Here is an 82,394-nt window from a genome sequence, read left to right as displayed (position 1 = left end):
CGGCAGCTTGGTCGGCGGGCAGGCCCACCGCGTCCGCGAGTTCCGCCCGCGCCGCGCCCTCGGCACCGTCCGCGAGGAGGGCCAGCAGCGGCCACACCCCGGCCGCCGAGAACACCGTGCCGCCGCAGGCGGCCCCGGCCCACCGCGCGGTGAGCGCGTTCACCGCGCGGACCGTCGTCTTCGGAACCCGCATTCCGCCCCCGTTCACCCCGTGCTTAACATGCGCGAGTCGTACGTCAGTTCCGCACCTGAAGATCTCCGGCTCCGCGGGTGCAGCCCTCCCGCCGAAGATCCCCCGCCCGAACCAGGAGCACGGTACCCGTGTCCATACCCCCGCCGCCGGAACCCCAAGGGCCGACCGGCCAGGACCCCGAAGGCCCCCAGGACCGGCCCCCGGGCCCGGCTCCTCTCCCGCAGGCGCCCGCCACCCCGTACAACCCGTACGCCCCGCCGCCCGAGGGCGCCCACGGGACGCCACAGCCCCAACCCCCTTACGGGGCACACCCGCAGAGCCCGTATGCGCCGCCGCAGACCCCGTACACCCCGTACCCCCAAGGTCCCCCGCCTCCCGGCCTCTACGGCCCCCAGCCCTACCAGACCTGGACCCAGGGCTACAGCCCGTACAACCACCCCGCGCCCCTCAACGGCATGTCCGTCGCCGCTCTGGTGCTCGGCATCCTCTGCTGCATCCCGGGCGTCGGACTGGTCCTCGGGCTGATCGGGCTGAACCAGACGAAGAAGCGGGGCGAGCGCGGCCGGGGCATGGCGGTGGCCGGCATCGTGCTCTCGTCGTTCGGGCTGGTGCTGTGGGCGCTCGGGCTGGCCGGCGCGGCGACCGGCTTCTTCGACGACGTCGAGGTCAGCGGGGGGAACAGCGCGAGCGCCTCCCCCGGGAAGGGGCAGTGCTTCGACGCGCCCAGCGGTTCGCTGGAGGGCATGGCGTACGACTTCGACGTGGTGTCCTGCGCGGGCGAGCACGACGGCGAGGTGTTCGCCGTGGTGCGCATGAGCGGCGACTCGTACCCGGGGGACAAGAAGGTCACGGCCACCGCGGACGACCGGTGCTACGCGCTCCAGGACTCCTACGCGATGGACGGCTGGGCCGTACCCGACGACGTGGACATCTACTACGTCACCCCGACCTCGGAGAGCTGGAGTCTGGGCGACCGCGAGATCACCTGCGTGTTCGGCAACACCGACGAGGAGGCGAGTCTGCCCGGCGGTTCGCTGCGCAACGACGCCACGACCCTGGACGCGGACCAGGTCGCGTATCTGAAGGCGGCCCACGTCCTCAACGCGGCGCTGGACTCGGCGCCCGACGCGCGGTACGTCGAGGACGACCTGCCGGGGCACAGGGCGTGGGCGGGCCGGGTCTCGGCCGCGCTGACCCAGCAGGCCGATCTGCTGGCCGCCCACGAGTGGCCGGATGCCTCCGCGAAGCCGGTCGCGGCCCTGGTCAAGGACCTGCGGGCGGCGCAGAAGCAGTGGGCGAAGGCGGCCGGGGCCTCCGACGCCGACGAGTTCTACGGGTACTACGACAAGGGCGCCGAGCTCATCGACCCCCATCAGTCGGTCACCGCCCGCAAGGCTCTGGGGCTCGCCACGACCCCGCCCGCGTACGACGAGGGCGACAGCGGCGGGGACAGCGGGGGAGGCGATACCGGTCTGGAGGTGTGACGGCCTCTATAGCGGGGAGAAACTGCCTGGGTAAAGCCCACGCCGGGCACAAGTCATCACATCGAGTGATTCTCTGGCCTTTGCTTGCATGGCACAACCCACGGTTGCCAGGCTGTTGCTGTCTGTACAACCTGATGGGAGCGGCCAGTGACATTCGGTGAGCAGCCGGCGTATCTGCGCGTCGCGGGTGATCTCCGCAAGAAGATCGTCGACGGCAGGCTGCCCCCGCACACCCGGCTGCCCTCGCAGGCCAGAATCCGCGAGGAGTACGGCGTCTCGGACACGGTCGCCCTGGAGGCGCGCAAGGTGCTGATGGCCGAGGGGCTGGTCGAGGGCCGCTCCGGCTCGGGGACCTATGTGCGCGAGCGTCCCGTGCCGCGCCGTATCGCCCGCTCCGGGTTCCGGCCGCCCGCCGGCGCGACACCGTTCCGGCAGGAGCAGGCCGACGGCGAGGCGCGCGGCACCTGGGAGTCCAGCAGCGAGCAGACCGAGGCAGGCGGCGCGATCGCCGAGCGGCTCGGCCTCCAGGCCGGCGAGCGCGTGATGCGCACGAAGTACGTGTTCCGGGACGCCGGCGAGACGATGATGCTCTCCACGTCCTGGGAACCCCTCGCGGTGACCGGCCGTACGCCCGTGATGCTGCCCGAGGAGGGCCCGCTCGGCGGCATGGGGGTCGTCGAGCGGATGCGGGCCATCGACGTCGTCGTGGACAACGTCACCGAGGAGGTCGGCGCCCGGCCCGGCCTCTCCGAGGAACTGCTCGCGCTGGGCGGTGTCCCCGGGCATGTGGTCCTGGTCATCCAGCGCACGTACTACGCCTCGGGGCGTGCGGTGGAGACGGCCGACGTGGTCGTCCCGGCCGACCGGTACCGGATCGCCTACCACCTTCCCGTGAAGTAGCGCGCCGAGTGGCACGTTGGGTGCATTCCAGGTGAAGTAGCGCTACTTTCCCGGCACTTGTCGCCGGAACCGGTCAATCCGCCCTGCCTTGACGGCCGTTGGATTCCGGTCTTTCTCGCAGGTCGCTCGCGGGACCTGTAGCGTGCCTCCGGCCGGATGCATCGAGGTGTGCCAACGGCGCGTTCGTAGTCGTGCGCCCCCTCCGTCATGGCTGGTTGCGTACCTCTTCGTGAAAAGCCGTGTTCGCTGCGTGAAGGTTAGGCGTAGGCTCCGGCATATGCGGATTGCGGTTTCCTTATGCGGTGGGGCACGGCACGAACCGCGAGCGGGAAGCGGAGGGGCGCGATGAACGACGGCACGATCACTCTTCCCTGGCTCGTGATAAGGCAGGACGACAACGGCAATCGCTACCGCGTGGGCAGGTACGCGACCCGCGCCGAGGCCCAGAAGATCGCGGACAGCCTCGACGACCGCAAGCACAAGCAGCTCTACTGGGTCGAGCGGATCGGGCAGAACGGGGACGCCACCCGCAACTGACCGCACCCCGTAGGCTCCGGCGCATGACGACACGGATCGTGGTGGTCGGAGCCGCCCTGTTCGACGACGGCGACGGCGGCCACGGCGGCCGGCTGCTCGCCGCACGCCGCAGCGCACCCCCCGAACTGGCCGGGCGCTGGGAGCTCCCCGGCGGCAAAGTGGAGCCCGGTGAGCGCCCCGACGCCGCGCTGGTGCGCGAACTCCACGAGGAACTCGGCGTCGACGCCGAGACCGTCGCCCGCGTCCCGGGGGAGTGGCCGCTGAAGCCGCCGTACGTCCTCCAGGTCTGGACGGCCCGGCTGCTCCCCGGTTCGCCCCGCCCGCGCCCCCTGCAGGACCACGACGAGCTGCGCTGGCTCGCCCCCGCGGACATCTGGACCGTCGACTGGCTCGACCCGGACGTGCCCGCCGTACGGGAGACGCTCGCGCTCCTCGATGCCGGGGCGCGCTGAACCCGTCGTAGGCCGGGACGAGCCGGGCGTGCCGAACCCGCCGTAGTTCGTGGCGGACGGGCGCGCCGGATGCACATGGGGGGCGGGACGGCGGAGTGCGCCGGGCTCGTTGTACGCCGTTCGTGCCACACTGCGCCCTCCGGGGCGATACCGGGCCCTTGATATCGGGTATGTGCCCATTAACCCCATGAAATCGGACATGGGTGTGCTGGGCCGGCCCGGGATGTGATCGGCTTGATCGACACCGAAGGCGACCGCGCCGAGTGGACCTTTCCCGCCGACCCCGGAGCCGTCCGCACCGCGCGCTCGGCCGTCCGCGGTCAACTGCGCGACTGGGACCTCGGCGCCCTCGACGACATCGCGACGCTGCTGGTCAGCGAGCTGGTGACCAACGCGCTGCGGCACGCCACGGGCCCCATCGGCGTCCGCCTGGTCCGCCCCGCGCGCCCGGGCGGCGTCCTGCTCGTCGAGGTCTCCGACCCGCTTCCCGACCCGCCGCGCGAGCGCGTCGCCCGCCCCGAGGACGAGAGCGGACGTGGCCTCCAGCTGGTCGCCGACGCCTGCGTCCGCTGGGGCACCCGGCCCGGGGAGGCGGGCAAGACGGTGTGGTTCGAACTCGCGGTGCCGGGATGAACCCGGGCCGGCGCGCGGGCGCACGCTCCTGTACGAACCGGACAGTGGTGTCCATCGATTGGTCAAGGCCTGTGACGGTTGTCGATCGGCGTGGTTCGACTGCGTGTCCGCTGGTTAGAAGACTGGGAGTGTTGTCGCGGGACGGTCCGAAATGCATCGGGATTGTCCTGTGATCGTGAACACCGTGTTGTGGGGCGCCGTAGTGCTGGATACTGCGGGCAGCCGCCCCCGGTGACCGGTGCCGGACGCGGTGAGCTGGAGGGGACGGTTCGCGTGAGCGAGATACCAGCGAAGGCCACGGAGTCCGAGGACCCGTCGGGCGGCGCGAGGGCTGATGCCGTGGGCTTCGCCGACGTGCCCTCCGTCGACGCCATGTCCGTCGGCGACGCCATGTGGCAGAGCAGCCCACCCGGCTCGATCTACGACTACATCAAGGTCGCCTCCTTCTCCATCGGCCCCGACGGGCTGGTCGACCAGTGGAGCCTGCGGGCCGAGCAGCTCTTCGGCATCCCCACGGAGCACGCGGTCGGCATGGACCCCATCGAGGCGTTCGTCGACCCCGAGCTGCGGGAGCGCGGCCAGCGGAAGATGGCCGAGATCCTGGACGGCCGGGAGTGGACCGGTGTGGTGCCTTTCCGGGTGCCGGAGACCGCGGACGGCGATCCGGGCAAGGAGGGTCTCGCCGAGGTCTATGTGATGCCGACCCGGACCGAGGAGGGCGAGCGGGCCGCCGTCTGCATCGTCGTCGACGTCCGTATCCTGCGCCGGATAGAGACCGATCTCGCCGCCTCGCAGTCGATATTCGGTCAATCTCCGTTCGGTTTCCTGCTGATCGACCCCGACCTGCGGGTCCGGCGCGCCAACCAGCAGATCGCCAACACCTTCGGCGGCACCCCCGACGACCACCGGGGCAACGGCGTCCAGGACTATCTGCAGAGCCCCGAGGCCGAGCGGGTCACCGCGACCCTGCGCCGGGTCCTGGAGACCGGCAACTCGATAACGGACATGCAGGTCAGTGGATTCGTACCCGGATCCGAGGAGCGCCGGCACTGGTCCATCAACCTCTACCGCGTGCACAGCGGCAGCGGGCGCCCCATCGGCATCGCCTGGCTCGGCACCGACGTCACCGCCCGCCGCGCCGCCGCCCGCGAGGCCGCCTCCGCACGGCGCAATCTCGCCCTTCTGAACGAGGTCGGCGCCCGCATCGGGAACTCCCTCGACCTGGAGACCACCGCCCGCGAACTCCTCGACATCGTCGTCCCCGGCTTCTGCGACCTGGCGACCGTCGACCTCTACCAGGGCCTGCTGGCCGGCGACGAGACCCCGCCCGGGCGGGCCGACGGCAGCGCGGAAGTGCGCCGGGTGGCCTTCGCCAGCGCGGTCTCCGACGCCCCCTTCGTCGGCGGCGGCGCACCCGTCGCCGTCAACGCGGTCCACCACTACCCCTTCAACTCGCCCTGCGCGGACGCCCTGCGCACCGCCCGCCCGCAGTACGTCCCCGCCGAGGAGGGCGGCCCCGTCCAGTCCACGCTGGCCGTGCCGATGGTCGCCCACGACACCGTCGTAGGACTCGTGCAGTTCGCCCGGACGAAGGGCAGCGAGCCGTTCGGCGACCGGGACCGGGACCTCGCGGTGGAGATGGCGGCACGGGCCGCCGTCTGCATCGACAACGCCCGCCTCTACCGGCGCGAACACGAACGGGCGTTGATACTGCAACGCTCGCTCCTCCCGCCCGGCGACCCGGAGGCATCCGGCCTCGACATCGCCTGCCGCTATCTGCCCGGGAACGCGGCGACGGAGGTCGGCGGCGACTGGTTCGACGTCATCGAACTCCCCGGCCACCGCACGGCGTTGGTCGTCGGCGACGTCATGGGCCGCGGACTGCGCGCGGCCGTCGCGATGGGTGAACTGCGCACGGCGGTACGGACGTTGGCGCTGCTGGATCTGGAACCGGCGGAGGTGTTGTCCGCCCTGGACGAGATCGCGCGCGGCCTCGGCACCCCCGGCGGCGTCCAGCAGGCCACCCGGGCCGCCCGCCGCCCCCGCGAGGCCGACCTCTCCGAGGTGTACCTCGCGACCTGCATCTACGCCGTCTACGACTCGGTGACCAGGCGGTGCACCTTCGCCAACGCGGGGCATCTCCCGCCGGTCCTGGTGGAACCCGGCGAGGCGGCGCTGATGCTCGACGTCCCGCCCGGCATGCCGCTCGGCGTCGGCGGCGAGCCCTTCGAGGAGGTGGAGGTCGAACTGCCCGAAGGCGCACTGTTGGCGCTCTACACGGATGGACTGGTCGAATCCCGCGACCACCCCCTCGACGAGGGCCTCCAGGCCTTCGTGGGCGCCCTGACCGACCCCAACCGCCCGTCGCACGACGGCCCTCCGTCCACGGCCGCGGCACTCAACGCCGAGACCCACCGCGACCTGGAGGACGTCTGCGACCACGTCCTCAGCACCCTCGACACCCACCACGGCGAGGACGACATCGCGCTGCTGATGGCCCGCGTCCAGGGTCTGCCCGAGGACTCCGTCGGCGACTGGACGCTGCCGCGCGAGCCGCGCAGCGTGGGCCGCGCCCGCGAGTACGCGCGCGCCCGACTCCAGTCCTGGGACCTCGAACCCCTCATCGACACCACGGAGTTGCTGGTCAGCGAACTGGTGACGAACGCACTCCGGTACGGCGAGGGCGAGATCAGGCTACGGCTGTTGCTGGACCGCACGTTGGTGTGCGAGGTCTGGGACGCGGGTCTGGTCCAGCCGCGCCGCCGCCGCGCCCGCGACACCGACGAGGGCGGCCGGGGCCTCCAACTGGTCGGCCTCCTGTCGGCGGCCTGGGGCTCACGCAGGACCCCCCGCGGCAAGACGGTGTGGTTCGAACTCCCGCTGCCGGACGGCGAAACCGGCATGGTGGACCCGGCGGAGGCGCTGCTCAGCCTGTTCTGACGGAGCTGGAGGCGGGCCTATCCCGGGTGGGGTTCCCCGCGTTTCCGGGTGTCCGGTCCGCCGAAGGCGAGTGGCGGGCCGCCGTCCGGATCCTCACCGAGCAGCACCCCGCCGAGGACGGCTCCGCTCGTGTGCTCGGCGCCGCCGGAGTACGGATTGCCGTGCATACGGACGTCCTGCTCGGCCAACTCCCGCGCCTCCAGCGCGGGTTCGTCGGCCGCGGCGGGATCGGTGCCGAGCAGCCGTTCCGCCGTCGCCAGCAGGGTCCGCGCGCCGGCGCCGACCGCACCCCGGTGCGTCGCCACGAATCCGTCCGCCGCACGGACGTCACCGCGGCCGACGAGCCACGCGGCGGCACCGAGCACACCGTCCTGCCCGGCGCCCAGCGCCGACACGGCCCGCACGATGCTCCGCAGGGCGCCGAGGGGGTCGTACGGACGGTCGCCGGTCAGTTCCTCCCGTACGGCGGCGAGGGCGGCGTCGGTGTCGTCCAGGAGGGAGCGGGACGCACCGTCGACTGCCCCGGCGGCTGCCTGCGCCCTTGCCCTCTCCCGCTCCGCCTCCGCGCCGGTGAGCGCGGCCGGGACCAAGTCGGCAGCTTCGGCGAGGGAGTCGGCGAGCTGGTCGACGCCGGTCAGGAGGGTGTCGGCCTGACCGACGGCGCCCTCGGCGGCACGCAGCTCGCGCACCGCCTGCTCGGTTCGCTCCAAGTCGGCTGCCTGGCGGGCCTGGTTGAGATGAGTCGTGGCGAACACCAGCCGGTCCTTGGCCTGTTCGACGTATCCGGTGACTGCGTCGGTGGCCGATGCCGGGTAGTGGGCGTGCAGGCCGGCGAGTGTGGCTTCTACGGCCCCGCTACGGCCGGTCAGTTCACGGAACCGCCCCTCCGCGACCTCCAGCGCCCCGCTCATCTCCCGCTCCAGCGCCCGGAGTCGATCGAACCCCGGGGCTGCGGCATCCAGTCGCCGCCCGGCCTCGGCACACCGCCCGACGATGCCGGCGAGTGCCTGGCGGCGAGCCGCTTCCTCTTCACCGCCCTCCGGGACGCCTTGGCCGTAGCGCAGGTGTATCGCGAAGGCGGCGGCGAGTTCGCGCTCGGCCTCCCGCAGGATCCGGTGGAACGGTTCGACGGCTGCCGGCCCGGACCGGGCCTCGGCGAAGGAGAGTTCCGCCCGGCTGGTGCGTACGCAGTCGTCGGCCTGGACGAGCGCGGCACCGGCCTGGCGTTCCAGTAGGGGCAGTGGAGTCACGGGGGGCCGGGACGACACCACGGGTGGTACTACGGGTGCCGCCACCCCGGGAGTCGTACGGGTACGGGCCCTACGGGTACGCCGTACATATCCGTACCCCGCGAGTATCCCCACTCCGCCGACTGCGGCGAGCGGCAGGACGAGGTCGGCAGCGGACGTTCCGTCGGCCTCCTGGTCGGCGGCGGCCCCCTGCCCGGCCCGGCCGGCGGTGGGCCCGGCCCGGGTGGCCGCAACCGGAACCTCCGCATTGATCGTCATCACCGGCAACACCAGCCACACGACCCCGGCCGCCCCACCCAGCACGGCATGCGCCACCCGCACGGATATGTGAGAGGCCGCGCGTCGCGGCCGGCCGCGTATCAAGGATGACGTCACATTTCGGAGCGTATGAGCAGGAATGCGGTCGCGCGACCGGGATGCGCCCAGGGTGGGGCAAGGGGCAGCTCCGGGGGCGAGTGAGGCGAGAGGTGTACGGCCACGGGGAGGGGAGACGCGGGGATGACGCAGGCGGAGGGCATGGACGGGGGCGCGGACGCGAGCGCAGGGGTGAGGACGGATACCGGCGCGGGGGCGGATCAAGGGACGGGCGCGGACGCGAGCGCAGGGGTGAGGACGGATACCGGCGAGAGGGCGGATCAAGGGACGGACGCGGAGACGGACCGGCGGGCGGAGGGGGACCTTGGGGGCGAGGGGGAGCCGGAAACGTCGGCGGGACCTCGGGTCGGGGTGACGGATGAGGGCGAGGGCGCAGTCGCGGAGAGCGTGGAGGGCGAGGTCGCGGAGGGCGCGGAGGTCGCGGAGGTCGCGGAGGTCGCGGAGGGCGGCGGACTCGCCGAGGGTGTCGGAGCCGCTGAGACCGTCGAAGCCGTCGAGCCTGCGGAGACCGCTTTGGCCGTCGGGACTGCGGAGACCTCAGAGGCCGTGGAGGATGCCGAGCCGGCCAAGGGTGTTGAGGTCGCGGAGGTTGCCAAGGGCACTGAGCGTGCCGAGGTCACAGAGGCTGCCGAAGTCCCAGAGGTCGTGGAGGGTGCCGAGGCTGTCGAGGTCGCGGGGGTCGCCGAGGTTGCTGAGAGTGCCGAGGTCGCAGAGGCTGCCGAAGTCCCAGAGGTCGTGGAGGATGCCGAGGCTGTCAAGGTCACGGAGGTCACGGAGGTCACGGAGGTCACGGAGGTCGCGAGGGTTGCCGAGGTCGCAGAGCGTGCCGAGATCACAGAGGCCGCTGACGCCCCAGAGGCTGCCGACCCGGCCGAGGGCCCCGACCCCGTCAAGTCCGCCGTACGACCGAGGAAGTGGGTCCGCCGGACCCGTCGTGTCGTCCTCGCGCTCGTCCTCCTCCTGCTTCTCCCCACCCTCGCCGCCGAGATCGCCCTGCGTGTGAACTACACCGGTGACCCCGTAGGCGGCACCTACACCAGGAACCAGGACGCGATCTGGCTGGGCCACGCCTGGGTGGACGGGCGGAAGACCGACTCGGATGTCACCGCGCTGGCCCGCCGGCTGAAAGGCACCGGTATCCGTGACCTGTACGTCCATTCGGGGCCCCTGGAACACGACGGCACCCTCCCCGAGTCGGACTACCCCAGAGCTACCTGGCTGATCGAGTCGGTCCACCGTGCGCTTCCCGGGGTCCGTGTCCAGGCCTGGCTGGGCGACAAGCTCGCCACCGAGAGCCCGGACGGTCTGCGGCTGCAGCGCGCGGCGACCCGCGATGCGATCGTCGCCTCCACCCGCCAGATCCTCGCCGCCGGCTTCGAGGGCGCCCACTTCGACCTGGAACCCCTGCACTCCGGCGACCGCGACTACCTCGGCCTCCTCGACAGACTCCACGAGGTCACCAGGGCCCGGAACGCCCAACTCTCCGTCGCCGCCCACCAGATCGACCCGCTCCCCGCCTTCCACTCCTTCTGGGGGACCCTCACCAACCATCCCAAGTGGTGGTCGCAGGCGTACTTCGGCCAGGTCGCCCGCCGCGTCGACCAGATCGCCGTCATGTCGTACGACACGATGCAGCCCCTGCAGAGCCTCTACGGCGGCTACGTCGCGCAGCAGACCTCGCTCGCCCTGGAGGTCACCCCGGACTCCACCGACCTCCTGATGGGCCTGCCCTTCTTCCACGAGAACCGCTTCGGCCACCGGGGCGCCGCCGAGACCGTCCCCGCCGCCGTCCGGGGCGTACGGCTCGGCCTGTCCCGCACGGACGCGGACCGCGCGAACTTCGGCGTCGCCCTGTACGTGGACTTCGCGGCGACGGAGGCGGACTGGACGGCGTACCGGGAGGGTTGGGTGCGCTGAGCGCGTGCCCGAATGCCGTGAAAATACAGTGCCGTTCACAGGCCGGGGTGCGATGATCCACGTGGCCTGAAGGGGGTGGGCGATGCTGTGGACGACGCTTGGCGCGTTGGCCTGTGTGCTGATGGCGGTGCCCGGAGTGATCGCGCTGACAACGGGCCGGCTCCCGCCGCAGCTGCGAGGCAGTGTCGTACGACCGGAGTTGTGGGGCTACGGCGGGTTGATGTCGGCCGTGGGCCTGGGGACCGAGGCGTCCCTGCGCTGGCTGACGTTCATCGACTTCTTCGGAGCACTGGGCTTTGTCCTGATCCTCCTGGGCTTTCTGCTCCAGTCGCGCGCCAAGAGGCTTCCCGCGCCCCGGTGACCGCCACCCGCAAGACCCTCACCCGCGCCGACCTGTCCCCCTTCGCCCGCGCCGTCGGCCACGCGCTGAACGACGTGACCCGTATCCGGGGCGGTTCGAAGAAGGGCGTCTACCGGCTGGCCCTCGACGACGGTTCGAGCGCCGTCGCCTACGTCTGGTCCCCGGACGAGGACCTCTGGGACGCCGGCCCCGGGGACCCCCGCGACCCGTTCTCCCACGCGTCCGGACTCGACCTCTTCACGGCGGCGGCGAACCGCCTCGCCGCAGCCGGCGTCCGCGCGCCCCGACTCCTCCACACCGACCGCACCCACACCCACCTCCCGGCGGACGTGGCGATCGTCGAGGACCTTCCTGGTGGCACCCTGGAGGATCTGCTGGACGGTGACCTGCCCGCCGTACCGAAGGCAGAGGCGCTGGAGCGGACGGCGGCCCTGCTCGACACCCTGCACGCGTGCACGGGTCCGCGCTTCGGGAAGATCGCGGTCGTCGACAACGGCGGTTCCTCGTACGGCGGTTCGTGCGAGGGGATCGTCGTCGCACGCGCCCTCTGCGCCCTCGACGAACTCATCGCGCGGGAGCCCCGAGTCGCCGCCGTGCAGAGTCAACTGGCCGACAGGCTCGGGGCGTTGGCCGCGCGGGTCCGCCCGCGCGCCGAGCCCCCCGCTCTCATCCACGGTGAACTCGGCCCCGACCACGTCCGCGTGACCCCCGACGGCGACCTCGCCCTCATCGACATCGAGGGGTTGATGTACTTCGACGTCGAGTGGGAGCACGTTTTCCTCGACCTGCGCTTCGGCCACCACTACGACGCCCTGCGCACCGGGAACCTCGACCCCGCCCGCCTGCGCCTCTACCGCCTGGCCATGCATCTCTCCCTGGTGGCGGGCCCGCTGCGTCTCCTGGACGTAGGCGACTTCCACGACCCGGAATTCATGCGGGGCATCGCCGAACACAACCTGGGCCAGGTCCTCACCCGTCTGAAGAACGCCTCCTGATCTTCGACCCCAGCCACACCAGCGGGTCGTACTTGCGGTCAACTGCCCGTTCCTTCAAGGGAATCAGTGCGTTGTCCGTGATGTGGATGCCCTCGGGGCAGACCTCGGTGCAGCACTTGGTGATGTTGCAGTAGCCGAGGCCGTGTTCGTCCTGGGCGGTCTTCTTGCGGTCCAGGCCGGACTCCGAGGCCGCGTCCAGCGGGTGCATGTCCAACTCCGCGACCCGCATGAGGAATCGGGGGCCGGCGAACGCCGTCTTGTTCTCCTCGTGGTCGCGGACCACATGGCAGGTGTCCTGGCACAGGAAGCACTCGATGCACTTGCGGAACTCCTGCGAGCGGTCGACGTCCTCCTGCATCATCCGGTACTCGCCGGGAGCGACGCCTTTCGGCGGTACGAACGCCGGAACCTCCCTGGCCTTCTGGTAGTTGAAGCCCACGTCCGTGACGAGATCGCGGACCACCGGGAAGGCGCGCAGCGGGGTGACGGTGATCGTCTCCTCGCGGGTGAACGTCGACATGCGGGTCATGCACATCAGCCGGGGGCGCCCGTTGATCTCCGCCGAGCACGAACCGCACTTGCCCGCCTTGCAGTTCCAGCGCACGGCGAGGTCGGAGGCCTGGGTGGCCTGGATGCGGTGGATGATGTCGAGGATCACCTCGCCGTCGTTGACCTCGACCTCGAAGTCCTTCAGGCCGCCGCCCTCGACGTCCCCCCGCCACACCTTGAAGCGGGCCTCGTAGCTGCTCACTCGTACAGCTCCTCTTCGGCGAGGTACTTGACCAGCTCTTCCTTCTCGAAGAGGGCGAGCAGGTCGGCGCGGATGGGGTCGGTCGTCTCGCGGGTCAGGCCGATCTGGGCGGACACCGGATCCGTGCCGCCCAACCCGCCCGTGGGATCGGTGAGTTGGCAGATCAGGTTGATGCGGCGCCAGTCGCGGTTCATGCCGGGGTGGTCCTCGCGGGTGTGTCCGCCGCGCGACTCGGTGCGCTCCAGGGCGGCCCGGGCCACGCACTCGCTGACCAGCAGCATGTTGCGGAGGTCGAGCGCGAGGTGCCAGCCCGGGTTGAACTGGCGGTGGCCCTCGACGCCGGCCCGTCGGGCCCGTACCCGCAGATCGGCGAGTTTCTCCAGCGCCTGTTCCATCTCGCCCTCGCGGCGGATGATGCCGACGAGGTCGTTCATGGTCTGCTGGAGTTCCTGGTGGAGGGTGTACGGGTTCTCCGGTGGACGCCCGTTCTCCTTGCCCGGTTCGGGGCCCTCCGCCGAGAAGGGGCGCAGTGCCTCCGCCGCCGCGAGGTCCACCTCGGTGTCGTCGACCAGCGGGCGGCTGTCCGCCAGGTCGGCCGCGTGGTCCGCCGCGTGCCAGCCCGCCCTGCGGCCGAACACCAGCAGGTCGGAGAGGGAGTTGCCGCCGAGCCGGTTGGAGCCGTGCATACCGCCGGCCACCTCACCGGCCGCGAACAGCCCCGGTACGCCGCGCGCCGCCGCCGTGTCCGACTCGACCGCGATGCCGCCCATCACGTAGTGACAGGTCGGCCCGACCTCCATCGCCTCCGCCGTGATGTCGACGTCGGCCAGCTCCTTGAACTGGTGGTACATGGACGGGAGTCGGCGTCGGATCACCTCCGCCGGCATGCGTGTCGACACGTCCAGGAAGACTCCGCCGTGCGGTGAGCCGCGGCCCGCCTTCACCTCGGAGTTGATGGCGCGGGCGACCTCGTCGCGGGGGAGCAGTTCGGGGGGACGGCGGTTGTTGTCGGGGTCCTCGTACCAGCGGTCGCCCTCGGCCTCCGACTCGGCGTACTTCTCCTTGAAGACGTCGGGGATGTAGTCGAACATGAACCGCTTGTTCTCGGAGTTGCGCAGTACTCCGCCGTCGCCGCGCACCGACTCGGTGACGAGGATGCCCTTCACGGACGGCGGCCAGACCATGCCGGTCGGGTGGAACTGCACGAACTCCATGTTGAGCAGGGGCGCGCCCGCCAGCAGCGCCAGCGCGTGGCCGTCGCCCGTGTACTCCCAGGAGTTGGACGTCACCTTGAAGGACTTGCCGATCCCGCCGGTCGCGATCACCACGGAGGGCGCTTCGAGGACCAGGAAGCGGCCGGTCTCGCGCTCGTAGGCGAAGACCCCGGAGACCCGGTTGCCGTCCTTCAACACCCGTGTCACGGTGCATTCCTGATAGACCTTCAGACGCGACTCGTACTCGCCGGTCTCCTTGTGGTCCTCCTGCTGGAGCGACACGATCTTCTGCTGGAGCGTGCGGATCAGCTCAAGTCCCGTACGGTCGCCGACGTGGGCGAGGCGTGGGTACTCGTGGCCGCCGAAGTTGCGCTGGGAGATCCGGCCGTCCTGGGTGCGGTCGAAGAGGGCGCCCCAGGTCTCCAACTCCCAGACCCGGTCCGGGGCTTCCTTCGCGTGCAGCTCGGACATGCGCCACTGGTTGAGGAACTTGCCGCCGCGCAGGGTGTCGCGGAAGTGGACCTGCCAGTTGTCGCCGGAGTTGACGTTGCCCATCGCCGCCGCGATGCCGCCCTCGGCCATCACCGTATGGGCCTTGCCGAACAGCGACTTGCAGATCACCGCCGTACGGGCACCGCGCTCGCGCGCCTCGATGGCGGCCCGCAGACCGGCGCCACCGGCACCGACCACGACGACGTCCCACTCCTGTCGCTCGACCACGGACATCAGAAGAACCTCGGATCGTTGAAAGCGCCGGAGGCGACCAGGTACACGTAGAAGTCGGCAGCCGCCACGCTGATCAACGACGCCCAGGCGAGCTGCATATGACGGTTGTTCAGCTTCCCCACGAACTTCCACGCCTTGTAGCGCACGGGATGCTTGGAGAAGTGCTTGAGCTTGCCGCCGACGATGTGCCGGCAGGAGTGGCAGGAGAGGGTGTACGCCCAGATCAGCACGATGTTGGCCAGGAAGACGAGGGTGCCCAGGCCCATGTGGCCCCAGTGGTAGTGCTCGTCGCGGAAGGTCAGCACGGTGTCGTAGGTCAGGGTGCCCGCCACCAGGAGCGCCGCGTAGAAGAAGTACCGGTGGACGTTCTGCAGGATCAGCGGGAAGCGGGTCTCACCGCTGTACTTCTTGTGCGGCTCGGCCACCGCGCAGGCCGGGGGCGAGGCCCAGAAGCCGCGGTAGTAGGCCTTGCGGTAGTAGTAGCAGGTCAGGCGGAAGCCGAGCGGGAAGACCAGGATGATGATGGCGGGGGAGATGCCCCACCAGCTCCCGAAGAGGTCGGCGTTCGGGCCCGCGTGCATGGTGCTGCACCGCTCGGCAAGACAGGGCGAGTAGAACGGCGAGACGTAGGGCGCCGAGTAGTAGTTCGAGTCCGCGAAGGCCCGCCAGGTCGAGTAGACGACGAAGGCGAGCAGTCCGGCGGCGGTGACGGCAGGGGCCAGCCACCAGCGGTCGGTCCGCAGATGCGGGGCGTCGATCGCGGCGCGCGTACCGGTGTGTACGCCGCCGATCTTCGGTTGGGGTTCCGTACCAGTGGCCAACTTGAAGACTCCGGTCGGTTGCTGGGGACGCTCAGTGGCCGGGGCCGTGGTGGGCGCCGAGTCCCTCGTCGTCCGTGTCCGTCCACAGGCTCTTGTCGTACGGGGCGTCGGAGATGGGGACGAGATCGGGGCGCTTGGGGCGCTCGATCCCTGGTGCGGCGTCGCGCAGCAGCGCGACGCTTTCGCGCAGCCGGTCGGCGTCGGCCTTGACCCTGCGCATCTCCAGGCCGCCGCTGCCGAATTGGTTCTCCAGCCGTCCCACCGACCTGAACAGGTCGTCGAGACAGCGCTGGACTGACGTCAGTTCGTCGTGCACGGACATGACGTGACCTCACTTCCGCGGGCGTCGGCCCTGGACGGCAACGTTCATGCGCCTGCGAGTGTTGCGCGCCACACCTGCCGGTGGGAAGCGGTGTGCACGGATTGGCCGGGGTGCGTTGGTGTGTACGGGGGCAGATTCGAACATTGCGCCGCACGGGTGGGCTTCCCGGCGCCCCTCGCCGTGTCGCCTCACAGGGCCGAACCGTTTCCTCTTCAGTGGCCGCATAGATCTGATCAGCTCCATATACCACCAAAAGCGATCAGAAGCCCGCGGCTTACCGGAGGTAGCAGTGATGTCCCACGACGGCGTCAGACTGCGCGCGGTCATGCGCTCGGTCGCCTTCCTCACCGCGGGCGCGCTCGCGGTGCCCACCCTCTCGGCGTGCAGCTCGGACGACGAGTCGGGCAAGCCGCTGGCCGGACAGGACATCGCGCCCGTCGCGCGTGACCTGGTCGCCGACGGCGGCACCCTGCGCTGGGCCGTCGACGACGTACCCGAGACCCTCAACGCCTTCCAGTCGGACGCCGACGACGCCACCACCCGCGTCGCCCAGGCCGTCCTGCCCGCCATGTTCCGGCTCGACGCGCAGGGCCGCCCGCAGCGCGACGCCGACTACCTGGAGTCCGCGAAGGTCGTCGACACCTCGCCCAAGCAGGTCGTCCTCTACAAGCTCGACCAGCAGGCCGTGTGGAGCGACGGCCGCGAGATCGGTGCCGCCGACTTCGCCGCCCAGTGGCGCGCCCTGTCCGGCAAGGACTCCGCGTACTGGACCGCGCGCAACGCCGGTTACGACCGCATCGAGAAGATCGAGCGCGGCGCCAACAACCTTGAGGTCAAGGTCACCTTCAGCAGGCCGTACGCCGACTGGAAGGCGCTGTTCTCACCGCTGTACCCCAAGGACGTCATGGGCACCCCGGACGCCTTCAACGACGGGGCGCGCCGCAAGCTGAAGGTCACCGCCGGCGCGTTCGCGGTGCAGAAGGTCGACCGCAAGGACAAGGAGATCGTCCTCGCCCGCAACCCGCACTGGTGGGGCCGGCCCGCGAAGCTCTCCCAGCTCGTGCTGGCCGCCGTACCGCTGGACAAGCGGGCCGCCGCGCTCGCCGACGGCACCGTCGACCTCGCCACGATCGACCCCGTCGACGCGAGCCGGATCGCGCTCGCGGGCCGCGCCAAGGGCACCGGTACCCCGCTCCAGGGCGCGAGCGCGAGCGCCACGGGCGACACGGAGAGCAAGGACGAGAACAAGGGCGAGAGCCCCAAGGAGAAGAAGCTCAGCAAGAAGGAGCGCAAGGCGCTCACCAAGTACCTGCGCCAGCAGGACGAGTTGCGTGCCTTCACCGTCCGCCGCTCCTTCGAGCCCGCCTACACGCAGCTCGCCCTCAACGGCTCCGAAGGCCCCCTCGCCGACGAACGCGTCCGGCGTGCCGTGGCCCGCGCGCTCGACCGGGAGGCGCTCGCCAAGGTCGTCCTCACCCCGCTGGGCCTGCCCGCCGTGCCGGTCGGCAGCCACCTCGCGCTCGCCGGACAGGCCGCGTACGCCGACAACAGCGGCGCGCTCGGCGACCACGACACCGCGGAGGCGCAGGCGCTGCTCACCGACGCCGGCTGGGTGGCCGGCGGACCGGTCAAGGAGAAGGGCGAGAAGGCGGCCGGCGCCGAGGGGAAGAAGAGCAAGAAGGCGGCCGACGAGTCGGAGGGCGGCTCCGACGGGCAGTACATCGTCGGCGAGGACAACAAGGACCCCCAGGACCACGCCAAGAAGCACGGGCACGGTGACGAGGGCTCCAAGCACCTCGCCGACGGCAAGCAGTACGACGGCCGCAAGGTGAAGCAGGGCGGGGCGCCCGGCGCGTACGCCCCGAAGGGCACGGCCGCCCCGGCCGGCGCGAAGACGGGCACGCTCGCCAAGGACGGCAAGCCGCTGACCCTGCGCTTCGTGCTCCCCTCCGGGACCGGCTCGGAGTCGCTGAGCGCGGTCGCCGACAGCATCTCCCGGATGCTGGAGAAGGTCGGCATCCGCACCGAGATCACCAAGGTCTCCGACGACAGCTACTTCAAGGACCACATCGCGTCCGGCCAGTACGACCTGGCCCTCTACTCCTGGCCCGCGTCCGCCTACCCCGCCACCGACGCCCGCCCGATCTTCGCCAAGCCGGTCCCGGCCGCGGACGGCTCCCTGAACGTCGAGCAGAACTACACCCGCGTCGGCACCGACCAGGTCGACCAGCTCTTCGACCAGGCCGCCTCCACCCTCGACGAGGACGAGTCCGCAGCCCTGGTCCGCAAGGCCGACGCCCGCATCTGGGCGGCGGCCGGCTCCATCCCCCTCTACCAGCGCCCCCAGCTCACCGCCGCCCGCAGGACCATCGTCAACGCGGGGTCCTTCGGCTTCCAGACCCCGGTCTACGAGGACATGGGCTTCCTGAAGAAGGGGGCCCACCCCTCGGCGAGCCCGTCGGGCCGATAGCGGTCCTGCGCGCTCAGCGGCACGGAGTCGTACGACGCGAACGTGGCCGGACCTCCCCGAAGAGGTCCGGCCACGTTCGCGGTTTCAGATCAGCAGTAGCTCTTCGCCGCCCGCTTGGCGGTTCCCGACGCCGGGCTCTCGGTGCACTTGACGGCGCCCTCGGTCTGGATGTTCCAGCTGTGCCCCTTGCCGGACCCCTTGTTGATGAAGCCCGTTCCACCGTTGTTGCAGGTCTTGGCGTCGTACCAGCCGGCCGCCTTCTTGACCCCGCTGAAGACGACGTACGTCCCCGGCTTGTTGAAGTTGAACGTGACCGACTCGCTCGTCTCCTTGGTCTTCTCCCCGGACTTGGTGAGAGTCCCCGAGATGTGGGCGTCCATGCTGGAGATCACCCAGCTCGCCGAGTAGCTGGCACCGGCGGTGATCTCGCGTCCGGAGGTGACCGTCTTGCGGTACGTCGCCGTCTTCGTGTACGTCCCCGTGCTGTCCTGGGCGATGTTGATCTGCTTGGCGTGGGTGATCACCCAGGCGTTGGTCAGACTCGTCCAGGTGGCGGCCTTGTGCCCCGGTTCGCAGATGACGGGCCGTGCGCTGGCTGCCGAGACCGGTCCGAGCACGACCGAAGCGGTCGCGAGACCGGTAACCGCTGCGAGAGACAGAAGCCTGTTCCCCATGATTGTTTCCCCGTTTCCGAAACTGGCATGGTCGTCCCGCTGGACGGCCGTGCCACGGCATTGCCCCGCCATCGGCAGGGCCACGTCAAATTACAGCTGCGCGATCAGTGGGATCCAAGCGACTTGAGCGAGAATTGAGGTGGAAGGAGCCGGAGTTTCCGGTCTGGGCCAATGGGTCGGCCGGAGGCTTGTGAACCAGTTGTCCGGCCCGGCCGCACACCTCGCGGGGCGTCCGCGGCAGCCCTGCGGAGGCCCCTTCCCCGTACGCCACGTACGATGGGGTAAGGCCGTGGCGTGTCCAGCCCGGCAGGGTCCGCGTAACACAGACGTACGCGCAGGCCTTCCTCACTCTCCGGGAGTACGCCGCAATATGGCCACGCGCCACGACATCCGCAACGTCGCAATCGTCGCCCACGTCGACCACGGGAAGACGACCCTCGTCGACGCCATGCTGAAGCAGGCCGGTGCCTTCGCTGCGCACGCCGCCGAGTCGCTCGACGACCGAATGATGGACTCGAACGACCTGGAGCGTGAGAAGGGCATCACGATCCTGGCCAAGAACACGGCCGTGAAGTACCACCCCAAGGATGGCAGCGATGTCATCACCATCAACATCATCGACACCCCGGGCCACGCCGACTTCGGTGGCGAGGTCGAGCGCGGTCTGTCGATGGTGGACGCGGTGGTGCTGCTCGTCGACGCCTCCGAGGGCCCGCTGCCGCAGACCCGTTTCGTGCTGCGCAAGGCGCTCCAGCAGCGCCTGCCCGTCATCCTCTGCATCAACAAGACGGACCGCCCGGACTCCCGGATCGACGAGGTCGTCAACGAGACCTACGACCTGTTCCTGGACCTGGACGCGGACGAGGAGCAGATCGAGTTCCCGATCGTCTACGCGTGTGCGCGTGACGGTGTCGCCTCGCTGACCAAGCCGGAGAACGGCACGGTCCCGCAGGACAGCGACAGCCTGGAGCCCTTCTTCTCCACGATCCTGTCCCACGTCCCGGCCCCCGAGTTCGACGAGGAGGCCCCGCTCCAGGCGCACGTCACCAACCTGGACGCGGACAACTTCCTCGGCCGTATCGCGCTGCTCCGCGTCGAGCAGGGCGAGCTGCGCAAGGGCCAGACCGTCACGTGGATCAAGCGCGACGGCACCATGTCCAACGTGCGCATCACCGAGCTCCTGATGACCGAGGCGCTCACCCGCAAGCCGGCCGAGATGGCGGGCCCCGGTGACATCTGCGCCGTGGCCGGTATCCCGGACATCATGATCGGCGAGACCCTCGCCGACCCCGAGAACCCGATCGCGCTGCCGCTCATCACGGTCGACGAGCCGGCGATCTCCATGACCATCGGTACGAACACCTCGCCGCTGGTCGGCCGCGGCGGCACCGGCAAGGGCGCCACCGCGAAGGCGGCCGTCAAGGACCGCAAGGTGACGGCCCGTCAGGTCAAGGACCGCCTGGACCGCGAGCTGATCGGTAACGTCTCGCTGCGCGTCCTCGACACCGAGCGTCCCGACGCCTGGGAGGTGCAGGGCCGCGGTGAGCTGGCGCTGGCCATCCTGGTCGAGCAGATGCGCCGCGAGGGCTTCGAGCTGACCATCGGCAAGCCGCAGGTCGTCACGCAGATCATCGACGGCAAGGTGCACGAGCCGGTCGAGCGCATGACGATCGACGTGCCCGAGGAGCACATGGGCGCGGTCACGCAGCTCATGGGCGTCCGCAAGGGCCGGATGGACAACATGTCCAACCACGGCTCGGGCTGGGTCCGCCTGGAGTTCGTCGTCCCGTCCCGCGGTCTCATCGGCTTCCGTACCGAGTTCCTCACCGGTACGCGCGGCACGGGCATCGCCCACTCCATCCACGAGGGCCACGAGCCGTGGTTCGGTGTGCTGACGACCCGTAACAACGGCTCGCTGGTCGCCGACCGCGCCGGTGCCGTCACCGCCTTCGCGATGACGAACCTCCAGGAGCGCGGTGTGCTGTTCACCGACCCCGGCACCGAGGTGTACGAGGGCATGATCGTCGGCGAGAACTCGCGCGCCGACGACATGGACGTGAACATCACCAAGGAGAAGAAGCTCACCAACATGCGCTCGGCCGCCGCCGACTCGTTCGAGGCGATCGTGCCGCCGCGCAAGCTCTCCCTGGAGCAGTCCCTGGAGTTCTGCCGCGACGACGAGTGCGTCGAGGTGACCCCGGAGTCCGTCCGGATCCGCAAGGTCGTTCTCGACCAGAAGGAGCGCGGTCGCTCCGCGAGCCGCGCCAAGCACGCCTGACGCACCGGTACAGCCCAACTGAGCCCGGGCGCCCCCTTCTTGGGGGTGCCCGGGCTCAGTCCGTTCGCTGTGCCCGGCACACGTGCACGACGGGCTACAGGGTTTTCCCTATGATTCAGCCATGGAGACCCCAGGACCTGTGCCCATGGTTCTGTCTCGATAGGGTCGTCCGAATGCGGACCGGCGTTCTGACCGTCCGACGCTCTTCCGGCCTGCGACATGGAGGTTGACCCTCCGGCCGCCGGAAGCAAACGATTTTCCCCTCCGCTCGTCCGCAATGCGGAGAGCCGTGTCCGAAAGTTGTGTAACAAGTCCGTTTCGCAGGCATCTTTCGCCAAACCCTTTGTCCGGATTTTGGAAGATGTGAGCGTCAGCTGTGACTGAATTGAGATTTAAAGACAGTGGTCGGCACCTGGCACATGGCAGATAGTTAGCCGCGTAACGCTCGGGTCAATGGGTCATCGCGCCGTGGGGACGGCGCCGACTCGCGAGCACCAGGGGGTGTCTGACCCTCCGTCAGGGGTGACGGGGGAAAGGCGTCAACCCCCTCCTGTTGGTGAACACGTGGAGTCATGAGGAGGAGCCCCATGCGTGGTGTCACGAACGCCAGGTGGGACACGCCGTCCGTCAGTAGCAACTTCGGCCGCCCATGCGGAGATTGGCTCTGAGGAGTCGGCCGGCAGCCTAGTGCAGCCGCTCAACTACGCGCGTCCGGCTGCGGGATCTCCCGCCGCTCGGGACGTTTCGAACCTCTCTCCTGGATCCGACCGGCGATCGCGCACACCCTGCGCGGATCGTCCGCTCGGCACACCCACACCTGTGAAATGGGCGAACAGTGACAAGTCCTATCGACATTGAGGGCGGCGGAACCTCGGTCGTCGTCGACGGCGAACCAGGGCCGAAGACCGAACCCGAGGCCAAGAAGCTGGAGGGCCGGTCGCCCGGCCAGCTGATGTGGGTCCGCTTCAAGCGCGACCGCACCGGCATCATCTCCGCCTACGTGGTGGGCTTCTTCTTCCTCGTCGGACTCCTCGCTCCGCTGATCTCGAAGCTGTACGGCAAGGACCCGTACACCGTGTACGCGGACGAACGCCCCGAGCTCTTCGACAGCGCGGGTGTGCCGCTGCAGCCCAACGGCGGGATCAGCAGCCAGTTCTGGTTCGGCCTCGAACCGGGCAACGGCTACGACGTGTTCACCAAGCTCATCTACGGCATCCGCACCTCGCTGATGATCTCCGTCTGCGTGACGATCGCGACCGTGCTCACCGGCATCCTGCTCGGTGTCGCGTCCGGCTATCTCGGCGGCAAGCCCGACTACTTCATCAGCCGGGTCATCGACTTCCTCCTCGCCTTCCCCGCCCAGCTCTTCTTCATCGCCAGCATGCCGGTCGTGGTCTCCCTCTTCGTGAGCCCGACCGACGAGACACCGACCTACGTCCGTGTCGTCGCGCTCATCGCGGTGCAGTGGTTCCTGGGCTGGATGAGCCTCGCCCGTATCCTGCGCGGCACCAGTCTGGCGCTGCGCGAACGGGAGTTCATCGAGGCGGCCAGGGTCAGCGGAGCCTCGCCCTGGCGGATCATCAGCAAAGAGATCCTGCCGAACGTGGTCACGCCGATCCTGGTGCAGTCCACGTACATGCTGCCCAACTTCGTGACCGCCGAGGCCGGGCTGTCCTACCTGGGCGTGGGCATCGTCGAACCGACGCCGGACTGGGGACAGATGTTCTCCAAGGCGTCCACCGAACTCGTGATGTCGAACGACATCACCTACATGTTCTTCCCGGGTGTCTCGATGATCATCTTCATCGTGGCCTTCAACCTGCTCGGGGACTCGGTCAGGGACGCCTTCGATCCCAAGACGGCACGCTGACCGTCCGTTGGTGGGCGTCCGCGCCCGGATACCGCACGGCAATACAGCACAGCAATCCAGCACGGCGATCCAGCACGGGAATTCCTTTGTGCACTGGTGACACACAGATGGGTGGAAACTGAGTGATGAGTAGGGGCGGACGCCACGTATACGCCGCGCTCTCCGTGCTCGCGGCCGGGGCTCTTGTGCTCACCGGTTGCAGCAAGGGCGGCAGCGACGCGAGCGACAACAACAAGCAGGACAAGGAGAACGCGGCAAGACAGCAGAAGTCGATCAAGTTCGGCAACGCCGCGGACTCCACCGGACCGGCCGCGGCCGTACCGGGCGCCAAGGCGGGCGGCACGATGGAGGTGCTCCAGCGTGACAGCTACGCCCACCTCGACCCGGCCCAGATCTACGTCTCCGACGAGGGCTCGCTGGCGACCCTGATCCACCGGGGCCTGACGGGCTACAAGGCGAGCGCCAACGGCAAGACGCACGAGGTCGTCGGCGACCTCGCCACCGACTCCGGTACGCCCTCGGACGGCGGCAAGACCTGGAAGTACACCCTCAAGGACGGCATAAAGTTCGCGGACGGCACGCCGATCACGTCCACGGACTTCCGTCAGACCTTCGAGCGGCTCTTCGCGACCTTCATCAACCAGGGCCCGACCTACCTCCAGCAGTGGATGGCCGACACCTCCGGTGTCGACTACCGCAAGCTGCTGCCGGACGGCCCGTACAAGGGCAAGCACCTGCCGAGCACCGTCCTGGAGACCCCGGACGCCAAGACCGTCATCTTCCACTTCAAGTCGCCGCACGCCGACCTGCCGTACGCCCTCGCCATGGCGGGCTATGCCGTCGTGTCGGCCAAGGGTGACACCCAGGTCAAGTACGACAAGGCACCGGTCACGAGCGGCCCGTACAAGATCCAGTCGTTCAAGTCCGGCAAGTCGATGGTGCTCGTGAAGAACACCAACTGGGACCCGAAGACGGACCCGATCCGCAACCAGTACGTGGACCAGTTCAACTTCACGTTCAACCAGCAGTACGAGACGTCCACGAAGGCGCTCCTCGCCGACAGCGGCGCCGACCAGACCGGCCTCAGCTTCAACAACCAGGTCGACGCGGGCAACCTGTCCAGCGTGCTCAAGGACCCGAAGCTGAAGTCCCGCACGATCTCCGGCTACCAGCCGTACGTGGGCCAGATGAACATCAACCTGAGCCACCCGGCCCTGAAGGACAAGACGGTCCGCGAGGCCATCGCCTACGCGCTGCCGGTCACGCCGTTCCTCCGCGCCTACGGCGGCACCGACGCCATGGAGACCGCCGGCGGCACGATCAGCCCGACCGTCTCCGGCTACAACGCCGCGTTCGACCCGTGGGGCAAGAAGAAGAACCCCGCAGGTGACCCGGCCAAGGCCAAGGCGCTGCTGAAGAAGGCCGGCAAGCTCAACATGAAGCTGACCTTCGGCTACATCAACACCCCCGAGGGCCAGCAGTACTCCACCGCCATGGCGGCGGGCCTGAAGAAGGCCGGCTTCGACGTCCAGCGCCAGGAGATCCCGGCCGAGACCTACTACGACCAGGTCAGCAAGCTGAACAACAACTACGACATCTTCCACAGCGCGTGGGGTGCCGACTGGCCGTCCGCCTCGACCGTCATCCCGCCGCTCTACGACGGACGCGTCATCGCCGACGGTGCGCAGAACTACCCGCAGGTCAACGACCCCAAGGTGAACGCCGACATCGACGCGGCGAACAAGATCACCGACCCGGTAAAGGCCGCGGCGGCCTGGGAGAAGATCGACGAGTACCTCGTGAAGGACGTCGTCGCCTTCGTCCCGACCGCGTACTACAAGCAGACCCAGATCGCCGGCTCCAAGGTCGGCGGCCTGGTCTACGACGACGTCATCGGCGGCGTCGACCCGCGTCGCCTGTTCGTCAAGTAACCGCCGTCCGTCCGGCACCCGGTGCTCCTGTCGCCTCCGGGGCGACACACCGGGTGCCGGACGGCCCGCCGACGTCAGAGAGCTGCCCCTGTCATGCTGCGCTTCCTCGTCCGCCGGTTCCTCGGCGCCGTCGTCATCCTGTTCCTGCTGAGCATCGTCACGTTCGTGTTGTTCTTCGGGATGCCACGTGATCCAGGGCTGCTGATGTGCGGCAAGACCTGCAACCCGACGAGCCTCGCGAACATCCACCATGTGCTCGGCCTCGACAAGCCGATCACCACGCAGTACTGGATCTTCCTCAAGAATCTCGTCGTGGGCAGCAACGGCTTCGCCCAAGGCCCGTGCCCCGCCCCGTGTTTCGGGTACTCGTACCACACCAACGACCAGGTCTGGGCCACCCTGATCGACCGGCTGCCCACCACCGTCTCGCTCACCCTCGGTGGCGCGTTCTTCTTCCTGCTCATCGGTCTCGGTACCGGTCTGCTCGCCGCCTGGAAGCGCGGCACGCTCATCGACAAGACGGCCACGGCCGGGGCGATGGTGCTCAGTTCGATGCAGATCTACTTCCTGGGACCACTGGCACTGGCGCTGCTCGTCTACCAGACCCACATCTTCGACAAGCCGGCGTACAACAACTTCACCGCGAATCCGGTCACCTGGTTCACGGGCCTGATCATCCCCTGGGTGGTGCTGTCGACGATCTTCGCCGCGCAGTACACGCGTATGGCGCGCTCGGCGATGATCGAACAGCTCCAGGAGGAACACGTCCGTACGGCCAAGGCGAAGGGGATGTCCCGCAGATACGTCTTCTTCCGCTACGCCTGGCGCGGCTCGCTGATCCCCATCGTCACCATCTTCGGCATCGACCTGGGCGCGCTGCTCGGCGGTGCCATCATCACCGAGTACACCTTCAGCCTGCCGGGCCTCGGCCAACTCGCCGTACAGGCCGTCTTCTTCAGCGATCTGCCGCTGCTGCTGGGCGTGATGATCTTCTCCGCCACCATGATTCTCCTCTTCAACATCATCGTCGACGCCTGCTACGCCTTCATCGACCCGCGCGTGCGGCTGGCCTAGGAGCACTCGTGACCACATTGACCAAGGAAGCCGGCGTTCCCTCGCCGGCCGACGCGGGTGCCCTTCTCTCGGTGCGGGACCTCTACGTCAGCTTCAAGACCGAGGACGGCATCGTGCGCGCCGTCGACGGTCTCTCCTTCGACGTCCAACGCGGCAAGACCCTCGGCATCGTGGGGGAGTCGGGCTCCGGCAAGTCCGTCACCAACCTGACGATCCTCGGCCTGCACAACCCGATGTTCACCACCGTCGAGGGCGAAATCCTCCTGGACGGCCAGGAGTTGACCACCGCCCGTGAGCACGACCTGGAGAAGATCCGCGGCAACAAGGCCGCCATGATCTTCCAGGACCCGCTCACCGCGCTCTCCCCGTACTACACGGTGGGACGCCAGATCGCCGAGCCGTACATGAAACACATGGGCGCCTCCAAACGGACCGCGTGGGACCGCGCCGTGGAGATGCTCGGCAAGGTCGGCATCCCCAACCCGAAGGAACGGGCGAAGGACTACCCCCACCAGTTCTCCGGCGGTATGCGCCAGCGCGCGATGATCGCCATGGCCCTGGTCTGCGACCCCGACCTGCTGATCGCCGACGAACCCACGACCGCCCTCGACGTCACCGTCCAGGCCCAGATCCTCGACCTGCTGAAGGACCTGCAACAGGAGTTCGGCTCGGGGATCGTCTTCATCACGCACGACCTCGGCGTGATCGCCGACATGGCCGACGACATCATGGTGATGTACGCGGGCGGCGCGGTGGAATACGGCACGACGAACGAGGTCCTCCGCTCGCCCCAACACCCCTACACCTGGGGCCTGTTGAACTCCATGCCGCGGCTGGACTCGGACCTGAGCGCGCCCCTGGCCCCCATCCCCGGCACCCCGCCGTCCCTGCTGAACCCGCCCACGGGCTGCCGCTTCCACCCCCGCTGCACCTTCCAGGACCGGGTCGGCGGCGCCCGCTGCGTGAACGAACGCCCGCTGCTCGCCCCCGACCGCTCCTCGGCATGCCACCTCACGGCGGACCAGAAGCGGACCATCTTCATCGAAGAGATCAAGCCCCGACTGGGCTAGGAGGAGACGTCATGACAGAGGACCTCGTCCTGCCCGCCCCGCGCGACGCGGTACCGGAAGCCCCCGGCGACCCGTTGCTGGTGGTGGAGGGCCTGACCAAACACTTCCCGATCAAGGGAGGCTTCCCGATCCGCCGTACGGTCGGCGCCGTCCAGGCCGTCGACGGCCTCGACCTGACCGTGCACGTGGGCGAGAGCTTCGGCCTGGTCGGCGAGTCGGGCTGCGGCAAGTCGACCACGGGCCGGCTGATCACCCGCCTGCTGGAGCCGACCCAGGGCAAGATCTCGTACCGCGGCCAGGACATCAGCCACGCCAGCCGCAAGCAGCTGGCGCCCATCCGCTCCGAGATCCAGATGATCTTCCAGGATCCCTACTCCTCCCTGAACCCGCGCCAGACGGTCGGAAAGATCATCTCGGGCCCGATGGAGATCAACCGCATCAACCCGCCCGGTGGCCGCGAGGCCCGGGTCCGGGAGCTGTTGGAGATCGTGGGCCTCAACCCCGAGCACTACAACCGCTTCCCGCACGAGTTCTCCGGCGGCCAGCGCCAACGCATCGGTGTGGCAAGGGCGTTGGCCCTCGAACCGAAGCTGATCGTCGCCGACGAACCGGTCTCCGCCCTGGACGTCTCCATCCAGGCCCAGGTCGTCAACCTGCTCCAGAAGGTGCAGAAGGAACTCGGCATCGCCTTCCTCTTCATCGCCCACGACCTCGCGGTCGTACGGCACTTCTCGCACCGGGTCGCGGTGATGTACCTCGGCAAGATCATCGAGGTCGGCGACCGCGACTCCATCTACACCCGCCCCCGGCACCCCTACACCCACGCCCTGCTGTCCGCCGTCCCCGAGGTGAACCTCGGCGACGACGAGACGCCGGGTCGCGAACGCATTCGGCTCGCCGGTGACGTACCGTCGCCGATCAACCCGCCGACCGGCTGCCGCTTCCGCACGCGCTGCTGGAAGGCACAGGACAAGTGCGCGGCCGAGGAACCGCCACTGATCCAGATCGAGGGCAACCGTTCCGCCCATCTGACGGCCTGCCACTTCCCGGAGGAGCCGACGATCGAGGCCAGGGACGAGGACATCGTGCTGGACCCGGCGCTGGCGGCGCTGGAGGAGTCGGTGGACGAGTAGGGCAATTGCCTCTCCCCGGGCATACTTTGCAGCCCGCTGCCTCCACCCGGTCTTCTGGAAGCTGGGTGTCGGACTAACCTGTCATGGGGTACGTGAGTGGTTAGTTTGGGACCCAGCTTTCAGCAACCTCCTACCCCACAGGCTCAGCCACAGTAATGATCTCAGGGCTCGCAGAGGGAGCGAACGGCCCGCGCCCGCACCAGCATCGCGGCCTTGCCGCACGGGAAGCAGCCGGACGGTGGGCCCGTTCATTTCTTTGCGGGCTTCCGAACCTCCGCCGACCGTAAGGCCGCAGTATTTAACCGGTCGACATCGGCGCCGCCCTCCGGAATGCTCGGCGCGATGACAAATGCCCTGAACCCCAGCATCCGTACCCTCACCTTCGACTGCACCGGCGACCCCTATGAACTCGGCCTGTTCTGGAGCGAGTTGCTGGGGCGGCCGTTGGCCGACGACGACAAGCCCGGCGATCCGGAGGCGGTGATCGTGGACCCCGACGGCGGGCCGACGCTGCTCTTCGTGCGCGTACCGGAGGCCAAGGCCGCGAAGAACCGGGTCCACCTGGATCTGCAGCCGCACGGACGGACCCGTGCGCAGGAGGTCGAGCGGGCACTGGAACTCGGTGCCACGAAGGTCGCCGACCACACCCGTCCGGACGGCGGCGGCTGGGTCGTTCTCGAAGATCCCGAGGGCAATGAATTCTGTGTGGAACGGGGAGAGTTGGGCTGAGTCTCCGGGTGTGGCGAAGGCCCGCGCCTGGGTGGGCGCGGGCCTTCGTCCCCTGGAACCGGACGTTCATGGGCTCGGGTCAATGGGCCGGTGAAAGTCCGTTCCTGAAGGGGGCGGCTGACTAAAGGGGTGTGTCAGGCCGCCGCCTCGGGGTCCTTGGCGAGACGGGGTGCCGGAACCGTGTCCGCCGTCTCGGGGTAGTGGCACGCGGTCAGGTGGCCGGGCTTGTTGCCCTCGACCTGCACCAGCGGTGGAGCCTCCGTCGCGCACTTCTCCGTCGCCTTCCAGCAGCGGGTGCGGAAACGGCAGCCGGTCGGCGGGTTGATCGGCGACGGCACGTCACCGACCAGCCGGATGCGCTCCCGGGCGGGCGTCTCGTCCACCGTGGCCTCGGGCACGGCGGACAACAGGGCCCGCGTATAGGGGTGGCGCGGGTTGCCGTACAGGTCGTCGCGGTCGGCGATCTCCACAATCTTGCCGAGATACATTACCGCGACCCGCTGTGAGAAGTGCCGGACGATCGCCAGGTCGTGGGCGATGAACACGAACGCGATGCCGAGTTCCTTCTGGACCTTCTGGAGCAGGTTGACGACCTGGGCCTGGATGGAGACGTCCAGGGCGGAGACCGGTTCGTCGGCGACGATCAGCTTCGGTTCGAGGGCCAACGCCCTTGCCACGCCGATGCGTTGGCGCTGGCCGCCGGAGAACTCGTGCGGGAAGCGGTTGTAGTGCTCGGGGTTGAGGCCCACGATCTCCAACAGCTCCCGGACCCGGGCCTCGCGGCCACCGGGCGGGTTGATGCGGTTGATCTCCATCGGGCCGGACACGATCTTTCCGACCGTCTGGCGCGGGTTCAGGGAGGCGTACGGGTCCTGGAAGATCATCTGGATCTCGGACCGGATCGGCGCCAGCTGCTTGCGGCCCGCGTGGGTGATGTCCTGGCCGCGGTAGGTGATGTTGCCGGCCGTCGGCTCCAGGAGCCGGGTGATCAGCCGGCCCGTGGTCGACTTGCCGCAGCCGGACTCGCCGACCAGGCCCAGGCTCTCGCCCTCGCCGACCTGGAAGTCGAGCCCGTCGACGGCCTGCACGGCACCGACCGTACGGCGGATCGGGAAGCCGCCCTTGATCGGGAAGTGTTTGGTCAGCCCGCTGACGTCCAGGAGGGGGGTTGTGTCGCTCATGATGGGAAGTCCCGTTTCTAGTACGTCAGTTGTGCTGGGCTACGGCGGTGAGGTCGGCGAAGAGCTCCTGGCGCTGCTCGGTGGTGAGGTGGCAGGCGGAGCCCCGGCCGTCGACCACCTCCAGCACGGGCCGTTCGCTGGAGCACCGTCCGCCCGGGACCTGCTCGGCGAAGGCGCACCGCGGGTGGAAGCGGCAGCCGGACGGCGGATTGAGCAGCGAGGGCGGCGAGCCCGGGATCGGCATCAACGGCACGTCGACCGGTCCTTCGAGGCTCGGCATGGAGCTGAGCAGACCGAGTGTGTAGGGGTGCTGCGGGTCCGTCAGCACCTCCTTCTTGGTGCCGCGCTCCACGCACCGGCCGCCGTACATCACCAGGACGTCGTCGGCGATGTCGGCGATCACGCCGAGGTCGTGCGTGATGAAGACGATGGCGGTGCCGAACTCCTGCTGGAGGTCCTTGAGCAGGTCCATGATCTGGGCCTGGACCGTCACGTCGAGGGCCGTCGTCGGCTCGTCGGCGATCAGCAGCTCCGGGTCGCAGACCAGCGCCATGGCGATCATCGCGCGCTGGCGCATACCGCCGGAGAAGAGGTGCGGGTAGTCGTCCACCCGGACCTCGGGCTGGGGGATCCCGACCCGCTTCAGCATCTCGATCGCGCGCTCCCGGCTCTCCTTCCTGGAGGCGCCGGTGTGCTTGCGGTACGTCTCCGCGATCTGCTTGCCGACCGTGTGGTACGGCGACAGCGAGGCCAGCGCGTCCTGGAAGATCATGGCCATCTTGTTGCCGCGCAGCCGCTCAAGCTCCCGCTCGGAGGCGGTGAGCAGCTCCTGGTCGTCGAGCAGGATCTCGCCCTCGATCGCCGTACGGTCGCGGTCGTGGAGGCCCAGGATCGTCAGGTTGGTGACGGACTTGCCGGAGCCCGACTCACCGACGATGCCGAGCGTCTTGCCCTTGGCGAGATCGAAGGAGAGCCCGTCGACGGCCTTGACGATGCCGTCCTCGGTGGAGAAATGGACTTTCAGATCCCTGACGGAGAGGAAGGGCTGCTGATCGGTGCTCGTCACGGGGACGCTCCTGGGGGGTGATGCGGGGGGTAGGGGGTACGGGCGGAGGGTCAGGCGAGCCGGATCCGCGGGTCGATGAAGGCGTAGGCGGCGTCGACGATGATGTTGAAGAACACGATCGCGGCGGCGGAGAGGATGGTGACGCCGAGCAGCATCGGCAGGTCGCTCTGGATGACGGAGGTCACCGCGAGGCGGCCGATGCCCTGGAGGCTGAAGACCTGCTCGGTGATGATCGCGCCGCCGATCAGCGTGCCCAGGTCGATGCCGAACACCGTGACGATCGGGCCCATCGCGCCGCGCCAGGCGAAGCGCAGGAACACGTTCGCTCGGGAGAGGCCCTTGGCGCGGGCGGTGCGGACGTAGTCCTCGCTGAGCTGCTCGACGAGCTGGGAGCGGGCCATACGGGTGTAGTTGGCGGTGAAGATGATCGACAGCACGATCCACGGCAGCAGCAGACCCGAGAACCACGCGGCGGGGTTGTCGGTCAGCGGCGTGTACGAGGGCTGGTCGAGGATGCCCGCCTTGAAGACCAGGAAGTACAGCGCGATGTAGCCGACGAAGTAGATCTGCAGCGAGGAGCCGAGCAGCGACGTCGAGGTCGCGAGCTTGTCCAGGAACTTGCCCTGCTTGAGCGCGGCGATCATGCCGGTGCCGACACCGAAGATCAGGAAGATGACGGCCGAGCCCAGGGCGAGCGAGAGGGTCAGCGGCAGGCGGTCCATGATCGTGCCGAACACGGGCTCGTTGTTGGCGAAGGAGTAGCCGAGGCACGGCGCGTTGCAGTGTCCGAAGCCGCTGTAGTCACGCCCGACGAAGATGCCCTTGAGCCAGTACCAGTACTGGACCGGTATCGGATGGTCGATGCCCAGGTTGTGCCGGATCTGCGCCAGCGAGGCCGGCGTGCAGTTCTTGCCGCAGGACATCATGGCCGGGTCACGCGGGACGGCGTAGAAGAGCCAGAACGTGATGGCGCTGATGATCAGCAGAATGACCAGCGCGCCGACCGTACGGCGGACAAGGAAGCGGAACATGGGGTCAGGACTTTCCGGACGAGGCGCCGTTGCCGGGGCGTGAGGGGTGTGGAGCCGGTGGGGGGCGGCCCGGTGGAGCCGCCCCCTGGTGCCGCGTGGCGCCTATGCCTTGGCGTAGAGCCTCGTGAGCGCGATACCGGTGTTTCCGGCGTCGTAGACGAAGCCGCCGACCTTCGTACCGTGCATCCAGTTGCGGATGGCGTGGTAGTCCGGGACGCAGGCCGCGAGTTCCATGATCTGCTTGTCGATGGCGCCCCAGGCCTTGTTGGCCGCGTCCGCGTCGGTGATCAGGGAGGCCGACGCGATGGCCTTGTCGACGCTCGTGTCCTTGAGCTGGGCGTAGTTGCTGCGGCCGTCGCCGATGTTGTCGCCGTCCCAGCAGGGGTAGAAGACCGAGTAGCCGCCCGGCCAGTCCGGGCTCCAGCCGGCCGCGAACAGGTCGTACTGGTTGTCGATCTTGCCGATCTGGGTGTAGAAGGTCGACTTGTCGATCTGCTTGTTGACGACCGTGAAGCCGGCGGCCTCCAGCGCGTTCTTGATCGCGACGGCCTGCTTCACCGCGTTGTCCGACGTCTGGTAGGCGATGACCAGCTTCTGCCCGACCTTGCCGGCCTCCTTCAGGAGAGCCTTGGCCTTGACCGGGTCGCCGCCGGGCTTCGTGGTCTTGCCGTAGAGGTCGAACTCCGTGTAGCCGGGCGTCACCGGGGAGAAGATCGTGGTGGCGATCTCGCTGGTGGACGCGCCGCCGCGGATGGTCTGCAACTGCTGGTTCGGCCAGGCGTAGTTGATGGCCTGGCGGACCTTGACGTCCGTGATCCGGGTGGTGTTGATCGGCCAGTAGTAGGTGACCGTGTCGACCGCGGTGAGCACCTGCTGCTTGAGCTTCGTGTTGGTGAGGACCGTGGCGATCCGCTCGGGGGCGACCTCGTTGAAGATCGACATCGTGTACTGGTCGTTGCCCTTGTCCGCGATGTAGCGGTCGGTCGAGGCCAGCAGCTCGAAGCCGAACTGGAAGAGGTACTTGTCCGGGTAGGCGTTGCGGATCGGGTCCGTCGCCGCGTCCCAGTGCTCGTTGCGGGTGTACGTCAGGGACTTGCCGACGTCGCGCGCGGAGATCTTGTACGGGCCGCAGGAGAACGGCTGCTTGTCGTACTTCTCCTTGGTGTCCTTCGACTTCTTCACGAAGGAGTACGCGCGCTCGGCGAGCGTGAAGTTGAAGTCACCGCGGGCCTGGTTGAGGCGGAAGGTGATGGTCTTGCCGTCGATCTCTATGGAGTCGAGGTTCTTGCCGTCGTAGGGACCCTTGTACTTGTCGCCGCCGACCAGGAACTGCTGGACGTAGCGCGGGCCCTCGGTCACGAAGGAGGCGAAGAGGCGCTCGAAGGTGTGGCGGACGTCGTCCATGGAGAGGTCGGAGCCGTCCTCCCACTTGATGCCGTCCTTGATGGTGAACGACCAGGTCTTGCCGCCGTCCTTGGCCGTGCCCGCGTCCGTGGCCACGTCGCCGACCAGGGTGGCGCCGCCCTTGGAGTCGAGCTTGTAGCCCGTCAGGCCGCGCATGATCGGCGTGGTGATGAGGATCTCGGTGGAGACGTAGATCTGCGCCGGGTCCAGGTGGTCCATGTCGAACTGGTCGAGCCCGTAGATCGTCCCGCCCTTGACCGCGCCGGCGACCTCGGGGGCGGGGCCCGTCGAGTCGGCCTTCGTGCCGACCGCGATCTTGCTCTGCTTGGCCTTGCTGACCGAGGGGACCTTGCTCTTCGAGGTCGAGTTGCCGCCGCCACAGGCGGTCAGCACCGAGCTCGACGCGGCCACCACACCGGTGGCGATCATGAAGTTTCTACGGGAAAAAGACACAGTAGCCCTGCCTTATGGGTGGGACGGGACCAGCCGGACGACATTGACCGGACCGGAGATGAGAGATGGGTCAGCGCTTGGACTTCGGGTCGAGCGCGTCGCGCGCCGAGTCGCCGAGCAGGTTGAACGCCAGGACGAAGATCACCATGGCCAGGCCCGGGAAGAGCATGAAGGTGAAGTCCTGGGTGTAGAACTGGGCGCCCCGCTGGATCATGACGCCCCAGTCGGGGGTCGGGTCGATCATGCCGACACCGAGGAAGGCGAAGCCCGCCTCCGCGGTCACATAGGCCGGGAGCATGAGCGTGGACTGGATGAGGATCGGGGTCCACAGGTTCGGCAGCAGTTCCTTGAACACGATGCGCGCCGGTGACGCCCCGGTCACCTTGGCCGCCTCGACGAACTCCCGCTCGCGCAGGCCGAGTACCTGGCCGCGCAGCAGGCGGGCGATCGACGCCCAGCCGAAGAAGGACATCATGAGGATGAGGGTGGTGGCCCGCAGCCAGGTCGGGATGTTGTCGTCGGCGGCGACGAACAGTCCGAACACCACCGGCATGAAGGCGATGATGAACAGCGTCGAGGGGATCGACAGCACGATGTCGATGATCCGGCCGACGATGTAGTCCGTCTTGCCGCCCACGTAGCCCGCGGCCACGCCGACCACGACGCCGAGGGCGGTGGTGATCAGGGTGGCTGCCAGGGCGATGCCGAGCGAGGTCCGGATGCCGTAGAGCAGGAAGGTGAAGACGTCGCGGCCGAGCTGAGGCTCGATGCCGAACCAGAACTGCGAGCTCATGCCGCCGTTGGGACCCGCCGGGTACGAGAAGGCGTCGAGCAGGCTCGGGTTCTGGCTCGCGTACGTCGTGTACGGATCCTTCCCGTACAGCTTGGAGATCAGGGGAGCGGCCAGCGCGATCGCGAAGAAGAAGATCACGATGACCGCCGATATGACGCCCGTACGGTCGCGTTTGAAACGGCGCCACGCGAGCTGACCCGGGGACCGGCTCTCGTTGCCCTTCGAGTCGGGAGAAGTGATCGACTTCTCGAGGCTCTCGTCGGTCACCTCGAGCGGGACCGAGGGTCGGATTGGGGAGATCATGCTGCTCCTGGCCCAAGGGGGTCTGATGAGACTCCGCAGGGCACTCCCCTACGGGCTACGCCGGACTTTTTCAACGCAATTCATGCAGGGTCAATAAAATCTAGGGCGACTTGTGCTTCTCTTTGCCAATTTTACTTCCACTTGATCATTCCGTAGCTACGCGGGTAGCGCGCCGTGATCGGTCCGTGTTTTATGTCGGGCCAAACGTGCGAAACGGGCAATGGGTTCGATATGCGGACGTCCCTGTATCGGAATGCGTACATCGGGGCGTCATGATCCAACGGTTCTGCATCGCTTCGCGGTGACCCATTGTGCGCTATGCCGAGGATCGTCCGAACGGGGGTCGGACGTACCCCGAAAGGGTGGGTCCAAAGGCGATGTTCTCCTTTTTGTGCAGATATTGGCCGGTAACGGATCGATCTGGACCGGCTTGCCTGAGGAGGCACTCGATGCGTGGAGCCACGCACGCCAAATGGGCCGCTTGCGCGGCGGCGGTAGCCCTCGCGGCGACCGCCTGTGGGAGCGGCGGCGGGAGCAGCAGCGGCGGCGGCGGTGACGGCAGCGCGGTGCTCAGCGCCTCCTGGGGGGACCCGCAGAACCCGCTGGAGCCGGCCAACACCAACGAGGTGCAGGGCGGCAAGGTCCTCGACATGGTCTTCCGCGGCCTGAAGCGGTACGACCCGAAGACCGGCAAGGCCGAGGACATGCTCGCCGACAAGATCGAGACCACGGATTCGCAGAACTTCACGGTCACCGTGAAGAGCGGCTGGAAGTTCAGCAACGGGGAGGCCGTCACCGCGAAGTCCTTCGTCGACGCGTGGAACTACGGCGCCAGCCTCAAGAACAACCAGAAGAACGCGTACTTCTTCGGGTACATCGACGGCTACGCCAAGGTCCACCCCGACAGCGGCTCGCAGTCCGCGACCTCCCTCTCCGGGCTCAAGGTGACCGGCACCGACACCTTCACCGTCAAGCTCACCCAGAAGTTCTCCACGTTCCCGGACACCCTCGGCTACGCGGCCTACTCCCCGCTGCCGTCGACGTTCTTCTCCGACCACGCGGCCTGGGTGAAGAAGCCGGTCGGCAACGGGCCGTACACGATCTCCTCCTACACCAAGGGCTCGCAGATGGAGCTCAAGAAGTGGGACGGCTACACCGGTGCGGACAAGGCGCAGAACGGTGGCGTGACCCTCAAGGTCTACACCGACAACAACACCGCCTACACCGACCTGATGGCCGGCAACCTCGACCTCGTCGACGACATCCCGGCCTCGCAGCTCAAGAACGTCAAGAGCGACCTCGGCGGCCGGTACATCAACACGCCCGCCGGGATCATCCAGACGCTCGCGTTCCCGTACTACGACAAGAACTGGAACAAGAGCGGTTCGGACAAGGTCCGACAGGGCCTGTCCATGGCGATCAACCGGGACCAGATCACCACCACGATCTTCCAGAAGACCCGCACCCCGGCCACCGACTGGACCTCACCGGTGCTCGGCACCGCGGGCGGCTTCCAGGACGGGCTGTGCGGGGACTCCTGCAAGTACAACCCGACCGAGGCGAAGAAGCTGGTCCAGGAGGGCGGCGGGATCCCCGGCGGCCAGGTCAAGATCACGTACAACGCGGACACGGGCTCGCACAAGGAGTGGGTGGACGCCGTGTGCAACTCCATCAACAACGCGCTCGGCAACGACAAGGCGTGCGTCGGCAACCCCGTCGGCACCTTCGCCGACTTCCGCAACCAGATCGGCCAGCACAAGATGACCGGGCCGTTCCGGGCCGGCTGGCAGATGGACTACCCGCTCATCCAGAACTTCCTGCAGCCGCTGTACTACACCAACGCCTCCTCCAACGACGGCCAGTGGTCCAACAAGGACTTCGACAAGCTCGTCGACCAGGCCAACGCGGAGACGGACACCGGCAAGGCGATCAAGCTCTTCCAGCAGGCCGAGGGCGTCGTCCGGGACAACATGGCCGCGATCCCGCTCTGGTACCAGAACGGCAGCGCGGGCTATTCGGACCGGCTCTCCAAGGTGGCGCTCAACCCGTTCAGCGTCCCCGTGTACAACGAGATCAAGGTCGGCTGAGCCCGCATGGGACGGTACGTCGTCCGGCGTCTGCTGCAGATGGTCCCGGTCTTCATCGGCGCCACCCTGTTGATCTTCCTGATGGTCAACGTGATGGGCGACCCCATCGCGGGCCTGTGCGGCGACCGGCAGTGCGACCCGGCGACGGCCGCCCAGCTCAAGCGGGAGTTCGGCCTCGACAAGCCCGTGTGGCAGCAGTACCTGACCTACATGGGGAACGTCTTCACCGGCGACTTCGGTACGGCGTTCAACGGCCAGAAGGTCACCGAGCTGATGGCGACCGCGTTCCCCGTCACCATCCGGCTGACCGTCGTGGCGATCGTCATCGAGGTGGTCGTGGGCATCGCGCTCGGTGTGGTCACCGGCCTCAAGCGCGGCCGTCCGATCGACACCGGTGTGCTGCTGCTCACCCTCATCGTCATCTCCATCCCGACCTTCGTCACCGGTCTGCTGCTGCAACTGTTGCTGGGTGTGGAGTGGGGCTGGATCAAACCCTCCGTCTCCACGGACGCGACGTTCAGCGAACTGATCGTGCCCGGCCTGGTCCTGGCCTCGGTCTCACTCGCCTACGTGACCCGGTTGACCCGGACGTCCATCGCGGAGAACCGGCGCTCCGACTACGTCCGTACAGCCGTGGCGAAGGGTCTGCCGAGACGCCGAGTAATCATCCGCCACCTGCTCCGCAACTCACTCATCCCGGTGGTCACGTTCATCGGCACCGACATCGGCGCCCTGATGGGCGGCGCGATCGTCACCGAGCGGATCTTCAACATCCACGGCGTCGGCTTCCAGCTCTACCAGGGGATCGTCCGGCAGAACACGCAGACCGTGGTCGGCTTCGTGACGATCCTCGTCCTCGTCTTCCTGGTCGCAAACCTGCTCGTCGACCTCCTGTACGCCGTACTCGACCCGAGGATCCGCTATGCCTGAGCAGCCGTTCGAACCGGAGCGCGCCATCGCCGGGACCGGCATGGGCGGCGCGATGGACCTCGCCACGAGCGAGGCGGAGACCCTCGAAAAGACTCCGGGTGGCCCGGAAGGCACAGGCCCCCAGGAGAAGCCCCGCTCCCTCTGGTCCGACGCCTGGCGGGACCTGCGCCGCAACCCCGTCTTCATCATCTCCGCGCTGGTCATCCTCTTCCTGATCGTCATCTCCCTCTGGCCGTCCCTGATCGCCTCGGGCAACCCCCTCAAGTGCAACCTCGCAAAGGCCCAGGAGGGCTCCCAGCCGGGCCATCCCTTCGGCTACGACGGCCAGGGCTGCGACGTCTACACGCGCACGGTCTACGGCACCCGTACGTCGGTCACGGTCGGCGTCCTCGCCACACTCGGCGTCGCGATCTTCGGTTCGGTGCTGGGCGGACTGGCCGGCTTCTTCGGCGGGATCTGGGACTCGATCCTGTCCCGCCTCACGGACATCTTCTTCGCGATCCCGGTGGTCCTGGGCGGCCTGGTCCTCCTGTCCGTGGTCACCAGCAACACGGTCTGGCCGGTGATCGGCTTCATGGTGCTGCTCGGCTGGCCGCAGATCTCCCGCATCGCCCGCGGCTCGGTCATCACCGCCAAACAGAACGACTACGTCCAGGCCGCGCGGGCGCTGGGCGCCTCCAACTCCCGCCTCCTGCTACGGCACATCACCCCGAACGCGGTCGCCCCGGTGATCGTCGTCGCCACCATCGCGCTCGGCACGTACATCTCCCTGGAGGCGACCCTGTCCTACCTCGGCGTGGGCCTGAAGCCCCCCACGGTCAGCTGGGGCATCGACATCTCCTCGGCCTCCGCCTACATCCGCAACGCCCCCCACATGCTTCTCTGGCCGGCCGGAGCCCTCGCGATCACCGTCCTCGCGTTCATCATGCTGGGCGACGCGGTGCGCGACGCCCTTGATCCGAAGTTGAGGTGAGGGTGTGCTGGCGGTGGAAGTGCGAGGTGCGCGGCGGGAGTTGCGGGGTGGGCCGGCTGCTCGGTGTGCTCCGGCAGGGACGGCCCGAGTCGCCGCCGGGGTCGGTGTGTTCGGCGGCGCGGTGTGCGGCGCTCCTGATGCGAAGGTGAGGTGACCGGCGTCGTGCTGCTCGAAGTGCGGGATCTGCACGTGGAGTTTAGGACCAGGGACGGGGTCGCCAAGGCCGTCAACGGGGTCAACTACAGCGTGGACGAGGGGGAGACCCTCGCCGTGCTGGGGGAGTCCGGGTCGGGGAAGTCCGTGACCGCGCAGGCGGTGATGGGGATCCTCGATGTGCCGCCGGGGAAGATCACCGGCGGGGAGATCCTCTTCCGGGGCAAGGATCTGCTGAAGTTCAAGGAGGAGGAGCGGCGGAAAGTCCGCGGCGCCGAGATGGCGATGATCTTCCAGGACGCGCTGTCCTCGCTCAACCCCGTGCTCTCCGTGGGTGATCAGCTCGGCGAGATGTTCGTCGTGCACAGGGGGATGTCGAGGAAGGACGCGCGCGCCAAGGCGATCGAGCTGATGGAGCGGGTGCGGATCCCGGCCGCCAAGGAACGCGTCCGGGACTACCCGCACCAGTTCTCCGGCGGTATGCGCCAGCGCATCATGATCGCCATGGCGCTCGCCCTGGAGCCGGCGCTCATCATCGCCGACGAACCGACCACCGCCCTCGACGTCACCGTCCAGGCCCAGGTCATGGACCTGCTCGCCGAGTTGCAGCGCGAGCTCAACATGGGGCTCATCCTCATCACCCACGACCTCGGAGTCGTCGCGGACGTCGCCGACAAGATCGCCGTGATGTATGCCGGACGGATCGTCGAGTCGGCCCCCGTCCACGACATCTACAAGGCGCCCGCCCACCCGTACACCCGCGGCCTGCTGGACTCCATCCCGCGCCTGGACCAGAAGGGCCAGGAGCTCTACGCCATCAAGGGCCTGCCGCCGAACCTGATGCACATCCCGCCCGGCTGTGCCTTCAACCCCCGCTGTCCGATGGCCCAGGACGTGTGCCGGACGGACGAGCCACCCCTGCACGAGGTGGACGAACACCGGGGCAGCGCCTGCCACTTCTGGAGGGAGTGCCTCAATGGTTGAGTCAACAGTTGAGCCGATCCTTGAAGTGAGCGGACTGGTCAAGCACTACCCGTTGACCCAGGGCATCCTGTTCAAGAAGCAGGTCGGTGCCGTCAAGGCCGTTGACGGTGTCGACTTCACGCTCAACAGAGGAGAGACCCTCGGCATCGTCGGGGAGTCCGGCTGCGGCAAATCAACCGTTGCCAAGATGCTGGTCAATCTTGAGCGGCCGACCGAAGGCTCGATCAAGTTCAAGGGCGAGGACATCAGCAAGATGTCCGGCCGCGCCCTGAAGGCCGCCCGCCGCAACATCCAGATGGTGTTCCAGGACCCGTACACCTCCCTCAACCCCCGTATGACGGTCGGCGACATCATCGGGGAGCCGTACGAGATCCACCCCGAGGTGGCGCCGAAGGGCGACCGGCGCAAGCGGGTTCAGGATCTGCTGGACGTGGTCGGGCTCAACCCCGAGTACATCAACCGCTATCCGCACCAGTTCTCCGGCGGCCAGCGCCAACGCATCGGCATCGCACGGGGGTTGGCCCTGCGCCCCGAGGTCATCGTCGCCGACGAACCCGTCTCCGCGCTCGACGTCTCCGTGCAGGCCCAGGTCATCAACCTCCTCGACCGGCTCCAGGACGAGTTCGACCTGTCGTACGTCTTCATCGCCCACGACCTGTCGATCGTCCGGCACATCTCGGACCGGGTCGGGGTGATGTACCTCGGACGGATCGTGGAGATCGGCAGGGACGAGGAGATCTACGACCACCCGACGCACCCCTACACCCAGGCGCTGCTGTCCGCCGTCCCCGTGCCCGACCCGGACGCGCGGGAGCACCGGGAGCGGATCATCCTGTCCGGCGACGTGCCGTCCCCGACGAACGTCCCGTCCGGCTGCCGCTTCCGCACCCGCTGCTGGAAGGCGCAGGAGCGCTGCTCGCTGGAGGTGCCGCTGCTCGCCGTACCGGCCGAGTTCCGGCTCGCGAACGGGCCCGCCGCGCACGACTCGGCCTGTCACTTCGCGGAGGAGAAGACGGTCGTACCGAAGGACGAGACCCCTGCGGAACCGACGGACGATCTTGGGAATGGGGCGGAATAAGGGTGCAAACAGGCATCAACCGCGTTAACACGCAGGCAACTCGGCCGACCCGATCTCGATATACGGACGCGTCAACCTGAACAACGTACGGCCGTGCGGGTGCCGTAAACGGACCGGGGCGCGCCATGTCGCCCCGGTCCGTTGCCCGTTGTCAGCGGGTGAGCCCCAACGAGCGCCGCAGGAAGTCCAGTTGCAGTAGCAGCAGGTTCTCCGCCACCGCCTCCTGCGGGGTCATGTGCGTCACCCCGGACAGGGGGAGCACCTCGTGCGGGCGGCCCGCGGCGAGCAGGGCCGAGGACAGGCGCAGGGAGTGGGCGACCACCACGTTGTCGTCCGCGAGGCCGTGGACGATCAGCATCGGGCGGTGCGGCTCGGCCGCGTCCACCAGGCCCGCGTCGTCGATCACGGAGTTGCGCCGGTAGACCGCGGGCTGCTCGGCGGGGTGCCCGATGTACCGCTCCTGGTAGTGGGTGTCGTACAGCCGCAGGTCGGTGACCGGAGCGCCGACGACCGCCGCGTGGAAGACGTCGGGGCGGCGCAGCGCGGCGAGGGCGGCCAGGTAGCCGCCGAACGACCAGCCCCGGATCGCGACCCGGCCGAGGTCGAGCGGGAAGTCGGCCGCGAGCGCCTGGAGCGCGTCGATCTGGTCCTCCAGGACGACCGCCGCGATGTCGTCCCTGATCGCCTTCTCCCATGCCGGCGAGCGGCCCGGCGTGCCCCGCCCGTCGGCGACGAGCACCGCGAAACCCTGGTCGGCGAACCACTGCGAGGTGAGGTGCGCGTTGTGTGCGGCGACCACGCGCTGACCGTGCGGACCGCCGTACGGGTCCAGCAGAACCGGGAGCGGGCTGGTGCCGTCGTAGTCCCGTGGCATAAGCAGGGCGCACGGGACGCGCCGTGCGCCCCCCTCGGTCAACGTGATGCGCGGGGACATTCCCGGATCTTCGGCGTACGACGCGATCGTCACCGTCTTCTTGCTCTCGCGCAGCACCTGTACCTGCGTGCCCGGCCGGTCCGGCACCGCCGACAGCAGTACGGTCACGCCCCCGGCGCGCACTGCCGAGTGCACGCCGGGCTCCTGCGAGACGCGCTCCAGTCCGAGTTCGTTGACCCGGTAGACATGCACCTCGCCGATCTCCGGGGTGGGCGCGTCCTCGCCCGCCGAGGCCGCGACCAGCACACTGTCGTCCGAGACGTCCAGCACCGCGCGGACGTGCAACTGCGGTCCGGTGAGCAGGCGTTCACCGACCGCGAGGACCCGGGCGCCCCCTTCGTCGGCGATCCGCACGAGCCGCCCGGAGGGGCTCCAGCACGGCACGCCAGGGAAAAGATCAAGCCAAATTGGATCTTCGTCGGCGTGCACCATCCGGGTCGCGCCGGTGTCCGGGTCCACGGCCAGGAACAGCTGGCTGCGCTGGTCCCGCGCCTGCACGAGCAGCAGTGGGGCACCCGCCGCTGACCAGTGCACTCGCGCCAGATACGGGTACCGCGCCCGGTCCCAGACGACCTCCGTGCGCACCCCGTTCAACGCGATCACATGGAGCCGTACCTCCGCGTTGGCCGTCCCCGCCGCCGGATACGCGACCCGCCGCGGCTCGCGCTCCGGGTGGGCCGGGTCGGCGATCCACCAGCGCTGCACCGGCGTGTCGTCCGCGCGGGCGACCAGCAGCCGGTCCGAGTCCGGCGACCACCAGAAGCCGCGGGTGCGGCTCATCTCCTCGGCCGCGATGAACTCGGCCAGTCCATAGGTGACTTGATCCGACTCCGGCTCGGCGAGCGCCCGGTCGCCCTCGCCCTCGGCTCCCACGACGCGCAGGGCGCCGTCGGCGACGTAGGCGATGTGCCGTCCGTCGGGGGCCGGGCGGGGGTCGATCACCGGCCCGGGGACGGTGAGTTCACGTGCCGTGCAGGCCCGCAGCTCGGCCGTGAAGAGCCGCCCTGACAAGGCGAAAGACGCCAACTCGACCTCGCTGTCGGTGGCGTAGCCGACGATCCCCGCACCGCCCTCGCGGGCCCGCTCGCGACGCGCCTGCTCCTCGGCCGAGAGGTGCTCCGAGGCGCCGCCCAGGAGGGCGCCCGGGTCGGCCGCTACGCGCTCCTCGCCGCCCGCCGGATCGAGGACCCACAGCGAGTTCGCCCGGTCCGTGCCGGAGGAGGAGCGCAGGAACACGACCCGGGAACCATCGGGAGCCACGCTGAACGCGCGCGGCGCGCCGAGCGTGAACCGCTGGGTGCGGGCGTGCCGTCGGGGGAAGGAGTCAGCCTCGGTCGTCATGCCCCGACCATATTGGCCATGCGCCCCCTTGTGCGGCTGTGCGCCGAGCGATGCGCGAGCGCGGATAGTTATGATCACTGGCGTTGGGTGGGTATGAACCTGCTGGCTGCTGTATGGATTTGCTCTACGGATCCACGCCATGGATCCATTGCCCCCATAGTCCGACCCCCTAGTCCCTGGGATCATTGGAGGTGAGCCGCCGTGGCACTCTCGATTTCGGCGGTGGTGCTGCTGGCGATCGTCGTCTTCCTTCTGGTCAAGAAATCAGGGCTGAAGGGCGGACACGCGGTCGTCTGTGTCCTCCTCGGGTTCTATCTGGCCTCCTCGACCATCGCGCCCACGATCAGCGATCTCACGACGAACATCGCGAGCATGATCGGCAGCATCAAGTTCTGACGGCCCCCCTTTAGGGTGGGCACATGACCGAACTGCCCGCCCGTCGTCTGCTCCTGGTGCACGCGCATCCGGACGACGAGTCGATCAACAACGGCGCGACCATGGCCACGTACGCGGCCGAGGGTGCGCACGTGACGCTGGTCACGTGCACCCTCGGTGAGCGCGGCGAGGTCATTCCGCCCGCGCTGCGGCATCTGACGGGTGCCGCGCTCGGGAAACACCGGGCGGGCGAGCTCGGGGCCGCGACCGGTGAGCTCGGGGTCGGTGACTTCCGTCTCCTCGGCGGCGCGGGCCGATATCGGGACTCCGGGATGATGGGCACCTCGGACAACGACGACCCCGACTGCTTCTGGCAGGCGGACGTCGACGATGCCGCCGGACACCTCGTCGAGGTGATCCGCGAGGTGCGCCCCCAGGTCCTGGTCACCTACGACCCCGACGGCGGCTACGGCCACCCGGACCACATCCAGGCCCACCGCGTCGCGATGCGGGCCGCCCAACTCGCCGCCGACGCCGGGCAGTCGATCGCCAAGGTCTACTGGAACCGCGTACCCCGGACCGTCGTGGAAGAGGGGTTCGCGCGGCTGCGTGACGCGCTGCCGGAGCTGCCCTTCGCCGAGACCGCCGCCGTGGGCGACGTACCGGGTGTCGTGGACGACGGGCGGATCACCACCGCGATCGACGGCACCGCCCACGCCGCAGCCAAGACCGCCGCGATGCGCGCGCACGCCACCCAGATCGAAGTCGCCCCGGACAAGCCGTACTTCGTGCTCTCGAACTATCTCGCGCAGCCGATCTTCACCACCGAGTACTACGAGTTGGTCCAGGGCGAGCCCGGCGGCCCGGCGACCGAGACCGACCTCTTCGAAGGGCTGGGACTGTGACGAGCGCCAATCAGAGCGGCGGAAGCCTGCTCGCCCAGCCGCTGCAACGGCCGTCCGGGCTACGGGTGTTGGCCTACCTCGGGCTCTTCGTGCTCGGCGCGGTCGTCGGGGCGGCCGGGGCGCTGGTGCAGGGCGGCTGGTTCCCCGGCGGGCTGCTGCTCGCGCTCGCCGGAGCGGGCGGACTGTTCCTCGGCGGGGCGAGAGCGGCCGGCGGCCGGGGCGGGGCCGTGGCGCCCGCGGCCGGCTGGATGGTCGCCGTCATCCTGCTCACCGCCAGCCGCCCGGAGGGCGACTTCCTGTTCGGCGCGGGAGTCGGTTCCTACCTCTTCCTGCTCGGTGGAATGGCTGTTGCTGTGATCTGCGCCACGTTGGGTTTGGGGCGGCAACCAAGCGGCCCTGACGTCCGACTTGGCAAGTGACGTACCACTTCGCGGTGACGCGCGCGTGCGAGTCCGGTGTGGGTTTCCCCAGCGGCCGTGGGATACCGCCAAGAAGTGGCCAGTATGGTGGTGCGCGCCGCCGAGTCGCCCGTGGGTGTCGGGCGGCGGAGCCAACCGGGAGAACCTGCCTTGAGTCGTGAAACTGACACTCCGTCCTCCGGGCCCGACGGGCGCGGCGGAGCCGCTTACCCCTCGGGGACCCCGCCGTACGGGACGCCCGCGGCTTCCGACGACCGTACGGATGCGGGGCGTTCGGCCGCGCAGCCGGAGGAACGCAAGACCGAGACGACGCTGACGACCCGGATCCGGATCAACATCCCCGGATCGCGGCCCATTCCACCGGTCGTCGTGCGCACGCCCGTCACGGACACCGAGTCCGCCGACGGGTCCACGACCGCCGAGGTGCAGCTGCCGAGTTCCGCGCTGCCCACGGGCGTCGTCGAACCGACCGCCGAACTCGCCCTGCCCACCGCCGAGGAGAAGACCAGCGACTGGTTCGCGCCACGCAAGTCCGGCCCCGCGAAGGGCGGTCAGGGCGGTGGCGGCACCAACGGCGCGGGAATTCCGGGCGGTTCGGCCGCCGGGACCCCGAGCGCCGGTACGCCGGCCACGGGTGCGCCCGGGGCCGCGCGGCCGACCGGTGGCCGGCCCGGCGGTGTGGTCGGTGCGATGGGCCTGCCGAGTGCTTCCCGGCCGGGCGGCGCGAACGGCGCCACGAACGGTGCCGGGTTCGCCGGTGCCACCGGTGGCGGACCCGTGGCCCCCGGGCACGGCGGCGGCACCGGTTCCTTCGACGTGACCGAGGCGCTGGCGGCGGGGCCGCTGGCCAACGGGTCCCGTCCGAACGGCGGCCCCGGCGAGCCGCGCCGCGACGACCTGCCGTACTTCTCGGAGAACGGTCAGGGTGCCCAGGGCGGTCTTCCCGGAGCCAACGGCCAGGGCGGCGACCAGGGCGGTTTCCCCGGGCCCGGCGGCCAGGGTGCGCAGGGCGGCTACCCCGGCACGAACGGCCAGGGTTTCCCCGGGACCGACGGTCACGGCGCGCGCATCGAGCAGTTCCCCGGACCCGACGGCCAGGGCATGGGCCCGGGCGGTCCCGGTGGACCCAGTGGTTTCAACGGCCCGAACGGGCACGGCGGTCCGGGCGGCCCCCAGGGTCCCGCGGGCCCGACCGGCGGTCCGGTCACCGGCAACGGTCTGATGCTGCCGCCCGGCCCGATGGGCGGAGCGCAGGGAGCCCCCGGCGCGCCGATCGGCTACGCCGACGGCCCGGGCGGCCCGGCGAACGGCGCCGGCGGTCCCGGTGGACTCGCGGGCCCGGGCGGTCCGGGTGGTCCCGGCGGTCCGGGTGCGCCCTCCGGCCGACACGCCGGTCGCGGCAGGGGCCCGGGCGGTCCCGGAGGTCCTGGTGGTCCCGGCGCGGGCCCCGGCGGCCCCGGCATGGGACCCGGTGGTCCTGGCGCAGGCCCTGGTGGCCCCGGCATGGGTCTCAACGGCCCCGGCACGGCCGGCGGCGCGAGTCTCCCCGGCATGATCCCCGGCGGCGGTCTCAGCGACGACACCGCGATCCTCACCCCGCAGAAACTGGCCCAGCCCGGCATGCCCGGCTACGGCGCCCCCGCCGACCAGGTCTCCGGACACACCGTCACCAGCGGGATGCCGGTCGTCCCGGGCACCGGCACCTCGCCGTTCGGCACGGGCACCCACCCCGACGGACCGCTGCCGCACACGCCCCCGAAGCTGCCCGAGCCCGGCTCGGCGCAGAGCGCGCCCGCCGCCAAGAACGCGGGCAAGAACGCGGGCAAGAACGCGGCGAAGAAAAAGAAGAAGGGCCGCAGCAAGCTGGTCCTGCTCTGCGTCGGCGTGTTCGTCATCGCGGGCGGCGCCTACGGTGCCGGGCTGCTCATGAACCACACCGACGTGCCCAAGGGCACCACCGTGCTCGGCGTCGACATCGGCGGCGGCACCCGTGACGACGCCGTCAAGAAGCTCGACGACGCGTTCGGCGACCGGGTGAACAAGCCGCTGAAGCTGTCGGTCGGCGGCAAGACGGTCTCGCTCAAGCCGGACCAGGCGGGGCTGCAGTTCGACTTCGCGACCACCGTCAGCAAGGCCGCCACCAGCGACTACAACCCGGTCTCCGTGATCGGCTCGCTCTTCGGCCAGCACCGGGTCGTCCAGCCCGAGATGCCGACCGACGAGGAGAAGCTCCAGGCCGCCCTCGCGAACCTCGGCGGCTCCGGCGCCGGTGCGGTGACCGAGGGCACGATCCAGTTCAAGGCGGGCAAGGCGGTCGCCGTCTACGGCAAGGCGGGCAAGGCCATCGACGCGTCCGGCTCCGTCACGGCCGTGGAGGAGGCGTACCGCACCGAGGTGGAGACCAACACGGCCACCACGGTGACGGTCCCGACGACCACGAAGCAGCCGACGGTCACGAACGCCGAGGTCGACCGCGAGATGAAGGCCTTCGCGGAACCCGCGATGTCCGCCTTCGTCACGGTCAAGACGGACACCGGGGTCTCACTGCAACTGAGCCCGAAGAACTCCCTCTGGAAGTTCCTGAGGGTGAAGGCCGTGCACGGCAAGCTCACCGACAGCCCCGACCTGGCCGCCCTCAAGGAGCTCTACGGCAGCCTCTTCGACGGCGTCAAGATCACCCGCGCCACCGGCCAGAAGACGGCCGTCACACCGCAGGAGGTCTACATCGCCCTCCGCGGGGCGCTGATCAGCAAGACCGACCGGGTGGGGATCATCGACACGACCCCCAGCTAGGCCGTCTCCGACCGTACGAGGGGGCACCCGGCACCACGCCGGGTGCCCCCTCGTCGTACGGCATCTCCTCGGTCGTACGACATGACATCTGTCATGCGCCACACCGGACCGTCGACACTGCCGGGGACCGGCCCCCGGCGGCGACGATGGGTGCCATGACGACAACAGCGGCGACCACCGCCACCCCGGTGGTCGGGTTCGACCAGGTGAGCAAGACCTACGGCGACGTACGGGCCGTCGACGGACTGTCGCTCGTGCTGCACCCGGGGGAGACGGTGGCTCTGCTGGGTCCGAACGGGGCCGGCAAGTCCACCACCCTCGATCTGCTGCTCGGCCTCAAGCAGGCCGACACCGGCAAGGTCAGCGTCTTCGGCACCAGCCCCCGCGAGGCGATCGTCGCCGGGCGGGTGGGCGCGATGCTGCAGAGCGGCGGGCTGATGGACGAGGTGACGGTCGGTGAACTGGTCAAGCTGGCCTGCGACTTGCACCCGAAGCCGTACAAGGTCGGCGATGTGATCGCCCGCGCGGGCATCGCCCAGATCGCCGACCGCAAGGTCAACAAGCTCTCCGGCGGCCAGGCGCAGCGCGTCCGCTTCGCCCTCGCGACCGCCGGTGACAGCGACCTGATCGTCCTCGACGAGCCGACCACCGGCATGGACGTCTCCGCCCGGCAGGCCTTCTGGGCCACCATGCGCGAACAGGCCGACCAGGGCCGTACGGTCCTCTTCGCCACCCACTACCTCGAAGAGGCCGACGCCATCGCGGACCGCGTGCTGGTCCTGCACCGCGGCCGGCTGCTCGCCGACGGCACCTCCGCGGAGATCAAGGCGAAGGCGGGCGCCCGCAGGGTCGCCTTCGACCTGGACGGCGAGATCGACGAGGCGCCGATCCGCTCCCTCCCCTTCCTGACCTCCGTCGACATCTCCGGTCAGACGATCCGCATCCAGTCCACCGACGCCGACGCGACCGTCCACGCGCTCTACGGCCTCGGCGTCTACCCCCGCAACCTCGAAGTCGCCGGACTCGGCCTGGAGCAGGCCTTCGTCGCCATCACCACCGCCGAGGAGGCCAAGCAGTCATGAACAGCCTGATCAAGCTGGAACTCATCCGCGCCCTGCGCAACCGCAAGTTCCTGTTCTTCTCGGTGATCTACCCCTCGGTGATCTTCCTGCTCGTCTCCAACCAGACCGGCACGGTCGACGGCACCGGCCTGAGCATCGCGAAGTACGTCATGGTCTCCATGGCCTCCTTCGGCGCCCTGACCGCCGTCCTGATGGGCAACAGCGAGCGCATCGCCAAGGAGCGCGAGAACGGCTGGGTACGGCAGTTGCGGCTGACCCCGCTGCCCGGGCGCGGCTATGTCTTCGCCAAGACGGCCAGCGCCGCCGTGGTCAGCCTGCCGTCCATCGTGGTCGTGTTCGTCGTCGCCGCCCTGGTGAAGGACGTACGGCTGGAGGCCTGGCAGTGGCTCGCGCTGACCGGCGCGATCTGGGCCGGCAGCCTGGTCTTCGCCGCGCTCGGCGTCGCCATCGGCTACCTCGCCTCCGGGGACGCGGTCCGCCCGATCACGATGATCGTCTACTTCGGACTGTCCATCCTCGGCGGTCTCTGGTTCCCGTCCTCGACCTTCCCGACCTGGCTCCAGGACATCGCGAAGTGGCTGCCCACGCACGCGTACGCTGCGCTGGGGCAGGCCATCGAGCAGAGCCAGTCGCCCCACGCCAAGGACATCACCCTCCTCGTCGTCTACTTCGCGCTCTTCGCGGGCGGGGCGGCCTGGCTGTACCGGAAGGACACGCTGAAGGCGTGAGCGCGATGACGGAGGACCTGCGGTCCGAGGAGGAGGCCCGGGCGGACCGGCTGGTGCGGATCGGCCAGCCGCCCCGCAACCGTTCCGAGGCGATGCGCAAGCTGGTGTGGGTCGTGCCGTGGCTGGTCTTCCTCAGCGCGCCGGTGCACGACCTGACGTCCGGTCACCACACCACCCTGGCCACGGCGGCCGGCTGGGTGGGCTGGACGGCCTTCGTCGCGGCCTACCTGGCCGTCGTCTTCCGCACCATGGGCCGCCCCTACGCCGGTTGGACCGTCGCCGCCCTGGTCGCCCTGCTCGGGGCACTCGCCGTCACCCTGGCCCTCACCCTCGGCGGTTCCTGGATCGGCCTCTTCGTCTACGTCTCCGTCTCCTGCGGGGTGGCCCTCCCGCTGCGCGCCGCGTACTGGACGATCCCGCTGACCACCGCGGCCATGATGCTGACCGGCTGGCACGCCCACGACCTGGACGACGCCTGGGGCCTGTTCCTGGTGGTGCTGCTCGTCGGCTACTCCATGACGGGAGTACGACAACTCGTGCGTACGACGGTCGAGTTGCGCAAGGCGCGGGCCACGGTCGCCCAACTGGCCGCGAACGAGGAGCGATTGCGCCTGGCCCGAGACCTGCACGACCTGCTGGGCCACTCCCTCTCGCTGATCACACTGAAGAGCGAGTTGGCCGGCCGGATGCTCCCTGACCACCCCGACAAGGCGGCCCAGCAGGTCGCCGACATCGAACAGGTCAGCCGCCAGGCCCTGGTGGACGTCCGCGAGGCCGTCACCGGCTACCGCCGCCCCCGCCTCCCCGGCGAACTCGCGGGCGCCCAGGTCGCGTTGACGGCAGCCGGCGTCACGGCCGACCTCCCCGCCGAACCGGACCTCACCGACGTGCCCGAGGACAGCGAGTCCGCCCTCGCCTGGGCCCTGCGCGAGGCGATCACCAACGTCGTACGGCACAGCGGAGCCCAGCGCTGCGTGGTCGAACTGGTCCGGCGCCAGACGTTGGACGGCCCGATGCTCGAACTCTCCGTCGAGGACAACGGCTCGGCCGGCTCCGGCAAGGGCCCCGGCAACGGCCTGACGGGCCTCACCGAGCGCCTCGCGAAGGTCGGCGGCTCCCTGGAGACGACCCGCCTCAAACACGGCTTCCGGCTGGTCGCACGGGTGCCCGCAGGCGTTCCGGTCTCCTCGGCGGACGTAGGATCGCCCGCATGAGCCGTACGATCAAGGTCCTCCTCGCCGAGGACCAGTCGATGGTCCGCGAGGCGCTGGCCGCACTGCTCGGCCTGGAGGACGACATCGAGGTCGTCGCCCAAGTGGCGCGCGGCGACGAGGTGTTGGCGGCGGCCCGGGAACACGCCGTGGACGTGGCCCTCCTCGACATCGAGATGCCGGGCTGCACCGGCATCGAGGCGGCGGCCCAGGTCCACAAGGAGTTGCCCGCGGTGAAGCTGGTGGTCCTGACGACCTTCGGCCGCCCCGGCTACCTCCGCAGCGCGATGGAGGCGGGCGCCGACGCGTTCCTCGTCAAGGACGCCCCGGCGGCCCAACTGGCGGAAGCGGTACGGAAGGTGCTGGCGGGCGAGCGGGTCATCGACCCGACTCTGGCCGCAGCGGCGCTGGCGGAGGGCGCCAACCCCTTGACCGACCGCGAGCGCGAGGTCCTGCGGGCGGCGGCAGACGGTTCGACGAACGCCGAACTGGCAAAGGCCCTGCACTTGTCGCAGGGGACGGTCCGCAACTACCTCTCGACGGCCATTCAGAAGTTGGCGGTACGGAATCGGGCGGAGGCGGTACGGGCGGCAAGGGAAAAGGGCTGGCTTTAGAACGCAGGCCAGGGGCAGCCCAGCCAGGGGCGCGGGGAACCGCGCGCTCAGCCACGGCGCACCCGTAGACGCGAGACGCACGGCAGCTCAACGGCGCATAGGCGAAAGTCAGTTCAGCCTGGCGCGAGCCGCTTGCGCCTGCCACCGCACTCGATCAGCTGCAGGTTCATCCACCACCGCCACCACCTCCGCATACGCCTCCAACTCGGCGGCTCCCGTGAGGAAATCCCCCCGCTGAACCAGCAGTTGAGCCCGCTCATACCGCAACCGAGCCGAGTGCGAGGGCAACAACAACGCCAACTCCACAGCCCACAAGGCAACATCCGACCGCTCCGGCCGAGCAGCGGCCCACGCCCGGATGTTGTTCAGGACACGAGACACAACCTCCAAAGGTGCCGCGGGCACAAGCATCGAGGGCTCCAGCGAAGCGCCCGTGGCCCCCGCGACCAGCAACTCCGCATCGCCGCCCGACAACACCCGCCCCCCGTCGAACGGATCGGCCAGCACCTGTTCCTCCGCCGGCCCGAAGCCCACCACGAAGTGTCCCGGCAGGGCGACCCCGTACACCGGAGCCCCCGCCCGCCGCGCGACCTCCATCCACACCACGGACAACAGGATGGGCAGCCCGCGCCGCCGCCGCAGCACCTCGTGCAGCAGCGAGGACCCCAGCCGCTGGTAGTCGCCGGGCGTGCCGCGGAACTCGAAGCGGACACCGAGGAGTTGGTGCAGCGCGTCCGCCCAGGCGGAGGGCCCGCCGGGGCGGTACGGCAACTGCCCGGCCAGCCGGTCGAGTTCGAGCTGCGCCGCGTCGATGCCCGCGTCGTCCAGCGCCCCGTCCGCCACCGCCCCCACCAGCAGGCACAGCGTGGTCAGATCCGGCCGCTCGGACCGTGCCTCCTCGGCGAACCAGGCACGTACGTCCGCCGACCGCTCGGGCGACGGGGGACAGGGAACGGGAACGGGCATGGCGAACTCGTACCCCCTCACGACGAACCGTCGCGACCGGCGTCACCGGTGCCACCGGTCGGGGCCGGCTCACGATAGTGGTGGTAGGCATGATGCGCCGTGAACCCCATCCCGGAGTACAGCGCCCGCGCCCCCGCATTGTCCGTCTCGACCTGCAACCACGCGGCCGACGCGCCCTCCGCCAGCGCCCGCGAGGCCAACGCGGCCATGACGAGCGAGGCCAGCCCCCGCCGCCGTAGCGCCGGATCGACTTCGACGGCACCGAAACCGGCCCACCGCCCGTCGACGACACACCGCCCGATGGCCGCGGGCTCGGCACCCTCGCCGGGGACCGTCGCGAACCACACCGAGGGTCCGCCGCCCAGCACCTTCAGGGCCACCTCGCTCACCCCCTTGCGCTGATAGCGGGCCAGCCACGCGTCGTCGGCAGCCCGGGAGAGGACGACCCCGGCCGGGTCGGCCCGGTCCGCGACCGGGGCCGGCGCCCCGACCCACAGCTCGGCCGTCACCTCACGGGTCCAGCCGCGCCGCTCCAGCTCCGCACAGAGCAGCTCCTGCGTGCCCTCGGCGCCGGTCGCGGTCTGGACGTAGGCGGGCAGGCCGCGGTCGCCGTACCACCGTCGTACGGCGGTGAGGGCCTCGTCGAGAGGCAGGCCGGGATCGCCGAGCGGGAGCACGGAGTTGGCGCGGCGGGTGAACCCGGCGGCGGCGCGCAGCTCCCACTCGCCGAGCCGCTCGCTCTCCACGGGCTGCCAGCCGCGCGCGGAGACCTGAGCCAACTCCCGGTAGGTGGCCGAAGGTCCCCGCCGGCGGGCCGGAGCGGCCGGTACGACCTTGCCCGCCACCAGCGCGGATTCCGGAATGCGGACGGTGTCGCCACCCTTCCGTGTGATCGTGAGCACACCGCTGTCCCATGATGTGAGAACACCCACCGTGTCGGTGAACTTCTCTGCCGTGTCTTCACCCTCGCTCAAGCGCCGGACGGAGACCCGTTTACCCACGTCAGCAGCGGTGATGCGGACCTCAAGACGTCCAGCCGCAGAGATTTCCACAGGTCAGTTCACCCCTCCTGTATGGATCACGCCCCGGAACGGAGATACTAGGTGTGGGCATGGACGACGCCGCGCTCCAGCGCGCCTGGCGGCGGAGCCTACGGAGGCCCGCCAGCGCCCTATCGAGGAGGAACGACAGCGTGACCTACGTCATCGCGCAGCCTTGTGTCGACGTCAAGGACAAGGCGTGCATCGAGGAATGCCCGGTCGACTGCATCTACGAGGGCTCCCGGTCCTTGTACATCCACCCGGACGAATGCGTCGACTGCGGAGCCTGTGAGCCGGTGTGCCCGGTCGAGGCGATCTTCTACGAGGACGACACTCCCGAGGAGTGGAAGGACTACTACAAGGCGAACGTCGAGTTCTTCGACGAGCTCGGCTCCCCGGGCGGTGCCAGCAAGCTGGGCCTGATCGAGCGCGACCACCCCTTCGTCGCCGCGCTGCCGCCGCAGAACCAGTAAGAGCGGCCCGCACAGACGCGCCGCCTCGGTCCCGTACGGCCTGATCACGCCCGATCAGCGCCCTACGGGGCCGAGGCGTTTGCCGTACCGGGCGTACCGGTCGCATCGAAGAAAGTGAGCGAGTAACCGTGTCCGCAGTCACCGACCGCCTCCCCATCTTCCCCTGGGACAAGCTGGAGCCGTACAAGAAGACGGCGACGGCGCACCCGGGCGGCATCGTCGACCTGTCGGTCGGCACCCCGGTGGACCCGGTCCCCGATCTGATCCAGAAGGCCCTGATCGACGCGGCCGACTCGCCCGGCTACCCCACGGTCTGGGGCACCCCGGCCCTGCGCGACGCGCTCACCGGCTGGGTGGAGCGCCGCCTGGGCGCCCGTGACGTGACCCACCGCCACGTCCTCCCCATCGTCGGCTCCAAGGAACTGGTCGCCTGGCTCCCCACACAGTTGGGACTCGGCCCGGGCGATCGCGTCGCGTACCCCCGCCTCGCCTACCCGACGTACGAGGTGGGCGCCCGCCTGGCCCGGGCGGACTACGAGGTGTACGACGACCCGACCACCCTGAACCCCGAGGGCCTGAAGCTCCTCTGGCTCAACTCGCCCTCGAACCCGACCGGCAGGGTGCTGAGCAAGGACGAGCTGACGAGGGCCGTCGCCTGGGCCCGCGAGCACGACGTCCTGATCTTCTCCGACGAGTGCTACCTCGAACTGGGCTGGGAGGCCGACCCGGTCTCGGTCCTGCACCCGGACGTCAACGGCGGCTCCCACGACGGCATCGTCGCCGTCCACTCCCTCTCCAAGCGCTCGAACCTCGCCGGTTACCGCGCCGCGTTCCTGGCCGGCGACCCGGCGGTCCTGGGCCCGCTCCTGGAGATCCGCAAGCACGGCGGCATGATGACCTCGGCCCCGACCCAGGCGGCCGTTGTGGCGGCCCTGGGCGACGACACCCACGTCCAGGAACAACGCGACCGCTACAAGGCCCGCCGCACGCTGTTGCGCGAAGCGCTGACCGGCCACGGCTTCCGCATCGAACACAGCGAGGCCAGCCTCTACTTGTGGGCCACACGGGACGAGTCCTGCTGGGACACGGTGGCTCACCTCGCCGACCTGGGCATCCTGGTGGCGCCGGGCGACTTCTACGGCGAGGCGGGCGAGAACTTCGTACGGGTGGCGTTGACGGCGACGGATGAGCGAGTACGGGCAGCTGTAAACAGGCTCAGCTGAAGCGTCCCCAAGGGGCGCGCCCCCACCGGCCGCAAGCCGACGAACAACGCAAAAGGGGTCCAGGGAACTCCCTGGACCCCTTCGGCGCAGGGCGCCTAGCCGAGCGGCAGACCCTTGAGCGGCAACTCCTGAGCCGTGGGCAGCCCACCCTTGGTCACGGCGTCGGTCGGCAGGCCACCACCCGCAGTGGCGGTCTTCGCCGTCTCACCGAGCAGGCCTCCGGCCTGACCCGCCGTGTCCCCGGCGACATGCTGCGCGGCCGGAGCCACCGTCTTGGCAACCTTCCCGCCGGTCTTCCCTGCGGCCGGCACCGCCTTCTCCAGCGTCTGGCCACCGGACTTGCCGGCGACCCCCGTGACGTTCTGGCTCGCGCCGTCGACCGTGTTGCCGACGCTCGCCCCGTCCAGGGCGGTCAGCGCGCCCAGGTTCGGGGTGGCCGGCAGGGAGGGGGCCGCACTGGCGGAGCCGGCCGCACCGACCCCGGCTGCCGCTCCCGCTGCGACGAGCAGCGCGGCACGGGCGATCCGGCGGGTCAGGGGGAGGGACATGATGCTCCTTGTGTTGATCTCCGGGCTCGGACGCAGTGACTACCGCTCGAAGCGCGCGAAGGTTGCGGAGCGCCAACGTAAAGAGTTGGCAATGCGTCGCATTATCAGCTACGGATAAAAACGGACAAAGAGCGCCCGTCTCGAAAGCCTCCCGAATGCCGGCAGCCCTTTGTTTTCAAGGACTCCGGCACACCCGAGGGTGACCAGGCGAAAACCTGAGCACCCCCGGCCCCCGATCGGCCACGCATGACCCCTACGGGTGAGGACCCGTACTACTGCCCGGCTACTGCCCGGACGGACTCTCGGTCACGATGCGGACCCCGCCCGCGGCCTTCGTGCCGGTGGAGTGCCACGGGTCGTTCGCGCTGCCCGCGGCCCACTCGCGACCCGCGTACGACACGCGGTCGATGTGCAGCACCGAGGAGTTGGCGACCGCCCAGTGTGCGAGCTGCCAGCCGGTCTTCGTGCTGCCGGACCGCACCGGCAGGGTCACCGTGCTGCTCCCGCCCGTCGCACTCGCGCTCGGAGACGGCGTAGCCGTGGACTTGCCCTTGGACTTGGCCTTCGACTCGGACGTGCCCTTGGACGCGGACGTGCTCTTGGACGTCGTCCCGCCGCCGGTCACCTCCGCGCCGGTCTCCTTCAGCACCTCGCGCCCGAAGTCCCGTACCAGCGCGGCCCGTACGGCGTCCGGGCCGGTGGAGGTCTGTGTGGTGTCCGGGAGGCCCTGGCAGGTCAGCGTGGCGGCCGACTGCCCGGTGAGGGCGGCGGACAGCAGCGCGGCGTCGGGCTCGTGCTTGGCGTACGCCTCCGGGTAACCGCTGCGCTGCACGCGCTGCGCGGCGACGGTGAGGGGGAGCTTCTGGTAGTCGTCCACCTTGGCCAGGTGCTCGTAGAAGACGCTCGCCGCGTACGTCGGGTCCATGATCTGCTTCTCGGTGCCCCAGCCCTGCGAGGGCCGCTGCTGGAACAGGCCGAGCGAATCCCGGTCCCCATGGGTGATGTTGACGAGCTGCGACTCCTGGATCGCGGTCGCCAGCGCGATCGTCACGGCCCGCTCGGGCATGCCGCGCCCGGTGCCGACGGCGGCGATCGTCGCCGCGTTCATCGTCTGCTCCTGCGTGAACTCGAACTCCTGGCCGTCGTCCTTCCCGGACACCACCTTGCAGCCGGGGCCGCCCCGGCCGCCGGTGACGTACTGGACGACCAGGTAGCCCGCGACCGCGAGCAGCACCACGAAGGCGGCCGAGAACCGGAAGAGGCGACCACGTCGACGCTTCTTTGGGGTGGGGGACTGCTCAGGCATCCCCACAAGGTAGCGGAGGCTCCTGTTACCGCTGAGCCGGGTGTGGACAAACGGTGGAGACGCCCTTCGCGTTAGGGTCGACGGCATGGCCGATACCCCACTTGACCTCACGCTGGACGCCGCACGGCTCACCGCGCAGCTCGTCGACCTCCCCTCGGAGAGCGGCAGTGAGAAGCCCCTCGCGGACGCCGTCGAGACCGCGCTGCGTGCCCTGCCCCACCTGACGGTCGACCGGTACGGCAACAACATCGTCGCGCGCACGAACCTGGGCCGTACGGAACGCGTCATTCTGGCCGGCCACATCGACACGGTCCCGATCGCCGGGAACGTCCCCTCGCGCCTCGACGAGAACGGCGTCCTGTGGGGCTGCGGCACCTGCGACATGAAGTCCGGCGTCGCGGTCCAACTCCGCCTCGCGGCCACGGTCCCGGTCCCCAACCGCGACCTGACGTTCGTCTTCTACGACAACGAGGAGGTCGCCGCTCCTCTCAACGGCCTCAAGCACGTCTCCGAAGCCCATCCCGAGTGGCTGGAGGGCGATTTCGCGGTCCTCCTGGAGCCGACGGACGGTCAGGTCGAGGGCGGCTGCCAGGGCACGCTGAGGATGTTCCTGAAGTTCAAGGGAGAACGAGCGCACTCCGCGCGCGCGTGGATGGGCTCCAACGCGATCCACGCCGCCTCCAGGGCGCTGGCCAAACTCGCCGCCTACGAGGCCCGCACACCGGTCGTGGACGGTCTTCAGTTCCACGAGGGCCTCAACGCGGTGCGGGTGGAAGGGGGCGTGGCCACCAACGTGATCCCCGACGCGTGCACCCTGGTCGTCAACTTCCGCTACGCGCCCGACCGCAGCGAGGCGGAGGCGGAGGCCTTCGTGCGCGACTACTTCGCCGACTGCGGGGTCGACGAGTTCGTCGTCGACGACCACACCGGAGGGGCCCGCCCCGGCCTGACCCACCCGGCCGCCGCGGCCTTCATGGCGGCCGTCGGCGGCGAGGCCCGCCCCAAGTTCGGCTGGACCGACGTGGCCCGTTTCAGCGCCCTCGGAGTGCCCGCGGTGAACTACGGCCCCGGTGCCCAACTCCTCGCCCACAAGGTGGACGAGAGGGTCGAGGCGGCTCTCGTCCCCGAGGCGGAGCGGCGACTGCGGGACTGGCTCACCGCCTGACATCCGTATGTCCCCCCTCCGTAACCCGCGTAGACCTACGCTGAGGTACGAAACACCTGCAAGTGGAGGGAGCGCACATGGCTACAGGCAACCCCGAGGGCAAGCAGCAGCCACCGGAGGAGCAGCGCCTGGGACCGGTCCTCCGGAGGCGCGGCCAGGTGACCGCGAGCACGACCGACCAGCGTCTCCTGGACGCGGGCGGGCCCTCGGACTGGGTCCACACCGACCCGTGGCGCGTTCTGCGCATCCAGTCGGAGTTCATCGAGGGCTTCGGCACGCTGGCCGAACTGCCGCCCGCGATCAGCGTGTTCGGCTCGGCCCGCACCAAGCCGGACTCACCGGAGTACGAGGCGGGCGTACGGCTCGGACACGCCCTCGTGGACGCCGGGTGGGCCGTGATCACCGGCGGCGGCCCCGGAGCCATGGAGGCGGCCAACAAGGGCGCCCTGGAGGCCAAGGGCATCTCCGTCGGCCTGGGCATCGAGCTGCCCTTCGAGCAGGGGCTCAACGCCTACGTCGACATCGGCCTGAACTTCCGTTACTTCTTCGTCCGCAAAATGATGTTCGTCAAGTACGCCCAGGGCTTCGTGGTCCTCCCCGGCGGCCTCGGCACCCTCGACGAACTCTTCGAGGCCCTGACCCTCGTGCAGACCCAGAAGGTCACCCGCTTCCCGATCGTGCTGTTCGGCAGCGAGTACTGGGGCGGCCTGGTCGACTGGCTGAAGAACACGCTGATCGCCCAGGGCAAGGCGTCGGAGAAGGACCTGCTGCTGTTCCACGTGACGGACGACGTGGACGAGGCGGTCGCCCTCGTTTCGAAGGAAGCCGGCAGGTAGGAAACAGCCCGTCCGGCGTTTGAGGACGAGGCCCTTTCGGGGCCGAAGCGGGGGTCTGGGGGCGGCAGCCTCCAGGGACGGGACGGGCAGGGGCGGCGGGGGCGAAAAAAATCAGGCCAGCCCCCGCCGCGCCACAGCCGGCGGCCGATGCCCGGCAATGGACGCCACCATGTCCAGCACCTGCCGCGTCTCCGCAACCTCGTGCACCCGATACACCTGCGCCCCCAGCCACGCCGACACGGCAGTGGTCGCGAGCGTCCCGACAACCCGCTCCTTGACCGGCTTGTCGAGCGTCTCGCCCACGAAGTCCTTGTTGGACAGCGACACCAGCACCGGCCACCCCGTGTCGACCATCTCCCCGAGCCGCCGCGTCGCCTCCAGACTGTGCCGCGTGCTCTTCCCGAAGTCGTGCCCGGGATCGATCAGCACCGACTCCCTGGGCACCCCCAGTGACACAGCCCGCTCGGCCAGCCCCAGGGTCACGCGCAGGATGTCGGCCATGACGTCGTCGTACGTCACCCGGTGCGGACGTGTCCGCGGCTCGGCGCCGCCCGCGTGCGTGCACACCAGGCCCACCCCGTACCGCGCGGCGACCTCCGCGAGCCGGGGGTCGACGCCGCCCCACGCGTCGTTCAGGAGATCCGCGCCGACCTCGCAGACGGCCTCGCCGACCTCGTGCCGCCAGGTGTCGACGCTGATGATCACGTCCGGGAAGCGCCGCCGCACCTCGGCCACGAAACCGACCGTGCGCCGCGCCTCCTCCTCGGCGGTGACGTCCTCGCCGGGGCCGGCCTTGACCCCGCCGATGTCGATGATGGCGGCGCCCTCCGCCACCGCCTGCTCCACGCGCGCGAGGGCGGGCTCGTCGCGGAACGTCGCCCCCTGGTCGTAGAAGGAGTCCGGGGTCCGGTTCACGATCGCCATGATCACCGGCTCGTGCGCGTCGAATTCACGCCTGCCCAGCCTGAGCATCCCCTGTGACCTCTCCTAGTACCTACCGGTCTTCAGCCGCCTGTGACCCTAACTGTCAGCGTCGCATGGCACGATCGGACCCTGACACATTCGGCTTCGGCACGTCCGACATCGACGCCCGTGGAGACCTCAGAGATGTTCATGTTCCTGTTCCTGGTCGTCGGGCTCGCCGTCGTGGTCGGCGCCGTGACCCTCTCGGTGATCGGCGGCGGCGAGAACGCCCCGCTGCCCGACGTCGCGCCCGAGCGCCTCGACGACGCGCTGCCCCTGGACCGGCCGGTCGACCAGGCCGACGTGGAGAGCATTCGCTTCCCGCTCGCCGCGCGGGGCTACCGCATGGCCGAGGTGGACGACGCGCTGAGCCGCATCGGCGCCGAACTCGCCGAGCGGGACGCCCGGATCGCCGACCTGGAGTCCGCGTTGGCGGGCGCGCAGAACCACCGCGTCTCGATCGAGAAGCCCGCGGAAGGCGACCACCAGTGAGCGACGCCGTGGCCGGTGCCGACGGTGCCCTGCGCTGCCCCTGGGCGCTGTCCACCGAGGACTACGTCACCTACCACGACGAGGAGTGGGGCCGCCCGGTCCACGGCGACGACGCCCTCTACGAACGGCTCTCCCTGGAGGCCTTCCAGTCGGGCCTCTCCTGGATCACGATCCTGCGCCGCCGCGAGGGCTTCCGGGCCGCATTCGCGGGCTTCAGGATCGCGGAGGTGGCCACCTTCACGGACGCCGACCGCGAACGCCTCCTCGCCGACGCCGGCATCATCCGCAACCGCGCCAAGGTCGACGCGACGATCGCCAACGCGCGCGTGCTGGCCGACTGGGCGCCGGGCGAGCTGGACGAGTTCATCTGGTCCCACGCCCCGACCCCGGGCCCGGCCCCGAAGAGACTCGGGGACGTCCCGGCGGTCACGGACGAGTCGACGGCCCTGTCGAAGGCCCTGAAGAAGCGGGGCCTGAAATTCGTCGGGCCGACGACGGCGTACGCCCTGATGCAGGCGTGCGGGCTGGTGGACGACCACCTGGTGGACTGTGTGGCCCGCCGCCCCTGAACTCAGCGTCCCAGATACTTCGGCTTCTCCTTGTTGACGAACGCCTGCACAGCGATCGCGTGGTCCTCCGACGCGCCCGCGCGGGACTGGAGTTCGTCCTCCTTCTCCAGCGTCTCCTCCAGGGTGTGCGAGAAGCCGTAGGCCACCGCCTCCTTGAGCGCCGCGTACGCCACCGTCGGCCCGTCGGCCAGGGCCCGCGCCACCTTCTCGGCCTCGGCGTGCAGCTCGCCCGCGGGCACGAGACGGTTGGCGATCCCCAGGTCGTACGCGTCCTGCGCCGTGATCGTGCGCGGGAACAGCAGCAGGTCGGAGGCGCGCCCGGGACCGACGACCCTGGGCAGCGTCCAGGAGATGCCGGAGTCCGCGGTCAGCGCCACGCCCGCGAAGGACGTGTTGAAGCCTGCGGTGTCCGCCACCACGCGGTAGTCCGCGGCCAGCGCGAGCCCGAAGCCGGCCCCGGCCGCGACCCCGTTCACCCCGGCCACCACGGGCTTCGCCATCCCGGCCAGCGCCCGCACGATGGGGTTGTAGTGCTCCTTGACCGTGGTCATGGTGGCCCCGGTCCCGGCCTCGCGGTCGGAGGCCAGCAGCGTGATGTGCTCCTTGAGGTCCTGGCCCACGCAGAACGCCCGGTCCCCGGCCGCGGTCAGCAGCACCGCCCGTACGGCGTCGTCGCCCGCCGCGGCCTGTACCGCCTCCCGGAGGGCGACCTTGGTCGCGATGTTCAGCGCGTTCATCGCCTCCGGGCGGTTCAGCGTGATCGTCGCGAGTCCGTCGCTCACCTCGTAGAGCACGGTGTCGGCCATGGTGTGTCCCCTCCGGTGTGGCGGCTCCGGCGTACCCGTCGGTACGTCCTAGGTCTGTAGGCAAGCATGGCGGAGATCGCCGTCCACGCACCGGACCGGACGTGTGACCTGCGTCAAAGAATTCCGGTCCGGATTCCGTCGGCTGGGGTCCGCGCGGCGGCGAAGTATCGCAGTCACATCGGCGAATTGGGTGGTTTTGCTCGCGCGCGTTGCTCAAGCGATGCCGACTGATGTTGGTCATCGGGTCCTGAGATGCGGGATAATGGCTTGGAAGCAATGTGTTCGATGCCGGTGACGCGTGTCTCATTAGGGGCCGCGCGTGCCCTCCATGGGGCCGTCGGCGACGATGAGCTGGTTTCAGGAAGGGGAACGAGCATGGCGGCCATGAAGCCGCGGACGGGCGATGGCCCGCTCGAGGTGACCAAGGAGGGGCGGGGCATCGTCATGCGCGTTCCGCTCGAAGGCGGCGGTCGGCTCGTCGTCGAGCTGACCCCTGACGAGGCCGACGCGCTGGGCGACGCCCTCAAGAAGGTCGTCGGCTGACGCGGCGGAACGCGACCATACCCCTTCAGCTGCCCCGGCACCCGAGATGGTGCCGGGGCAGCTGTTTTCCCGCGTTCCCACGGTGTCCTAGCGCTTGACCGCGCACAGCAGTCCGTCGCCCACCGGGAGCAGTGAGGGCACCAGCTCCGGGATCTCGCGCACCGCCCGCAGCAGCTCGCGCAGCCGCAGCACCTCGGTGGGCTGGGGGCCCGAATCCACGGTCCGGCCGTTGGCGAAAACGCCCTCGAAGACCACCAGGCCACCCGGACGCAGCAGGCGCAACGATTCAGCGAGATAGTCCAGGAACTCCTGCCGGTCGCCGTCGCAGAACACGAGGTCGTAGCCGGCGTCCGCGAGCCGGGGCAGCACGTCCAGGGCGCGGCCCGGGATGAAGCGGGCCCGGTTGCTGGCGAAGCCGCAGGCGCGGAAGGCCTGGCGGGCGAACTGCTGGTGGTCCGGCTCCTGGTCGACGGTGGTCAGTACCCCGTCCGGCCGCATGCCGTGGAGAAGATGCATCCCGGACACGCCGGTCCCGGTACCGATCTCCGCCACCGCCTTCGCGTCCACGGTGGCGGCCAGCATCCGCAGCGCGGCGCCCGTGCCGGGCGACACCGAGCGCAGCCCTGCCTCGCGGGCCCGGTCCCGGGCCCAGCGCAGTGCTTCGTCCTCGGCGACATAGGCGTCGGCGAACGCCCAGCTCGTCTGCCGGTTGCCGGTAATGACCCTCTCCTGTCCCCGTGGTTGCCTGGGCGTGACTGTATCCGTTGGTGCCGGGAACCTGCTGATGGGACCGGGCGTTTAGAGGGGGAGGAATGCACTGGGGGACGCGGCCGGAGGGGAGAGCGGGGGATGAGGATGGATCAGGACGTCGAGCAGCGGCGAGAGCAGGGGCCCGAGCATCGGCTCGTACCGCCGGAAGGTCGGTATGAGCATGTATCAAATTCTCGTAAAACCCCTTATCCGGAGCTAACGGGCGAGGTGGCTATGGTAGGGACTCCACTGGACACCACCAGAGCCGACAGGGGAGGTGCGGCTGTACCTGTGGATCGGGGAGGAGTGCTTCGGCGCTTTCTCGGATCGGCGGGCAGGCCGAAATCCGTGAACGACACCGCTGCTGACCACAGCCACGCCGCTGACCATGCCCAGACCGCGACCTTCTCCACCGACGCGGACGGGCAGGCGTGGACTCCGCCCACCTGGGAGGAGATCGTCAGCACCCACAGCGGCCGTGTGTACCGGCTCGCGTACCGCCTGACGGGGAACCAGCACGACGCCGAGGACCTCACACAGGAGGTCTTCGTCCGGGTCTTCCGTTCCCTGTCGACCTACACGCCCGGCACCTTCGAGGGCTGGCTGCACCGCATCACCACCAACCTCTTCCTGGACATGGTCCGCCGCAAGCAGCGCATCCGTTTCGACGCGCTGGGGGAGGACGCGGCCGAGCGCCTGCCCAGCCGCGAGCCGTCCCCCCAGCAGGTCTTCAACGACGCGCACTTCGACGCGGACGTCCAGCAGGCCCTGGACACCCTCGCCCCGGAGTTCCGGGCGGCGGTCGTCCTGTGCGACATCGAGGGCCTCTCCTACGAGGAGATCGCCGCGACCCTGGGCGTCAAGCTCGGCACGGTCCGGTCCCGGATCCACCGTGGCCGCTCCCAGCTGCGCAAGGCCCTCGCACACCGCTCGCCGGAAGCACGGGCCGAGCGCCGCTCCTTCGTGGCGCGTGTGCCCGCGCTGGGGGGAGGGGGCGCGTCCGCGTGAGTGGATCACGTCCTACGCCTGCGGAGCAGCATCTGGGAGACCGACTTTCCGCCCTGGTGGACGGGGAGCTCGGTCATGAGTCGCGCGATCGCGTACTGGCGCACCTGGCCACCTGTACGAAGTGCAAGGCCGAGGCCGACGCGCAGCGCCGACTGAAGAACGTATTCGCGGAAATGGCCCCACCGCCCCCTTCCGAAAGCTTCCTGGCCCGCCTCCAGGGACTTCCCGGGGGAGACGGTGACACGGACGGCGAGGAACCACCCGGCGGGGGGCTCTTCGCCGGAGCCGGCTTCTTCGGCGTGAAAAGAGACGGCCCGCTCGACGCGTTCGAGTTCGGCTACGTCCCCGCGGGCCCGCACGCCGCGACAGCCCTGACCCCTTCGTCCGCACCGGCCCGCGAGGGCTTCCGCATCCATGACGTCAGCCGGCACGACACCGACCGCTCCGCCTCGCGCGGCATGCGGTTCGCGTTCGTCGCCGCCGGCGCGGTGTCGCTGGCCGCGATCGCGCTGGGCGGGGTGGCCACGGTCACGCCGGGCGACACCGCGGCCGAAGCAAGGGGCGGCGCGGGCGTGACTCCGGCGCGCACCCAGGGCACGGGTGCCGCGACCGCCGACTCCGGGCGCCGCCGTGGCGTCGGGCCCCTGATCGCCCAGGGCGCGAGCCAGCGCTCGATGCTCGGCGACACCCCGGTGGTCCCGACCTCCGTCTCCGCGCCGCTGCTGCCCGGGGTGCCGTCCCCTGCTGCTGTCCGGGGCGACGACGAGGTCATGCACACCCTGACGGCGCCCGTGGTGGCCGGTGCGGCGGTCATGTCCCCGCTGATACGCCCGCTCAGCACGAACCCGCCGGTCGCCCTCACCTCGTGGTCCACGGCCCCCGATGTCATGGCCCCCGGCCTGCTGTGGGCACCCGACGCCACGTCTTCCCCCACTCCGGCCCCCTCTGCCTCCTCCCGCCCCCTGCGCTGACCGGCCCCTGCGCCACACCCCGCCGACCTGGTTGAATCCGGGGAGTACGGGGTGGCACGGCGGGCGGTGGGGAGCACATGAACGAGGGGACACCGAAACCGAAGTGGTGGGGTCGAGGGCGGGCGGTGACGCCTGGTGCGGCTGTGAGCGGTGAAGTCGCTTCCGCTGACGCCGGCTTCGAGCCGGGGCGTCCCGCGGAGGCGCCCGGCGCCGCCCCACAGGCCCCCACGACGGCCTCCGGCGCTCCTGCCCCACCCGATCCCACCCCCACCCCCGTTCTCGACCCCTGGCACCGCTACGACCCCTGGGCACCCCCACCCCCCGCACCCCTCCAACACACCGGCGCCGCAACCCCCACCCACCAGCAGCGCCGCAACCGCACCCGGAGACTCCTCGTCGTCTCCGGGCTCGTGCTCGCGCTGGTCTCCGGGGGCGTCGGCGGTGTCGTAGGGGCGTATCTGGAGCGGGACGGTGTCGGTGGGGACGTCGTGTTGCCGCAGGCCGGTGTGGAGGGTGGTGGGCGGGCCGTCGAGGGTGTGGCCGGGATCGCCGCTCGGGCGCTGCCCAGTGTCGTGACCCTGCATGTGACCGGCGACGAGGAGTCGGGGACCGGTACCGGGATCGTGTTGGACACGCGGGGCCACATCCTCACCAACAACCATGTCGTGCAGCCCGCCGGCAGTGGCGGCGAGATATCCGTGAGCTTCAGCGGGGGACAGACCGCCAAGGCGAAGGTCGTCGGACACGACACCGGGTACGACCTCGCCGTAGTGCAGGTGAGCGGTGTGCGCGGCCTCAGGCCGATGCCCCTGGGCAACTCCGACAATGTGCGGGTCGGTGACCCCGTCGTGGCGATCGGCGCGCCCTTCGGCCTCGACAACACCGTGACCGCCGGGATCATCAGCGCCAAGGACCGGCCCATCACGGCCGGCGGCGACGCGGCGGACGGGAGCGACGTCTCGTACGTCGACGCCCTGCAGACCGACGCGCCCATCAACCCGGGCAACTCCGGCGGACCGCTGCTCGACGCCCAGGGGCGGGTCGTGGGGATCAACTCGGCCATCCGGTCCGCCGACGACGGGACGGTCACGGGTGACGGTCAGGCCGGTTCCATCGGGCTCGGCTTCGCCATCCCCGTCAACCAGGCCAAGCGGGTCGCCGAGGAACTGATCAACACCGGGAAGGCCACCCACCCGGTCATCGGCGTCACCCTCGACATGGACTACACCGGAGACGGCGCCCGCATCGCGACCAAGGGCAGCGACGGCGACCCCGCCGTCACCGCGGGCGGCCCCGGTGCCCAGGCCGGCCTCAAGGCGGGCGACGTCATCACCGAGGTCGACGGCGAACGTGTCCACTCCGGCGACGAACTCATCGTCAGGACCCGCGCCCACCGTCCCGGCGACCGTCTGCGCCTGACTCTCCGGCGGGACGGCAGGGACATGACCGTGTCGCTCGTTCTGGGCTCCTCGACCCGCGATTGACAGAAACGTCACAGGTGAGAGCCCCGCAGACCGTCCCACTAGGCAAACAACCCGGAAAACCGGTCCCGTACACCCACTCGTAGCCCACGGGACAGTACCGGTCGGGTGGGATCGCCGGGTACCGTGGACCCGGCCCGGACCACGGAAGACGCGCACTGACCACCGAGGGCCGAGGACCGAGGATCGCAAGGAGCTTCAGGTGTTCAATGACATAGGACCGCTAGAGCTGGTGACGATCATTGTCCTCGCCGTGCTCGTCTTCGGTCCGGACAAGCTCCCGAAGGTCATCCAGGACGTGATGCGGACGATCAGGAAGATCCGCGAGTTCTCGGAGAGCGCCAAGGCGGACATCCGGGAGGAACTGGGCCCGGACTTCAAGGACTTCGACTTCGAGGACCTGAACCCCAAGACGTTCCTGCGCAAGCAGCTGGACAACGACGAGCTGGGGCTCAAGGAGATCCGCAACGGCTTCGACCTGAAGAAGGAGATGGCCGAGGTCACGGAGGCGGTGCAGAGCGCCGACACCCCGAGTTCCCCGCCCTCCTCCGGTGGTCGTCTCGACATGACCAAGAAGCCCGAGGACCCCGAGAAGGACGAGCGTCCGCCCTTCGACGCGGACGCCACCTGACCCTCCCGCGCGGCTCCCGAAGCGCTTCCCACGTGACGCGTTTCATACCTCCGCCACGCCCTCGTACGGCCTGAACACGGCCTCCGCACGCCTCACGCGCCGGGCGCTTTCCGGGCTGCCTCCCACGAGGTGGCTATGCTGCCGAGTTGTTGTGCGGACCGGGCGAGTCGCCCGAAGGGGGGCGGGCCGCCCCGGTCCGACGAGAGCGAGGAGGCGTCCGGCATGGAGACGACGAGTCGGGTAGGCGCGCAGGCGCCGGCCGCGGAGGGTGGACAACAGGTCCCCTCCGCCCGGCGCACGGTCGACGGCTACCTGCTGGCGCCCTTCCCGTGGTACGGCCTCGACGAGGCCTTCACGGGGCCGCGCTGGCTGATGCAGGTGGGCATGGCGGCGGACGGTGCCGTCGAGCACGGTTCGATCGGGCACGGCGACGAGCCCTCCGTACGCAACGAAGGCACGGAGGACAAGGAGAAGTTCGCGGTGGTCGTCACCGTCGCGGGCAACCCCGCGCGGCGCACCGCGGACGGCACGGGTCTTCTGGAGGCCACCTCGGTGTCCTCGGCGGCCTGGCTCGCCGGGGTCGGACTGCTGTCCTTCACCTGGCCCGGGCAGATGGACCACACCCTGCGCGACGACTGGCTCGAGCAGCAGACGGAGACGGCGTGGGTGCTGGCCGACGACCTCGTCGGCGACGACTGGTCGACCCTGTCCCTGCCGGTGGACGGTGTTCCGACGCCCTTCCACTACCGCGAGTCGGAGTTCGGCTGGGTGCTCGCCGGGTCTACTCAGGCGGGGGTCCACGTGGGGGCCTACGGCAGGGGCATGAGCGCGTACGGGCTCGGCTTCGCCGCGATCAAGGACATCGCAGCCTACGCCCAGTAGGTCCTACGACGATGGGGGCGCCGTCTCGTCGGACGGCGCCCCCATCGTCGTAGGAAGAGCTCTAGAACTTGTTCTTGGGAGTGATCCCGAGTGACAGTCCCGAAAGGCCCCGCTGGCGTCCCCCCAGCTTCCCCGCGATCGACCGCAGCGCTGCGCCCGCCGGGGAGTCCGGGTCGGTCAGGACGACCGGTTTGCCCTCGTCGCCGCCCTCGCGGAGGCGGACGTCGATCGGGATGGAGCCGAGGACGGGGACCGAGGCGCCCGTCGTGCGGGTCAGGCCGTCGGCGACCGACTGGCCGCCGCCCGTGCCGAAGACGTCGACCATCTCGCCGCAGTGCGGGCACGGCAGGCCCGCCATGTTCTCGACCACGCCGACGATCTTCTGGTGGGTCTGTACGGCGATGGAGCCCGCCCGCTCGGCGACTTCGGCGGCTGCCTGCTGAGGGGTCGTCACGACGAGGATCTCGGCGTTCGGGACGAGCTGGGCGACCGAGATCGCGATGTCGCCCGTCCCCGGCGGGAGGTCGAGGAGAAGTACGTCCAGGTCGCCCCAGTACACGTCCGCCAGGAACTGCTGGAGCGCGCGGTGGAGCATCGGGCCGCGCCACACGACCGGGGCGTTGCCCGGCGTGAACATGCCGATGGAGATGACCTTCACGCCGTGTGCCGACGGCGGCATGATCATGTTCTCGACCTGGGTGGGGGTGCCGTCGGCGCCCAGCATGCGCGGCACGCTGTGGCCGTAGATGTCGGCGTCGACGACCCCGACCTTCAGGCCGTCGGCCGCCATCGCCGCCGCGAGGTTCACCGTCACCGAGGACTTGCCGACGCCGCCCTTGCCGGAGGCGACCGCGTACACGCGGGTGAGGGAGCCGGGCTGCGCGAAGGGGACCTCGCGCTCGGCCTTGCCACCGCGCAGGGCGGTCGCGAGTTCCTTGCGCTGTTCGTCGCTCATCACGTCGAGGGTCACGTCCACACCGGTGACGCCCTCGACACCCAGGACCGCCTCCGTCACGCGCTGCGTGATCGTCTCGCGCATGGGGCAGCCGGAGACCGTCAGGTACACGGTGACCGCGACCGCTCCGTCCGCACCGATCTCCACCGACTTGACCATCCCCAGTTCGGTGATGGGTCGGTGGATCTCGGGGTCGTTCACCGTCGACAGCGCTTCACGCACCGCGTCTTCCGTAGCCATAGGGTCGATGGTACGGCGCCGACCGGTCCCTTCGGCCAGCCCCTCAGCGGTCGTCTGCGTCACGCACGGCAGACCGTTCTGCCGGGAATACGACGTGCCCGTCGTGCCGCACGTCCAGTTCCTTGACCAGGTCCTGCAGCTCGGAGCGGATCCAGTCCCGGGTCGCCACCTCGCCGAGACCGATGCGCAGGGCGGCGATCTCGCGGGTGAGGTACTCGGTGTCGGCGATCGACCGCTCGTTCTGCTTGCGGTCCTGTTCGAGGTTGACCTTGTCGCGGTCGTCCTGCCGGTTCTGCGCGAGGAGGATCAGCGGGGCGGCGTAGGAGGCCTGGAGCGACAGCATCAGGGTGAGGAAGATGAACGGGTAGTTGTCGAAGCGGACATCGCGCGGGGCGAAGATGTTCCACAGCACCCACGCGATGATGACGATCGTCATCCAGACGATGAACCGCCCGGTGCCCAGGAAGCGCGCGATCCGTTCCGACAGCCGTCCGAAGGCCTCCGGGTCGTACTCGGGCAGCAGCCGGCGCCGGGGCGGGCGCGGCTGGTCGAGCCGGGTCCGCGACCGGGTGGTGGCGGTCGCGCCCGCCGGTGTCCGCTCACGCGTGGTCTCGCGCTCAGGAGTCATGAGCCGCCACCTCCTCTGCTTCTGCTTCGTCGTCCTCGTCGAGATGGAACTCGGTCTCCCGCCAGTCCTCCGGCAGCATGTGGTCCAGTACGTCGTCCACGGTCACCGCGCCGAGCAGCGACCCGGTCTCGTCGACCACGGGCGCCGCGACCATGTCGTACGTCGCGAAGAACCCGGCGATGAGCTGCAACGAGGCGTTCGGGTCCAGGGGTTGCAGGTCGCCGTCGATGATCGCGCTGACCAGGGTGTACGGCGGGTCGCGCAGCAGCCGCTGGAAGTGGACCGTGCCGAGGTACTTGCCGGTCGGGGTGTCGTCGGGCGGGCGGCACACGTAGACCTGGGCGGCGAGGGCGGGGGAGAGGTCGGCGTTGCGGACCCGGGCGAGCGCGTCGGCGACGGTCGCGTCCGGCCGTAGGACGATCGGTTCGGTCGTCATCAGGCCGCCGGCCGTGTGTTCCTCGTAGGACATCAGGCGGCGTACGTCGGCCGCTTCGGAGGGCTCCATCAGGCTCAGCAGCCGCTCCTGGTCCTCCTCCGGCAGTTCGCCCAGCAGGTCGGCCGCGTCGTCCGGGTCCATCGCCTCCAGGACGTCCGCCGCGCGCTCCTCCTTCAGCTTGCCGAGGATCTCGATCTGGTCGTCCTCCGGGAGCTCTTCGAGGACGTCGGCGAGGCGGTCGTCGTCGAGGGCGGCGGCGACCTCGGCCCGCCGCTTGGGGGAGAGATGGTGCAGGACGTTGGCGAGGTCGGCCGGGCGCAGCTGCTCGAAGGTGGCCAGGAGGCTCTCAGCGCCCTGTCCCTGCTCCTCCAGGGAGAAACCGGTGACGGCGGACCACTCCACGGTCAGCGTCTCGCCCTTGGCCCTTCTGAAGGCTCCGCCGGTCCTGCCCTTGCGGACGAAGATGCGGTCGATCTCCCAGTCGCGGCGGGCGGGCAGCTGCTGCACCGACAGGTCGAGGACGGTGACCTCCTCGTCGGTCTCCACGAGGGTGACGCGCCGGTCGAGGAGTTCGCCGAACACCAGCCGCTCGGTGGGCCGTTGCTCGAAGCGGCGGACGTTGAGCACGCCGGTGGTGATGACCTGGCCGGACTCGATGCCGGTGACCCGGGTCATGGGGAGGAAGATGCGGCGCCGGGTGGACAGTTCGACGACCAGGCCGAGCAGGCGCGGGGGCCGCTGACCGACGCGCAGCATGGCGACGAGATCGCGGACGCGGCCCACCTGGTCGCCGTTGGGATCGAAGACGGCGACACCGGAGAGGTGCGAGACAAAGACCCTGGGGGCGCCTCCTGCCATGGCCGCACCTCCCTTTCTTTTCCTGGTTTCCGGATGTTCCGATTTGCCCGCTCGGGCGGGCTTCAGGCTAGCCCGTCCGTATGCGATCCGCGCAGGTGGGCGGTCCGGACGGACTGGCTCCGCCGTGCTCCGGGGACCCCGGTACGCTGCCGTACGCCATCGCCGCCCTCCGCACGAAAGGCCCCCCACCTGTGACTGCGATTCCCCTGGTCCGAAACCGTCGTGCGGCGCTTCTCGGCGCGGTCTGCGTCCTGGCCCTGACGGGCTGCAGCGAGGATCCGGACGCGGGGACCAACGGGGTCGGCAAGCTGGCCGCCGACAAGATCCAGTCGAAGTCGGTGACGGCCGCGGGCGCCGCCGAAGCGGTACGGCTGTCCGGGACCGTCGTCACCAGCGGGCGGACGTACAAGCTCGACATGCGGCTGAAGTCCGACGGCGGCAGCGGCTCGGTCACCTCCCAGGGGTCGACGTTCGGGCTGCTGCGGGTCGGCGAGCAGCTGTATCTGAAGGCCGACGCCGACTTCTGGAACAGCAACGGGGACACGGGCGCCGGCGGCGCGCTCCACGGCAAGTACGTGAAGGTGCCGCAGGGCGACCCCTCGTACAAGAAGTTCAATGGCTTCACGGACAAGGACGTCCTCCTCTCCAGTCTGCTGACCCTGCACGGATCGCTCGCGACGGACGGGCACCACGACCAGAACGGCGTCCGCACGATCCGCATCACCGGCGACGACGGCTCCGGCGGCACCCTCGATGTCTCCCTTGAGGGCAAGCCGTATCCGCTCCGGCTGGTCCGTGCGGGGGGCGCGGGCACCCTGACCTTCTCGGACTGGGGCAAGAGCTTCGCCGTGACGCAGCCGGCGGACGACGACACTGTCGACTACGGCAAGCAACTGCCGTCTTCCTGACGGCATTCAGTGGCAGTTACCGGCGTTTGCGTTTCTTCAGGAGCAGGCGCGGCAGCGCGGCCGGGGCCGGCTGACGGGTCGTCGCGGGCGACGGCAGCGGAGGCCGCGCCAACGAATCCTCCGTCAACTCGGCTGTCGCGCCCGTCGGTTCGAGCCGCAGCACCCGGCACTCGCGCGCCCAGCGCTCCGTCATCGCCTCGCCGTCGGGCGCGTTGAGCCGCTTGCCCTTCAGCTCGCCGACGGCCGCGGTCCAGGCCTCGGAGCCCGGCGCCAGTTCCACGACCTTCGCCGTCCATACGACCAGTCGGCCGCCCTTGTCCTTGCTGCGGACCGTGACCTCGGCGGCGCCGCCGTCGACCAGCCCCGGCAACGGCTGCTCGCCCGGACCGTCGCCGATCAGACAGGCCGCGCCCTCGTGCCAGACGTGCCACAGGGCGCGGGCCGGGACGCCCGGGCCGTTGACCCAGACGAGGCCGGACTTCTTCGTGGCCTCCTCGACGAGGGCCTGGTCGAGCAGCTCGCTGCTAGTCATGGCGCTCAGCCTATCCAGGCCGCTCACAGCCAGCCGTTGCGCTTCAGCGTGCGGTGGATCGCCAGACAGACCGTCACCGTGAGGGCGAGCACCGTCGGATACCCGTACTTCGCGTGCAGCTCGGGGATGTACTCGAAGTTCATGCCGTACACGCCCGTCACCATCGTCGGTACGGCGATGATCGCGGCCCACGCGGTGATCTTCCGCATGTCCTCGTTCTGCGCGACGGACGCCTGCGCGAGGTTGGCCTGGAGGATCGAGTTCAGCAGCTCGTCGAAGCCGATGACCTGCTCGTGGACCCGGGCGAGGTGGTCGGCGACGTCCCGGAAGTACTTCTGGATGTCGGGGTCGATCAGCCGCATCGGCCGCTCGCTCAGCAGCTGCATGGGACGCAGCAGCGGCGACACCGCACGCTTGAACTCCAGTACCTCGCGCTTGAGTTGGTAGATCCGAGCCGAGTCGACACCACGCGAGACCCCGCCCTTGCGGCCCGGCGTGAACACCTCGGTCTCGACCTCGTCGATGTCGTCCTGCACCGCGTCCGCGACCGCGACATAGCCGTCCACGACATGGTCGGCGATCGCGTGCAGCACCGCCGAGGGACCGCGCGCGAGCAGCTCGGGGTCGTCCTGGAGGCGGTGGCGCAGCGCCCGCAGCGAGCCCTGGCCGCCGTGCCGGACGGTGATGAAGAAGTCCCGCCCGGTGAAGCACATGACCTCGCCGGTCTCGACGACCTCGCTGTTGGCGGTGAGTTGGTCGTGCTCGACGTAGTGGATGGTCTTGAACACGGTGAACAGCGAGTCGTCGTAGCGCTCCAGCTTGGGCCGCTGGTGGGCCTGTACGGCGTCCTCGACGGCGAGCGGGTGGAGTCCGAACTCCCGGGCGATACCCGCGAATTCGGCCTCGGTCGGCTCGTGCAGCCCGATCCACACGAAGCCGCCGTCGCGCCGCACCTGGCGCATCGCCTCGTGCGGGGTCAGCGACTTGCCGGTGTCGACGCGGGCACCGTCGCGGTAGACGGCGCAGTCGACGACGGCCGACGGGGTGCCGGGGTCGCGGGTGGTGTCGTACGCGCCGCCGTCCTTGCGCAGGGAAGGGCGGGACGGACGGACCACGGCACGCAGGTCGCGGATCATCGACATGGCGGGCTCCTTCGCGACGAGCAACGAAAGGCGCCAACGACGGTTGGAACTGCCCGGAATGGGGACGTCCTGTGTGCGGATGTTTGGCACGTCCACAAAGCGGGGAGCACCGCACCGTCGCGGTGGCGAGTTTCGCTACTGATACAAGGCACTGGCTTACAGGCACCGACCGACTGAGAGCTGACTTCGGAAACAGACAGACCACAGAGAAGGCCGGACGGATCAGGTGAAGAAACGAAGTGCTCTTCCGCGACGGTGAAGAAGTGCGAGCGGCGACAGCCGGCTGGAGGCCAGAACCAGAGCTACGACATCAGCGGCCGGAAGAGCGGGTGGTACTGCCAGGTCGACTTCGGTCCATTGCAGCCCCACCTCCTCCGGCCGGTCCCCCGTAGGGGAGTCTCAACGGCGTCGGACTTGAACGCGACGCTTCTGCGTGCTGCCCGAACGACCGGCCCAGACTATCAGCAGGCCGAAGTGTCAAGGCGCTGCTTTGCCCGGTACTGACGAGTTCTATGCTCCCCGCATGGTTGATGTTCTTGCTCTGGTCGAGGCACGGTTGCGCACCGCGCTGGGCGAACCGGACGCGCGCGCGGCGGTCACCTTCCTGGGCACGGACCGCGTCGAGGTACTGCGTTTCCAGGACACCGGCCAGGAGGGCGGCATCGTCCGCTACGCCACGCTCGGCATGTCCGCACAGCCCATGAGCGATCCCACCGCGATGCTCGCCGACCCGGTCTCGGGCCCGCGCGCCGAGCTGGTCCTCTCCGTGCGCGGCGGCCTCGCCGACACCGACAAGGTGCTCCGCCCGCTCGCCGTACTCGCCGCGTCCCCGCAGGTCGAGGGCGTGGTCGTGGCTCCGGGCGCCTCCCTCGACGTGGGCGGGCCGCTGTGGCCCGGCGCCCCCTTCACCTCGGTACTGGTCGCCGAACCGGGCGGCCTGGTCGAGGACCTGGACCTCGACGCGCCCCTCGACCCGGTCCGCTTCCTCCCCCTGCTCCCCATGACCCCGAACGAGGCCGCCTGGAAACGCGTCCACGGCGCCCAGGCCCTCCAGGAGCGCTGGCTGACGAACGGGACGGACCTGCGGGATCCGTCCCGCAGGTCCGTCCCGCTGGAGTGACCGGCCGAGTGACCGATCTCACCAAGCCCCGGCCGGAATCGGCTAGTTGGCGAACACCGCGACACCGTCCTCGGTCGCGTGCCTCGGCTCCAGCACCTCGGCGTCGTGCGTGAGTGCGTTCCGTCGTACGACCACCACCAGCGCGCCCAGCGCCGCCGTGACGGCCGCGACCACGAACGGGATGTGGATGTTGCTCCAGCCCTCGATCTTCGGCGCGAAAAACGGCGCGGCGGCTGCGGCGAACCAGCGGACGAAGTTGTAGCCCGCGCTCGCCACCGGGCGCGGCGCGTCCGAGACGCCCAGGGCCAGCTCGGTGTAGACGGTGTTGTTCACGCCGATGAAGGCACCGGACAGGATCGTGCAGACGACGGCGGTGGTGTGGCTGCCGTAGCCGAGGACGAGCACGTCGACGGCGAGCAGCACCAGGGAACCGCCGAGCACCTTCAGGGAGCCGAACCGGGACTGCAGGCGCGGGGCGACGAACACCGAGAAGACGGCGAGCAGCACACCCCAGGCGAAGAACACGGCACCCGACTTGTAGGGGGTCATGTTCAGCACGAACGGGGTGAAGGCCAGCACGGTGAAGAACGTGTAGTTGTAGAAGAAGGACGAGATCGCGGCGGAGGCGAGTCCCCCGTGGCCGAGCGCCTTGAGCGGGTCCAGGAGTGAGGTCTTCCGGGCCGGCTTCGGCTGTTCCTTCAGGAACACCGTGATGCACAGGAAGCCGATCGCCATCAGGAACGCGGTGCCGAAGAAGGGGTAGCGCCAGCTCTGGTTGCCCAGCAGGGCGCCGACCAGCGGGCCGCAGGCCATGCCGAGGCCGAGTGCGGACTCGTAGAGCAGGATCGCGGCGGCGCTGCCCCCTGCTGCCGCGCCGACGATGACCGCGAGGGCCGTCGAGACGAAGAGCGCGTTGCCGAGGCCCCAGCCGGCCCGGAATCCGACGAGTTCGCCGACCGAGCCGGAGGTGCCGGCGAGGCCGGCGAAGACCACGACGAGGGCGAGGCCGAGCAGCAGGGTCTTCTTGCCGCCGATACGGCTGGAGACGAAGCCGGTCACCAGCATCGCGATGGCGGTGATCAGGAAGTACGAGGTGAAGAGCAGGGAGACCTGGCCGGCGGTGGCGTCCAGGCCTTTGGCGATCGACGGCAGGATCGGGTCGACGAGCCCGATGCCCATGAAGGCGACGACCGAGGCGCCGGCGGTGGCCCAAACGGCCTTCGGCTGCCGTAGAAGGCTGCCGGCGCCGGCTCCCGTGTCGAAGGGGTCGTCCGTCCCGTCCATGCTTCCTCCCAAGTAGTTGGTGTATGCACATAGTAAGTTAGACAAGGTAATAAATGCAAGCTGCATCTAGTTTTGTTCGGTGAGTGGTCCGGGCCGGACGGGTGATCGTCCTTGACGTGGGGGTGCGAGGGTAGGACCGTGGGGCCCTATGAGGGGCGAACCCAGTTGCCCGAAGTGTGGTGGCCGGGTCAGGGCTCCCGGACTCTTCGCCGATTCCTGGCAGTGCGATGTCCATGGCACGGTGCATCCGGTGCAGCCCGTGATCCCGCCCAGCGTCGAGGCCCTCAGCGTCGTCGTGCATCGCACGCAGGTACCCGTGTGGATGCCGTGGCCCCTGCCGGTCGGCTGGCTGTTCACGGGCGTGGCGTGCGCGGGGGACGACCGGAGCGGGGGTCGTGCGACGGCTGTGGCGTGTTCCGGGCCCGGGCCGCTCGGTGGGATGGGCGAGCTGATTCTCGTCGCGGAGGAGCTCGGGGTCGGGCTCGGTGCGCGGTATGCGGGGATCGACGGGCCGGATCCCGGGCCGTACATGAGTGTCGAGAAGCCGCCGCAGGCGAAGCTGCTTGCGGCCGGGCGGCCCACGCCGTTGTGGCATGTGGCTTCGGCGCCGGATGATCGGGCCGTCTTTGCCGGTGAGGCGTTGGGGCTGTGGCTGTGGGCGGTTGTCTGGCCCGAGCAGTCGGGGTTGTTGATGTACGACGAGCTGGTGCTCACGGATTTGCGGGATGCGGGAGCCGAGGTCGACCTTGTGCCCTGTGGGGCGCTGTCGCCGCGGTTGCTTGAGCCGTAGTGCCCCAAGGGGGTGCCTCGGTCGGTTGTGGGGCGGGTGCGGGTGCGTGGGGGCTTGTCGCGCCCACGCGGCGGAGCCGCATATCGATACAGCCCCGCGCCCCTGGGTCAGCTGCCCTGCACGGTGTTCATGAGGCCTCCGGGGTTGCCGTTACCCTTGGGTGGTCCCTTTTTGTACTGTCACCGTCTGGAGTCTGCGCGTGCGTATCGATCTGCACACCCACTCCACGGCCTCCGACGGTACGGACTCGCCCGCTGAGCTGGTGCGGAATGCCGCCGCTGCCGGGCTGGACGTCGTCGGGCTGACCGATCATGACACCAGCCGTGGGTACGGCGAGGCGATCGACGCTCTGCCCGCCGGGCTCACGTTGGTCACCGGGGCCGAGATGTCCTGTCGGATCGACGGGATCTCGATGCACATGCTGGCCTATCTCTTCGATCCCGAGGAGCCTGCTCTGCTCGCCGAGCGGGAACTGGTGCGGGACGACCGGGTGCCTCGGGCTCGGGCCATGGTGGAGCGGTTGCAGGAGCTGGGTGTGCCGGTGACCTGGGAGCAGGTCGCGCGGATCGCCGGTGAGGGGTCGGTCGGACGGCCGCATGTCGCCACCGCGCTGGTCGAGCTGGGTGTCGTACCGACCGTGAACGACGCCTTCACCGTGGACTGGCTGGGCGACGGCGGCCGGGCCCATGTGGCGAAGCACGAGACCGATCCGTTCGAGGCGATCCGGCTGGTCAAGGCCGCGGGCGGGGTCACCGTCTTCGCGCATCCGGGCGCCAGCAAGCGAGGGCGTACCGTGCCCGAGTCCGCCATCGCCGAGATGGCCGCGGCCGGGCTCGACGGTATCGAGGTCGACCACATGGACCACGACGCCGAGACGCGGGTGCGGTTGCGGGGGCTCGCGAAGGAAGTCGGGCTGCTCGTCACCGGGTCCAGTGACTATCACGGGAGCCGCAAGAGCGTGCAGCTCGGTGAGTACACGACCGATCCCGAGATCTACGGCGAGATCACGCGGCGCGCGACCGGGGCGTTCCCGGTGCCGGGGGCCGGCGGAGTCTGAACTCCGCCTCCGACCGTTCGTCCCCGCTCACCTCACCTCACCTCTCCTCTGCAAGGCTTGTGGCTCACCCATGTTCGACGTCGCCGTCTTCGGCTCTCTCTTCCTGACCCTTTTTGTCATCATGGATCCCCCCGGAATCACCCCGATCTTTCTCGCGCTGACCGCCGGACGACCGGCCAAGGTGCAGAAGCGGATGGCCTTCCAGGCTGTGTGTGTCGCGGGCGGGGTCATCACCGTCTTCGGACTGCTCGGGCACCAGATCCTCGACTATCTGCATGTCTCCGTGCCCGCGCTGATGATCGCGGGCGGGCTGCTGCTCCTGCTGATCGCGCTCGACCTGCTCACCGGCAAGACCGACGAGCCGAAGCAGACCAAGGACGTCAACGTCGCCCTCGTGCCGCTGGGCATGCCGCTGCTCGCCGGGCCCGGTGCGATCGTGTCCGTCATCCTCGCCGTGCAGAAGGCCGACAGTGTGGCCACGCAGGTGTCGGTGTGGGCGGCGATCCTCGCCATCCATGCCGTGCTGTGGGTGGTGATGCGGTACTCGCTGCTGATCATCCGGGTCATCAAGGACGGCGGGGTCGTCCTCGTCACGCGGCTCGCGGGGATGATGCTGTCGGCCATCGCCGTGCAGCAGATCATCAACGGGGTCACCCAGGTGATCCGGGCGAGCTGAGCGGCGCCGGACACGAAACACCGGACACGAAACACCGGACACGCAAAACCCCGCACGGCGTCGGTGCCGTGCGGGGCTCTGAAGTGTGGTCGCGATCCGTCTTCGGTGCGCGGGCGAATGTCGTAGGTGTTACGAGGCTTTGGTCTCGGCGGGGCGGATCCACAGTCGCTGTCCTATGGCGGCGGCCTGTTGCACGATCCGGTTGACGGAGGCGGCGTCCACGACGGTGCTGTCCACGGTGGTGCCGTCGACCTCGTCAAGACGCATGATTTCGAAGCGCATTGGCTTCTCCCTTCGTCTGGTCATCCTCCTGAGGAGAACTACTTGGTTACTGACGTAGTCAACGGGATGCGTGTTACAAACATTCCCTACGCTAAGGAAATTTTTCGAACGCCTAATTACTGACCGGTAAGAGATCGGCACGAGACTGACCGGGACCGGTTGTGTTCGCAGCGTGACCGCCGGGACAATGGAGGCGATGAACGACGACCTCGCGGCCCTCAGCGCCCGCATCGACCGCACGAACGAGCTGCTGCAGCGCATGCTCGCCGAAGTGGCGAAGACGCCCTCGACGCATGCGATCTTCGTCGACGCCGGGTATTTGTATGCAGCCGCGGGCCGGCTGGTCTCCGGGACCGAGGACCGGCGCACCTTCGACCTCGACACCGAGGGCCTCATCGAGGCGCTCATCGACAAGGCCCGCACGATCTTCGCGGACAGCCGGCTGCTGCGCGTCTACTGGTACGACGGCGCCCGGCGCCGCATCCACACCGCCGAGCAGCAGGCCATCGCCGAACTCCCCGACGTGAAGGTGCGGTTGGGCAATCTCAACGCCAACAACCAGCAGAAGGGCGTCGATTCACTCATCCGCTCCGACCTGGAGTCCCTCGCCCGGCACCGCGCCATCAGTGACGCGGCCCTCATCGGCGGCGACGAGGACCTGGTCTCGGCGGTCGAGGCGGCCCAAGGGTACGGCGCCCGCGTCCACTTGTGGGGCATCGAGGCCCCCGAGGGCCGCAACCAGGCCGAGCCGCTCCTCTGGGAGGTCGACAGCCAGCGCACCTTCGACCTCGACTTCTTCAAGCCGTACGTCTCCCGGCGCACGGCCGCCGTCTACGAGGCCGCCGCCACCCGGCCCACCCGCGACGACGTCCGCTTCGTCGGCGCGCAGATCGCCGCGAAGTGGCTCGCCGCGCGGGGGCGGGAGGCGCTGGTGGAGCTGCTGCCCGGGCATCCGTATCTGCCCGGGTCGGTCGACCAGGATCTGCTGGTGGAGGCGGAGGGACTGCTGCAGTACTCCCTGCGCGGGCAGTCCGATCTGCGGCGGGCGCTGCGGGACGGGTTCTGGGAACACCTGCAGACGCAGTACTGATACTCAGGGCGCGGTGCTGTCCCAGAAGTCGGCGATGGCCCGGGCCGTCGCGGCCGGCTGGTCGGTGTTCGGTGAGTGCTCGGCCCGCGCGACAACCGTCCGCCGCGCCTTCAGCCGTACGGCCATGTCGTCGAGGAGCGGCACCGGCCAGGTGTCGTCGCGTGAACCCGACAGGACGTGGAACGGGAGCGGGAGGGCGGCCAGTTCGGCGACCCGGTCCGGCTCGACGCACAACTGGCGTCCCGTGGCGATGAGTTGGGCAGGCTTCGTACCCATCCAACGGCGCCGCAGATCGTCCCGGTCGTCGAGCCCCTCGTCCAGCGCACCGCCGGTCTCGGTCTCCTCGGGCGTCTCCATCGCCTGGACCGCCTCCCACACCTCGGCCATCGACATCACGGCGAGCGCGTCCCGCAACAGCTTCACCCGCTCCTGCTGGGACGCGGAGATCTGCGCCGGACCCGACGCCATGAGCGTCAGCGACACGAACGGCGCGTGGTCCAGGAGTACGGCGGCACGCGCGATCTGTCCGCCGAGGGAGTGCCCGAGCAGCTGCACCGGCGCGCCGACGGCCTCGACCAGCGCGAGCACGTCCCGCGCCAACTCGTCCTGGGCGTAGGCGGATTCGTCGTTCTCGGGCCCGTCCGTCTCGTACTGCCCGCGCCCGTCCACGGCGACCGTCCGATACCCGCGCGCGCCGAGCGGCACATGCAAGGGGTTGAAGTCCTCCTTGCTCCCGGTGAATCCCGGCAGCAGCAGGGCGACCCCCCTCGGCTCGACACCGTCGGCCACGGGCGCGTCCACGACGGCGAACTCACCGCGACCGGTCCGCAGCGGGTACGCGCGAGCGCCGGGGGGCGGGACGAAGGAGGGGGGCCTACTCATGGCCTGAGGTTATCCGGCGATCCCGAGCGAGGTGGGAACGGGAGGGTGTAACCGGGGTTAACGGGGGAGCGGGAGCGGTGAGCGGCGGGGGAACGCCGACGGCCCGGCTCACGTGGAGTGGGCCGGGCCGTTCGGTGTCATGCTCTTCGGGGCGATCAGCTCTCGCCGGTCTCCGCCGCCGTTGTCGCTGGCGCCGCGGTCTTGCGGGGACGGCGCACCTTCGGCTTGGCCTCCAACTCCTCGGCCGCCTGGGCCGGGATGTCGGCGACGGCCTTGCGGGTCGTGGCGCGGCGACGCGGCTTGGCTTCCGTGCCCTCGGCTGTGTCGACGGCGGTGACCTCGGCCGGAGCCGCGGTCTTCCGGGCCCGGGCCGTGCGCGGCTTGGCCTCGACGGCTTCCGGCGCCTCGGTGGCGACCGCGGCGGCAGCCGTCTTGCGCGTACGGCGAGGCTTGACCTCGGCGGCCTCCGGTACCTCGACGGCTACCGGAGCGGCGGCGGCCTTGCGAGTCCGACGGGGCTTCGCCTCGACGGCCTCGACCGTGTCCAGGCCGGCTTCGGCGGCAACCGCGGCCTTCCGGGTCCGGGTCGTGCGCGGCTTGGTCGCGACCGTCTCCGGCGCCAGGGTGGCCACCGGAGCGGCGGCGGCCTTGCGAGTCCGGCGCGGCTTGGTCTCGACGGCCTCGACCGTGTCCAGGACGGCTTCGGCGGCGACCGCGGCCTTCCGGGTCCGGCGAGGCTTGGCCTCCGCAGCGACCGTCTCCTCCGCCGCGACCGGGGCCTCGGCGGCCTTGCGCGTCGTACGGCGACGGGGCTTCGGCTCCGTGCCCTCGGCGGAGTCGAGCGACGCCTCGACGGCGCTGCCCTGCTCCTCGGCCGCCTGGGCCGGGATGTCGGCGACGGCCTTGCGGGTCGTGGCGCGGCG

General features: G+C 69.6%; 76 protein-coding genes and 2 pseudogenes. 48 read left to right on the top strand and 30 right to left on the bottom strand.

The window, feature by feature from the left end:
• Positions 1–193 (bottom strand): annotated as a pseudogene (locus OC490_RS01345) (proteinase inhibitor I4 serpin); the annotation flags it as partial.
• A gap of 128 nt (positions 194–321) precedes the next feature.
• Here OC490_RS01345 and OC490_RS01340 point away from each other — a divergent pair.
• The 6 genes from OC490_RS01340 (at position 322) to OC490_RS01315 (ending at position 7,139) form a co-directional block, all read left to right on the top strand.
• A complete protein-coding gene (locus tag OC490_RS01340; protein ID WP_262055867.1) occupies positions 322–1,677 on the top strand; it encodes a DUF4190 domain-containing protein in 1,356 nt (451 codons plus the stop codon).
• Between the two features lie 147 nt (positions 1,678–1,824).
• Positions 1,825–2,577: a GntR family transcriptional regulator gene (locus OC490_RS01335; protein WP_019072017.1), complete on the top strand. Its 753-nt coding sequence runs from the start codon at positions 1,825–1,827 to the stop codon at positions 2,575–2,577.
• Between the two features lie 345 nt (positions 2,578–2,922).
• Positions 2,923–3,114: an SPOR domain-containing protein gene (locus OC490_RS01330; protein WP_019072018.1), complete on the top strand. Its 192-nt coding sequence runs from the start codon at positions 2,923–2,925 to the stop codon at positions 3,112–3,114.
• 23 nt (positions 3,115–3,137) lie between these two features.
• On the top strand, positions 3,138–3,566 hold the full coding sequence (locus tag OC490_RS01325; RefSeq protein ID WP_262055866.1) for a (deoxy)nucleoside triphosphate pyrophosphohydrolase: 429 nt from the start codon (positions 3,138–3,140) through the stop codon (positions 3,564–3,566).
• Positions 3,567–3,791: 225 nt separating this feature from the next.
• Positions 3,792–4,199 (top strand): ATP-binding protein, encoded by a 408-nt coding sequence (locus tag OC490_RS01320; protein ID WP_262055865.1) that lies wholly within the window; start codon positions 3,792–3,794, stop codon positions 4,197–4,199.
• Between the two features lie 273 nt (positions 4,200–4,472).
• Complete coding sequence (locus OC490_RS01315; RefSeq protein ID WP_262055864.1) at positions 4,473–7,139, top strand: SpoIIE family protein phosphatase; 2,667 nt, start codon at positions 4,473–4,475, stop codon at positions 7,137–7,139.
• A gap of 17 nt (positions 7,140–7,156) precedes the next feature.
• On the opposite strand, the gene OC490_RS01310 is transcribed toward OC490_RS01315, so the two are convergent.
• A complete protein-coding gene (locus OC490_RS01310; protein WP_410098516.1) occupies positions 7,157–8,647 on the bottom strand; it encodes a hypothetical protein in 1,491 nt (496 codons plus the stop codon).
• 948 nt (positions 8,648–9,595) lie between these two features.
• On the opposite strand from OC490_RS01310, the gene OC490_RS01305 reads away from it, so the two are divergent.
• The 3 genes from OC490_RS01305 (at position 9,596) to OC490_RS01295 (ending at position 12,037) form a co-directional block, all read left to right on the top strand.
• Positions 9,596–10,681, top strand: coding sequence for a hypothetical protein (locus OC490_RS01305; RefSeq protein ID WP_262056290.1), 1,086 nt, complete (start codon positions 9,596–9,598; stop codon positions 10,679–10,681).
• Positions 10,682–10,763: 82 nt separating this feature from the next.
• A complete protein-coding gene (locus OC490_RS01300) occupies positions 10,764–11,042 on the top strand; it encodes a hypothetical protein (protein WP_262055862.1) in 279 nt (92 codons plus the stop codon).
• Positions 11,039–12,037: a phosphotransferase family protein gene (locus OC490_RS01295; protein ID WP_262055861.1), complete on the top strand. Its 999-nt coding sequence runs from the start codon at positions 11,039–11,041 to the stop codon at positions 12,035–12,037. The genes OC490_RS01300 and OC490_RS01295 overlap by 4 nt, the downstream gene beginning before the upstream one ends.
• Here OC490_RS01295 and OC490_RS01290 read toward each other — a convergent pair.
• Genes OC490_RS01290 through OC490_RS01275 form a run of 4 tightly spaced genes read right to left on the bottom strand, consistent with a single transcriptional unit; the run spans position 12,012 to position 15,871 of the window.
• Positions 12,012–12,788, bottom strand: coding sequence for a succinate dehydrogenase/fumarate reductase iron-sulfur subunit (locus tag OC490_RS01290; protein ID WP_262055860.1), 777 nt, complete (start codon positions 12,786–12,788; stop codon positions 12,012–12,014). The genes OC490_RS01295 and OC490_RS01290 overlap by 26 nt on opposite strands.
• The gene (locus tag OC490_RS01285; protein ID WP_262055859.1) at positions 12,785–14,728 is read right to left on the bottom strand and encodes a fumarate reductase/succinate dehydrogenase flavoprotein subunit; all 1,944 of its coding nucleotides are present in this window, start codon (positions 14,726–14,728) and stop codon (positions 12,785–12,787) included. Before OC490_RS01285 ends, OC490_RS01290 begins: the two co-directional genes overlap by 4 nt.
• Complete coding sequence (locus tag OC490_RS01280) at positions 14,728–15,549, bottom strand: hypothetical protein (protein ID WP_262055858.1); 822 nt, start codon at positions 15,547–15,549, stop codon at positions 14,728–14,730. Before OC490_RS01280 ends, OC490_RS01285 begins: the two co-directional genes overlap by 1 nt.
• A gap of 31 nt (positions 15,550–15,580) precedes the next feature.
• The gene (locus tag OC490_RS01275; RefSeq protein ID WP_262055857.1) at positions 15,581–15,871 is read right to left on the bottom strand and encodes a hypothetical protein; all 291 of its coding nucleotides are present in this window, start codon (positions 15,869–15,871) and stop codon (positions 15,581–15,583) included.
• Positions 15,872–16,163: 292 nt separating this feature from the next.
• On the opposite strand from OC490_RS01275, the gene OC490_RS01270 reads away from it, so the two are divergent.
• The gene (locus OC490_RS01270; RefSeq protein ID WP_262055856.1) at positions 16,164–18,341 is read left to right on the top strand and encodes an ABC transporter family substrate-binding protein; all 2,178 of its coding nucleotides are present in this window, start codon (positions 16,164–16,166) and stop codon (positions 18,339–18,341) included.
• 89 nt (positions 18,342–18,430) lie between these two features.
• Here the strand turns inward: OC490_RS01270 and OC490_RS01265 are convergent, their stop codons facing one another.
• Positions 18,431–19,015 carry a hypothetical protein gene (locus OC490_RS01265; RefSeq protein ID WP_262055855.1) on the bottom strand — a complete coding sequence of 195 codons (585 nt, stop codon included), beginning with the start codon at positions 19,013–19,015 and terminating at the stop codon, positions 18,431–18,433.
• Between the two features lie 370 nt (positions 19,016–19,385).
• On the opposite strand from OC490_RS01265, the gene typA reads away from it, so the two are divergent.
• The 7 genes from typA (at position 19,386) to OC490_RS01230 (ending at position 29,100) form a co-directional block, all read left to right on the top strand.
• On the top strand, positions 19,386–21,293 hold the full coding sequence (gene typA, locus OC490_RS01260) for a translational GTPase TypA (RefSeq protein WP_262055854.1): 1,908 nt from the start codon (positions 19,386–19,388) through the stop codon (positions 21,291–21,293).
• 835 nt (positions 21,294–22,128) lie between these two features.
• On the top strand, positions 22,129–23,163 hold the full coding sequence (locus tag OC490_RS01255) for an ABC transporter permease (protein ID WP_262055853.1): 1,035 nt from the start codon (positions 22,129–22,131) through the stop codon (positions 23,161–23,163).
• Between the two features lie 125 nt (positions 23,164–23,288).
• Entirely contained in the window at positions 23,289–25,094 is a 1,806-nt protein-coding gene (locus OC490_RS01250) for an ABC transporter substrate-binding protein (protein WP_262055852.1), read from the top strand.
• 93 nt (positions 25,095–25,187) lie between these two features.
• Complete coding sequence (locus tag OC490_RS01245; RefSeq protein WP_262055851.1) at positions 25,188–26,168, top strand: ABC transporter permease; 981 nt, start codon at positions 25,188–25,190, stop codon at positions 26,166–26,168.
• 8 nt (positions 26,169–26,176) lie between these two features.
• Positions 26,177–27,238 (top strand): ABC transporter ATP-binding protein, encoded by a 1,062-nt coding sequence (locus OC490_RS01240; RefSeq protein WP_262055850.1) that lies wholly within the window; start codon positions 26,177–26,179, stop codon positions 27,236–27,238.
• 11 nt (positions 27,239–27,249) lie between these two features.
• The gene (locus OC490_RS01235) at positions 27,250–28,371 is read left to right on the top strand and encodes an ABC transporter ATP-binding protein (protein ID WP_262055849.1); all 1,122 of its coding nucleotides are present in this window, start codon (positions 27,250–27,252) and stop codon (positions 28,369–28,371) included.
• Between the two features lie 342 nt (positions 28,372–28,713).
• Complete coding sequence (locus OC490_RS01230; protein ID WP_262055848.1) at positions 28,714–29,100, top strand: VOC family protein; 387 nt, start codon at positions 28,714–28,716, stop codon at positions 29,098–29,100.
• Between the two features lie 134 nt (positions 29,101–29,234).
• On the opposite strand, the gene OC490_RS01225 is transcribed toward OC490_RS01230, so the two are convergent.
• The 5 genes from OC490_RS01225 to OC490_RS01205 all read right to left on the bottom strand — a co-directional run bounded on the left by OC490_RS01225 (position 29,235) and on the right by OC490_RS01205 (position 35,331).
• On the bottom strand, positions 29,235–30,281 hold the full coding sequence (locus OC490_RS01225; RefSeq protein WP_262055847.1) for an ABC transporter ATP-binding protein: 1,047 nt from the start codon (positions 30,279–30,281) through the stop codon (positions 29,235–29,237).
• A gap of 25 nt (positions 30,282–30,306) precedes the next feature.
• Positions 30,307–31,347 carry an ABC transporter ATP-binding protein gene (locus tag OC490_RS01220; RefSeq protein WP_262055846.1) on the bottom strand — a complete coding sequence of 347 codons (1,041 nt, stop codon included), beginning with the start codon at positions 31,345–31,347 and terminating at the stop codon, positions 30,307–30,309.
• Positions 31,348–31,397: 50 nt separating this feature from the next.
• Positions 31,398–32,378: an ABC transporter permease gene (locus OC490_RS01215; protein ID WP_262055845.1), complete on the bottom strand. Its 981-nt coding sequence runs from the start codon at positions 32,376–32,378 to the stop codon at positions 31,398–31,400.
• A 102-nt stretch (positions 32,379–32,480) separates the two neighbouring features.
• Positions 32,481–34,211 (bottom strand): ABC transporter substrate-binding protein, encoded by a 1,731-nt coding sequence (locus OC490_RS01210; protein WP_262055844.1) that lies wholly within the window; start codon positions 34,209–34,211, stop codon positions 32,481–32,483.
• Between the two features lie 94 nt (positions 34,212–34,305).
• Positions 34,306–35,331, bottom strand: coding sequence for an ABC transporter permease (locus tag OC490_RS01205; protein ID WP_410098460.1), 1,026 nt, complete (start codon positions 35,329–35,331; stop codon positions 34,306–34,308).
• 449 nt (positions 35,332–35,780) lie between these two features.
• Between OC490_RS01205 and OC490_RS01200 the strand changes: the two genes are divergently transcribed.
• From OC490_RS01200 to OC490_RS01180, 5 genes are all read left to right on the top strand, one after another.
• On the top strand, positions 35,781–37,418 hold the full coding sequence (locus OC490_RS01200) for an ABC transporter substrate-binding protein (RefSeq protein WP_262055843.1): 1,638 nt from the start codon (positions 35,781–35,783) through the stop codon (positions 37,416–37,418).
• A gap of 6 nt (positions 37,419–37,424) precedes the next feature.
• Positions 37,425–38,348 (top strand): ABC transporter permease, encoded by a 924-nt coding sequence (locus tag OC490_RS01195; protein WP_262055842.1) that lies wholly within the window; start codon positions 37,425–37,427, stop codon positions 38,346–38,348.
• Complete coding sequence (locus OC490_RS01190) at positions 38,341–39,321, top strand: ABC transporter permease (RefSeq protein WP_019072047.1); 981 nt, start codon at positions 38,341–38,343, stop codon at positions 39,319–39,321. Before OC490_RS01195 ends, OC490_RS01190 begins: the two co-directional genes overlap by 8 nt.
• A 162-nt stretch (positions 39,322–39,483) precedes the next feature.
• Positions 39,484–40,458: an ABC transporter ATP-binding protein gene (locus tag OC490_RS01185; RefSeq protein WP_262056288.1), complete on the top strand. Its 975-nt coding sequence runs from the start codon at positions 39,484–39,486 to the stop codon at positions 40,456–40,458.
• Positions 40,451–41,536, top strand: coding sequence for an ABC transporter ATP-binding protein (locus OC490_RS01180; RefSeq protein WP_262055841.1), 1,086 nt, complete (start codon positions 40,451–40,453; stop codon positions 41,534–41,536). Before OC490_RS01185 ends, OC490_RS01180 begins: the two co-directional genes overlap by 8 nt.
• A 151-nt stretch (positions 41,537–41,687) precedes the next feature.
• Here the strand turns inward: OC490_RS01180 and OC490_RS01175 are convergent, their stop codons facing one another.
• Entirely contained in the window at positions 41,688–43,811 is a 2,124-nt protein-coding gene (locus OC490_RS01175; RefSeq protein WP_262055840.1) for a S9 family peptidase, read from the bottom strand.
• A 201-nt stretch (positions 43,812–44,012) separates the two neighbouring features.
• Between OC490_RS01175 and OC490_RS01170 the strand changes: the two genes are divergently transcribed.
• The 8 genes from OC490_RS01170 to OC490_RS01135 all read left to right on the top strand — a co-directional run bounded on the left by OC490_RS01170 (position 44,013) and on the right by OC490_RS01135 (position 51,938).
• Positions 44,013–44,207, top strand: coding sequence for a hypothetical protein (locus OC490_RS01170; RefSeq protein ID WP_019058412.1), 195 nt, complete (start codon positions 44,013–44,015; stop codon positions 44,205–44,207).
• A 23-nt stretch (positions 44,208–44,230) separates the two neighbouring features.
• Positions 44,231–45,091, top strand: a complete 861-nt coding sequence (gene mshB, locus OC490_RS01165) for an N-acetyl-1-D-myo-inositol-2-amino-2-deoxy-alpha-D-glucopyranoside deacetylase (RefSeq protein WP_262055839.1) — start codon at positions 44,231–44,233, stop codon at positions 45,089–45,091.
• Complete coding sequence (locus OC490_RS01160) at positions 45,088–45,510, top strand: DUF6113 family protein (RefSeq protein WP_410098457.1); 423 nt, start codon at positions 45,088–45,090, stop codon at positions 45,508–45,510. The genes mshB and OC490_RS01160 overlap by 4 nt, the downstream gene beginning before the upstream one ends.
• 150 nt (positions 45,511–45,660) lie before the next feature.
• Positions 45,661–48,303 (top strand): hypothetical protein, encoded by a 2,643-nt coding sequence (locus OC490_RS01155; protein WP_262055838.1) that lies wholly within the window; start codon positions 45,661–45,663, stop codon positions 48,301–48,303.
• 155 nt (positions 48,304–48,458) lie between these two features.
• On the top strand, positions 48,459–49,385 hold the full coding sequence (locus OC490_RS01150) for an ABC transporter ATP-binding protein (protein WP_262055837.1): 927 nt from the start codon (positions 48,459–48,461) through the stop codon (positions 49,383–49,385).
• On the top strand, positions 49,382–50,113 hold the full coding sequence (locus OC490_RS01145; RefSeq protein WP_262055836.1) for an ABC transporter permease: 732 nt from the start codon (positions 49,382–49,384) through the stop codon (positions 50,111–50,113). Before OC490_RS01150 ends, OC490_RS01145 begins: the two co-directional genes overlap by 4 nt.
• Positions 50,114–50,118: 5 nt before the next feature.
• On the top strand, positions 50,119–51,327 hold the full coding sequence (locus OC490_RS01140) for a sensor histidine kinase (RefSeq protein ID WP_262056286.1): 1,209 nt from the start codon (positions 50,119–50,121) through the stop codon (positions 51,325–51,327).
• Positions 51,324–51,938: a response regulator transcription factor gene (locus OC490_RS01135; protein ID WP_262055835.1), complete on the top strand. Its 615-nt coding sequence runs from the start codon at positions 51,324–51,326 to the stop codon at positions 51,936–51,938. The genes OC490_RS01140 and OC490_RS01135 overlap by 4 nt, the downstream gene beginning before the upstream one ends.
• A 108-nt stretch (positions 51,939–52,046) precedes the next feature.
• Here the strand turns inward: OC490_RS01135 and OC490_RS01130 are convergent, their stop codons facing one another.
• Complete coding sequence (locus OC490_RS01130) at positions 52,047–52,904, bottom strand: transglutaminase-like domain-containing protein (RefSeq protein ID WP_262055834.1); 858 nt, start codon at positions 52,902–52,904, stop codon at positions 52,047–52,049.
• A 17-nt stretch (positions 52,905–52,921) separates the two neighbouring features.
• Positions 52,922–53,956: a GNAT family N-acetyltransferase gene (locus OC490_RS01125; protein WP_262055833.1), complete on the bottom strand. Its 1,035-nt coding sequence runs from the start codon at positions 53,954–53,956 to the stop codon at positions 52,922–52,924.
• A 140-nt stretch (positions 53,957–54,096) separates the two neighbouring features.
• Between OC490_RS01125 and fdxA the strand changes: the two genes are divergently transcribed.
• Entirely contained in the window at positions 54,097–54,417 is a 321-nt protein-coding gene (fdxA, locus tag OC490_RS01120; RefSeq protein ID WP_019058397.1) for a ferredoxin, read from the top strand.
• A gap of 128 nt (positions 54,418–54,545) precedes the next feature.
• Positions 54,546–55,640, top strand: a complete 1,095-nt coding sequence (locus OC490_RS01115; RefSeq protein WP_262055832.1) for a bifunctional succinyldiaminopimelate transaminase/glutamate-prephenate aminotransferase — start codon at positions 54,546–54,548, stop codon at positions 55,638–55,640.
• A gap of 95 nt (positions 55,641–55,735) precedes the next feature.
• Here the strand turns inward: OC490_RS01115 and OC490_RS01110 are convergent, their stop codons facing one another.
• Together OC490_RS01110 and OC490_RS01105 are read right to left on the bottom strand one after the other, a co-directional pair.
• Positions 55,736–56,188, bottom strand: a complete 453-nt coding sequence (locus tag OC490_RS01110) for an ATP-binding protein (protein ID WP_262055831.1) — start codon at positions 56,186–56,188, stop codon at positions 55,736–55,738.
• A 283-nt stretch (positions 56,189–56,471) separates the two neighbouring features.
• Positions 56,472–57,494 (bottom strand): heavy metal transporter, encoded by a 1,023-nt coding sequence (locus OC490_RS01105; protein ID WP_262055830.1) that lies wholly within the window; start codon positions 57,492–57,494, stop codon positions 56,472–56,474.
• A gap of 85 nt (positions 57,495–57,579) precedes the next feature.
• Between OC490_RS01105 and dapE the strand changes: the two genes are divergently transcribed.
• The gene (gene dapE, locus OC490_RS01100) at positions 57,580–58,659 is read left to right on the top strand and encodes a succinyl-diaminopimelate desuccinylase (RefSeq protein ID WP_262055829.1); all 1,080 of its coding nucleotides are present in this window, start codon (positions 57,580–57,582) and stop codon (positions 58,657–58,659) included.
• A 77-nt stretch (positions 58,660–58,736) separates the two neighbouring features.
• Entirely contained in the window at positions 58,737–59,495 is a 759-nt protein-coding gene (locus OC490_RS01095) for a TIGR00730 family Rossman fold protein (RefSeq protein ID WP_262055828.1), read from the top strand.
• Between the two features lie 111 nt (positions 59,496–59,606).
• Here OC490_RS01095 and folP read toward each other — a convergent pair whose 3' ends face one another.
• The gene (gene folP / locus OC490_RS01090) at positions 59,607–60,467 is read right to left on the bottom strand and encodes a dihydropteroate synthase (protein ID WP_262055827.1); all 861 of its coding nucleotides are present in this window, start codon (positions 60,465–60,467) and stop codon (positions 59,607–59,609) included.
• A gap of 135 nt (positions 60,468–60,602) precedes the next feature.
• Here folP and OC490_RS01085 point away from each other — a divergent pair, with 135 nt between their 5' ends.
• Positions 60,603–60,950, top strand: a complete 348-nt coding sequence (locus OC490_RS01085) for a DivIVA domain-containing protein (RefSeq protein ID WP_262056285.1) — start codon at positions 60,603–60,605, stop codon at positions 60,948–60,950.
• Positions 60,947–61,519: a DNA-3-methyladenine glycosylase I gene (locus OC490_RS01080; RefSeq protein WP_315986647.1), complete on the top strand. Its 573-nt coding sequence runs from the start codon at positions 60,947–60,949 to the stop codon at positions 61,517–61,519. Before OC490_RS01085 ends, OC490_RS01080 begins: the two co-directional genes overlap by 4 nt.
• 2 nt (positions 61,520–61,521) lie before the next feature.
• Here OC490_RS01080 and OC490_RS01075 read toward each other — a convergent pair whose 3' ends face one another.
• Positions 61,522–62,325, bottom strand: coding sequence for an enoyl-CoA hydratase/isomerase family protein (locus tag OC490_RS01075; RefSeq protein WP_262055826.1), 804 nt, complete (start codon positions 62,323–62,325; stop codon positions 61,522–61,524).
• Positions 62,326–62,700: 375 nt separating this feature from the next.
• Between OC490_RS01075 and OC490_RS01070 the strand changes: the two genes are divergently transcribed.
• Complete coding sequence (locus OC490_RS01070) at positions 62,701–62,868, top strand: DUF3117 domain-containing protein (RefSeq protein WP_003966491.1); 168 nt, start codon at positions 62,701–62,703, stop codon at positions 62,866–62,868.
• 87 nt (positions 62,869–62,955) lie between these two features.
• On the opposite strand, the gene OC490_RS01065 is transcribed toward OC490_RS01070, so the two are convergent.
• Both OC490_RS01065 and OC490_RS01060 read right to left on the bottom strand, forming a co-directional pair.
• Positions 62,956–63,654, bottom strand: coding sequence for an O-methyltransferase (locus tag OC490_RS01065; protein ID WP_315986651.1), 699 nt, complete (start codon positions 63,652–63,654; stop codon positions 62,956–62,958).
• Positions 63,655–63,666: 12 nt separating this feature from the next.
• The gene (locus OC490_RS01060; protein WP_262055825.1) at positions 63,667–63,801 is read right to left on the bottom strand and encodes a hypothetical protein; all 135 of its coding nucleotides are present in this window, start codon (positions 63,799–63,801) and stop codon (positions 63,667–63,669) included.
• Positions 63,802–63,852: 51 nt separating this feature from the next.
• Here OC490_RS01060 and sigE point away from each other — a divergent pair, with 51 nt between their 5' ends.
• From sigE to OC490_RS01035, 5 genes are all read left to right on the top strand, one after another.
• Positions 63,853–64,626: an RNA polymerase sigma factor SigE gene (gene sigE, locus OC490_RS01055; RefSeq protein ID WP_235029434.1), complete on the top strand. Its 774-nt coding sequence runs from the start codon at positions 63,853–63,855 to the stop codon at positions 64,624–64,626.
• Positions 64,623–65,597, top strand: coding sequence for a zf-HC2 domain-containing protein (locus OC490_RS01050; protein WP_262055824.1), 975 nt, complete (start codon positions 64,623–64,625; stop codon positions 65,595–65,597). The genes sigE and OC490_RS01050 overlap by 4 nt, the downstream gene beginning before the upstream one ends.
• A gap of 35 nt (positions 65,598–65,632) precedes the next feature.
• Positions 65,633–67,081: a S1C family serine protease gene (locus OC490_RS01045; RefSeq protein ID WP_262056282.1), complete on the top strand. Its 1,449-nt coding sequence runs from the start codon at positions 65,633–65,635 to the stop codon at positions 67,079–67,081.
• Between the two features lie 199 nt (positions 67,082–67,280).
• Positions 67,281–67,709 (top strand): sec-independent translocase, encoded by a 429-nt coding sequence (locus tag OC490_RS01040; protein ID WP_262055823.1) that lies wholly within the window; start codon positions 67,281–67,283, stop codon positions 67,707–67,709.
• 222 nt (positions 67,710–67,931) lie between these two features.
• A complete protein-coding gene (locus OC490_RS01035) occupies positions 67,932–68,591 on the top strand; it encodes a hypothetical protein (protein ID WP_262055822.1) in 660 nt (219 codons plus the stop codon).
• A gap of 61 nt (positions 68,592–68,652) precedes the next feature.
• Here OC490_RS01035 and OC490_RS01030 read toward each other — a convergent pair whose 3' ends face one another.
• The 3 genes from OC490_RS01030 to OC490_RS01020 are packed head-to-tail and all read right to left on the bottom strand — an operon-like array spanning position 68,653 to position 71,708.
• A complete protein-coding gene (locus tag OC490_RS01030; protein WP_262055821.1) occupies positions 68,653–69,786 on the bottom strand; it encodes an Mrp/NBP35 family ATP-binding protein in 1,134 nt (377 codons plus the stop codon).
• Positions 69,787–69,829: 43 nt separating this feature from the next.
• On the bottom strand, positions 69,830–70,414 hold the full coding sequence (locus OC490_RS01025; RefSeq protein WP_262055820.1) for a DUF1003 domain-containing protein: 585 nt from the start codon (positions 70,412–70,414) through the stop codon (positions 69,830–69,832).
• The gene (locus OC490_RS01020) at positions 70,404–71,708 is read right to left on the bottom strand and encodes a magnesium transporter MgtE N-terminal domain-containing protein (RefSeq protein WP_262055819.1); all 1,305 of its coding nucleotides are present in this window, start codon (positions 71,706–71,708) and stop codon (positions 70,404–70,406) included. Before OC490_RS01020 ends, OC490_RS01025 begins: the two co-directional genes overlap by 11 nt.
• A gap of 191 nt (positions 71,709–71,899) precedes the next feature.
• Here OC490_RS01020 and OC490_RS01015 point away from each other — a divergent pair, with 191 nt between their 5' ends.
• Entirely contained in the window at positions 71,900–72,616 is a 717-nt protein-coding gene (locus OC490_RS01015) for a hypothetical protein (protein WP_262055818.1), read from the top strand.
• Between the two features lie 16 nt (positions 72,617–72,632).
• Here OC490_RS01015 and OC490_RS01010 read toward each other — a convergent pair whose 3' ends face one another.
• Positions 72,633–73,148 carry a hypothetical protein gene (locus OC490_RS01010; protein WP_200714432.1) on the bottom strand — a complete coding sequence of 172 codons (516 nt, stop codon included), beginning with the start codon at positions 73,146–73,148 and terminating at the stop codon, positions 72,633–72,635.
• Between the two features lie 23 nt (positions 73,149–73,171).
• Positions 73,172–74,290 (bottom strand): magnesium and cobalt transport protein CorA, encoded by a 1,119-nt coding sequence (locus tag OC490_RS01005; RefSeq protein WP_262055817.1) that lies wholly within the window; start codon positions 74,288–74,290, stop codon positions 73,172–73,174.
• A gap of 523 nt (positions 74,291–74,813) precedes the next feature.
• On the opposite strand from OC490_RS01005, the gene OC490_RS01000 reads away from it, so the two are divergent.
• Positions 74,814–75,410, top strand: a complete 597-nt coding sequence (locus OC490_RS01000; RefSeq protein WP_262055816.1) for a suppressor of fused domain protein — start codon at positions 74,814–74,816, stop codon at positions 75,408–75,410.
• 42 nt (positions 75,411–75,452) lie between these two features.
• Here the strand turns inward: OC490_RS01000 and OC490_RS00995 are convergent, their stop codons facing one another.
• Entirely contained in the window at positions 75,453–76,694 is a 1,242-nt protein-coding gene (locus OC490_RS00995; RefSeq protein WP_262055815.1) for an MFS transporter, read from the bottom strand.
• A 148-nt stretch (positions 76,695–76,842) separates the two neighbouring features.
• Between OC490_RS00995 and OC490_RS00990 the strand changes: the two genes are divergently transcribed.
• From OC490_RS00990 to OC490_RS00980, 3 genes are all read left to right on the top strand, one after another.
• Positions 76,843–77,484, top strand: coding sequence for a DUF6758 family protein (locus OC490_RS00990; protein ID WP_262055814.1), 642 nt, complete (start codon positions 76,843–76,845; stop codon positions 77,482–77,484).
• A 199-nt stretch (positions 77,485–77,683) separates the two neighbouring features.
• A complete protein-coding gene (locus OC490_RS00985; RefSeq protein WP_262055813.1) occupies positions 77,684–78,541 on the top strand; it encodes a PHP domain-containing protein in 858 nt (285 codons plus the stop codon).
• A gap of 70 nt (positions 78,542–78,611) precedes the next feature.
• Complete coding sequence (locus OC490_RS00980) at positions 78,612–79,217, top strand: MarC family protein (protein WP_262055812.1); 606 nt, start codon at positions 78,612–78,614, stop codon at positions 79,215–79,217.
• Between the two features lie 129 nt (positions 79,218–79,346).
• On the opposite strand, the gene OC490_RS00975 is transcribed toward OC490_RS00980, so the two are convergent.
• The gene (locus OC490_RS00975) at positions 79,347–79,499 is read right to left on the bottom strand and encodes a hypothetical protein (protein WP_019058373.1); all 153 of its coding nucleotides are present in this window, start codon (positions 79,497–79,499) and stop codon (positions 79,347–79,349) included.
• A 196-nt stretch (positions 79,500–79,695) separates the two neighbouring features.
• On the opposite strand from OC490_RS00975, the gene OC490_RS00970 reads away from it, so the two are divergent.
• A complete protein-coding gene (locus tag OC490_RS00970) occupies positions 79,696–80,589 on the top strand; it encodes an NYN domain-containing protein (protein ID WP_262055811.1) in 894 nt (297 codons plus the stop codon).
• Between the two features lie 3 nt (positions 80,590–80,592).
• On the opposite strand, the gene OC490_RS00965 is transcribed toward OC490_RS00970, so the two are convergent.
• The gene (locus OC490_RS00965; RefSeq protein ID WP_262055810.1) at positions 80,593–81,471 is read right to left on the bottom strand and encodes an alpha/beta fold hydrolase; all 879 of its coding nucleotides are present in this window, start codon (positions 81,469–81,471) and stop codon (positions 80,593–80,595) included.
• Between the two features lie 155 nt (positions 81,472–81,626).
• Positions 81,627–82,394: pseudogene (locus tag OC490_RS00960) on the bottom strand (DEAD/DEAH box helicase); the annotation flags it as partial.

Origin of the sequence: Streptomyces sp. STR69 (genome assembly GCF_024519455.1) — a bacterium.
Lineage (GTDB): Bacteria > Actinomycetota > Actinomycetes > Streptomycetales > Streptomycetaceae > Streptomyces.
Note: the sequence above shows the minus strand (reverse complement) of the source record. Positions and strands in the feature narration are given on the sequence as shown.

Coding starts and splice junctions, on each gene's coding strand:
- OC490_RS01330 (WP_019072018.1), top strand. CDS start 2,923: ATGAACGACGGCACGATCACTCTTCCCTGGCTCGTGATAAGGCAGGAC.
- OC490_RS01325 (WP_262055866.1), top strand. CDS start 3,138: ATGACGACACGGATCGTGGTGGTCGGAGCCGCCCTGTTCGACGACGGC.
- OC490_RS01310 (WP_410098516.1), bottom strand. CDS start 8,647: ATGACGATCAATGCGGAGGTTCCGGTTGCGGCCACCCGGGCCGGGCCC.
- OC490_RS01300 (WP_262055862.1), top strand. CDS start 10,764: ATGCTGTGGACGACGCTTGGCGCGTTGGCCTGTGTGCTGATGGCGGTG.
- OC490_RS01285 (WP_262055859.1), bottom strand. CDS start 14,728: ATGTCCGTGGTCGAGCGACAGGAGTGGGACGTCGTCGTGGTCGGTGCC.
- OC490_RS01275 (WP_262055857.1), bottom strand. CDS start 15,871: ATGTCCGTGCACGACGAACTGACGTCAGTCCAGCGCTGTCTCGACGAC.
- OC490_RS01270 (WP_262055856.1), top strand. CDS start 16,164: ATGTCCCACGACGGCGTCAGACTGCGCGCGGTCATGCGCTCGGTCGCC.
- OC490_RS01265 (WP_262055855.1), bottom strand. CDS start 19,015: ATGGGGAACAGGCTTCTGTCTCTCGCAGCGGTTACCGGTCTCGCGACC.
- typA (WP_262055854.1), top strand. CDS start 19,386: ATGGCCACGCGCCACGACATCCGCAACGTCGCAATCGTCGCCCACGTC.
- OC490_RS01250 (WP_262055852.1), top strand. CDS start 23,289: ATGAGTAGGGGCGGACGCCACGTATACGCCGCGCTCTCCGTGCTCGCG.
- OC490_RS01245 (WP_262055851.1), top strand. CDS start 25,188: ATGCTGCGCTTCCTCGTCCGCCGGTTCCTCGGCGCCGTCGTCATCCTG.
- OC490_RS01235 (WP_262055849.1), top strand. CDS start 27,250: ATGACAGAGGACCTCGTCCTGCCCGCCCCGCGCGACGCGGTACCGGAA.
- OC490_RS01230 (WP_262055848.1), top strand. CDS start 28,714: ATGACAAATGCCCTGAACCCCAGCATCCGTACCCTCACCTTCGACTGC.
- OC490_RS01225 (WP_262055847.1), bottom strand. CDS start 30,281: ATGAGCGACACAACCCCCCTCCTGGACGTCAGCGGGCTGACCAAACAC.
- OC490_RS01215 (WP_262055845.1), bottom strand. CDS start 32,378: ATGTTCCGCTTCCTTGTCCGCCGTACGGTCGGCGCGCTGGTCATTCTG.
- OC490_RS01210 (WP_262055844.1), bottom strand. CDS start 34,211: ATGATCGCCACCGGTGTGGTGGCCGCGTCGAGCTCGGTGCTGACCGCC.
- OC490_RS01205 (WP_410098460.1), bottom strand. CDS start 35,331: ATGATCTCCCCAATCCGACCCTCGGTCCCGCTCGAGGTGACCGACGAG.
- OC490_RS01200 (WP_262055843.1), top strand. CDS start 35,781: ATGCGTGGAGCCACGCACGCCAAATGGGCCGCTTGCGCGGCGGCGGTA.
- OC490_RS01195 (WP_262055842.1), top strand. CDS start 37,425: ATGGGACGGTACGTCGTCCGGCGTCTGCTGCAGATGGTCCCGGTCTTC.
- OC490_RS01190 (WP_019072047.1), top strand. CDS start 38,341: ATGCCTGAGCAGCCGTTCGAACCGGAGCGCGCCATCGCCGGGACCGGC.
- OC490_RS01180 (WP_262055841.1), top strand. CDS start 40,451: ATGGTTGAGTCAACAGTTGAGCCGATCCTTGAAGTGAGCGGACTGGTC.
- OC490_RS01175 (WP_262055840.1), bottom strand. CDS start 43,811: ATGACGACCGAGGCTGACTCCTTCCCCCGACGGCACGCCCGCACCCAG.
- mshB (WP_262055839.1), top strand. CDS start 44,231: ATGACCGAACTGCCCGCCCGTCGTCTGCTCCTGGTGCACGCGCATCCG.
- OC490_RS01150 (WP_262055837.1), top strand. CDS start 48,459: ATGACGACAACAGCGGCGACCACCGCCACCCCGGTGGTCGGGTTCGAC.
- OC490_RS01145 (WP_262055836.1), top strand. CDS start 49,382: ATGAACAGCCTGATCAAGCTGGAACTCATCCGCGCCCTGCGCAACCGC.
- OC490_RS01140 (WP_262056286.1), top strand. CDS start 50,119: ATGACGGAGGACCTGCGGTCCGAGGAGGAGGCCCGGGCGGACCGGCTG.
- OC490_RS01135 (WP_262055835.1), top strand. CDS start 51,324: ATGAGCCGTACGATCAAGGTCCTCCTCGCCGAGGACCAGTCGATGGTC.
- OC490_RS01130 (WP_262055834.1), bottom strand. CDS start 52,904: ATGCCCGTTCCCGTTCCCTGTCCCCCGTCGCCCGAGCGGTCGGCGGAC.
- OC490_RS01110 (WP_262055831.1), bottom strand. CDS start 56,188: ATGTCCCTCCCCCTGACCCGCCGGATCGCCCGTGCCGCGCTGCTCGTC.
- OC490_RS01105 (WP_262055830.1), bottom strand. CDS start 57,494: ATGCCTGAGCAGTCCCCCACCCCAAAGAAGCGTCGACGTGGTCGCCTC.
- dapE (WP_262055829.1), top strand. CDS start 57,580: ATGGCCGATACCCCACTTGACCTCACGCTGGACGCCGCACGGCTCACC.
- OC490_RS01095 (WP_262055828.1), top strand. CDS start 58,737: ATGGCTACAGGCAACCCCGAGGGCAAGCAGCAGCCACCGGAGGAGCAG.
- folP (WP_262055827.1), bottom strand. CDS start 60,467: ATGCTCAGGCTGGGCAGGCGTGAATTCGACGCGCACGAGCCGGTGATC.
- OC490_RS01085 (WP_262056285.1), top strand. CDS start 60,603: ATGTTCATGTTCCTGTTCCTGGTCGTCGGGCTCGCCGTCGTGGTCGGC.
- OC490_RS01075 (WP_262055826.1), bottom strand. CDS start 62,325: ATGGCCGACACCGTGCTCTACGAGGTGAGCGACGGACTCGCGACGATC.
- OC490_RS01070 (WP_003966491.1), top strand. CDS start 62,701: ATGGCGGCCATGAAGCCGCGGACGGGCGATGGCCCGCTCGAGGTGACC.
- OC490_RS01060 (WP_262055825.1), bottom strand. CDS start 63,801: ATGCTCATACCGACCTTCCGGCGGTACGAGCCGATGCTCGGGCCCCTG.
- sigE (WP_235029434.1), top strand. CDS start 63,853: ATGGTAGGGACTCCACTGGACACCACCAGAGCCGACAGGGGAGGTGCG.
- OC490_RS01035 (WP_262055822.1), top strand. CDS start 67,932: ATGGAGACGACGAGTCGGGTAGGCGCGCAGGCGCCGGCCGCGGAGGGT.
- OC490_RS01030 (WP_262055821.1), bottom strand. CDS start 69,786: ATGGCTACGGAAGACGCGGTGCGTGAAGCGCTGTCGACGGTGAACGAC.
- OC490_RS01025 (WP_262055820.1), bottom strand. CDS start 70,414: ATGACTCCTGAGCGCGAGACCACGCGTGAGCGGACACCGGCGGGCGCG.
- OC490_RS01020 (WP_262055819.1), bottom strand. CDS start 71,708: ATGGCAGGAGGCGCCCCCAGGGTCTTTGTCTCGCACCTCTCCGGTGTC.
- OC490_RS01010 (WP_200714432.1), bottom strand. CDS start 73,148: ATGACTAGCAGCGAGCTGCTCGACCAGGCCCTCGTCGAGGAGGCCACG.
- OC490_RS01005 (WP_262055817.1), bottom strand. CDS start 74,290: ATGTCGATGATCCGCGACCTGCGTGCCGTGGTCCGTCCGTCCCGCCCT.
- OC490_RS01000 (WP_262055816.1), top strand. CDS start 74,814: ATGGTTGATGTTCTTGCTCTGGTCGAGGCACGGTTGCGCACCGCGCTG.
- OC490_RS00995 (WP_262055815.1), bottom strand. CDS start 76,694: ATGGACGGGACGGACGACCCCTTCGACACGGGAGCCGGCGCCGGCAGC.
- OC490_RS00990 (WP_262055814.1), top strand. CDS start 76,843: ATGAGGGGCGAACCCAGTTGCCCGAAGTGTGGTGGCCGGGTCAGGGCT.
- OC490_RS00980 (WP_262055812.1), top strand. CDS start 78,612: ATGTTCGACGTCGCCGTCTTCGGCTCTCTCTTCCTGACCCTTTTTGTC.
- OC490_RS00975 (WP_019058373.1), bottom strand. CDS start 79,499: ATGCGCTTCGAAATCATGCGTCTTGACGAGGTCGACGGCACCACCGTG.
- OC490_RS00970 (WP_262055811.1), top strand. CDS start 79,696: ATGAACGACGACCTCGCGGCCCTCAGCGCCCGCATCGACCGCACGAAC.
- OC490_RS00965 (WP_262055810.1), bottom strand. CDS start 81,471: ATGAGTAGGCCCCCCTCCTTCGTCCCGCCCCCCGGCGCTCGCGCGTAC.